Raw genomic sequence first — 86958 nt, 5'->3', positions numbered from 1 at the left:
GGCGACACCCGGTCGGCATCGGTCACCGCGTCGTCGGCACAGCCCGACAGGTCCAGCCGGTCCAGGCGCACCACGTCCACCCCGGCCGGTAGGACGGACTCGTCGGTCGTGGTCAGCACACAGGCGGGCCGCGCGGTGTCGAGGACATAGCGCACGCGGTCGACGGGATGGTCCGGATCCAGCGGCACGTAGGCCGCCCCGGCCGCGACGATCGCGTGAATGGCGACGACCAACTCCAGCGAACGCGGAATGCGCACGGCCACAGTTGTTTCCGGGCCGATACCGCGGGCGATGAGGTAGCGCGCCAGCCGGTGCACGCGGCGGTCGAATTCCCGATAGGACAGACTGGTGCCCTCGAAGGTCACCGCCTGCGCTGCCGGGCGCTGCGGCCGGGCGGCGAGAAGTTCGGGCAGGGTGCGCGGTTCGATCGGGTAACCGGTGGCATTGTGCCCGCCGATCAGCAGGTCGCGTTCGGCCGGCGACATCAGCTCCACATCGGCGACCCGGGTGGTGCCGTCGGCCGTCATCGCCGCCACGATGCGTTCGAATCCGTCGAGCAGCGCCGCGACGGTCTCCGGGTCGAAGAGGTCGGCGGCGTAGTGCACGTGCAGGTCGATACCCGCGGCCGTGCCGTCCGGGGCGTAGGTTTCGTTCGCGGTCCAGTGCTGGTCGACCTGGATCGGCGCCGCCACCGGCTCGACCGCGGCGATCTCCAGCCCCTCGAGCCGCAGCTGCGCGCGGGTCTGGTTCTGCAGTGTCAACGACACCTGGTACAGCGGCGAATGTGCCCGGGAGCGAGTCGGATTGAGGGTTTCGACGAGCTGTTCGAACGGCACCGCGGCATGATCGAAGGCGGCGAGGTCGACGGCTCGCACGTGGTCCAGATGTTCGACCAGGCTGTCCTCACCGTGCACCGGGGTGCGCAGTACCAGCGTGTTGACGAACATGCCGACCAGATCGTCGAGCGCCTGATCACCGCGGCCGGCGACCGGTGCGCCGATCACGATGTCGTCGCTGCCGCCGAAGCGGGCCAGCAGTACCGACAGGGCGGCGTGCAGCACCATGAACGGTGTCACCCGATGTGCCGCCGCCAGGTCGTGGATGCGCTGATGCAGTGCGGAATTCAGCCGTGCGGTGCGGGCGCCGCCGCGCTGGGAGGCGATCGCCGGGCGCGGGCGGTCGGTCGGCAGCGCGGACAGTTCCGGCGCGCCGGACAGTTGCGCGCGCCAGAATTCCAGCTGCCGAGCGGATTCCGATTCGGGATCGGTGACCGCGCCGAGGGTGCGCTGCTGCCACAGGGCGTAATCGGCGTACTGGATCGGCAGCGGCGACCACTGCGGCGCGGCGCCCGTGGTGCGGGCCTGATAGGCGACGGCGAGGTCTCGGGTCAGCGGGGCGAAGGACCAGCCGTCGGCCGCGATGTGATGGACGACGAACAGCAGGACATGGGTCTGTTCGGCGCGATCGGCGTCGGGCGCGCGGCGCACCCGCAACAGCCGGATGCGCACGGGAACCTCGTCCGCGACGTCGAAACGACTGTGCGCCAGGCTTTCCGCCATGGCGGCGACCTCGGCGGCATCGACGTCGGTGACCGCGAGATCCGGTACGGCGGCGGGTACGACGCATTGAATCGCCCTCCCGTCCCGCTCGGGGTAGCGGGTACGCAGGGTTTCGTGCCGCTCGATCACATCGGCGATCGCGGCGCGCAACGCGGCGATGTGCAGATTGCCGGTGAGCCGCAGCGCGAACGCGATGTTGTAGCTGCCGCCGCCGGTGTCCAGGCGGTTGAGCATCCACATGCGCTGCTGGGCGATCGACAGCGGGACGATGTCCGGGCGCGGATCGACGGCGATCGGCCCGTGGTCACCGGAACCCTTGTCCGACAGGGTGATCCGGGTGGCGAGCGCCCGCACGGTCGGTGCGTCGAAGACCGCGCGGACCGGGACCGGGTCCGCGGTGGCCTTGGTCAGGCGGGCGGCGAGCTGGGTGGCGATGAGCGAGTTGCCGCCGAGGGCGAAGAAGTCGTCGTCCACACCCACCTGTTCGACGCCGAGCAGGGCGGCGAAGGTGCCGGCGACCAGCACCTCGGCCGCACCGACCGGCGCGCGGTACCGGGTGGGCGCCAGCACCGGCGCGGGCAGCGCCCTGCGGTCCAGCTTGCCGACCGGGGTCAGCGGAATCTTGTCGAGGACGACCAGCGCGGCGGGCACCATGTGCGAGGGCAACCGGCGGGCCGCGAAATCGGTGAGGTCGACGGGATCGGCCGCGCGTCCCGGCTTCGGCAGGACGTAGGACACCAGCATGGTGCCGCGGGTGTCGTGCTCGCGCCCCAGGGTGGTCGCGTAGTCGACGTCCGGGTGGGCGCCGAGCACCGCGTCGATCTCGCCGAGTTCGACGCGGAAGCCGCGGATCTTCACCTGGAAATCCGAACGCCCGACGTACTCCAGTTCCCATTCCGGCTGAGTCTGGCGCACCGTCGGTGCGACGGCGCGCCAGCGCACGACATCGCCGGTGCGATACATCCGGCTGCCCGGCCTACCCCACGGGTTCGGCACGAAGCGTTCAGCGGTCGCTCCCGATCGGTTGCGGTAGCCCCGGGCCAGGCCGCCGCCCGCGAGATACAGCTCACCGGCCACACCGGGCGCCACGGGCCGCAGTCGCCGGTCCAGCACCAGTGCCGACATGCCGTGCACCGGAGTGCCGATGGTGACCGGTTGTCCGGCGCTCAGCCGCGCGTAGGAGGAGATGATGGTGGTTTCGGTCGGACCGTAGCCGTTGAAGTAGCGGCGGCCGGGCTCCCAGGCCGCCAGCAGTTCGTCGGTGGTCACATCTCCGCCGACCGAAAGGACCTGCAGCTGTGGCTGTTCGGCCGCGTCCAGGGTGCCCAGCACGGCGGGGGTGATGATCGCGTGGGTCACCGCTTCCGTGCGCAGTAGCGCCCCCAGTTCGGGGCCGCCGATGATGCGCGCCGGCACGACCACGAGCGTCGCGCCGGTGGCGAAGGCACAGATCCATTCCAGGACCGACGGGTCGAAGCTCGGCGAGCAGATGTGCAGCATGTGGTGTTCGGGCCGCAACCCGTACCGTTCGATCGCGTACTGGGCCAGCCCGCCCAGGCCGGCGTGCGTCACGGTGACGCCCTTGGGCCTGCCCGTCGAGCCCGACGTGTAGATCACGTACGCCGGATGCGACATCCGCAGCGTGGCGATCCGGTCGGCGTCGCCGATCGGATCGGCGGGCAGGGCGGCGAGTTCGGCCTCGGTGGCGGGCGCGTCGAGGACCAGCCAGCGCACGTCCTCGGGGAGGGCGTCGGCGTAGGCGGCGACCGTGATGCCGACCCGTGCCGCCGAGTCGGTGACCATGTACCGCACCCGTTCCGCGGGATAGGTGGGGTCGACCGGGACGTGGGCGCCGCCGGCCTTGGCCACCGCGACGGCCGCGGCGACCATCTCGAACGACCGTGGGAGTGCCACGGCCACCAGCTGTTCCGGGCCGACGCCGGCCGCGATCAGCCGGCGGGCCAGCCGGGAGGAGTAGTCGTCCAGGTCGCCGTAGGTGATCGACCGTCCCTCGTAGCGCACCGCGATCCGGTCGCGGCCCAGGCTCAGCCCGGCGGTGAGCAGTTCCGGCAGCAGCGCGGTCGCCATCGCCTCGTCGGGCCGCACCCGGGTCAGCCGGACGTATTCGTCGGCGCTGAGCAGCGACATGTCACCGACCGCGGCCTCGGGATCGGCGACCAGTTGCCGCAGCAGTCCGAGGAAACGGCTCGCGAAACCCTCGATCGTGGTGTGGTCGAAAAGGTCGCGGGCATAGGCGAACTCCGCGGCCATGCCGTCGGGCGTCTCCCGGATGTTCAGGGCCAGATCGAATTTCGCGGTATCGGCGGCCTGCTCGACCGTTCCGGCCCGCAACCCCGGCAGCTCCAGCTCGCCGGTGGGCAGGTTCTCGAAGGCAAGCGCCACCTGGAACAGCGGATGCCGCGCGGTCGACCGTTCCGGATCGAGCAGTTCCACCAGACGCTCGAACGGCAGGTCCGCATGCGCGAAGGCACGCAGGTCGGCATCGCGGGTGCGGTCGAGGAGTTCGGTGAAGCTCGCGCCGCCGGGCACCGCGGTCCGCAACACCACGGTGTTGACGAACATGCCGATCAGATCGTCGAGTTCGCGCTCGCCGCGCCCGGCGATCGGCGAGCCGATCGCCACATCGTCGGTGCCGGCCATGCGGGCCAGGAAGATCGCCAGTGCGGTGTGCACGGCCATGAAGGTGGTGGCCTGTCGCCGCTGGGCGAGTTCGCGCAGCCCGTCGCGGATATCGCCGCCGACAGCGAATCGCACGCGGCCCCCTTCATAGGAGGGGCGCATCGGGCGCGGCCGGTCGGTGGGCAGGTTCAGCTCGTCGGCCAGTCCGGCGAGGGTTGCGCGCCAGTAGGCCGCCTGGGCGCTGAGGACACTGTCCGGATCGGATTCCGAGCCCAGCACCGTGTGCTGCCAGATGCTGAAGTCGGCGTACTGCACGGGCAGCGGTTCCCACTGGGGTGCGGTTCCGGCCGCGCGGTGGGCGTAGGCGGTCATGAGGTCGCGGGTCAGCGGGGCGATCGACCAGCCGTCGGCCGCGATGTGGTGCGCCACGGAGACGAGGATGTGCTCGGGCTCGGCATCCTCGGAGCCGGCGTCGTCGCTGTCTTCGAAGTCTCTGCGCAGCAATGCGATTCGCAATGGCGGTGCCGCGGTCACGTCGAAGCCTCGCGCCGTGAGCTCGGCGATCCGGCCCGCGATCTCCGCCGCCGCAACGCCGACCGGCGTCAGGTCCACGCGCACATCGGCGGCGGGCAGCACCTCCTGGGCGGGACCGTCCTCGTATTCGGGATAGCGGGTGCGCAGGGTCTCGTGGCGTTCCACCACATCCGCGACGGCGGCGGCCAGCGCCGCGAGGTCCAGTTCCCCGCTCAGCCGGACCGCGACCGGAATGTTGTGGACACCCGAGTCGGGATCGAACCGGTTGAGGAACCACATCCGCTGCTGTGCCGGTGAAAGCGGAATCCGCGGCGGCCGTTGTTGTTTCACCAGCGCCGGACGCGGCCGCTCGGCCACGTCGCCGCCGGCGGCGGCCGCGAACGCGGCCACGGTCGAGGCCTCGAACAGGGTGCGCACCGGCACCCGGGCATCCACGATCCGGCCGACGCGGGCACTGACCTGCGTGGCGTCGAGGGAGCTGCCGCCGAGGGCGAAGAAGTCGTCGTCTCGGCCGACCCGTTCCAGCCCGAGAACGTCGGCGAACACCTCGGCCACCCGCTCCTCCAGCGGAGTGCGCGGAGCATCGAATTCCGCGGCCGCCAGCACGGGCAGCGGTAATGCCGCGCGATCCAATTTGCCGCTGCTGTTGAGCGGGAATTCCGCCAGTTCGACGACGGCGGTGGGGATCATGTACGCGGGCAGCACCGCGCCGAGCCCCTCCCGCACGGCCCGCACATCGAGTTCGGCGCCCGGCGTGCGGATCACGTATCCGGCGAGGTAGTCGCCGCTCTCGCCGGTGACCAACCGCACCGCGGCCTGGCCCACGCCCGGCGCGGCCAGCAGCGCGGTCTCGATCTCCGGCAGTTCGATGCGCTGGCCGCGGAACTTCACCTGGAAGTCGATGCGACCCAGATAGTCGAGCTCGCCCTCGGGGGTCCAGCGCACGAGATCGCCGGTGCGATACATCCGTTCGCCGCCGAAACCGAAGGGATTGGCGACGAATCGGTCCGCGGTCAGATCGGCGCGCCCGCAATAGCCGCGCGCGAGCTGCGTTCCGGCCAGGTACAACTCGCCCGGCACGCCGATCGGCACCGGATGCAGGCGGGAGTCCAGCACGAAGACCTGCGAATTCCATTCCGGCTCGCCGATCGGCACACTGCGCACATCGTCGGCGGTGACCTCGTGGCAGGTGATCGACACCGCCGCCTCGGTCGGGCCGTACATATTGTGCAGAGCGCCGTCGCACTTCTCGGCGAACAGGGCCGCGGTCTCCGCGGGCAGCGCCTCACCGACCACGAAGGCCGCGCGCAGGGTGGTCAGTTCGTCCGCCTCGGCGTGGTTGAGGAAGACGGTGAGCATCGAGGGGACGAAGTCGGTCAGCGTGACTCGCTGCGCGGCAATGGTTTCGGCGAGATAGCGGGCGTCGCGGTGGCCGTCGGGGGTGGCCACGATCAGGGTGGCGCCCGCGCGCAGCGGAAGGAAATAGCCCCACAGCGAGACGTCGAAGGTGGTCGCGGTCTTCTGCAGGTAGATGTCGCCGGCGCGCACCCCGTATTCGGCGTGCATCCATTCGAGCTGATTGGCGATGGCGCGATGGCTGACCGCCACACCCTTGGGCCGCCCGGTCGAGCCGGAGGTGAACAGCACATAGGCCGGATGGTCCGGATGCAGCGTGCCGTTGCGCTCCCGGTCGCCGATCGCGGCCCCGGAGTAGTCGGTGAGGTCCAGCTCGTCGAGGTGGTGCACGGCGACCGTATCGGCGGTCGCCGGCGGTAGTGCTAAGCCGGCGGCTCGCGTGGTCAGCACGGTGTGCGGCCGCGCGGTCGCGATGATGTGGCCGATGCGCTCGGCCGGATGGGACGGGTCCACCGGAACGTAGGCGCCGCCCGCGTGCAGCACCGCGTACATGCCGAGCACCAGTTCGATCGACCGCGGCATGGCCAGGACCACCAGCGTCTCCGGTCCGACGCCGGATTCGATCAGCTTGCGCGCGAGCCGGTTCACCCGCTCGGACATCTCGCCGTAGGTGAGCTCGGTGCCCTCGAAGACGAGCGCGCGGTTGTTCGGCGTGCGGCGCGACTGCCGATCGAAACCCTCGTGCAGGAAGTGGTCGAACACCTTGTGGCCGCTGGCGTTCCAGCTCGAGGTCACATAGTCGAGTTCGCCGGCGTCGAGCAGTTCCAGATCGCCGACCGGCAGCCGCGGGTCGGCGGTGGCGCCGCCGAGCAGGCGCAGGAATTTGGCGGCGAATTCCTCGACCGTGGCCGCGTCGAAAAGGTCGGTGGCGTAGGTGAATTCGGCGCGGTATCCGCCGTCGGCGGCGGGCGGGGTGGAAATGGTGAGCTGCAGGTCGAATTTCGCGAAGCCGGGATCGAAATCCACGAGCTCGGTCTCGAGACCCGGCAGTGCCGGCGCGCCGACCCCGATGTTCTGCATGAACAGGCCGACCTGGAACAGCGGATGGCGCGCCTGTGAACGCGCCGGGTTCAGCACCTCCACCAGGCGTTCGAACGGAATCTCGGCATGGGCGAAGGCATCGAGGTCGACGGCGCGGGTGCGGCGGACCAGATCCGCGAAATCGGCGTCGCTCGCCACCCGGGTCCGCAGGACCAGGGTGTTGACGAACATGCCGACCAGATCGTCGAGTGCGCGCTCGCCGCGGCCCGCGACGGGCGTGCCGATCGCGATATCGCTCGTCCCGGACAACCGGGCGAGCAGCAGCGACAGCGCCGCGTGCAGCACCATGAACGGCGTGGCCCGCAGCTGCTCGGCCAGCTCGTCGATCGCCGCGCGCAGGCCGGCGTCGATGGTGAATTCGACGGTTGCGCCCCGGTACGAGGCCGCGGCCGGGCGCGGCCGATCGGCGGGCAGATCCAATTGCGCCGGGAGCTCGGCCAATTCGCGCTGCCAGAAGGTCAGCTGCCGGGCCGCTTCGGAGTCCGGATCGGTGTCGTCGCCGAGCACTCGCTGCTGCCACAGCGTGTAGTCGACATAGTGCAGCGGCAGCGGCGTCCAGGCCGGGGCGGTGCCGCGGCTGCGGGCGGTGTAGGCCTGGATCAGGTCACGCAGCAGCGGTCCCATCGACACCCCGTCGGCGGCGATGTGATGGACCACCAGCACCAGGGTGTGATCGTCGGCGCCGGTACGCAGCAACCGGACCCGTACCGGAATCTCGGCGGCGACGTCGAAACCGGTGGCGGCGACCTCGCGCACCGCGGCGACCAGATCGGCCTCGGCGACCTCGACCGGCGTCAGTTCCGGCTCGGCGACGGGCCGCACGACCTGCACGGCCCCCGCGGCGGTCTGCGGATACACGGTGCGCAGCACCTCGTGGCGCGCGGTCACGTCGGCGACGGCCGCACGCAGGGCGGCGGTGTCGAGCCGGCCCCGCAGGCGCAGCGCGACGGGAATGTTGTCCACCGCCGCCGCGGAGTTGCCGGTGGCGTCGCTGTTGGCCAGTCGGTTCAGGAACCACATGCGGCGCTGCGCCGCCGACAGCGGGACCGCCTCCGGGCGCGGACCGGCGACCAGCGGCGGTCGCACGCGGGCGGTGGTGGCCAGGGCGGCGAGGCCGGCCGGAGTGGGGCGGTCGAAGAAGTCCCGCACGTCGACCGCGATGTCCAGGGCGACCGAGATGCGTGCGATCGCGCGGGTGGCCAGCAGCGAATTGCCACCGCGGGCGAAGAAGTCGTCGTCGGCGCCCACGGCCTCGATCCCGAGCAGGTCGGCGAAGATCTCCGCCACCGCTCGCTCGCCCGGCGTCTCGGGTGCACGGAATTCCGTTGCGGCACCGCTGAATTCAGGTTCGGGTAGGGCCTTGCGATCCAACTTGCCGTTGGCGTTGACCGGCATGCGGTCCATGCCGACGAGCAGGGTCGGCACCATGTATTCCGGCAACCGCCGCGCGGCGTCGCCGAGAATCGCGCCGGAATCGAGCTCGCACCCACCGGCCGGCACGACGTAGCCGATCAGGTGGTCGCCCGTGCCGTGCCGGTACAGCACCACCGCGGCCTGTGCGACCGCTTCGTGCGCCAGCAGCGCCGCCTCGACCTCACCCAGCTCGATCCGCAGACCACGCAGCTTCACCTGGAAGTCGCTGCGGCCCAGATATTCCAGTTCGCGCGGGCCGCCGTCGATCCCGCTGTTCCAGCGCACCAGGTCGCCGGTGCGGTACATGCGGTCGCCCGGGGCGCCGTGCGGACTGGCGACGAACCTCTCGGCGGTCAGCGCCGCGCGGCCGAGGTAGCCGCGGGCCAGCTGCACACCGGACAGATACAGCTCCCCCACCACACCGTCCGGAACGAGTTGCAGGTTGTCGTCCAGGACGTGCAGATCGGTATCGTCGGCCGCCGCGCCGATCGGGACCGCGACCGTATCGGCCGCGGTCACCTCGTGCGCGGTCACGTCGACCGCGGCCTCGGTCGGGCCGTACAGATTGTGCAGGCTCGCGCCGCTCACATCGCGGAAGGCGGCGCCGGTCGCGGCGGGTAGCGCCTCACCGGAGGCGAACACCGCACGCAGGGAGTCGATATCGCTCATCGCCCGCGCATCCGCGACCGCGGCCGCGAACACCGCCAGCATGGACGGCACGAAATGCGCGATGGTGACGTGCTTGGCGGCGATAGTCCGGATCAGATAGGCCGGATCGCGGTGGCCGTCCGGTGCGGCCAGTACCAGCCGGGCGCCGATCTGCAAGGGCCAGAAGAACTCCCATACCGACACGTCGAAGGTGAACGGCGTCTTCTGCAGCACCACATCCGCGGCGTGCATGCGGTAGCAGCGCTGACGCCAGCGCAGATTCGCCACGATGGCGCGGTGCGAGACCGCGACCCCCTTGGGCCGACCGGTCGAGCCGGAGGTGAAGATGACGTAGGCGGTGTTGTCCGGGCGCGCCGGCACCACCTCCTCGGACTCCGGCACGGGCGACCGATCGCCCGTCTCCCAATCGAGTTCGTCCACTCGCAGCACGGGCACACCGTCGAACGACGGACTCCCGGCGTGGGTGAGAACGACGACGGGCGCGGCGATCTCCAGCACATACGCGATGCGATCGGCGGGATGCTCCGGGTCGATCGGCACGTAGGCGCCGCCGGCCTTGTGGATGGCGTACATGCCGATCACCAGTTCCAGCGACCGGTGCATCGACAGGCCCACCCGCGCGTCCGGGCCGACTCCCAGCCGGACGAGCTGCCACGCCAGCGCGTTCGCGCGGGCATCGAGTTCGGCGTAGGTCAGGGTCCGGCCGTCGAATTCCACCGCGACCAGACCGGGCGTGCGCGCCACCTGCTCGGCGAACAGCGTGGCGAGCGTATCGGCGGGAGCCAGGCCGGGTTCGAGCACGTCCGCGGCCGCGGTGAGCGCGTCGTCGAGCAGATCGGAGACGGCGGCGGCGAGCGCGCCCTCCCCCGATTCCAGCAGCGCCGGCAGCCGGCCCGAGACGACCACCTGCACGAGCGCATCGGGGGTCAGCGCGTCACCCATCGCCGCGGCCAGCGTGGTCAGCTCCGCGCCCAGCTCGGCATAGGTGAGCGCGGTGTCCTCGTGGCGGACCGCGACGCGCTGCGGTTCCAGGTCGGCGACGACCTCGATCAGATACGGCAGATCCGCGATGCCGTAGGCGCCGCGCAGCGCGGGGTGCTCGGTGGACCGGACGGGTGTAACCGACTCTGCATGCGTCATCAGTGGGTTCCTTCCGTGGTGAGCACGCCCTGTGCGCGCAGATGCAGGGCCTCGAGCATCGTGGTGAGTCCGCCGGCGCCGGCGGCGAGAACGCCGGGCAGCAGTCCGGCCAGCGCGACATTGATCAGCGCGTCGGGACTGGCGCTCGCGCCCATGGCCCGGCCGACGGTGACCATCTTGTGGTGCAGTTCCGCGAATCCGATTCCGCGACCGCCGAATTCGACGGCCAGCGAATCGGGTGCGGTTCCGGCCGCGGCGGCGATGAGATCGACCAGATCGCCGGGCAGCCGGGTGGACGCCGCGCGGCCGGTGCGGCGATCGCGTTCCTCGGCGGTGCGAATGTCGATCGCGCGCACGGTGATCGACGGATCCGCCGCCACCGCCCGCACGATCAGCTGTAGTCGCTCGGCGAACAATCGCACCGTGCGCTCGTCGAAGATGTCGGTGGGATAGCAGAATTGCATCCGCAACCGTTGCAGTTCACCGTCCGGGCCGAATTCCTCCAGCGCGGTCAGCTGCAGATCGAATTTCGCCTCCGGCAAGGCCGGTTCGAGGGTCTCGACCCGCAGACCGGGCAGCGTGACCGTCGTGGCCGGCAGGTTCTGGAAGGTGAACAGCACCTGGAAGATCGGCGTATACGCACTGGTGCGGGTGCGGCCCAGCGCCTCCACCACCCGTTCGAACGGCACCTCGGTGCGGCCGAGCGCCGCCAGGTCGCCGTCGCGCACATTCCGCAGCAGTTCGGCGAAACTCGTGCGGGCGTCGATCTCGGTGCGCAACGCCACGGTGTTGACGAACATGCCGACCAGATCGTCGAGTTCGCGCTCACCACGGCCGGCCACCGGTGCGCCGACGACGATGTCGGACTGTCCGGACAGCTTCGCCAGCAGCACCGCGAACGCGGCGTGCATCGTGGAGAACAGTGTGGTTCCGTGTGCTCGCGCGACGCCGGACAGCTGCGCCACCAGCGGCTGGTCGAAGGCGAAATCGACCGTCGCGCCGCGCATCTCACGCCGGGCGGGACGCGGGCGATCGGTCGGCAGTGCCAGCTGTTCGGGCGCGCCGGCCAGCCGGTCGCGCCAGTAACGGAGCTGCTCGGACAGCACGCTGTCGGTGTCGGTGTCGGCGCCGAGCACGGTCCGCATCCATTCGCTGTAGTCGGCGTACTGGACCGGTAGCGGACTCCACTGGGGCGAGGCTCCGGCCAGGCGGCTGGTGTAGGCCGCGATCAGGTCGCGGGTCAGCGGCGCCATCGAGTAGCCGTCGGCACTGATGTGGTGGACCACCACGACCAGGATGTGTTCGTCGTCGGCCACCCGCAGCAGACGCACCCGCACCGGCGGGGCGGCCGTGACGTCGAAGCCGACGGCGACGATCTCGGCGATACGCTCGTCGATCTCGGTGCGCCGCACCGGAATCGGATCGATGTCGACCGGCGTGACGGGAAGCACCTCCTGTACCGGTTCCGGTTCGGCCGAGGTGGTGCGGACTTCCGGATACCGGGTGCGCAGGATGTCGTGGCGGCGCACCAGATCCGCGAGCGCGGCCCGCAGGGCATCGAGGTCCAGCGCACCGGTCAGGCGCAACGCGACCGGCACGTGATAGGCCGCCGAATCCGGGGCGAGCCGGTTCAGCACCCACATCCGCTGCTGGGCGAGCGACAGCGGTACCGCTGCGCGGGTGGTCCGCGGGCGCAGTGGCGGACGGACGTCACGCTCGGCCGCATCGATCCAGGCGGCCAGCGCCGCGACGGTCGGGGCGGTGAAGACCGCGGCCACCGGCACCCGCACGCCCGAGGCCGCACCCAGCCGCGCGGCCAGGCGGGCGGCCGCGAGCGAATTGCCGCCGAGTTCGAAGAAGTCGGTGCCGGCGCCGATCGGCGACTCGCCGTCGGCGGGCCGTCCGACGATATCGGCGAATTCCGCTGCCACCAGGCGTTCGGTATCGGTGCCCGGCGCCCGGAATTCTGCCTCGGACAGCACCGGGGCGGGCAGCCGATCACGGTCGACCTTGCCGTTGGCCGTGAGCGGCAGTGCGTCCAGCACCACCACCGCCGCCGGCACCATGTACTTCGGCAGGTCGCTGCCGAGCGCCTCGCGCAGCGTGTTCGCGTCGACCCCCGCGCCGGGTACCGCGGCGTAGGCGATCAGGCGCGGTCCGGCGCCGCCGTCGGTGCGGGCCACCGCGACCGCGGCCTCGACGCCGGGCCGGCGCAGCAGAGCGGCCTCCACGTCGCCGAGTTCGATCCGGAAACCGCCGATCTTGACCTGGAAGTCGGCCCGCTCCAGATATTCGAGCAGCCCGTCGGTCCGGCGGCGCACGATATCGCCCGTGCGGTACATGCGGCCACCGTGGAACGGATCGGCGACGAAACGCCCCGCGGTGAGCGCCGGTTGTTCCTGATAGCCGCGGGCCAGCTGGTCACCGGCCAGATACAACTCACCGGGCACACCCGGCGGGACCGGCCGCAGCCGGCGATCGAGCACATGGGCCCGGCTGTTCCACACCGGTGCGCCGATCGGCACCACCGGCGCCGGATCGGTGCCCACCCGGTGCGAGGTGATGGACACCGCGGTTTCGGTGGGGCCGTACAGATTGAACAGCGTCGCGTCGCTGCGGCTTGCGAACTGCCGCGCCGTCGACTGCGGCAGCGCCTCACCGATCGCGAGGACGGCGCGCAGCGTCTGCGGCAGGGCGGTCTCGTCGGCCAGCAGCATGCCCAGCAGCGAGGGCACGGTGAACAGCACGCTGACCCGGTGTCGCCGCATGAGCTCACGCAGGTGGTCGGGATCGCGTTCGCTGCCCGGCTCGCTGATCACCAGGGCACCGCCGCTGACCAGCACGGACCAGAACTCCCACACCGAGAGGTCGAAGGTCGCGGGCGTCTTGAGCAGCGTGCGATCGGTGCCGTCGATGCCGAATTCGGCTCGCAGCCAGAGCAATTGATTGACGATGGCGCCGTGCGAGACCGCCACGCCCTTGGGGCGTCCGGTGGAGCCGGAGGTGAACACGACATACGCGGTGTTCGACGGCCGCAGCGGCGCGACCCGATCGGCAGCGGTGATCGGCGTTCCGGGATGGTCCGACAGATCCGTACCGGGATCCACCACCGCGATGTCGTCGCGCACCCCGGGCACCGCACCGCTGCCCAGCACGCACACCGGCCGCGCGGTCTCGACGATATGCGCGATCCGGTCGGCCGGATGGTCGGGATCGATCGGCACATAGGCGCCGCCGGCCTTGGCCACCGCGAACATGGCGATCACGAGTTCGGCCGAACGGCGCAGCGCCAGCACCACATTCGTCTCCGGACGCACACCGAGGCCGATGAGGTGGCGGGCCAGCCGGTTGACCCGGGTGTCGAATTCGCGATAGCTCAGTTCGCGGCCGCTCTCGTCGATCAGCGCCACTGCCGCGGGATCCGCGGCGACCCGGGCGTCGACCAGATCCACCAGCGTCGCCTCGGGAACCTCTCGCTCGGTCCGGTTGCAGTCCTCGATCAGGAACCGGTACTGCTGCTCGCCGAGCAGATCCAGATCGCGGATCCGGGTCGCGGGTGCGGCGGCCACCGTGTGCAGGACCCGGCTCACCTGGGCGGCGATCCGCTCGGCGGTCTCGGCGGTGAACAGATCGGTCGCGTAGCCGAGTGCCAGCTCGATGCCCGCCGGTGCGCCGGTCTCGGTGTGGTGGTCGACGGCGAACAGGTGCAGATCGAATTGCGCGATGTCGATGTCGGATTCGACCTCGGTGACGGTCAGGCCCGGTAGTCGCAGGGTGGCGCGATCGTGGTTCTGGAACGACAGGCCCACCTGCACCAGCGGATGCCGGGCCGTCGAGCGACGCGGATTCAACACCTCGACGAGGCGTTCGAACGGCACATCGGTATGCGAGAGAGCGGCGATATCGGCCGCCCGCACGGCGTCGAGCAGTGTGTCGAAGGAGGCGTCCACGTCGACCGCGGTCCGCAACACCACGGTATTGACGAACATGCCGATGACCTCGTCCAGCGCGGCGTCGTTGCGCCCCGCGACGGGCGTGCCGACCGCGATGTCGCCGGTGTCGCACAGCCGGGCCAGCACCGCCGCGAAGGCCGCGTGCACGACCATGAACACCGTGGCGCCGGCGCCGCGGCCCAATCCGGCCAGCCGCCGGTGCAATTCGGCGTCGACGGCGAATGCGACGCGACGGCCGTGCAGGCTCTGGCGGGCCGGACGGGGCCGGTCGGTCGGCAGATCGAGCTGATCCGGCAGGCCGGCCAATGTGTCGCGCCAGAACGCGATCTGCCGGGCGGCCACCGATTCGGCATCGTCCTCGGCGCCCAGCAGGCGCTTCTGCCACAGGGCGTAGTCGGCGTACTGCACCGGCAGCGGCGACCAGCCGGGCCGGTCGGAGCGGACCCGGGCCTCGTAGGCGCGCATCAGATCGGCGACGAACGGCACAATCGAGGAGCCGTCGGCGCAGATGTGATGCAGCACCGCCGCCAGCACATGCTCGTCCGGGGCGAGTTCGAATACCCGCACCCGTACGGGCACGTCGGCGGTGACGTCGAATCCGGTGCCGAACAACTCGCGGATGCGTTGTGCCAGTGCGTTTTCGGTGACCGGTTCGGCCGTCGCGTCGATGTGGACCCGTTCGGCCGGCAGGATCACCTGGGCCGGTTCGCCGCCGATCTCGGGGTAGACGGTACGCAGCGATTCGTGCCGTGCCACCACATCGCGCAGCGCCGCATCGAGAGCCTGCCGGTCCAGGTCGCCGGACAGGCGCAGTGCCAGCGGAATGTTGTAGGCGGCCGACGTGCGGTCGAACCGGTTGAGAAACCACATCCGTTGCTGGGCCGGCGAGAGCGGCAGCCGGGCCGGACGCTCACCGGCGACCAGGGCGGGCCGGGCGCCGCCGTACAGCGCCGCCACCGCGAGGTCGGCGACCCGAGGATTCTCGAACAGCGTGCGCACCGGGACGCTCACACCGAGCGCCGCGCCGATCCGGGCGACGGCCTTGGCCGCCGAGAGCGAGCTGCCGCCGAGAGCGAAGAAGTCGTCGTCGGCGCCCACCGCGCGCTCGGTGTCGATATCGCCGAGCACCTCGGTGAACACATCCGCCACGATCTGCTCGGCGGCGCTCGTCGGCCGGCGGTAACCCACCGTCTCGAACACCGGCGCCGGCAGGGCGCGCACATCCAGTTTCCCGTTGACCGTCAACGGAATTCGATCCACCGCGACCACGGCCGCGGGAACCATGTGCTCGGGCAGCCGGTCGGCCACCGTGCGGCGCACCGCCGGCACGTCGAGGCCGGCGCCGACCACATATCCGACGATCCGGGCTTCGGCTCCCTCGTCCGCGCGCACCACGACCGCGGCCTGCGCCACCGAATCCACGGCCAGCAGTGCGGCCTCGATCTCGCCGAGTTCCACCCGGAAGCCGCGCAGGTTCACCTGATGGTCGGCGCGACCCAGATATTCGAGGTCACCGGTCGCGGTCCACCGTGCCAGGTCGCCGGAGCGGTAGGCGAGCGAGCCCGCCGTTCCGTAGGGGTCGGCCACGAATCGCCCGGCGGTCAGGCCGGGCCGTCGCAGATATCCGCGGGCGAGTTGTCCGCCGGAGACGTAGATCTCGCCCGGCACGCCCACCGGGACCGGCCGCAGCCGGGAATCGAGCAGTCGCACGGTCAAACCCGGCAGGGCGCCACCGATCACGCCGGCCGTGCCGGTGCGCGCGTCGATCGGCCGGAACGACACGTGCACCGTGGTTTCGGTGATGCCGTACATATTGATCAGCCGCGGTGTGTGCGGATACCGCGCGAGCCAGTCCCGCAGCCGCGCCGGCTCCAGCGCTTCGCCGCCGAAGATCACGTAGCGCAGGCGATGGTCGGCCGGAGCTTCGGCCAGAGCCGCGCTCATCAGCTGGTAGAACGCCGAGGGCGTCTGGTTGAGGACCGTCACGCCCTCGTCGATCAGCAGGTCCCGGAACTGCTGCGGCGACCGGGAGGTGAAGTAGTCGACGACGACGATCCGGCCGCCGTGCAACAACGCACCCCACAGCTCCCACACCGAGAAGTCGAAGGCGTAGGAGTGGAACAGCGTCCACACGTCGGAGCGATCGAAGTCGAATCGCTCACGGGTATTGTCCAGCAACCGAATCACATTGGCGTGCGGCACCTGCACACCCTTGGGACGGCCGGTGGAACCGGAGGTGTAGATGACGTAGGCGGTGTTGTCCGGGCGCAGCGGCGAGCGGCGGTCGGCATCGGTGATCGGCGCGGTGTCCAGCTCCTGCCAGGACACGGTGTCCAGGTCGATCACCGGGCCGTCGAACCAGCCCCGGGCCGCGCCGTCCGCATCGGTGATCGCGCACACCGGCCGGGCGTCGGCGAGGATGTACGCGATCCGGTCGGCGGGGTAATCCGGATCGATCGGCAGATAGCCGGCGCCGGATTCGACGACCGCGAGCAGTGCGACGATCAGGTCCGCCGAGCGCGGAAGCGCTACGGCCACCAGCGTTTCCGGACCGGCGCCGGCCGCGATCAGGCGCCGCGCGAGGCCGTGGGCCCGGTCCGCGAGTTCGCCGTAGGTGAGGGTGGCGTCGCCGGCGCGTACCGCCACCGCCGTGCGGTCGGCGTGCGCGGCCGCCGCGAAACGCGTGGCGATGGTGGTCGTTTCGGCACGGTCGGCGCCGCTGACGGACCATTCGTACAGCGCGCGATGCTGTTCCTCGGCGCTGAGCAACTGGATGTCGCCGACCACGACGGTGTGATCGTGGCTGACCGCGGCCAGTACCTGCTCGAAGCGCCGCGCGAGCTCCGCGATCGTCGGCGCGTCGAAAAGGTCTGTGGCATAGGTGATCTCGACCGACATTCCGCCCGCGCGGCCGTCGTCGTCGATGGACTCGACCAGCGTGAACTGCAGGTCGAACGCGACCGCCGCCGCGTCGACCGGCTCGGGCGTGACGTGCAGTCCCGGCAGATCGACCTCGGGCAGGGTGAAGTTCTGGAAGGTCAGCGCCACCTGGAACAGCGGATGGCGGCTCGCGGTGCGGGCCGGCGCCAGCATCTCCACCACCTGCTCGAACGGCACGTCGACCTGGGACAGGGCCGAAATATCTTGCGCGCGAACGGTGTCGAGCACCGTGTGGAAGTGCTCGCGACTGTCGATCTCGCTGCGCAACACGATGGTGTTGACGAACATGCCGACCATCGGATCCAGCGCGGCCTCGCCGCGCCCGGCCACCGGGGTGCCGATCGCGATATCGGAGGTGCCCGACATGCGCGACAGCAGTACCGCCAGCGCGGCATGCACCGTGCTGAACAGGGTGGTCTCGTGTTTGCGGGCGAGTTCGCCCAGTTCGCTGTGCAGATCGGAGTCGATCTGGAAGCGGTGGCTGCCACCGCGATACGACGGCGTCGCCGGACGCGGACGGTCGGTGGGCAGTTCCAGCTGTTCCGGCAGCCCGGCCAGGCGGGTGCGCCAGAATTCGCGCTGGCGGAAGAGCTCGGATTCCGGATCGGCCGGATCGCCGAGGACCTCCGCCTGCCACAGCGTGTGGTCGCGATATCGCACCGGCAGGTCCTGCCAGTCGGGTGCGTGCCCGGCGCGGCGTGCGGCGTACGCGGTCGTCACATCGGCGGCCAACGGGCCCAGGGAAAGGCCGTCGGCGCAGATGTGGTGCAGGACCAGCAGCAGCACGTGATGATCGCCCGACAGCGCGAAAAGCTCTGCGCGCAGGCCGGTCTCGGCAGTGAGGTCGAATTCGGTGGCGCAGATCCCGGCGATGCGCTCGGCCAGCACGTGCTCGCTCACCGCGGCCACGCGCAACGCCGGGATGTGCGCCGCGGCGGGCTCGACGACCTGCACCGGTCCGTCCGCGGTATCGGGGTAGCGGGTGCGCAGCGTCTCGTGCCGCTCGACGACATCGGCCAGGGCCGCGCGCAGGGCGTCGACATCCAGCTCTCCGCGCAACCGCAGTGCCAGCGGGATGACGTCGACCGCGGCCGCCGCCCGTTCGTCGGCGCGGTAGCGGTTGAGGAACCAGATCCGCCGCTGCGCGGCCGAGAGCGGCACCTGCTCCGGGAGGGTGCGCGCGGTCAGCGGGGCGCGCGCGCCGGTACCGGCCAGCAGCTCGGCGTGTGCCGCCAGCTCGGCCACCGTGGTGGCCTCGAACAGCAGGCGCACCGGCAGCTGGGTGTCCAGGGCGGCGCCGATGCGGGCCAGCACCTGGGTGGCGAGCAGCGAATTGCCGCCGAGGTCGAAGAAGTCGTCGTCACGGCCCACGCGCTCGGCGCCGAGAACCTCCGCGAAGACCTCGGCGACCACGGCTTCGGCCGCCGTCGCCGGGGCGTGGTATTCGCGCGCCTGCCAGACCGGATCGGGCAGGGCGCCGCGGTCCAGTTTGCCGGAGCCGTTGAGCGGGAACGCGTCGAGGACGACGTACGCCGCCGGGAGCATATAGACCGGTAGTCGCCGCGCCAGTGCGGCCTTCACCGCGTCGATATCGATGCCGGCGCCCTCGGCGGGCAGCAGGTACGCGACCAGGCGGTCGCCGATCTGCGGGTCGGGGCGGACGATCACCACGGCCCGATCGATCTCGGGCAGGGCGGTGAGCGCCGCTTCGATCTCACCCAATTCGATGCGCAGGCCGCGCACCTTGACCTGAAAGTCCGTGCGGCCCAAGTACTCCAGTTCACCGCGAGGATTCCACGCGACGAGGTCGCCGGTGCGGTAGAGCCGCTCCCCGGCGACGAACGGATCGGCCACGAAACGTTCCGCGGTGATGTCGGGGCGCCCGACGTACCCCTCGGCCAGCTGCGTGCCGGCCAGGTACAGCTCACCGACGACGCCGACCGGCACCGGACGCAGCCGCGCGTCCAGTACGTACAGCCGGGTGTTGAACACCGGGCGGCCGATCGGCACGGTCGCGGTGTCGGTGTCGACGACCTCGTGGTGAGTGACGTCGACCGCGGCCTCGGTCGGCCCGTAGAGGTTGTGCAGTCGCGCACCGGTCGCCGCCCGCATGCGCTGCGCGACCTCGACCGGCAGCGTCTCACCGGAGGCGAACACCGTCCGCAGCGAACCCGGCCGCGCGTGCGCGAGGAACACCGCGAGCATCGAGGGCACGAAATGCGCCACCGAAACATGTTCGGCGCGAATCACTTCGGCGAGGTAGGCGGGGTCGCGATGGCCGTCGGGCCGGGCCACCACCAGCCGGGCGCCGACCTGCAACGGCCAGAAGAACTCCCACACCGACACGTCGAAGGTCGCCGGAGTCTTCTGTAGTACGACGTCGCAGGCGGTCAGTTCGTATTCGGACTGCATCCACACCAGCCGGTTCACGATCGCCCGGTGACTCACCGCCACACCCTTGGGCCGGCCCGTCGACCCGGAGGTGAACAGGACATAGGCGGGATGGCCCGGCAACAGCGGTCGCAGGCGGTCGGCGTCGGTGAGCGGTGCCGACGAGTAGTCACCGGTGTCGAACAGGTCGATGTCGAGGACGGCGCAATGACTGACCAGGCCGCTGGTATCGAGATCGAGCCCGTCGGTGGAACGGGTCAGGACGCACACCGGCCGGGCGGTGCGCAGCACGTCACCGGTGCGGTGGGCCGGATGGTCGGGATCGAGCGGTACGTAGGCCGCGCCCGCGGCCACCACCGCGTACATGGCGACCACCAGGTCGTCGCTGCGGCGGATACCCAGGGCCACGGTGCGCCCGGGGCCGACGCCGATCGACACCAGCAGCCGCGCCAACTGATTCACCCGCGCCGCGATCTCGGCATAGGTCCATGCGGCGCCCTCGAAACGCACGGCGACGGCATCCGGGCTGCGGCGCGCCTGCTCGGCGAACAGATCGGCCAGCGTGGTCGCCGGCACCTGGTGCGCGGTGTCGTTCCACGTCACCAGGGTCTGTTCGCGTTCGGCGGCCGACATCGGTTCGATATCGCCGACCGGCCGTTCCGGCTGCGCGACCAGGGCTTCGAGTACCAGGCGGAACCGGCGCGCGAATCCCGCGATCGTGGGCTCGTCGAACAGGTCCGTCGCATATTCGAAGGCCGCGGCCAGGCTGCCGTCGGCCTGTTCCTCGGCCGTCAGGTGCAGGTCGAATTTGGCTGTGCCGGAATCGAGTTCGAGCGTCGTCGCGCGCAGACCGGGCAGCCGCGGTGCACCGGCGGCGGCCTGGCGCAGATCCAGCATCACCTGGAACAGCGGATGCCGGGCCGCCGAGCGCATCGGGTTCAGCACCTCGACCAGACGTTCGAACGGGACGTCGCGGTGGGCGAAGGCGCGCAGGTCGGCGTCGCGCACGGTGCCGAGCAGCGCGGTGAACGAGGACTCGGGCGCGACGTCGGCGCGCAGCACCAGCGTATTGACGAACATGCCGACCAAATCGTCGAGCGCGGCCTCACCCCGGCCGGCGATAGGCGTGCCGATCGCGATATCGCGCTGCCCGGACAGTTTCGCCAGGACCACCGCGAACGCGGTGTGCAGCGCCATGAAGAAGGTGGCGCCGGCCCGCTCGGCGTGGGTACGCAGCGCGGAGACGGTCTCGGCGGGCAGCGCGAAGCGGTACCGGGCCCCGCGGCCCGTCGCCGTCGCCGGCCGCGGCCGATCGCCCGGCAGGGCCAGCACATCGGGCAGGTCCGCCAGTTCGCCTGCCCAGAACCGGATCTGCTCGGCGATGGGAGAATTCGGATCGTCTTCGGAGCCCAGCACGGCCCGCTGCCAGAGCGCGTAGTCGGCGTACTGCACCGGCAGCGGCTGCCACTGCGGTGCGCGACCGGCCGTGCGCGCGGCGTAGGCCTGCATCAGGTCCCGCGTCAGCGGCGCGATCGACCAGCCGTCCGCCGCGATGTGGTGAATCGAGACGACGAGTACGTGCACGTCGGCGGCGCAGCGCAGCAGCGCCGTCCGGATCGGCGCCTGGTCGCGCACCACGAAGGCGACGGCCGCCTCGGCCCGCAGACGCTGCGGCAGTTCGTCCTCGTGCACCGGCTGCGGCGTCAGGTCGATCACCACATCCGCCGCATCGAGCACATCCTGGAAGGGCACCCCGTCGACGGCGGGATAGCGGGTCCGCAGGGCCTCGTGCCGTGCCAGCACATCGCGCACCGCCGCGGCGAGGGCGGTGATATCCAACGCCCCGTGCAGCCGGATGGCGGTGGTCAGATTGTCGACCGCGGATTCGGTGTCGAACTGGTTGCGGAACCACATCCGCTGCTGCGCGTAGGACAAAGGCAGCGAGTGCGGCCGCGGCCCGGCGGTCAGCGCGCGGTGGCGGCGCGGGGCCGAATCCCGCAGTCGCCGAGCGAGGTTCGCGACTCCTGGACTCTCGAACAGCAGACGTACCGGGACCTCGCGGTCCAGCGTCTCCGCCAGCCGCGCCGAAACCTGGGTCGCCACCAGCGAATTGCCGCCGAGGGCGAAGAAGTCGTCGTCGAGTCCGACCTGTTCGACACCCAGTACACCGGCGAAGACCGCCGCGACCGCCTTCTCCTCGGCGCTCTCCGGCGCGCGGAACCGCTCGGCGGCCAGGACGGGATCGGGCAGGGCCGCGCGATCGAGTTTGCCGGAGGCCGTGAGCGGCATGGCCGCCAGCGCGACGTACGCGCTCGGCACCATGTACGAGGGCAGCCGATCGCGCAGCCGGCTCTCGGCGAGGGTCTGCGGATCGCCGTCGCACACCACATACGCCACCAGCAGATCGCCGGCCCGATGCCGGTACACCCGCACCGCGGCGGCGTCGATGCCCGGCGTGGCCAGCAGGGCCGCCTCGATCTCGCCCAGTTCGATGCGCTGGCCCCGCACCTTCACCTGGAAGTCGCTGCGCCCCAGATATTCCAGATCCCCGGTGCGGAGGCGGCGTACGAGGTCACCGGTGCGGTACATGCGCGCGCCGGCGGGGCCGAACGGATCGGCCACGAATCGCTGGGCGGTCGCGCCGGTCCGCCCCTGGTAGCCGCGGGCGATCTGCGCACCGGACAGGTACAGCTCGCCGATCACCAGATCGGGCACCGGCCGCAGCTGCGTATCGAGCACCAGAACATGGCTGTCGCGCACCGGTTTTCCGATCGGCGCCGGGCCGCTGTGGCCGGGCGTGATCGGTGCGTGGGTGGCGTGGACGGTGAATTCCGTGGGCCCGTACAGATTGTGTACCGCGGCATCGCTCACCGCGGCGAACGCGCGCACCGCCGCACCGTTGAGCGCCTCGCCGGCGACGAGAACACAACGCAGCGTGCGGATATCGGCCGGCGCCACGGTGTTCGCGAAGGTCGCCAACATCGACGGTACGAACGAGGTCATGGTCACGGCGTGCCGGGCGATGGTCGCGGCCAGATAGGCGGTGTCGCGGTGCCCGTCCGGGGTGGCCACCACGAGCCGCGCTCCACTGGTCAGCGGCGCGAACAGCTCCCATACCGAGACGTCGAAGGTGGCCGGGGTCTTGAACAGCACCACGTCCCGCTCGCCGATCCCGTACTCGGCGGTGATCCATGCGATCTGGTTGCCGAGTGAACCGCGCTGGACGGCAACACCTTTCGGTGTTCCCGTCGATCCGGAGGTGAAGATGACGTACGCGGCGGCGGCCGAGCGCACCGGGGCGAGCCGGTCGGCGTCGGTGAGCGGGCGTTCGGACAGGCCGTCCGATTCGAGCGCATCGATCGCGATCTGCCGGACGTCGAGGTCGGGCGCGTCACCGGCGGTCAGCATGCACACCGGCGCGGCGGTCTCGGCCATCTGCCGCAAGCGTGCCGTCGGCTGATCCGGGTCGACCGGCACGTAGGCACCACCGGCGGCCAGTACGGCGTAGGCGCCGATCACCAGCTCGGCGGACCGGCGCATCCCCAGGACGACCAGCGATTCCGGGCCGACGCCCGCGCCGACGAGATGGCGCGCCAGGCGGTTGATCCGGGCCGACAGCTCGGCATAGGTGTAGTGCCGCTCGCCGTCGACCACGGCGACCGCGTCGGGCCGCAGGAGCACCTGCCGCTCGAATGCGGTGAGCACGTCGGGGGCGGATTCCTCGGCGCCGCGACGGCCGGATTCGATCGCGCGGCGCAACTCGGCCGCATCGAGCAGTGGTAGCTGCCCCACCGCACGGGTGGGCTCGGCGACCGCATGGGCGAGCAGTTGCCGCCACCACCGCGCATAGCCCGCGATGGTGTCCGGCTCGAAAAGATCTGTGGCGTAGGTGAATTCCGCCGTGATCCCCGCCGGTGCCGGACCTTCCCCGGGACCGGCACCGGCGAAGCTTTCGGTGACCGTCAGTTGAAGGTCGAACTTGGTCACCGCCGTGTCCAGGGTACTCGTCCGCACGGACAATCCGGGTAACTCGACGGTGATGTCCTGAGTGTCGGCCACACCCAGCATCACCTGGAACAACGGATGCCGGGCCTGCGATCGGACGGGGTTGAGCGCCTCCACCAACTGTTCGAAGGGCAGATCGGCGTGGGCGAAGGCACCCAGGTCCACCGCCCGGACCCGTTGCAGCAGAGCGGTGAACGGTTCGTCGGCCGCCACTCGGGTGCGCAGCACCAGCGTGTTGACGAACATGCCGATCAGATCGTCTAGTTCGCGGTGGCCGCGACCGGCGACCGGGGTGCCGATCACGATGTCCTCACCACCCGAGATGCGTGCGAGCAGCGCGGCCAGCGCGCCGTGCAGCACCATGAAGGTCGAAACACCCTGGGCGCGAGCCAGTTCGGCGATTGCCATGTGCAGGTGCGCGGGAAGGTCGAAGCGGTAGGTGGCGCCCCGGCCGCCGGCCACCGCGGGCCGCGGCCGATCGGCGGGCAGGTCCAGCTGGTCGGGAATTCCCGCGAGCGTGTGCGACCAGTAGCCGAGCTGCTGTGCGGCCAGGGAATCGGGATCGTCGCAATCACCCAGCCGATCCCGTTGCCACAGTGCGTAATCGGCGTACTGCACCGCCGGCGGCGCCTCGACGGCGTCGACTCCCGACCGGCGCAGGGTGTAGGCCGCGGCCACATCCCGCGCCAGCACCGGCAGCGACAGTCCGTCCGCGGCGATGTGGTGCAGCACGATCGCCAACGCGACATCGTCGGCGGACAGCTCGAAAATCACCGCACGCAACGGGATTTCGGCGGTCAGATCGAAGCCCCGCGCGGCCAGCCGGGCCAGCTCGGCGTCGAGCCCCTCCGCGGCGACGGTTTCCACCGCGAAGGTTTCCGGGCCCACCTGCTCGGCGGGAAGAATATGCTGGCGCGCCACGAGGTCGTCGTCCGCGGGAAAGATCGTGCGCAGCACCTCGTGCCGGGCCACCACATCGGCGAGGGCGCGGCGCAGGGCATCGGTATCGACCGCACCGGTCATCCGGACCACGAACGGCATGTTGTAGCCGGCGCTGTCCTGCTCGAACCGGTTGAGGAACCAGATGCGCTGCTGGGCGGGCGAGAGAGGCAGCATCCGCGGACGCGCCCCCGCGACCGGACCCGCGCTCTCGTACATGTCCTCGGTTTCGAAGGCACGGTCGATCAGCTCGGCCAGCGCCTCGACCGTGGTGGCCTCGAACAATTCCCGCACACCCAGGGCGCAGCCGAGATCGGCGTTGAGCCGCGCCGCCACCTGCGTCGCGACCAGCGAATTGCCACCCAGGGCGAAGAAGTCGTCGTCGAGTCCGATGCGCTCCCGGCCGAGAACCTCACCGAACACCTCGGCGACGGCCCGTTCCGAGACCGACTGCGGCCGGCGGTACCGTCCGGCGCTCCGCTCGGGCGCGGGCAGCGCGGCCCGATCGAGTTTGCCGGACGCGTTGACCGGCAGCGATGCGAGCATCACGTAGGCCGCCGGCGCCATATAACCGGGCAACTCCCGCGCGGCCGCGCCGCGCACCCGCGCCACGTCGACCGCGCCGGCGGTGGTTTCGACCAGATAGGCGACCAGTTGCGCACCGGTCCCGGCATCGTCGCGCACCACGACCACCGCGCGCGCGACCCCGGGCACCGCGCCCAGCACCGCTTCGATCTCGCCGAGTTCGATCCGCAGTCCGCGCAGCTTGACCTGGAAATCGGTGCGGCCGAGATAGTCGAGCTCGCCGTCTGCGGTCCAGCGGACCAGGTCCCCGGTGCGATACATCCGCGCCCCGGGACCGGCCTCCGATTCACTGTCCGCGAACGGATCGGCGACGAACCGTTCGGCGGTCAGCTCCGGCCTCCCGACGTAGCCCCGGGCGAGCTGAACCCCCGACAGATACAGCTCACCCGGAACGCCGACGGGCACCGGCCGTAACCGTGCGTCGAGCACGTACAGCCGGGTGTTGAAGACCGGTGCGCCGATCGGCACACCGGTGGTATCGAGCGGGCCCACCTGATGCGCGGTGACATCGACCGCCGCCTCGGTGGGACCGTACAGGTTGTGCAGCCGCGCGCGCGGCGCGACGGCGAGCAGTCGCTGCGCCAGCGGCCCGGGCAACGCCTCACCCGATGCGAACACCGCCCGCAGCGAACCCAGCGCGGAGCCGTCGACCACGCCGCCGAGGAACGCGGCGAGCATCGAGGGCACGAAATGCGCGATGGTGACACCGAATTCGGCGATCACCGCACGCAGATAGGCCGGATCGCGATGCCCGTCGGGCGAGGCCAGCACCAGGCTCGCGCCCGCCTGCAACGGCCAGAAGAACTCCCACACCGACACGTCGAAGGTGGCGGGGGTCTTCTGCAGGACGACGTCGGCGGCGGTGAGCCGGTAGGCGCTCTGCATCCAGACCAGCCGGTTGACGATCGCGGCATGCGTGACCGCGACGCCCTTCGGCCGTCCGGTGGAGCCCGAGGTGAAGATGACGTACGCGGGATGCTGCGGCCGCAGCGGCGAGATGCGCTCGGCATCGGTGACCAGCCGATCGGACAGTGCCGACAGGTCCAGTGCGTCGATGTCGATCCATCGGGTGTCACCGTCACCGTGATCGGCGACGGTGGTCAGCACGCAGACCGGCTTCGCGGTCTCGAGCACGTACCCGATGCGTTCGGCGGGATGATCAGGGTCCAGCGGCACATACGCCGCACCGGCCGCCAGCACCGCGTACATCGCGACCACGAGCTCCGGCGAACGCCGAATATGCAGTGCCACCGTGGTTTCCGGCCCGGCACCGCGCGCGATCAGGTGGCGCGCGAGCCGGTTGACCTCGGCCGCGAATCCGGCGTAGCCGAGGGTCCGCGCGCCGCGCAGTGCGACGGCCTCCGGGGTCCGCGCGACCTGACGCTCGAACATCGACACCAGGGTCGCGTCCGCCCCCGCCAGCTCGGCGATATCCACCTCGGTGGCATTCCAGATCCGGAGGCTGACCTCGCGTTCCAGATCGGTGGTGACCGCCACCGACGACAGCGGCCGCCCGGGATCGAGGTCGACCAGCCGCTCGAGGAAGCGGACGAAGCGCGCGTGGTGGCGGGCGATGTCGTCGGCGCCGTACAGATTCGGGTTGGCCTCGAAGTCCACGTGCACCCGGTCGCTGTCGCCGTAGTAGACGTTGAGGCTCATATCCTCGACCGGCCCGGTCGAGAGCACGTGATAGCGGCCGGCGGTATCGCCCAGGGTCAGATCGCTGCGGAACAGCATGATGTTGGCCAGCGGCCCGAACAGCGCGCGCCGGGTGGCCAGTCCTTCCATTCCGGCGTCGCGGCGGATGTCCTCGTGCCGGTAGCGCTGATGCCGCAGGGCACCGGCGACCTCGACCCGGGTCTGCTGCAGCAGCTGCGCCCAGGTGGCGTCCCCGACCCTCAACCGCAGCGGGACGATATTGGAGAGCATGCCGGCCGAGCGCCGCATCACGGCAGTCGTGCGGGCGGTGACCGGCAGGCTCAGCACCGCCTCGTCGCGTCCGGTCAGCCGGGCCAGATAGGCCGCGAAGGCCGCGAGCAATACCACTGCCGCGCTCGAATCATGCGCTGTCGCAAGGTCGTTCATCCGGGTGACGACCTTGTCCGGCAGGCGGCGGCCGTGCACCAGATTCCCGGCCGCACGAGGTGCGGTGCGGCCGTTGAGGGTGGTCGCGCCGTCCAGATCGCGGACCCGCTCACCCCAGTACTGCCGGTCCGAGCCGAATCGGGTGCTGTCGCGGTAGCCGCGTTCGCCCTCCACCAGCGATTCGAGGCTGCCCGCCTTGGCCGGTTCGGGTTCGATGCCGCGCAGTTCGGCGGTGTAGCGCTCGGCGACGCGCATGGTGTTGGTCAGGGCGCCGAATCCGTCGAGAACGATGTGGTGGGCGCGCAGATACCAGAACCACCGCCGTTCGCCGACCCGCAGCACGGCCCCGGCGAACAGCCGGTCCGTCAGCAGATCCACCGGTCGGGTGTAGTCCGCGCGCATCCAGTCGTGGGCGGCGGCGACCGGATCGGGAGCATCCCGCAGATCGACCGGCACGATGTCGACGGGAAGCCGCGGGTCCACGCACTGATACGGCTCGCCGTCGGTTTCGCCGAGCCGCACCACCGTGGACCCGAACTCTCGCGCCGCGTCGACCGAGACCTTTTGCAGGACTTCGACATCGAGGTCGCCGTGCACGTCGACGTACTGGGCGATATTGATCGGAGTCCCCGGATCGAGCAGCTGGGCGTACCAGACTCCGAGCTGCGCCGGTGTCAACGGGAACGGCGACGGATCCGACGTGGTCTCGGCACCGTGACTGTCCCCCGGACCGAATCCGCTCAACTCCGAACCCTGCACCAGAGCCTCCTCGATTGACGAAATACCCAGCGTCCGAACGCTTTTCGGGCAGCACGAAATAAGCCCCGGGCACCGCGCGACGACGCGGACCTGGCTTTGCCACGGTTGGTTCGGCGAATACACCTCACGCGATCGCGAAGGTGTGAAAGAGCGAAATGGTTTGTGTCTCAGTAATTTCGGTGAACCGGTGCGGTCACCAACTCATCCTCGAACTCGACTTCCTCCAACATCGCGGCCCCGAGCTCCCGCGGCCTCATCTCCTGCATCGGCCGGTGGCGACTTACGCCACCGATGCAGCGAACACTAGGCCGAAGACTAATAAAAAGGAACGAGATCCTTCAAAAAAACTCGGACTAGCGTCCAATTCGGTCGATATCCGGGCAGAGATGTGCCCGAAACCACACTGTGACCTGTTTGTGTGAGTCAGGACACTTTCAGACGCGGAGCCTACGAGCCGAAACGTTGCATCTGCGTTGCATCGGCGCCCATCCGCCGATCGAGCACCCGGATCTTGGCCTCGATCTGGGCGTACAGAGCAGAATCGCGATCCGCGGTGGCTCGATAGGCCACCCATGCGGCGGCATCGTCACGGCCCTCGGCGCCCGAGGTCCACCGGCTCAGCACGGCAGCGTCACCGGAACGTAACACTGCGGTCCGCAGCCGCACCCGCAATTCATCGCGGATGTCTATAACTCCCGGAGCGGTCGAACGAGGCAGCACCGGCCCGGTGTAATGGCGGACCGCACTGTGCACATCCCCCGAATCCAGCGCCGCGCGCAGCGCCTCCACATCGGTGGACACCGGCACCCGCAGCCGATACGGCCGCGAGCCGAAGACGTCCGGGCCGACCACCGAGCGCAGCCGCGACATGGCGGCCCGGATGGTGGCGTTGTCGAGGTCGGTGTCGTCGAGCAGCAGCGCCAGATGATCGGCGGACAGACCTTCGGCATGTTCGGCCAGCAACAGCAGGATCTCGGCATGCCGCTGCGACAACGCGATACGCTCCCCGTCGACCGACAGCTGCGGCTGGCCCAGTCCCAGCACCTCCAGCGCCAGCCGGCCGGCGGTCCGCGGCGGCGACGAATGATCCACGGGCGCACGACGATCCGCGCCGCGCTGTTCGGTGCGCACGGCCGCGAGCACCAGATCCATCTCCGCCGCGGTCGCGGCGGCCTTCACCAATGCCAGTATCTCCGGCCGCGCGACGCGCACGCCGCCGGCGATCATCAGCACGCCGACCAACCGGCCGTCCGGATCGTGGACGGGCGCGGCCGCACCCGTGAGCTGATGCATCCGGTGCAGGAAATGTTCCGGGCCGTGGATCCAGGTGGCGCGGCCGGTGCGAACCACCAGTCCGACCGCATTCGTTCCGATGCGGCGTTCGGACAGATCGTCGCCCTCGCGCAGGCCGACCTCGGCGGCGGCCTCGACCCGATCGGGATTGCCGTGCACCGAGAGCACCCGGCCGAACTGGTCGGCGACGACCACGATCAGCCCGATGCCGGTGGCGTCCTGCAGCAGCAACTTGTCGACCAGTGGCATCACCGTGGCAATCGGATGGTTGTCGCGGTAGCGCTGCAGATCGGCGCCGCGCAGACCGCGGCCGTCGAGTACGTCCATGGGATCCACCCCGCCGCGCACACTGCGCAGCCAGGACTCCAGAACCAGCGGACGCAGCAATCCGGGCAGCTGATTGAGCTGATCGCCCCCGACACTGAGGTAACCGTGGGCCTGAGCGGCATAGGCTTCCAGCGCACCGAGCTGTGTCCCGGGTTCGACCCTGCCCTCGGGACGGTTATCGCCTGTGAGATTGCTGACCATTTGCCTTTCTTTCCCGTCCCACACTGTACCGGCGGGTCAGGAAGGGCATGGGCGAAGCATACGCTTTGTCCGACAGGTCACATCGGCACCGGATCGCGGCGAAATGTGAGGTAGACGGCATATCGGGGCCACATGTGACCCCGGCCATCAATGCCGTGGAACGGCCGGGCGCAGCGCGGCCACATTGCGCGCACGCAGCGCACCCGACCAGAGGCCGGTTCCGTAGGCGAGGTCGTCGAGCCGCTTGCACATCAGATATCGCACCGGATCCAGGCCGCCGGCGTCGCGATGGGTGAACCAGTCGGCCAGTCCGTCGGCGACCGCCAGCGCCACCGCCAGCCGGCGGATGCGCCGGGAGGCGATCATCGCCAGCACCGTCACCGGCCAGTAGTGCCGGCACAGGGCCGAAACGATCCGCCACACCCCGGCGGAGAAACCCCGGGCCAGATGGATGGCCGCCACCCGCGTCGGATTGTCGAGTTCGGCGAACACCCGCCGCAGGCGGATCAGCGCGGCGAGCAGCGTGGCGAGCCCGCCCAGGATTCCGGCGCGCGAGGCGGTGGCCAGCAGCGCGGTCGCGGCGATGGTCCAGAACGGCACCGACAGCGGAGCGACCATCCCGGCGTGGCGGCGGGCCAGCGGCGCCGCACCGGCACCGTGAGAGACCTTGCGGCCGAACCACTTACCGAACGAGGCCGGTTGATCACAGGCGACGTGCGCGGCCGGCTCGTACCGCAACCGCCAGCCGGCGCGCTCGAGCCGCCAGCACAGATCGACATCGGCGGCCGCGCGCATCTGCTCGTCGAATCCCCCCTCGGCCAGCAGTGCGTGGCGCCGCACCAGCAGCGCCGCGCCCGGCGCGTACGACACCGAGCCGCGCGAGCTGACCGCGGTTTCCCGGCGACCGAAATCCAGCGACGACCGCGCGCTCTCGTAGCGGCCCAGCACACCGGCATCGGGCTCGCGCACCACGATGCGCGGAGCGACCAGGGCGACCTCGGGATCGCTGAAATGTCCGAGCATCACCTCCAGCCAGCCCGCGCGCGGGACCACATCGGAATCCAGGAATGCGACGAATTCCGTTGTCGCCGCCCGCAGTCCGGCATTGCGCGCGGCGACCACGCCCTGCCGCGAATCGTGGCGCAGCACGGTGACGCGGCACCGTCCCCTCGTGCGCGGAATGCGGACCGGCCGGTCGGAACCGTCGTCCACGACCACCACACTGTGCCCGCGCAGGGTCGACAGCAGCCGCTGCAGCCCGGCGGCGTCGTTGCAATGCGGCACCACGACCGTGACCTCTTCGGGCGAGGGCAGCAGGCGCGGACGCGGGTTGGCCACCCCGGAGTCGAGCAGCCGTCTGGCAACCACGGCGGACTGGGGATCCGTCACTTCGAGATACCCGTCACCGATCAGGGCGGCCGCTTCCGGAGCAAGTTTCAGCAACCTCGTCGGCGAGCCGCCGACCAAGAGCCGTCCACCGGAATAGGTGCGCACCCGAGGATCGATTCGCACCCCGAACCCGTTGGGCAGTCGATCATGGCGCATTCCAAGAATGCTATGCGCTAACCGCCCGCCGGGCATCCCGTGTCGAAAAAAACGGATCGAATTCGATACGAAACCGGCGGCAACGCACCGGCTCCGGCATTGCGTGGTTGTCAATGACCATCGACGCTATCTGGCTATCACACGGCAACATTCACTTCATGATCAACGAGATACCGCGCGGGGCGCGGTAGTTCATCTCCGGCTACTACCGCGTGACGTGCGGCGTGGCGGTGTGCGCCGATCTGCTCCACGTACCGGGCCGCGACCACGAACGCGCACTCTAGACTGCGGAAGGCAAGCACGTTGAACAGCAGATGACGGGTGGCCGTCGGGCGGGCTGCGCAGGTCTAGAGGTGGCATGGGAGTCGGACGGATGCAGACGAGCGGGGGCGGCAACACACTCTCGGAAGCCGAGATAGTCGAGGCCGCATTGCGTGTGGTGCGCGCCGACGGCGTGGAGAAGCTGTCGATGCGCCGGCTCTCCCGCGAACTCGGCGTTTCGCCGATGGCGCCCTACTACTACGTCGCCGACAAGCGCGAACTGCTGGATCTGGTGGCCAGCGCGGCCCTCACCGGAGTGCGGACCCCGCCGCCGGAATTCGGCACCTGGCAGCAGCGCCTGCGCGAACTCATCGATCAGATCGACGAGAAGCTGCGCAAACATCCGGGCCTGGGCGACGTGCTGATCGAACAGACACTGGGCAAACAGCTCGATCTGATCGCCGCTGTGATGGAAATCCTGTCCGATGCGGGGTTCGAGGATCGCAATGTGCTCGCCGCCTATGCCACCATTCACACGTATCTGTTCGGCCGCGCCCGGGTCAATCCGCGGGACCGATCCGCGCTGGTCGACATGCCGCTTCCCGAAGCCGTCGAGCGGGCCGTCAAGCACATGGGCGACCTGCGCGGCAAATACTCCTACGACTTCGGCATGGATGTGCTGATCGCGGGGCTCGAGGCCCAGCTTGTCCGGCAGCGGGACGGCCACGTATCATAAATTAGAACACGTTCTAGTTTGCCCGCTCCAGCGCCCGGCCCCGAGAGGACACCATGACCACCGCCGATCCCGTCGTACCGCACAGCTCGCGTTCGGCCGTGCTGCGGGTCGCCGCTGTCGTCAACGAGACGGCCGACGCCTGTTCGCTGGTCTTCGACGTGCCCGAAGATCTGCGCGAGCGCTTCGCCTATCAGCCCGGCCAGTTCCTGACGCTGCGCATTCCGAGCGAGCGCACCGGTTCGGTCGCGCGCTGCTATTCGCTGGCCAGCTCGCCGCACACCGATGTGCAGCCGAAGGTCACCGTGAAGCGCACGATCGACGGATACGCGTCGAACTGGGTGTGCGACAACGTCAAAGCCGGTGACGAGATCGAGGTGCTGCCGCCCTCCGGCGTCTTCACACCGAAGGATCTGGACGAGGATCTGCTGCTGTTCGCGGCCGGCAGTGGTGTCACCCCGGTGATGTCGATCCTGAAATCGGCCCTGGCCCGCGGCAACGGCCGGATCGTGCTGGTCTACGCCAACCGCGATCCGGAATCGGTCATCTTCGCCGACGAACTGCGCGAGCTCACCGACAAGAATCCGCAGCGGCTCGTGGTGGTGCACTGGCTGGAGACGCTGCAGGGTCTGCCCACCGCCGACGGACTGGCCGCGCTGTGCACCCCGTACACCGGTTTCCGCGCCTTCATGTGCGGGCCGAAGGCGTTCATGGACCGGGTGCACGACGCACTGGCGCAGCTGGAGGTGCCGCGCAACCGCACCCACGCCGAGGTCTTCAATTCGCTGTCCGGCGATCCGTTCGCCGCCGGCGCCCCGGTCGAGGTCAGCGAGGAGGACGCCGCCGACGCGGCCACCGTGGAGGTCGAACTCGACGGCGAAACCCATTCCATGCGGTGGCCGCGCCGCCAGACTCTGGTCGACATCATGCTCGCCAAGGGTCTGGACGTGCCGTACTCCTGCCAGGAGGGCGAATGCGGATCCTGCGCCTGCACGGTGCTGGAAGGCAAAGTGGAGATGGACAATTCGGAGATCCTCGATCCGGAGGACATCGAAGCCGGGTACATCCTCGGCTGCCAGGCGCATCCGGTCACCGATCATCTGAAGATCCAGTTCTGAGGTCCGTCGCCGCCGTGGCCGGCCCGGAGTCCGGGCACGGCGGGCGGGCCTACGGCGCCTGTCGCTGGGCCCGATAGGCCGCGCGCGCCTCGGGTTCCAGATGTTCGGTGGCGTAACTCAGCGCCGTGCGACCCATATCGTGGGCACGTCGGTCCAGGAAATCGGTGAGCAGCGCGCGGTCCACCCGTTTACCGACTTCCCGCAGCATCCATCCCACCGCCTTCTGAATCAGATCGCGCCGATCGTCGAGCAGCCGTTCACACAGGGCGAACGTGGTCGAGGCGTCGCCGGCCTTGATGAAGGCGAAGGTCGTCAGCAGCGCGACCCGGCGTTCCCACAGCGAATCCGACTGTGCCAGTTCGTCGAGCAGATCGCGCGGCCGTCCCAGTAACCATGGGCCCAGGATGTTCTCGGCCGATACGTCGACCAGATCCCAATTGTTCACACGCCCGCCGCGCACCGCCGCCAGATACATGTCGACGATTTCCTGTTGTGCGGCCCCGTCGTACGTGCGCGGTTTCCCCGCCTTCGCCATCGCATTGTTCGCGATCACCAGGGCCGCGAGCCGATGCTCGTGCACCGGGCTCCGCAAAAGTTCGGCTATCTCCGAAATCGGCAGGGCGGAAAATGTTTTCGCGACCTTGCGGGTCCGCGGCACGGGGACGCCGAGGAAGACGTCGCCCTCGCCGTAGTCCCCGGGCCCGGTTTTGAAGAACCGCCGCAACTCGACGGCGCGCGCGGGATCACCCAATTCGTCCATGGCACGCGCGACATCGGCGGCGGTCGGAGCGGATGTCATGCCCGGGCTCCGCCGCAACGGCCGGTCGCCGCGAGCTGCTCATCGGGACAATGCGCAACGGTCATGTACGGCAGTATCACTCACCGCGCACCCGATTCCCGACGACAACGCGTCCGGCCGGGACGCTCGACATCACTTGGCGAAGGTGCGCTCCGCCCGTGCCGGGGCATGTGTGGACACCGCTCCCGCGGGGATGACGATGCGCCAGCTCGGTTGTTTGCGCACCGGGAACGGCGGGAGTTCCGCGGCGCTCGGCGCGGGTTCGTGCCGCTCGGCGGTGATATCCGCGAATTCGACGACAGGCGCCGGCGGTGTCGCTTCGTTCGGCGCCGCGTGGGCAGCACTCGGCGCGAGTTTCCTGGCGCCCGGGGCCAGGTGAGATGCGGCCGGCGTGTCCGGCACCAGCTGCGGTGCTGCCGGGATCGGCCGGGGCGTGAGCGGTACCACGCGAGCGGCGGCCGACACCGGGTGTGGTGCGGTCGGAACCGGTTCCGGTGCGGTCGGCGCCGGGTGGGACGGGGTCGGCGCCGGCTGCTGCCCGATCGACGGGGGCTGGGGTGCGGCCGGTATCGGGTGGGGCGCAATGGGCGGGGCGGGCGGTGTGTGGATCCGTTGCTGGGGCCGGGCGGTCGGCGCCGAGATGCGTGCGGCTTCGACGAGTGTGGTCATCGGCCGGGAGGCGGTGCGGCCGATCGGCGTTTCGCGCAGATGGCTGGTCAGCAGACATGCCGCCGCGCCGAATGCGGTGATTCCGGCGAGCATCGCGGCGATGTCGAGGTGGGCGCCCGCCAGCTGGTGGGCGGCGTGGGCACCACCGAACAGACCGCGGAGGATGCCGGAGAAACTGCTGTCGTCCGCGACCGCCGCCCGCAGCTCGGATTCCTTGTTGTCGAGATACAGCACGTCCGCGAGAACGAACAGCGCCACGCCGCTCCCCGCGACCGTGGCGGCGGTGGAGAAGATCGCCGCGCGAGTCCGCAGATACGCCGCCGCGGCGAAGATCGTCGCGAGGATCGCGACACAGGTCAGCACCGCCCACGTGCCGCTGATATCGGTGTCGTGCAGACCTACGCCTCCCCAGTCCTGCTGGGATTCGGTGCCAGCCAGCCGGCCGAAGGCATCCGACCGGATCGCGCCACCCGGCCCGGACGCGGACAACCAGGGCTGGAACAACAGCACGAGAGTCGTGGCACTCAACCCGGCACCGCACAGATATCCCCACACCGGACGGCGAGCACTCGGCGGCGTCGGTAGTGGGCGGTACGACGATTCGGTGTCGCCGGTTCCGGGATGAACATCGCTCCAAGGCGTTCGGGTAGCCATAACTCCGGGTCTGTCTGTTACCGATGCGCCGGCGCCGTGGCGGCCGGCCCGGTAGGGGGTGGGTGCGGAAATGCCTCGACGACCGCGCTGTACGTCTGCGAAACGACGGTAGAACCGCGCCCGGTCACGGACCACCAGACCTCCCACGAGTGGCTGGGGCGCAGGTCACAGCACCGCCTCCGATTCCGCGCCACAGCAGCGCGGAGCTGTCGAAAGAACATGTCCCGGAACAGGATTCGTTCAGCGCCACAGGCTTCGGCACGGCGCGGCCGGCGGGAGACACAGCCGGAATCGTGACCGGTTCAACACGGTCCGCCCGGTGCCCTCGCGAGACTAGACCGTGGGGCAGGCGGTATCGACCGCCCCGAGCACCCGGCCCGATTCGAAGGCCGCCGCACTCGCGGGCAGTTCACCGGCACGGCCGCTGTTGTAGACGGTCACCGTGCCGGTCCCGGCGGTCGGCCGGCCCAGCGCGTCGATGCGCCGAAGCGTCTGGCCCGCAACGGCTTCCGCGCTGTCGAACAGCCGGACGCCGGGCGGCAGTGCGGCCACGATGGAATCGAGGACCAGGGGGTAGTGGGTGCAGCCCAGTACGACCGCCTCGGTTCCGGCGGGGGTCTGCTCGGCGGCGCGGGCGATGGCATGCTCGACGGCCGGGAGATCCCCGCGGTCGATGGCGTCCGCGAGGCCGTGGCACGCCACACCCGTCACATCGGCCTCACCGCCGAAGCGGGCGATGAGATCGGCCTGATAGCGGCTCGCGGTGGTGGCCGCGGTCGCCCACACGGCGACCGACGCGCAGGCCGCGGCGGCGGGTTTGATCGCGGGGACGGTGCCGATCACCGGCACCTCGGGCCCGACCTCGGCCCGCACCTGCTCGAGTGCGGTGACGCTGGCGGTATTGCACGGCAGCACAATGGCCTCCGCGCCGAGCCGCAACGAGCGGCGCGCCGCATCCAGCACCCGATCGATCACCCACTGCTCGGGTTTCGGACCCCACGGCGCACCATCTGGATCCAGTTGCAGCAGCAGATCGAGGTCGGGACGCAACTTGCGCAGCCACGCCCCGGTCGGCAACAACCCCAGTCCCGAATCGATGAGCGCAACGATCACGCAGCCACTGTATTAGCGTCGCCACGCACCCTTGCGCCCGACCGGGGTATCGGCCGAGTGGTTCCCGCGCCCCTTCGGTCCGCCCGGGCGTATGCGTTCAGCTCAGGGGTGCGGCGGACCGGGCGTTGGCGGCGAGTTCGGCGCGCATCTTCATGACCTGCGCGGTGCGTCCGCCACCGACCACGGCGGTCAGGACCCCGCCGTCGAAGTAGTGCGCCAGGAATTTGCGGCCGTCGTCTTCGATCACCCGGATCTCGTCGGCGCCCGCCGGCGTGCCGAGCACCTGGATCTTCAGGTCGTACTGGTCACTCCACACGTACGGCACCCGCGCGGCCGCGGGGACGTCACCGCCGAGCAGGGCGGTCGTCAGGAGTCTGGCCTGTTCACCGGCGTTGGTCCAGTGCTCCACGCGCTTGTGCCGGCCGTTGTCGTGACGCCAGGCCGCCACATCGCCGACCGCCCACACGCCCTCGACCGAGGTGCGCCCCACCTCGTCGGCGAGGACACCCCCACCCGCCTGCGGTTCCGCCAGCGGGATGCCGGATCCGGCCAGCCACTCCGTGATCGGCGCGGAGCCGACACCGATGACGACCAGATCGGCGGCGACCGTACTGCCGTCGGCGAGCGTGGCCCCGGTGACCGCGCCGTCTTCGACCTGCAGCGAGCTCAATCCGACACCGCAGCGCAGATCCACGCCCTCGTCGCGGTGCATCCGCCCCACCAGGCGCCCGACCGTCTCACCCAGCGCGGCGGCCAGCGGAGTGGGCTGCGGTTCCACCAGCACGACGTCGACACCACGCGAACGGAAGCTCGCCGCCAGCTCGCAGCCGATGAAGCCGGCGCCGACCACCAGCGCCCGCCGCGCGCTGGCCAGACCGTCGCGCAGTGCCGCCGCATCCTCGTGCCGGCGCAGGACGTGGACGCCCGCGGCCTCGGGCAAACCCGGAATTCGCTTGGGACGCAGTCCTGTCGCGATGATCAGCTGTCCGTACTCGAGCACGGAACCGTCGTCGAAGGTCACGGTGCGCGCCGCGGTGTCGACTCCGGTCGCGGCCAGTCCCAGTCGCAGCTCGATGTTCTTCTCGGCGAAGAATTCGGCCGGGCGCAGCGTCGTATCCTCGATCTCGCCGCGCACGAACTGCTTGGACAGCGGCGGCCGATCGTAGGGCAGGCGCTGTTCGTCACCGACGAGGATCAGTCCGCCCTCGTATCCGGCGCGGCGCAATTCCTCCGCGGTCCGCAGGCCCGCCAGACCGGCGCCGACGATCACGATCGGGGCTGTCATCGCCGCCCTCCTGGCTCGGTTCCCATTGCCGGCACGTATTGCTGCACCAATCCACCATAAACTAGAACACGTTCTAGATTGTCGTGACGGGCGCCATATCCGACACACGTGCAGGAATTTTCGCGAAGTATTGATCGGGCGGTCAATCAGAGTTATACCGAGAGTAGAACACAATTCCGCCCCTGAGGAGGCCCCCCATGCTCACCGAAAACCGCACCCTGAGTTTCGTGGCCGTGGCACTGGGCGCCTACACCGCCCTGTCCCCCATCTGGACCGACCACAGCAATCGCGCCATGTGGACCCTGATCGTGCTCGGCGTGCTGATCGCCCTGGCCGGCCTGGTCCAGTTCACCCGTCCGGGAATCGCCGGAACCGATTACGCCATGGGCCTGTTCGGAGTCCTGCTGTTCATCTCGCCGTGGGTGATGAACTACAGCGGATTCAGCGCGGCGTCGTGGACGGCGTGGATCGTGGGCGTGCTGACCGTCGTGGTGGCCCTCGCCGCCCTTCCGCAGGTATCGGCGCGGATGCATACTGCTCACTGATGCAGAGGCCCACACCCCATCGAGCGGGGCGTCGCCGCAGCCGGAAGGTCGACGGCGACGCCCGCGCTCTCATTCTGGATGCCGCCGAAAGCCTGTTCGCGGCACACGGATTCGACGCGACCGCGACGGCTGCCATCGCCGCCGCGGCCGGCGTTCCGAAGGGGCTGGTCTTCTACTACTTCCCCACCAAGGACTCGATCCTCTCGGCGCTGATGGCCGAGCGGGTCCCCGCCCATCCGATCGACGACATCGCCACGGTGGTCAGGCCCGGCGATCCGGCGACCAGCCTGGTGAACCTCGACGCGGCGCTGAATCTGCGCGACCACCGCTCCTCGGTCCTGCGCGTGATCATGTGGCGCGAGGCCGATACGCATCCGGATGTGCGAAAACAGATGCGCCGCATGCGCGATCAACTCCTCGACGTCACCGCCCGGGTACTGCAGGCGAGCGCGCCCGGGCAGGTCCAGCCCGGGACCCTGCGCGCCTGCGCGGCCGCATGGGTGTCGGCCATGCTCACCATCGCGAGCACCGACCGGTTGCACGCACTCGACGGATTGACTCTCGCCGGCGCCGAGGAGATCACGAATCTCTCCCGGGTCGTCGCGGCCGGTATGAGCAGCCTCGGCTGAGTCGGCGTCGCCCGTTCAGCGATCCGGCAGCAGGCCGTCGACCAGCGCGCGCAATCCCTGTTCGTAGGTATCGGCGGCGGTGAGCGCGCTCCACCGGTCGGCCACGGCCGCCAGGCGCGGAAGCTCCTCGGCATCGATATCGGCGAAGACTCGCTCCCGGAACACGGGCCGGTCGTCGTCGCGGCGCCGGCGAGCCGCGGCGCGGATCAGAATTTCGCCGGCCGTGTAGTACCAGACGCTCCGGTAGGCGTGCACCGCGCGATCGGCATCCAGCCCGGCATCCATCGCCGCGTCCAGAATCGCCTCGGGATACCAGAGCGCGGCCGGTGAGAGCAGGTCGTCGGCGGTCAGCACCTCGGTGATCCACGGCACCGGGGCGAGGACGTCGTGCATCGCGCGGGCCGCGACGATCAGGCGTTCCCGCGGGTCCCGCGGCAGTTGCGGACGCGCCGCACCCGTGGCCACCTCGTCGAGCAGGAGCAGCAGCAGCGCGTCCTTGTCCGGTACGTGGTGATAGAGCGCCATCGGCGTCGCGCCGAGTTCGGTGGCCAGGCGCCGCATGGTCAGCGCCTGCACGCCGTGGGTCTCGATCAGCTCGCGCGCGGCGGCCACGATCTGCGCGCGCGACAGCCGCGGCGGACGTCCGGTTCGAGTGCTCACCCGGCCATCTTGACACGAGGTCTCGACAACGAGCAGTGCGGTCGGTTACTTTTTATACATGTATAGAAAGTACTCGCCGGGGCTCGCGCTGGCGGCGATCACGATGGCGCAGTTGATGATTGCGCTGGATATGGCGGTGGTGAACGTGGCGCTGCCCGCCGTTCGCCGCGAGTTGGGCTTCGCACCGATCGATCTGTCGTGGGTGGTGCACGTCTACGCCCTGACCTTCGGCGGATTCCTCCTCCTGGGCGGGCGGGCCGGCGATCTGTTCGGCCGCCGGCGACTGTTCGCGCTCGGGCTGTGCGGATTCGCCCTCGCCTCGCTGGCCGGTGGGCTGGCCCAGCAACCGTGGCAACTGATCGCCGCGCGCGCTGTCCAGGGCGTGGCGGCCGCGGCCGTCGCACCCGCCACCCTCGCGATGCTGACCGTCCTGTTCCCGCACGGCCCGGCGCGGGTGCGCGCCTTCGGACTGTGGAGTGCGGCGAACGGCGCCGGTGGCGCGCTGGGCGTACTGCTGGGCGGCCTCCTCACCGAATACGCCGGATGGCGGTGGGTGATGCTCGTCAATCTGCCGATCGCCGCGATCGCGCTGGGCCTGGGACTCTTCGGCATCCCCACCGACCGCCGCGACGGGATGCGCCCGCCGCTCGACATCGCCGGGGCGCTCACCGCGACCGGCGGCGCCGGATTGCTCGTTCTCGCCGTCGTCCGTACCGACCGCTACGGGTGGTTCTCACCCGCGACCGTGGGGACGGTCGCGGCCGCACTGCTGCTCCTGGCGGCCTTCGTATGGTTCGAACGGCGGGCCGCGGTGCCGCTGATCCGGCTGTCGCTGCTGCGCAACCGGTGGGTCGCCGGGGCGGATCTGTTCGTCGCTCTGGCCGCGGCGGGACAGTTCTCGGCCTTCTACTTCGTCTCGCTCTATATGCAGCAGTCGCTCGGAATGTCCGCGGCGGCAACGGGTCTGGCCTTCGTTCCGTTCTCGGCCGGGGTGGTCGCCGGGACCGTGGTCGCGACTCGGCTCGGCCACCGGCGTTCGCCGCGCACCCTGCTGATCTCCGGATCGCTGCTCGCCGCCGCGGGCCTCGGATGGTTCGCGCTACTGGACGCCGGTGGCGACTTCGCCACCTCGGTATTGGGCCCCTCGCTCGTCACCAGTATCGGTTTCGGCCTGTGCCTGGCGCCGCTCGCTGCCGCGGCGACCACCGGCGTCGCCCCCGCGGAGGCCGGCATGGCATCCGGGCTGATGAACAGTGCCCGCCAGATCGGCGGCGCGATCGGATTGGCCGCGCTGGCCTCGGTCGCCGCCCAGCGCACCGGGTCGGCGCCGACGCCCCAGGCCGTCACCGCCGGATATGCGACCGGGCTGGCGATCGGCGCGGTCCTGCTCCTCGGGGCCGGGGTCGTCGCCGCGGTGGTCATGCCGCGGACCACCGGCCGGTCCACTTCCACACCCCTGCCCGCCCCGGCTCCGGTCGTGGCCGAATGAAAGGAAACACCATGTCACTCGCACCTGTCGACCTGTTCGCACGCGGTATCCGAATGCTGCCCGACGGCAGGATTTTCGATGAACAACGCCGCATGTCCGGAGATGTGGAGGGATGGACCCTGGCGGCCTTCCGGGTGGCCACCGACGCCGACGTCCACGGTGATCACTGGGAAATGCATCCGAGCGGAGAGGAACTGGTGGCGGTGCTCTCGGGCGGGATACGGATATATCTGCGCGAGACCGGCGACCCGGCGGCATCGGTATCCCTGCGCGCCGGACAGGCGTTCATCGTGCCGCGCGGGCACTGGCATCGAATCGAAGTGGACGAGCCGAGCGAACTGATGTCGCTCACCCTTCGTCGCGGCACCGAACTCGAGAAACGAACGGATTGAGCTGCGGCGCAACGGTGGCGGGAGCCCTCGCACACCCCGCGAACTCGCACCCGGAAAGGCGAGCGATAAGAATGGGGTGTATGACGGATCCCGCCAATGCCCGTTTCGGAGAGCCCCATACTGCACGAGAGGGGCACCGACTGACCCGCTCCGAGGAGGAGCCGGGTCAGCAGGCGGGCAGCAGCGGACCCGCGCACGGTGGCGCCGAGAAGTTCGGACTGCGCTGGGACAGTGCCGAATTCGGTGAGTCCGGAAAGAGCGAGAGCGTTTTCGGCCCGCCACCGGGCGCCTCGCCCACCGATGTTCCGTCCTATTCACCCGACTACCTCAGCGGCAGCGCGGTTCCGGCGCCTCCTGCCGTACCGCCGCTACCGGTCCGCGACTCGTCGGCCCGCACCGCCATTCCGCCGCTGCCCACCCGAGAATCCGCGCAGCGCAGCATGTTCGCCTCGCCGTTCGATGCCGACTACGAGCGGGGCACGGGGCAGCCGCCGGGCCATCCCACCTCGGCCGGCGACGAATCCGCTCCCACTTCCAGTTTCGCGGTGAGCGCAGCGGAGATGCCTCCGGTGGATCCGAGATCGGGTGTCCTGGGATCGTCTGCGGCTCCCGGCGAGATCGAGACGACGGAAAAGGCCAACTGGGCAGACGAACTCGATGCCGGATCTTCGGATCCGGAGGACACGGTCCGCCGCATCGCGGAGAGCCTGGGCATCGACCCCGGGCTGCAGAGTCGCTCTCGCAGCGCCGAGCCCCAGCCCGCCGAAACCTCTCCTGCCGAAGCGTCTCCTGCCGAGGCTGCGTCTGCTGGGACGTCTCCCGCCGAGCCGGCGGAGCCGCGTCGGGCCGAAGCGGCCGATTCGGTTGCCTCGGCCAGCACATCCGTCCCGGCGCCGCCGAAACTGCCGACGCGACTCCCCACTCCCGCCCACGGCATCGCCCGGGCCGAATCTGCGGATGCCGGAACGGAATCCGCTGCGGCATCGGCGAGCACGGATGCCCGCCCGGAAGCCACCCGCCGCCCCATCCCCCGGGCGGCCCGGCGGGCACGCGACAACGAGCAGCCCGCCGCGAGTACCCCCGAGTCCCGGCTGTCCGGTGAAATCTCCGCATCCACGGCAGCCGAGCCCGCGGGCGAGGGCCAGCACGGCACCGCACGCTCCGCGAGCGCGGAGTCGCCGGCCACCACAGCCGCGGCGGCCGACGAAGCCGAGACCCGTCGCACCACGGCGAGCGATGACACATCGGCGACCGGACGCACGACACCACCCGGCGAGGACGCCGATCCTGCGCCCACATCGTCCGCCGCGACACCGCCGGCCGGGCAGCCGGGCGACGACGCCCGCCGGTCCACCACCGCTACGGGATCGGTGACCCACGGCGACCACACCCCGCTCAGCACGCGCGCCGCATCCGTCGCCGACAGCGCACGCATCGCCGCCGAACATACTGTCGCCGAAGCGGATCCGACGGACCGCACCACCGAGAAGGGCGAGAAGTCGCCTCCCGCACGGCTTCCGCATCGGCATTCGAACGAGCCGCCCCGGTCCGACCACGCCGAAACCACCGGCCCGGCCCATTCCGGCCCGGCAGACGGTACGGACCGAGCCGACTCCGCGGACCCGCAATCCTGGCAGAACACCGACACGCTGCCGGCGATTCGCAGCCGCGCGGAGAGCGCCGACGCCACGTCGCGCCCGTTCCCCACCCGCAACGGGGCGACGGTGGGACTGCGCTCCGCCCCGGCGAGCGCCCTCCTCGAACAGTCCGATACCGACATCCTCCGACGACGTGCGGCGAAAGCTCCTGCGGCGGAGTACGTTCCGACCAGCCGGCACCGATCGCCCACGGAGGGAACCAGAGCCGACGACCACCCGGCGACCGAGTCGGCGGAAGCAATTGCCACATCGCACGATTCGGCCACCGACGCCGCTCACGCCGAACCGGCAGCGGGTACCGGTGGCCGCCGAAACCGACGCGCCACCAACGATGATCACTCCGGGGACGCCCCGACCGACATCGCCTCGCGCACCGGCGTACCCCCGACCTCCCGGCGCGCGGCGCGCCGCCGAGCCGAAACCACCGGCGAACCCCCGGCCATCGACGTCGGCCTGGTGATGCAGCTACTGCTGGCCAGCCACACGCTGGAAAATGTGGCTCGCAACGCCGAAGCCGGCGACGTCGACCTCAACGGCCTCATCACCGCCGCCCACCGAACCCGCACCGCCGCAGTCGAACTCGTCACCACCTGGTTCGGCGGCGCCGACCAGATGCGCGAATTCGCCGAAGCCCTCCTGGCCGCCACCGAGAACTGAGAACGCGAAAAGGGCCGTTCCCCGAGGGGAACGGCCCTTTTCATGCTGTCACGTGTCGTGACGGCGTTGTCTCACAGGGTCACTTGATGACCTTGGTGACGCGGCCGGCGCCGACGGTGCGGCCACCCTCGCGGATCGCGAAGCGCAGGCCCTCTTCCATGGCGACCGGCTGGATCAGCTTGACGCTCATCTCGGTGTTGTCGCCCGGCATGACCATCTCGGTGCCCTCGGGGAGGGTCACGACACCGGTCACGTCGGTGGTGCGGAAGTAGAACTGCGGGCGGTAGTTGTTGAAGAACGGGGTGTGACGGCCACCCTCGTCCTTCGACAGGATGTACGCCTGGCCCTCGAACTCGGTGTGCGGGGTGGTGGTGCCCGGCTTGACGACGACCTGACCACGCTCGACGTCGTCACGCTTCAGACCACGAACCAGCAGACCGACGTTGTCGCCCGCCTGGCCCTGGTCCAGCAGCTTGCGGAACATCTCGATGCCGGTGATGGTGGTCTTCTGGGTCTTCTCGCGGATACCCACGATCTCGACCTCTTCGTTGACGTTGATCACGCCACGCTCGACACGACCGGTGACCACGGTGCCACGACCGGTGATGGTGAAAACATCCTCGATCGGCATCAGGAACGGCTTGTCGGTCTCACGAACCGGGTCCGGGATGGACTCGTCGACAGCGTTCATCAGCTCGACGACCGACTCGACCCACTTCTCGTCACCCTCGAGGGCCTTCAGGCCGGAGACGCGGACGACGGGGGCGTCCTCGTCGAACTCCTGGGCGGCCAGCAGCTCGCGGACCTCCATCTCGACGAGCTCGAGGATTTCCTCGTCGTCGACCATGTCCGACTTGTTCAGCGCGACCAGGATGTAGGGCACGCCGACCTGACGGGCGAGCAGCACGTGCTCACGGGTCTGCGGCATCGGGCCGTCGGTGGCGGCGACCACGAGGATCGCGCCGTCCATCTGGGCGGCACCGGTGATCATGTTCTTGATGTAGTCGGCGTGGCCGGGGGCGTCGACGTGCGCGTAGTGACGCTTCTCGGTCTGGTACTCGACGTGGGAGATGTTGATCGTGATACCACGAGCCTTCTCCTCCGGAGCCTTGTCGATCTGGTCGAACGCAAAGCTCTGGTTCAGGTCCGGGTACTTGTCAGCCAGCACCTTGGTGATCGCCGCGGTCAGCGTGGTCTTGCCGTGGTCGACGTGACCGATGGTGCCGATGTTGACGTGGGGCTTCGTCCGCTCGAACTTCGCCTTCGCCACTGTTGTCCTCCTGGACTAGTTAGTGCGTGCTTTTGTGCAGCAGTGCGGTTTGTACTTACAGGGGGTCGTGCGCGACCGAACGGGGCGGATTCTCGCAAACCCGCCCCGACTGCGATTACTCGCCGGTCGCCTTGGCGATGATCTCCTTCGCCACGTTGGCCGGAACCTCCGCGTACGAATCGAACACCATGGAGTAGTTCGCCCGGCCCTGGGTCTTCGACCGCAGGTCACCGATGTAACCGAACATCTCCGAGAGCGGAACCAGCGCCTTGACGACACGGGCACCACTGCGTTCCTCCATGGCCTGGATCTGGCCACGGCGGGAGTTCAGGTCGCCGATCACATCGCCCATGTAGTCCTCGGGCGTGATGACCTCGACAGCCATGAGCGGCTCGAGGATCACCGGACCGGCCTTACGGGCCGCTTCCTTCAGCGCCATCGAACCCGCGATCTTGAACGCCATTTCCGAGGAGTCGACCTCGTGGTAGGCGCCGTCGAGCAGGGTGGCCTTCAGGTTGACCAGCGGGTAACCAGCGAGGACACCGTACTGCATGGAGTCCTGGATGCCGGCGTCCACCGACGGGATGTACTCGCGCGGAACGCGACCACCGGTGACCTTGTTCTCGAACTCGTAGGTCGCGCCGTCCTCGCCGGTGAAGGGCTCCAGGCCGATGATGACGCGGGCGAACTGACCCGAACCACCGGTCTGCTTCTTGTGCGTGTACTCGAGCTTCTCGACCGGCTTGGTGATCGTCTCGCGGTACGCGACCTGCGGCTTACCGACGTTCGCCTCGACCTTGAACTCGCGCTTCATCCGGTCGACGAGGATGTCGAGGTGCAGCTCGCCCATACCGCCGATGACGGTCTGGCCGGTTTCGGCATCCAGCTTGACGGAGAAGGTCGGGTCCTCTTCGGCCAGCTTCTGGATCGCGGTGCCCAGCTTCTCCTGGTCGGACTTGGTCTTGGGCTCGATCGAGACCTCGATGACCGGGTCCGGGAAGGTCATGGACTCCAGCACGATCTGGTTCTGCGGATCGCACAGGGTGTCACCCGTGGTGGTGTCCTTCAGGCCGATGACCGCGTAGATGTGGCCGGCCGACGCCGAGGGAACCGGGTTCTCCTTGTTGGAGTGCATCTGGAACAGCTTGCCCAGACGCTCCTTCTTGCTCTTGGTCGAGTTGATGACCTGAGCGCCGGAGTCGACCTTGCCCGAGTACACGCGGACGTAGGTCAGCTTGCCGAAGAACGGGTGCACGGCGATCTTGAACGCCAGTGCGGCGAAGGGCTCGTCGGCACTCGGCTTACGAGTGATGACCTCGTCTTCCTTGCCGGGGACGTGGCCTTCCACGTTCTCGACGTCCAGCGGCGAGGGCAGGTAGTCCACGACGGCGTCGAGCATGGGCTGCACGCCCTTGTTCTTGAACGCCGAACCACACAGCACCGGGTACAGCTCCGAGGCGACGGTCAGCTTCCGGATGGCGCCCTTGATCTCGTCGATCGAGAGCTCCTCGCCACCGAAGAACTTCTCCAGCAGCGCCTCGTCCGACTCGGCGACGGTCTCGAGCAGCTCCTGGCGGTACTGCTCGGCCTTCTCCTTCAGGTCGGCCGGGATCTCGGTGACCTCGTACTTCTCACCGAGCTTGGTCTCGCCGGTCCACACCTTGGCGTTCATCTCGACCAGGTCGACGATGCCCTCGAAGGTGTCCTCCGCGCCGATCGGCAGCTGGATGACCAGCGGCTTCGCACCGAGACGGTCCTTGATGGTCTGGACGGTGAAGTAGAAGTCGGCGCCCAGCTTGTCCATCTTGTTGACGAAGCAGATACGCGGCACGTCGTACTTGTCGGCCTGACGCCACACCTGCTCGGACTGCGGCTCGACGCCCTCTTTACCGTCGAACACCGCGACGGCGCCGTCGAGCACACGCAGCGAACGCTCCACCTCGACGGTGAAGTCCACGTGGCCGGGGGTGTCGATGATGTTGATCTGGTTCTGGTTCCAGAAACACGTCACCGCCGCCGAGGTGATGGTGATGCCGCGTTCCTGCTCCTGCTCCATCCAGTCGGTGGTCGACGCACCGTCGTGGGTCTCACCGATCTTGTAGTTCACACCGGTGTAGAACAGGATTCGTTCGGTTGTGGTCGTCTTGCCGGCATCGATGTGCGCCATGATGCCGATGTTGCGGACCTTGTTGAGGTCGGTGAGCACGTCCTGTGCCACGGAAATCTTCCCCGCTCTGCTCTGTTAGCGATCAGCTAGTTGGGATTTTCGGGAACGGCCCGGGCGGTTCCGCTGCGATGCGGGCCCCTGGCCATCACTATGTCAACGTCGGGTGCGGCTGATAAGTGCCCTGCTGAGAGCACGTGCCGCACCCGACTGTGACTCGCCTCCCGGCGCCGTTCCTTCACCGGCGGACCGGGTGACCAATCACCAGCGGTAGTGCGCGAACGCCCGGTTGGACTCGGCCATCTTGTGGGTGTCCTCGCGACGCTTCACCGAAGCGCCCAGACCGTTGCTCGCATCCAGCAGCTCGTTGGCCAGACGCTCGATCATGGTCTTCTCACGACGCGCGCGCGAGTAGTTGACCAGCCAGCGCAGCGCCAGGGTGTTGGCGCGACCCGGACGAACCTCGACCGGGACCTGGTAGGTGGCGCCACCGACACGACGCGGCTTCACCTCGAGGGCGGGCTTCACGTTGTCGAGCGCACGCTTGAGGGTCACGACCGGATCGGTGCCGGTCTTCTCGCGCGCCTGCTCGAGCGCGCCGTAGACGATGCGCTCGGCGGTCGACTTCTTGCCGTCCAGCAGGATCTTGTTGACCAGCTGAGTGACCAGCGGCGATCCGTAGACCGGATCGTTGATCAGCGGACGCTTGGGTGCGGGGCCCTTGCGTGGCATATCAGCTCTTCTCCTTCTTGGCGCCGTAGCGGCTGCGGGCCTGCTTGCGGTTCTTCACACCCTGGGTGTCGAGCGAGCCGCGGATGATCTTGTAGCGCACACCGGGGAGGTCCTTCACACGACCGCCGCGAACGAGCACCATCGAGTGCTCCTGCAGGTTGTGGCCCTCGCCCGGGATGTAAGCCGTGACCTCGACCGCGCTGGTCAGGCGAACACGCGCGACCTTACGCAGCGCGGAGTTCGGCTTCTTCGGGGTCGTGGTGTACACGCGGGTGCACACGCCACGACGCTGCGGGCTCCCCTTCAGGGCCGCAGTCTTGGTCTTGGCGACCTTGTCGCGACGACCCTTGCGGACCAGCTGGTTGATGGTTGGCATATACCGGCTTTCCTTATTCAGTAACCAGGTGTCTGGAACTCTTCGATGTCTGTTTGTCGGCGGCGCTCCCCGATTCCCCGGAGTTCACGCCGCGGTCATAGAGCTGTCACCACTTGCCCGGATCGCGTTCGCACGCGTCCCGAGGTCGGGCGTGTCGCGCGCAGTACATGCCTACTTTTCCGGGCACGCTGAAACGGTCGGCCGCTCTCGCTGGCTTACGTTCTACGCACAAACCTGCCCGCACGCTTCCGGGCACAGCGGTCCACGATACCCGTCGGCGCGGCGGGGGGCAAAAGTGGGGTCCGGCAAGCACGCTTCACCACTCACGATGCACAACAACTATCTCTCGAGCGCTCCCCGGCCCCACACGCGGGCACTCGGCGCGAAGCGGAGGTCGAAATTACCGCGAATTACCGCGCCAGATTCAGGGTCAACTCGGCCAGCTTCTTCGCTCCGGCACACGGATCCGGATGGCCGCCCGGCCGGTAGTTCACCCACCAGCCGATGATCCCGGTGTCCGCGGCCGGCGCCATCACGCCGCACGAATCCGGATCGCCCGGCCGCTGCACCTGCAGCGAGCGCCGGCCCTGCACGTTCACATCCGTGGTGGTGTAGCCGAGCCGGTCGTTGTTGGCCTTCTCGTTCGGCAGCGAACCCATCTCGTACCAGTTCAGCGTGGCCATACCGTCGCCGCCGGGCGTACCCGACAGATCCCACATGCACACCGCGCCGTTGAACGACCCCTGTGCGTCCTGGGCGCCGGTCGCCTTGGCGATGTCGTCCTGCTTCACGACTTCGCATTCGCGCAGCAACTTGTCGAAGTTCATGTTGACCCCGCCGCCGCTACCCGCCGGCAACGCGGTCCCGGAGACCGTACGGCCGCAGCCGCCGACCGCCACCCCGACCGTCAGCGCGAGGACCGCGATCCCGCCCGCCCGCACACCGCGCCGGACGCGGCCCCGATCACGCATGCCGTTGCTCATATCAGCCGCCCTCACTTCAGACGCTGCACGGTCAGTTCGGCCAGTTTGCGGTTCTTGTCGCACGGCGTCGCCGACACCTGCCCGAACGCGCCGGCCGAGGTCGACCATTCGAAGAAGTCATCGCCCAGTTGCACGGCGAAATCACAGATGGTGCCGTCCTGGCTCGCGTCCTGGAAACCTTGATGGCCGCCGACCTCGATCGACTCCGGATTGCGGCCCTGCGCGGTGACCCACGCCTTCTCCCGCCCGATCGGGCTGCCTCGATACGACGCGAACGTCACACTCGGACCGCCGATGCCGCCGGCCTGCCAATTGCACCCGACCGAGTTCTTGAACACCTGCGAGATCTGACCGAGCCCGCCCAGATTCCGGACCTCGTCATCGGTGACATGCCCGCACTCCCCCGCGAACGGACCCAGCGCCGCCACCTTCGCGGGCGGGCGGACCGACGGAGAGTCGCTGCCCGAATCATCCCCCGACCCGCAGCCCGCCAGCAGCGCCGCGAGAGCCGTCCCGGTGACAATCGCCGCCGTCAATCGCATGATGGGCACTCTATGTTATCGGCGGCGCAGGTGCTGTCCGCTGCGCCGACCCGGCTACTCGGCGGTCGGGTCGGCCAGGCCGTGGCGGTAGCCGTAGCGGACGGCGTCGGCGCGGTTGCGGGCGCCGATCTTGGCGAAGGCGTTGTTGATGTGGGTCTTCACCGTCGCCGGCGAGACGAACAGGTGGGCGGCTATCTCGGCGTTGCTCAGTCCGCGGGTGATGAGGGCGACGACCTCCGCCTCGCGAGCGGTGAGGCCGTCCGGATTCGGCGCAGTGGGATGCGGGGCAGGGGGATTCGGGGCAGGGGGTGCGGACACCGCCTCGGCACGGGGAGGATCGCCGATCAGCGCGTCCACCAGCCGCTGGGACACCGTGGCGTCGAAGGTGGACTGCCCCGCCGCGGCGGCGCGCAGCGCGGCGACGATCTCCACTCGGCCGGCGTCCTTGGTGAGGTAGCCGCGCGCGCCCGCTCGCAAGGCGCTCACGATCGAGGCGTCGTCGGCGTAGGTGGTCAGCACCAGCACCGCGGTCCCGGGATGGTCGGCCGCGATCCGGCGGGTCGCCTCGACGCCGTCCATGACGGGCATCCGCAGATCCATGAGCACCACATCCGGATCGGTCTCCGCCACCGCCCGCAGTGCCTGTTCCCCGTTTGCCGCGGCGCCGACCACGCTCACCTCGTCGACAAGTCCCAGCAGTGCGACCAGACCCTCACGCATCACCTGCTGGTCGTCGACCACCAGCACCCGCAGCGGTTCCCGGCGCTCACTCAATCGGAACCTCCGCCGTCACAACCCATTCGCCGTCGGCCACACCGGACGACAGTGTGCCCCCGGCCAATGCGATCCGCTCACGCATCCCGGTCAGACCGTGCCCGCCGGGCAGCGGATCGCGAGTCTGCGTTTCCGCGACCGTGTTCCGCACCGACAGTCGCACGTCGCCGGCCGTGAAGACGAGCGCGACGCGCACCGGCCGTCCCGGTGCGTGCTTGGCGGCGTTCGTCAACGCCTCGCGCAGCGTGCGGGCCAGCGAGACCGCGGCACCCGAATCCACCGGCCGGGCGGGACCGTCGCAGCGCAACTCCACCGTCATCCCGTGATCGCGGCGATAGCTCTCGACCAGTTCACGCACGGCATCGGGCAGCGGTGGCACGTCGCCGCGCAGCGCGGCCACCGCGCCGCGCGCCTCGATCAACCCGTCGCGGGCGAGCCGGTGCGAGCGCCGCACATGCGCCAATGCGCCCGGTATATCGCCTCTTTCGTCGAGCAGCAGTTCCGCGACCTCCAACTGCATACTCAGCGCACCGAGCGAATGCGCCAGGACGTCGTGCAGCTCCCGCGCGATCCGAGCGCGTTCGTCGAGCGCGGCCGCCCGGGCGTGTTCGTCCTGCGCGCGACGGGTTTGCTCGAGCAGCAGCTGGGTCTGGCGGACGCGTAGTCGATGCAGGCGCCGATACAACCCGAGCAGCAACAGAATGACGAGCACGCCGACATAGGTGAGCGTATCGCCGAGGTCCTTGCCGGCCATCGCGCAACCGGCGATCAGGACCGCGACCTGGGCCGCGAACCCCAGCACGATGGTTCGCGTGCCGGACCGGAACTGCTGGGCGAGCACACTGGCCGCCGCGCACAGCATGATGAATGCGGAGACGTCCGGGGCCGCTCCGACGACCGCCGCGCTCAGCAGCGCGCACCAGGTCAACGCCAGGGTGGCCACCCGTGGATTCCGGGATTCGACCACGGCGAACACGAGCCACCCGGCATAGGCGGCCACCAGCACCGCCCACAGCCACGCCGGCACCGGACCGCGATGGCCGAACACCAGATTGGCGGCCAGCAACGTCGCGCCGATGACACGCATCAGCGGGCTGGCGTCGGGATCGTTGCCGATCAGCCGTCGCCCGAACTCCCGCAACCCCTCTCGCATGACCCTCCTGGTGACATTCCGCGCCGGGTACCACGACGGTAGGCGCGTCCGGATCGCCGCCGGAAGGACCTCCGGGCCGAGATGCGGCCGCGGTCGCTCCACCCGCGGGTGGAGATCCCACGATCCATCTCCCGGCCGAGGCGAGCCGCGGCCCGAAATCCCTAGCGTGGCAATGACATAACGTCCAGTACTCGCAGGGGAGATTCCGATGACCGACACCGCCACACTCACTCCCGACAGCACCGGGAGCCGCCTACGCCGGGCGCGGCGGATTCTGGCACTCGCAGCCGATATCGGGCTGTCGCCCGCGACCTACTATCTGCTGATCGCGGCCGGGTGCACCAGCTATCGCGCGCTGGTGTGTTCGACGGTCGTCGCCGGCATATGGGCGCTCGGGATCGCCGCGGCGCGGCGCAAGGCCGACGGCGTCGCCGTATTCGTCTTCCTGCTCAACGCGCTGGGTCTCGTACTGGCCGTACTGGGCGGCGACGAGCGAATGATGCTGGCGAAGGATCCGATCACCTCGGCGGTGATCAGCGTGCTGCTGGCGGGCAGTTGCCTGCTGGGCCGGCCGGCGATGTTCGCGGTCTCGCAGCGCATGCACGCACTCGGACCGGATTCGTCCGGGCGATGGGAAACGTTGTGGCACAACGACTCAGAGGTCCGGCGCACGTTCACGACCGCCACGGTGGTGTGGAGCGCCGGGCTCGCGGTCGACGCGGTGGTGCGGCTCCTGCTGATCTACTCCCTGCCGGTATCGGCATCCGTCGCGCTGATGAACCCGGTGCAATGGACCATCATCGCCGCGCTGGCGTTCCACACGGTGCGGTCGCGACGACGCCTCGACGTCAAGGCGCGGCTGCGCGCACTGTCCGAGGACGAGTGAGAACGCCCTGTCACAGATTCCCGCGCGCGTGCTGTTCCCGCTCGATCGCCTGGAACAGGGCCTGGAAATTCCCCTTTCCGAAGCCCAGTGAGCCGTGCCGCTCGATCAATTCGAAGAATACGGTCGGGCGGTCGGTGAGCGGTTTGCAGAAGATTTGCAGCAGATAGCCGTCCTCGTCACGGTCGACGAGAATGCCGCGCGACTGCAGGTGCCGCACCGGCACCCGGACGTGGCCGATGCGGGCGCGCAGTTCGGGATCCTCGTAATAGGTGTCCGGGGTGTCGAGGAATTCGATGCCTTCGCGGCGCAGGGCGTCGACGGTGCTCAGGATGTCGCCGGTGGCCAGGGCGATGTGCTGGACGCCGGGGCCGCCGTAGAACTCCAGATATTCGTCGATCTGTGAGCGTTTACGCCCGGCCGCCGGTTCGTTCAACGGGAATTTCACGCGATGGTTGCCGTTGGCCACGACCTTGCTCATCAGCGCCGAATATTCGGTCGCGATATCGTCGCCGACGAATTCCGCCATATCGGTGAAGCCCATGACGCGGTGATAGAACTCCACCCACTCGTCCATCCGCCCGAGCTCCACATTGCCCACGACATGGTCCACGGCCTGGAACAGCCGATGCGGCGCGCGCGGCTGATAACCCGACCGGCGTGCGACATATCCCGGCAGATACGGACCGTGATAGCGCGACCGATCGACCAGGGTGTGGCGGGTTTCGCCGTAGGTGGCCAGGGCAGCCGTACGGACCGTGCCGAAGTCGTCCGACGCGTCGTGCGGCTCGACCAGGATCCGCGCGCCGTGGCGCCGGGCGTGGGCGATGCAGCGGTCCACGTCGGGCACCTCGAGCGCGATGTCGACGATGCCGTCGCCGTGCCGGTCGTGGTGGGCGACCAGCGGACTGGCCGGATCCACCGCCCCGCACACCACGAATCGCGCACTGCCGCTGCGCAATACGTAGGACTTGTGATCGCGATTGCCGGTCTCCGGTCCGGAATAGGCCTCCAGCGCCATCCCGAACGCCTGCAGATAGTGCGTGAACTGGGTCGCGTTGCCGACCACCCACACCAGCGCGTCCCACCCGAGGACGGGGAAGGGATCGGCACCGGGATCGTGGTCGACGAGCCCGACCAGCCGGCGCAGCTCCGCATCGCCCGGCACCGCGGGCCGGGAGGTGCGGGAGAGGTCCTCGATTGTCATACCTCCAGATAATCTCCGCGCCGAGGTTCTGGGCAATGTCGAGGATTTCGAGTAGACACCCTGGCTCAATTGGTCACCACAGGCCGCCGAGTGCTGGACAATTTGAATAGCTGCGCCCCGGCCGCGCCCCTGCGGGGCCGCCGGGCCGAATACAGGAGACGACGATGACGCGCACCCACGCCAAACTGGACGAACTGGATCTGGCGATCCTCACCGCCATGCACGAGTACCAGAAGGCGGGCGTCCTCGAACTGTCGCGACGGACCCGGGTGGCTCGGGCGACCGTACAGTCGCGCATCGCGCGTATGGAGGAGGCCGGGGTCATCGCCTCCTACGATCCGCAGGTCGACGTCACCGCCGCCGGATTCGACGTGCAGGCCTTCGTGAGCCTGGAGATCGCCCAGGGCGCCCTGGACGCGGTGACCACCGATCTGGAGACCATCCCCGGCGTGCTCGAGGCCTATGCGACCACCGGTTCCAGCGATGTCCTGTGCCGCATCGGCGCCGATTCGCATGCGGGCCTGCAGGCGGTGCTGCTGAGTATCGACCGCAGCGCCGCGGTGGTGCGGTCGCACAGTGTGATCGTGCTGTCCACGGTGGTCGCCCCCCGCACACTGCCACTGCTGCGCACGCTCACCCCGGCGGGGACGAGTAAGGCTCCGGCATACCGGAATTCGACGCCCTGAGCGCGCACCGGCGACGCGTGGCTACTTCCCGGTTCTGAGATTCGCTCCGGGCGCGAGGATGTCGACCTCCGGGCGCAGGCTCGGCTCCAGAAAACCCAGCAGGCCGCGTGCTTCCGCTTCGACCTCGGCCGCTTCCCGCGCCGACCACTCCCGGCCCGGGGCGATGCGCAACCGCGCCGCCGACTTGTCGGTGAAGATTTTGTAGATGCCGGCCAGGAACCCGTCGATGAGCACCGGGCACGCCTGCGCGGCCATATGGCGCAGGGGCAGCGGGGCGTTCCCGGGAATGATCCGGCTGCGATCCCGATGCGACAGCAGGACGTTGTCGTACCAGCCAAGCAGGCGGACGGGTGCGGGCAGATCGGGATCGGCGAGTTCGGCGTCGGCGGCGTCGTAGAGGACGCGGCCGCGCTCGTCGGTGTAGGTGCGCACGCGGTCGCCCAGCCCGTCCAGTATTTCCTTGATACCGAGCAGTCGCGACCAGGTCTGCACATCCATCGTGGTCGCGGGACCGAAGGCGCGCAGATAGCGAATGACCAACTCCTGCACCGGATATGCCTCGTCGAGGGGCGCCTCCAGCCACGGTTCGATACGCGACCACACCGGGCGGCTGTTGTTCCCCCACAACCCCCGCGGCGGGGTCTGCAGCACCGGGAGCTGATAGAGCCAGGTCTGCGTCACGGCCGTGGGCTCGCGGTCGGGATATTCCTCGACGGCACGAGCCCGCAGCTCTGCCGACGACATCGGCTGTGCCCCCAGCACCTTCTCGCCCCGGGCGCGGACCTCCTCGGGATCGAGCCCGACCATCGCGCCGTAGAAGAAGCCCTTGCGGAACGGGATCTTCTCCAGTTCCGGCTGGATATGCGGCGCGATGCGCAGCGCATCCGCCGCCGTCACCAGGTGAATAGTGGCGCGCATCAACGTGATTCGCACCAGCGAACGATTCTCGAGTCCGGCCGAGACCGCCGCCGGATCGAAATCGCTGATCCTGCTCCACAATCCGACATACGGCGGCGTCACGTCCTGGGCCTGCAGCCCGACCAGGTGTTCACACAGCTGCGGGACCGCCACCGACGACCGCCGCAGCAGGTGCTGCCGGGCCAGCAGGGTGCGATTCAGAATCCGATCGGACAGTTTCATGATGCGCTCACCCTACGACCCGGCACCGACATCGAACGCCTGCCGGACGAGGGCCGCTCAGCGCACGGTGACGACGACTTTGCCCTTCGCCGAACGGTTGTCGAGCGCGGCGACGGCAGCCGCGGTCTCGGTCAGCGGGTACAGCACGGGCTGCGGCGCCGCGATCTTGCCCGATTCCAGCAGCGGCGCGACCTCGTCCCACTGCTCTTGCAGATAGCCCGGATGGGTCATCACCCATTCACCCCAGGCCGCGCCGATCACCTCGACGTTCTTGAGCAGCAAGCGATTCACCTTCACGGTGGGGATTTCGCCCGCGGTGAAGCCGACCACGAGCAACCGCCCGGCCGGAGCCAGCGAGCGAATGCTGTCGGTGAACCGGTCGCCGCCGACCGGATCGAGCACGATGTCGACGCCCCGGCCGCCGGTCAGTTCCTTCACCGCGGCCAGCCAGCCGTCGGTGAGTACCACGTCGGAGGCGCCGTTGGCCCGCGCGACCTCGGCCTTCTCCTCGGTACTCACCACGGCGATCACCCGCCCCGCGCCCAGCGCCTTCGCCATGCGCAGGGTGGAGGTGCCGATGCCGCCGGCGGCGCCGTGCACGAGCACGATCTCACCCTCCGCCAGCCGGCCTCGGTTGCGCAGGCAGAAGTGCACGGTCAGATCGTTGAACAGGATGCCCGCGCCCGCTTCGAGGGAAATGTTGTCCGGCAGCCGGAACACCATTTCCTTTGCGGTCACCGCGGTTTCGGCGACCGCGTTACCGAGCATGGTCAGCGCCACCACCCGGTCGCCCGCCCGGACCCGCGCATCCTCGGGCGCCGAGCGCACGACCCCGGCCACCTCGCCGCCGACCACGAACGGCAGTTCGGGTTTCATCTGATAGAGCCCCCGGGTCATCAGCACATCCGGGAACGCCACCCCCGCGGCATGGACGTCGATCACCACTCCACCGGGGAATTCCGCCGGTTCGGGGATGTCCACGACCTCGATGGATTCGGGCCCCTCGAGCTTGCTCACCTGGGCTGCGCGCATGAAACGACCTCTCTGTCCGCGGCTGCTTTCCCACAAGTTAACCGGTCTTCGCACACCCCTGTCCACAGGTCCCCGATTTGCTACGCTGGGGCCCGCTGAACTGAGCGAAGAGGGGGATTTCTCATGGCCGGTCCCAACGATCCACCCGCGAACGCGATGAAGATCGATCCCGCGGCCCTGCAAAGTTTCGCGAAAACCCTGCGCGACGAGTCCGACGCCATCGGCAAACTCGACTCCGGGCTGGCCGGCGCCGCCGGTGCGCTTCCGGGCACCGGCTGGGACGCGGCCTGCAACGGCGCGAAGGATTCGGTCGAGAACGCGTTGAAGCGAATCGGTTCGCGCGTAACGCATATCGCCGACACCGTCGAACAGGCCGGCAAGGTCATCATCGATACCGACCAGCAGCTGCGCGACGATCTGAACAAGATCGGTATCCGCGCATGAGCGGCGCGGCATTGACCATCCCCGACGTCGAGAAATGGGACCCGGACAAGCTGGGCACCGCCGCGACCGCCGTCGGCAAACTCTCCGGGGATCTCGATCAGGCCGTCGTCGCCGCCGTGAACAGCACGCAGAAACTCGGTCAGGACCAGAAATGGGGCGGCGGCGCCGCACAGGCCGCCGACGGCCGGATGCAGGTGGAGAAAAGCCGGGCTTCGACGGTGAGCCAGGCGGTTCTGGGTTTGCAGACGGCACTGAACCAACAGGTCGAGAATCTGAAGAACGCCAAGCTCGCGGTGCTGCAGATGCGCGATCAGGCGACCTTCGTACCCGCCCCCAGCGTGATGCCGGCGTTCGAAGTGAATCCCGACGGCACGGTGAATCCGCAGAAGCGGCTCGACTGGCTCGACCAGCACCGCGACAAACTCAACGACATCGAGTACACGGCGAAGACCACCGAGATCAAGACCGATGCCGCCACGCACGAGTGGGCAATCGTCAACGCCCTGAAAAACGCGCAGACGGTCGCGGACTCGGCGATCACGGCCCTCAACGGCGCCAAGGCCCCGGTCGATGCGGCGTTCGCCGGACTCGGCGACCCGGTCACCGGCGCGGGCGCCGCACCTCCGGCACCACCCGCTCCCACCACACCCGCCGCCGCGGCGCCATCCGCCGCCCCGACCGCCACACCGGTCGCGAGCCATTCGGGCAGCCCGGCGTCCTCCAGCCTGATGGGCAACTCCCACCACGGCGGCGCCACCAGCTCCTACAGTGGCGGCAGCTACGGCGGCGGCAGCTACAACGGCCCGGCCAGCGGTCCGCCGCCCACCGCCCATCCGTCCGGCGATGTGCAGCAGTGGATCGCCCAGGCCAAACAGGTCCTGATCGAGATGGGCTATCCCCCGGAATCGATCGACGAGAACGCCATCGCGCTCATCATCGAGCACGAATCCGGCGGTGATCCGAACGCGATCAACAACTGGGACAGCAACGCGGCGGCCGGTCATCCGTCGAAGGGTCTGATGCAGTGCATCGACAGCACCTTCAACGCCCACGCGGCCCCGGGCCACACCGATATCTGGAACCCGGTCGACAACATCGTGGCCGCCACGCGCTACTCGATCGACCGCTACGGTTCGCTCGACAACGTGCCGGGCGTTTCCGCGGTCTCCGGTGGTGGCGGCTACGTCGGCTACTGATCGGCGGCCGCAGACACCGCACGCCGCGACACAACTGGACATTTGCTACGTGTGAGTAGAGCCATCTCGGCGTAACAGTGTGACCTGCGCCCCGTAAAGTCATGTCACAAGAAGCACCGCATGAAGTACGCGGCACACCGTGCAGCGCGAGGAGCACCAGTGTCACTCGATCAGCCACTCGCCCCGCTTCCCCAGGAGGGCATGGGCTTCGCCTCGGCGTGGCCCATCCGGGCTGGCGATGTAGATCCCTACAGTCGGCTGCGGCTCGACGCCGTGGCTCGATATTTGCAAGACATCGCTTGGGAAGAGTTGCAGACCACGTTCTTCCACCGCACCGACCCGGCGTGGATCGTGCGCCGCACCGTGATCGACGTGGTGCGTCCGATCGTCTGGCCGGACCGGGTGCAGTTGCGGCGCTGGTGTTCGGCGATGTCGACCCGGTGGACGAATATGCGGGTGCGGATCACCAGCGACAGCGGCGGCCTGATCGAGACCGAAGGCTTCTGGATCAATATCAACGAGTCGACGAATATGCCGACCCGGATCAGCGACCAGGGATTGGCGCATCTGGCCCGCACCACCGACGAACATCGGCTGCGCTGGCGGCCGTGGCTGACCGATGCGGTGCCGCCGGAATCGGACACCGATCTGACGTTCCCGGTGCGCGCGACCGATATCGACCAGTTCAACCACGTCAACAACGCCATGTACTGGCAGGCGGTCGAGCACTTCCTGGTGGACTATCCGAAATTGGTGGCCGGTCCGCATCGCGCGGTGATCGAGTATGTCGCGCCCGTGCTGGCCCGCCAGCACATCAGCGTGCGCAGCCGCTACGAGCCCGGCGACCGCAACGGTCAGCCGGTGCTGCGGCTGTGGTTCATGGTCGGCGGCACCATCACCACGACCGTGCGGATCGGCGCGCTACCGACCTGAGTGCGGATAGCGGAGAGTTCGCGAAGGCCCCCGCCGACTTCCGGACCCTCATACGGGAGGGTCCGGAAGAGGCGGCGTTCAGCCGCGGGCGGCTTTGAGTAGATCCTCGATGGTGGTGAATTTGACCCGCGGCCGGCCGCCGGTTTTGCCGGCGCTCTTCTCGGCCGCGTCGATTGCCTTCCAGCCGTCGCGGCCGACGGCGTCGGGCTGACGCTGGGCGAGCAGGGCTTCGAGCGAGGCCCGATCTCCTTGCGGGGCAGCGAGTTTGCCGGAGGTGAAGTCCTCGAGCAGCTGTTCCACGGTTTCGGTGGCATCGACGCGGTTGGAACCGATCACGCCGCGCGGACCACGCTTGATCCAGCCCGACACATACACACCGGTCACGTGGGCGCCGTCGGCGACGACGCGGCCGTGCTCGTTGGGCACGATCCCGGCACGCTCGTCGAACGGCAGATCCGCGATCGGCACACCGCGGTAGCCGATCGAGCGCAACACCATCGACGCCGGCAGCGTCTCGCGCCGATCCGAGGCCCGCGCCACCACGCGCCCGTCCTCGGAGACCAGTTCGTTGTGCACGAACTCGAGTTCGGCGACGTGACCGTCACCGCGGATCTCGGTCGGCGAGGCCAGGTAGCGGAACACGATGCGCTTGTTGTCCGGGTTCGGGGCCTTGGCCGCGTATTCCTGGGCCAGTTCGTACTTCAACCGCAGCGACGGCTCGATATCCGGGTCGTCCAGCAGCGCTTGGCTGGCCGGATCCAATTCCAGCTCGGCGGGGTCGATGATCACATCGACCCCCTTCAGATGCCCCAGCGCCAAAAATTCCGCCGAGGTGTAGGCGGCTTGCAGCGGGCCACGCCGGCCCAGCACCACCACCTCGCGCACATTGCTGTCACGCAGCGCGTCCAGGGCGTGGTCGGCGATATCGGTCTTGGCCAGCTCGTCGGGCGACAGGGTCAGCACGCGGGCGACGTCGAGGGCGACGTTGCCGTTACCCACGATCACCACCCGCTCACCCGAGAGGTCGAAGCTGCGCTCGGCGTAATCGGGGTGGCCGTTGTACCAGGCCACGAACTCCGTCGCCGAGTGGCTGCCGGGCAGATCCTCACCAGGGACGTCGAGACGGCGGTCGGTCGAGGCGCCGACGGCGTAGATCACCGCGTGGTGGTGTGCCTGCAGTTCCTCGTGCGAGATGTGTTTACCCACCTCGACGTTCAGCCGGTACTGCAGGGTGTCACGACGGAAGGCGCTCTCGAACATGGCCGACACCGACTTGGTGCCCGGATGGTCCGGAGCCACACCGGCGCGCACCAGACCCCACGGGGTGGGCAGCCGGTCGAACATCTCCACCTCGACATCGGCGCGGCGCAGCAACTCGTCGGCGGCGTAGCAGGCCGCCGGACCGGCGCCCACAATCGCCACCCGCAGCGTGCCCAGCTCCTTGGGCGGGCGCGCCGGAGTCACCAGCGGATCGAAATTCGACTCCAGCGGGTGCCGCTGGAAGTAGGCGGCGTTGATATCGCGGAAACGAGCCAGCGACGCGGTCAGATCGTCCTCGGAGAAGATGGCCTCCACCGGGCAGGCATCCACACACGCACCACAATCGATACAGGTGTCGGGGTCGATGTACAGCTGCTCGGTCGTCGCGAACTCGGGTTGCTCCGGAGTGGGACGAATGCAATCGACCGGGCACTCGGGAACGCAGCTGGCGTCGTTGCAACAACGCTGCGTGATCACGTAGGCCATATCTCGCAGATCCTCGAAACATCATGGGACGTCCCCACCCGGGTTTGGACAGGGCGTGCATCGCACCGGTTGCCGGTCGGCCCCCGCTGTGACACTACCTTCAGTGTGCCTCGAGAGTGAGTTACATCTCTCATCAGGTAGCGATTTAGATAACACCGTTTACTTTCTACGGCGCTACGGTATTGCTCATGGCGCGGACGCTGATCCTGATGCGACACGGTAAATCCGCATATCCGCCGGGTGTCGGCGACCACGACCGGCCGCTGGCGCCGCGGGGACGGCGGGAGGCGGCGCTGGCCGGAACCTGGCTGCGCGAGACCCAGCCGGCGATCGACGCGGTGTCCTGTTCCGACGCGGTCCGGACCCGCGAAACGTTGGCCGCGACCGGAGTCGACGCGCCGGTCGTCTACGAGCATTCGATCTACGAGGCCACGCCGCACACCCTGATCGAATTGATCCAGCTGACCGACGACGCGATAGAGACGCTGCTGCTGATCGGCCACTCCCCGGGGATGCCGTGGACGGCGTGGGAGCTGGCGGCCAATCGCGCGTCGCCGCCGGCCGAAGAGCTCAGCCGCAAATTCCCGACCTCCGCACTGGCGGTGCTGGAATTCGACCGACCGTGGTCGCGCGCGGACCCCGGCACCGGTGAATTGGTCCGGTTCCACGTGCCGCGCTGACGTTCGCGAGAAGGCTTGTCAGCGTAGGAATTTGCCGCGCACGACGACGACCGCGCCGAGCAGCACGAGCACCAGCAACGCGACGAACCAGTTCGTCAGCGCCCACACGACGCCCAGGACGACGATCACCGGGACCGCCGCGACGAGAGCGATGAACGGGCTTTCCTTGACCGTCTCCAGCGCCGACCGCGCCCGGACCCGATCGATTTCCTTGGCCATGTACTCAGGGTAGGTGGTCGGCGGCAGATGCGCCCGAATTGTCCGGCAACCCAGCTTGTCGGTGGTCGATGAGATGCTCCTCACATGGATTGGAAAATCGAACTCGTCGCCATCCCGGTCAGCGACGTCGACCGGGCGAAAGCCTTCTACACGAGCATCGGATTCAACGCCGACCACGACGCGAGCCCGACCGAGGACATCCGGTTCGTGCAGCTGACTCCGCCGGGTTCGGGCTGTTCGATCTGCATCGGCCGGGGCATCACCGACGCCGCGCCGGGCAGCGTGGTCGGTATGCAGATGGTGGTGGCCAGCGCCGAGGAGGCCTATCGACAGCTGGTGGCCGCGGGCGTGGAGGCCACGCCGGTCAAGGACGAGGGCTGGGGCCTGTTCACCTATTTCGCCGATCCGGACGGCAACAAGTGGGCCGTGCAGGAACTGCCGCAGCGGGGCTGAGCCGCGGCCGGGCCGAGCCCGGGCGATACGCTCGGGCTTGCATGGAGTGCACTCCAGGTCGGTACTGTCGAAGCGCAGGCCCGCGGGTCGGGAAGCGGGTCAGGAAGGCGAGCGGCGATGACGGCAACCACGGCGAATCCCCTCGAGCACACCGAGGACTACGAGCGCCCCAAGTATTCGATCGGCGATGCCGCGGAGAAGTCCGGCCTCACCCGCGACACACTGCGCTGGTACGAGCGAATCGGGCTGATGGACTACATCGGCCGCGATTCCAGCGGTAAGCGCCGGTTCAGCGATCGCGATCTGAGCTGGCTGCATCTGATCGGCTGTCTGCGCACCACCGGAATGTCGGTCGCCGATATGGTCCACTACGCCGAATTGGTGCGGGCCGGTGACGAGACCACACCCGAGCGGCTGGAGATGTTCCGGAAAACCCGCGAGGGCGTGCTCGCCCAGATCGAGGACCTGCACAACACACTCGCCGTGCTCGACCGCAAGATCGGTCTCTACGAGGGCAGAGTGGCTGACATGCAACAAATCTGAACCCGCGTGACGTCGCATACATCCCGCGCATGGTGACGCAGCGCACGGTTAGGATGCCTGCGCTATGCAAACCCCCGCCGCCGATGCCCGCATCTGGATCGACAAACAGAGTCCCGAGCCCTTCCGTGCGCTCAACAGCGTCGCACTGGCCGTCCGCAACGCGGCCGCGGCCGCCGGTCTCGACCGTTCCCTGGTCGAGCTGGTCAATGTGCGCGTCTCGCAGATCAACGGCTGCGCGTACTGCCTGGACCTGCACTCCCAGGCCGCACTGAAGGCCGGCGTGACCCGACAGCAGCTCGACGTGTTGCCGGCCTGGCGGCGTACCGAGTTGTTCACCCCGTCCGAATGCGCCGCACTCGCACTCGCCGAGACGACCACCACGTTGCCCGATGAGGACACCCTGCAACGTGTGTACGCCCATGCGCGGAAACAGCTGTCGGACGAACAGGTTTCGGTGATCGTCTGGGTCGCGACGACCATCGGCGCGTTCAATCGCGTGTCGATCATGAGCAGGCATCCGGTGCGGGAACGGAAGGAGTAACCCGATGATCGATCAGGCCGCGACCGCAGCAGTCGTCCGCAACGACGCGCAGCACCGCTACGAGGTGTGGTACGGCGACAAACTCGCCGGATTCGCCGAATATCGCGACAACGGCGAGGACACCACCTTCATCCACACCGAGGTGGATTCGGAGTTCAGCGGAAAGGGCCTGGCCGGCACGCTGGCACAGCATGCGATCACGGACGCGATCGACCGCGGCCGCGCGATCGTGCCCCGCTGTTCGTTCATCAAGAGCTGGCTCGACAAGCACCCGGACTACGATGCTCACGTAGTGGGCAAAGGCATTCAGCGGTAACCGCGCCCGGCATCAGCGGTGACCCCGGACCGGAGGTGGCCGATGAGCGATCTCGAGGCGAATCCCGCCGAGGCGCTGTGCGAATCGTCGCCGGCGCCCGGTCCGCGGGCGGATTTCCATCCGGCGCGGGAGGTGCCACTGGGCGGCGTGCGCGGCGTCACGGTGATGCGGGTACTGCCTCAGCGTGATCTGCCGACGGTCGGCGCCTGGTGTTTCCTCGACCACTTCGGTTCGACCGAGACCTCGCATCGGCTGCCGCCGGATATCGATCCCCATCCGCATATCGGATTGCAGACGGTGACCTGGCCCTTCGACGGCCGGATCCGTCATCGCGACAGCGTCGGATCCGATGTGGAGATCGAGCCCGGTCAGCTGAATCTGATGACCTCCGGGCGCGGCATCGCGCATTCGGAGTACACGGTGCCCGGTGCGCCCGCCGGGCAGGGACTGCAGTTCTGGATCGCCCTGCCGGATGCGCACCGCGATATCGCACCGCATTTCGAGCAGCATCGCGAGCTGCCGGTGCTGGCCCGGCCGGGACTGCGCGCGACCGTGCTCATCGGCTCGCTCGGGGAGGTGCGCTCGCCGGCGATCACCTACTCCCCGATCGTCGGCGCGGACATCACCGTCGGCCCGGGTGCGGACGCGCGTCTGCCGCTGGCACCGGAATTCGAACACGCGATGCTGGTGATGTCGGGCGAGGTGCGCATCGACGACGTCGTCGCCGAACCCGGTCCGCTGCTGTATCTGGGCAGCGACCGCGCCGAACTGCGATTGCGCAGCGAATCCGGCGCGCGGGTGGTGCTGATCGGCGGCGAGCCCTTCGGCGAGGATCTGGTGATGTGGTGGAATTTCGTCGGCCGCAGTCACGACGAGATCGACGCCGCCCGCACCGCGTGGGAGAAGCACGAGACCGAGCGCTTCGGCGATGTCGCGGGACATACTCCGCAGCAACGCATTCCGGCGCCGCCGCTGCCCAATCTGCGGCTGCGCCCGCGCACCCGCCGCACGTTCCCGCCCCGCTGATCAGCTCCGGTCGAAAACCGTACTGCCCGAATCGGTGTCGTCGGTCATGGACTGGGTTCCGATGACGCGCAACAGTTCCAGCCGCTCCTTGGCGTCGGTTCCGGGACGCGGATAGTAGACCAGCAGATGCTGGGCCGCATTCGGCGTGACCAGCGTTTCGCAGACCAGGTCGAGCAGCCCGACCTGCGGGTGCCGGATCCGCTTGGCGTCGCTGATCCGGACCGCGACCTCGTGCGCCGACCACAGCCGTTCGAATTCGGGACTGACCGCCCGCAGCTTCGTCACCAGTTCGGTGACGTCGGCGTCGCCCGCCCGCCGGGCCGCGGTCGCGCGCAGATCGGCGACATGCCGGCGGGTCAGCCGGTCCCAGTCGGCGTCGGGAAAGGTCTCCCGGCCGGTCGTATCGGTGAACCAGCGCCACAGCAGGTAGCGGTCCATGCCGGTGAAGCGGGTGTGGTCACCCATCATGTTGATGTGCATGCGGTTCTGGGCGAGGATTTCGCCGAGATCCGACACCACGCAGGCGGGCGTGTCCTCCAGCTTGTCCAGGAGATAGAGCAGCCCGGGTCCGACGTGCCGGTCGCCGCCGCCGCGATGCGGCGCCGCATGCCCGCACAGGTGGTAGAGATGGTCGCGCTCGTCGTCGCTGAGCCGCAGCGCGCGGGCGAGCGCGCCGAGAACCTGTACGGAGGGCCGCGGGCCCCGCGACTGTTCGAGGCGGGTGTAGTAATCGGTGGACATCCCGGCGAGCAGGGCGACCTCGTCGCGACGCAGGCCGGGAGTCCGGCGGCGGGTGCCCGGCAGCAGGCCCACATCGGCGGGCTGGAGTTGCTCGCGCCGCCGCCGCAGGAAATCGGCCAATTCCTCGCGATTCATCACTCCACTGTGCCCCGCGCGAACGGCCACAGCCAGGGATCGCCGATCCCCCGATAAACGATCTCTGCCGAGGCGGCGGTTCGAGGCGCAGGATTCGGTCATGACTATCGAGCAGACACAATTGGGTGAGACGGGTCCGAAGGTCGGACGCATCGGTCTGGGCGCGATGGGGATGTCGGGCGCCTACGGAGCATCCGACGAGACCGAATCGATCGCCACCATCCACGCCGCCCTCGACTCCGGCGCCACCCTCGTCGACACCGGCGACTTCTACGGCGCCGGCCACAACGAGATGCTGATCCACCGTGCCCTCGCCCAGCGCCCGCGCGAGGACTACCAGCTGAGCGTGAAATTCGGTGCGCTGCGCGGTCCGGACGGCAGCTTCGGCGGCGTCGACACGCGACCGGAGGCGATGCGCAATTTCCTGCACTATTCACTGCAGCGGCTGGGAGTCGACTACGTCGATATCTACCGTCCCGCCCGGCTGGATCCGGCGGTGCCGATCGAGGACACCGTGGGCGCGATCGCGGAGATGGTGCAGGCCGGCTATGTGCGCCACATCGGGCTGTCCGAGGTCGGCGCGCAGACTCTGCGGCGTGCGGCGGCGGTGGCACCGATCGTCGATCTGCAGATCGAGTACGCGCTCATCACCCGGGGCATCGAACGCGAAATCCTGCCGACGGCACGAGAACTCGGCATCGGGATCACCGCCTACGGGGTGCTCTCACGCGGATTGCTGAGCGATTCCCTGCGCGCCGACCAGACCTTCGCCCCCGACGATTTCCGCGCACACAGCCCGCGATTCCAGGGTGAGAATCTCACCGCCAATCTCCGGCTGGTCGCGGCGCTGGCGGAGATCGGCGACCGGCACGGCGTGAGCGTGGCACAACTCGCGATCGCCTGGGTGCTGACCCGGGGCGCCGATATCGTTCCGCTGATCGGCGCGCGCCGCGTGGATCGCTGGGCCGAAGCCGTTGCCGCACTGGAGGTTCGGCTCTCCGAGTCGGAGCTCGCCGCGATCGAGGCGGCGGCGCCCGCCGAGGCGGTCGCCGGTGACCGCTACGCCGCCCCGCAGATGGCCATGTTGGACAGCGAACGCTGAAACCCGTTCGCCGCCCGCTTATTTGCGCCGCGGCCGGATCACCGCGGTGAACGTGGCCGCGGCGACCGACTTACCGGTGCTGTCGGTGATGTCGACCGGCATCGCCAGTTCCACCGGCTGCTGCGCGGCGATATCGGCGCGGGCCTGTTCCAATTCCGCCGCGGTCAATTCCGAGGTGGCGCGGAACGGGCCCGCCTCACCTTCGGCCCGCGCCAGATATTCGATCCGGCCGTCGCGCGCGACGATGAACGTCTCGCCCATCAGGTCGACGATGCCGGAGATGGAGGCGCCCATCGCGGCCGTTTCGGCCAGGCCGAACAGAATGGCGGCATGCACGTCGCCGTTGTGATTGAGGTGTTCCGGCTTCGGCGCCATGCTCACCACGTTGCGGCCGGGCAGATATTCCACCCCTTCCACCCCCGCGAACTGGATGAACCCCAGCTTCTGAAATCCGGCCATCACCAGCTCGCCCATGGCAGCGTGGTCCATTGCGTCTCCCGTCGCGCACAGAATTGAAACGTGTTCCACTTTTTTACTCTGTACGAGGAATCCTGTCCACAGCACACCGCCCCACCGGCCCGGCGGGGTGTCCGAAAAATCCGAAAAGAAGGTGGTTCAGATTTGCCGGATTTTGGTTAAGCTTCATTCCACTGCGCTGAGCACGGCAGGACACTCAACCGGGTCCGCGGACCCATGATGCACGAGGAAGCAGTTCATGAACGCCTTTATCGCCCTGATCGACTCCAACTCCGCCGGCACAGTGAACTCGAGCAGCGTCTTCACCAACATCATGAACCTGTTCGTGACGGGGTCGGCCGGGTCCGCCACCCAAGGCGGCGGCATCTTCAACTGAGCCGCGCTCCGTAACCGCCGGCCCGCCCCCGACCCCATGCCCGGAGGCGGGCCGTTCGCATTCCGGCCGACGGCCGGGACGTTCAGCCGCGCAGCTGTCCGGGGGTGGTGTCGAAGCGGCGGCGGAATGCCTTGGTGAAACTACTCGCCGAACCGAATCCCAGATCCGCGCCGATATCGGCGACGCTGCGCTGCCGATAGGCAGGATTGCGCAGGCGGTCGCGGGCGATCTGCAGGCGCTGCTCCCGAATCACCTCGCTCGGCGTGGTACCGGCCTGACTGAAGGCCAGTTGCAGCTGGCGCAGCGACCAGCCGAGTGCCGCCGCGACGCGCGCGCCGGTGAGCTCCGGATCGCCCGCATGCGTACGGATGTAGCGCCGGGCGCTCGCCTCCACCTGCGCCAGCTGGGCGGGCGCGCTCGGCGTTTCCCCGAGAATCTGCATGCACAGCAGATCCACCAATTGTTCTGCGACGGTGTCGAATTGGTGGTCGGTGAGCGCGGCGCGCTCGGTGTACAGGGTGCCGGCGACCGCTCCCGCGACTCCGCCGATTCCGGTGCTGAGATTCAGCGGCCGCGGTGGCGGCTCCCGGCGGTTGAGACGGTGCCGGATGTCCTCGCGCGCAATGGTGACGATGAGCCCGTGCGAGCCCTCGCACATCGACATCTCGAAGGGTTCGTCGGTGGAGACCAGGCACGCACTGCCGGGCGGCAACGCACCGGTGTCGTCACCGTGGCGGAAAGTCAGGGTGCCGGTGATCGGCACGAGCAACCGATAGTCGGGGTCCGGGTCGGCGCGGATGAGCCGCGGACTCCGGAAATAGGTGACGGCATCGGATTCCCAGCCGACCAGTTGATACGACTCGGTACGCCGCAGTGAGGTCCGGCCGCGGAAATCCGCGGAGGTCGGAAACCGGTAGCCCAGGGCGCACTGGTACGAACTGATCAGATGCGCCCAGTAATCGACCCGCTCGTGCGGCTCGATCGCACTCGTCGTCTCCGATTCGGCAGTGGTCATCGCGGATATCATCGCCGGTTTTCCGATTCTGCGCACCTGAACAATGTCCGTGCGTTCCAGGACATGTGGGCGTGCCCCGGCGCTCGCTACCGTGCCGGAGAGCTGATAACCGGAAACGGGCTGTACAACGGCGGAATACGGGTCCGGATCGGCGCGGAATGGATGAGGATCAGGAGGTTTCCATGCGCAGGATCGTGGTCGGGGACGACGGTTCCGGACAGGGCAGAGTACTTTCCGACGAGAACGTCGAGCCGCTGACGCTGGCGCTGCTGCCGGGGGCGCAACTTCATCGGATGTGGGAGGTCGACGAACTGCCGGCACTTCCGGTCGATCGCATGCCGTCCGACGTCGACACCAGCTACTTTCCCGGACCCGGCGGAGTGCGCTTCGGGTTCATCTCCGTCCCGCCGGGCCTGAGCTACGAGCCGGACGCCGAGTTGTCCGAGGCGGAGATGGCGGTGGTGGCCGCCGAGGCGGAGCAGAAGCTGCCGGGCATGATGGCGGCCTTCGACCCGGCTCGTCCCGGCGTGCATGCCACCGAGAGCGTCGACTTCGTGGTGGTGCTCAGCGGCGCGGGCCGGCTGCGGATCGGCGACGACGTGGATGTGGCACTGCGACCGGGCGATTGCGTCGTGCAGCACGGCGCGCCGCACGCCTGGTTCAACGACGGCACCGAACCGTTCGTGTTCTGCTACACCCTCTGCGGCGTCGAGCGGAACGCGCCGGCCGCACCGTGAGGCGGGCACGGCGATGAGAATTACCGGAAGCCGTTGGCGCAGTTTCGAATACACGCCCGTCGACGCCGGTCCGTGCGCGGTGGAACTGCCCACCGCCGCCGTGGGCGTACCGCGGCGATTCTTCGAGTGCCTGCTGGTGCGGATCGTCGTCGAACCCGGCGACTGCCCGATCAGCGGTGACGCCGTGCGCACGGTCCGGCGGCTGTGCGCCGACAGCGACGCATCCTTCGTCGTACTCGCCGGCAGCCCCTTCTGCGTGGCGAGCGGCAGCCGTTTCACCCTCGGCTCCGATCAGGCCGACGTGCTGACCCATCTCGCCGACACCCTGGACGTCCTCGCGGAATTCACCGATCGCCTGGAGGAACACGGAGAACGCGCCCATGCGATTCCGTTCGGCTGGAACGTCGCGTGCCGGATGGAGATGCCGGCGCGGCCGTGGACGTCGACGGTGACGCTGCGCGCACCGGCGCCGCCGTCGCGGTTCGACGGCTTCGCGTCCCCACCCCGCGCCCGGCCGCACTGCCCGCACGCACTGGTCTCGGCGCATTCGCGAACCTTGCGCCGCTGAGGCCGGGCACCGCCTTCGGCCGTCACGGCCCTTGACCTTCAGGTCGGCTGAAGCTTCATGATGGGGCGGTGACGGAATCCGGAATGGTGACGATCGGGGCGTTCGCGCGGACCAGCGGGCTCACGGCGAGCGCGCTGCGGTTCTACGCCGATTCCGGGTTGCTGCCGCCCGCGATCGTGGATCCGGTGTCGGGATATCGGTATTACGCCGACGACCAGCTGGCACGGGCGGTGGCGATTCGGGGTCTGCGCGAGATCGGAATGCCGCTGGACACGATCGCGGCGGTGCTGGCGGCCGAGGGCGAGAGCGCGGGACAGCTCATCGACGAGCACGTCGCCGGGCTGGAACAGCATGTGCGGCGGGCTCGGGGACGGGCGGCCGAGATCAAGGCGGCCCTGGGCACCGGGCGCGGGTGGGCGGTCGCGACCGTCAGCGGTCCGGTCTTCGCGACGGCGATCGAGCAGATACTCGCCGCGACCGTGCACGAACCGGAGCATCCCGTTCTGAGCGGCGTCCACGTCGAGGTCTCGGCCGAGGCGCTGACGCTCACGGCCACCGACCGCTACCGGCTCGCCACCCGCACCCTCGTCCCCGAGCGGCCGAGTTCGACCGAGTGGGCGGCCACCGTCGACGGTGACGATCTGCGGCTGGCCGTGCCGCGGATCCGCCGCCACCACCAGGTCCGGCTGGATGCCGGACCGCATTCCGTCCGGTTCCGGGCGGGCGAGTCGCCGGCCGGGACGTGCCGCATCCTGCCGGGGCCGTTTCCGGACCATCGCATGCTGCTGGGATCCATCGAGACCGCCCGCACGCGCATCGTGACACCGAGGGACACCCTCGTCCGGGCGATGGAATCGCTGCGCGCGCGGCATATCCGGCTGTGCGTCCGCGCCGGGGCGGTGGCGCTCGCGAGTTCCGGTGCGAGCGAAGCGGTTTCGGCCACGGTCACCGGCCCCGACATCGAGCTCACCTTCGATATCACCACCCTCTATCCGGCGATCGGCGCGGCCATCGGGCCCGACGTGATGATCGACATCGCCGGTCCGAAGCAGCCCGTCGTCATCCGATCCGCGGACGATGGCGACCTCACCACCGTGGCGATGCCCGTCGCCCCTGGCCACATCGAGGAATCATGACCGACACCGTTGCCCACGACCCCACCATGGCGGCCATCGGCGCGGCCGTGGAACGCGGCCGCGACGGCGAAACCGACTCCGCCCGAGTGCGACTCGTCGCGCTGTGGGACGAGATCGGACCGGCGGGCGATCCGCTGCACCGCTGCACCCTCGCCCACTACCTGGCCGACCTCCACACCGATCCGGCCCAGGCGCTGGTGTGGGATGTGCGGGCGCTGGACGCGGCCGACGCCCTCACCGAGGCGCGCGTGCAGAGCCATCACGCGAGTCTGCACATCGCCGGCTTCTATCCCTCACTGCATCTGAACCTCGCCGACAACTACCGGCTGCTCGGATCGTTCTGTGCCGCCGCCGAGCACATCGCGGCGGCACGACGGCATACCGGCGCGCTCGCGGACGATGGTTACGGACGGCTCATCCGAAGGGCGATCGAAGAGGTCGCCGCGGCGATCGAGCACCGATCGACCCGGCGGCGGGACTCGGCACCCGGCACGTCCGGGGCGTGATCGGACACTCGCGCGTGGAGACGAGTCATCGCGACGCAATGAGCGGAACGAGGTGTTCGTCGGCGGTCCGCGCACCGTGGTGGCCGAGCATCGCCGATTCCAGCGGTTCGCGGGCCGGGCAGACCAGCACGGCGCGATGCTCCGCCACCGCGATGACGTCTCCGATCCGCGCGGTGACGACCGGGTCGGGTGACGTCGGGCCGAACCAGTGCTCCTCCACGGCCTGTTCGCGAGTGACAACCGTTGCGACCGTGGACAATTCCTCCGTCCAGGCGGCGAGCACATCGGACCGCGCCGACGCATTCTCGAGATAGATGTGGCGCACCCGAGCCTCGCCGGCGACCGTCCGCACGCCGCGATGCAGATGTGGGCGGGCGTCGAGGTCGACGACGGTATCGGCGTGGATCATCCCGTGATCGCCGGTGATCAGGAGGGTGCATTCGGCCGGGAGGTCGGTCAGCAGATCCGCCACCGCGCTGTCGACATCGGCCAGTACCCGCAGCCATTCCGGTGATTCCGGACCGTGCAGGTGGCCGGCGACATCCAGGTCGGCGAAGTAGGCGTACGCGAAGCGCCGGCCGGTGCCGGAATGGCGTGCGACGGCGCGGATTCCGGCCCGCACCTGATCGAGGTCGGCGGCCGGATGCACCGTGCCCGCGGCGCGGAAGGCCGCACGGGTCAGTCCCGAATCGCGCTGATACTCGGGGATCACGTAGTGCACGTCGACACCGTGGGCGGCGAGGTCCTGGATCCGGCTCGCTCTGCGCTGCACGTCTTCCGGTGGTAACTCGGCGAGGGCGTCGGGGCCGGTCGCGGAGTCGAGCCGCCAGCGCAGCGCGTTGAACACTCGCGACGTCCCGGCGTGCGGTACGGCGAAGCTGTAGCCGATGATTCCGTGGGTCGCGCAGGGCGCACCGAGGGCCAGGCTGGTGATGCCGACCGCGGTGGTGGCCGGGAAACCGGCGTCGAGCGTGGTGGTGACGTGCGCGGCCAGGGTCGGTGCGATATCTCGGTGCCGGGCGAGCAGTTCGGCGCCCAGCCCGTCGATCAGCAGCACCACGACATCACGGGCGGGGGCCAGGCCCAGCGAGTTGTCCACATCCATCCCCAGCGATGCGGCTACGGACGGCAGGACATCGGCGAGTGTGTACGGCATCGCCGCCCATGCTGCCGGATCGCAGCGTCGGGCACGACCGGATTACGTGCGAACTCCGCATGCGGCCGGGCGGGCCGGTGCTCAGGTGCGGATCTCCCGGATCAGCACACGACCGTCTCGGTCGGTCGTGATGGCGGTGTAGGCGTGGTAGAGGAACCCGCGGTCGGGTCGGCGTTCGAAGACCTGCACCTGAAAGCGGTCCGGGACATCGCCACCGGTCACGTGCACGCAATGCTGGGTGCCGACCGGCACCTGGGCGATCCGGGCCTGCAGGGTTTCGGCAGCGGGCACCGCCGTCGCTTCGGGGACGACGTATTGCCGTGCCGCCGAACCGCTTCGGGTGGCGTACTGCGCGTATTCGTAGCCCAGCACGGCATCCGGACCGGATCCGGCGCCGCCGGGCGTATCGTCGTTGACGTCGGTCGCGGTCCTGGCCGCGTAGCACCACGGAACACTGTCCGGCGCTTCTGCTTTCGCATCCGTCGCGGGTGGCGCATCCGGCGGGGCGATACCCATCGGCAGCTGCCGCCACCAGCGATCGTAGACCTCCAGCGCCGCATGCTTGGTCCAGCGCAGGCCGACGACGAATCGGGACCGCCGCGCATCCTGCGGGAACAGCGTGTAGAGGTCCTGCGGCCCGGTCGCATCCGGCGTGGGTAATACGACATCCAGCGGATCGGTGAAGCCCGGATGCCTCGCCAGCAGATCGCCACTGTGCTTACTCGCGTCGGCGGCGAATTCCACTGCGGCGTCGGCCTTTTCGAGAACAACGAGTTCCACTCGCAGACCGCGGTCCGGATTCTCACAGGCAATCGCCGCCCGATCGCCCGTCGTCGGATCCACCGCGCACCGCGTTCCCAGCCATCCGGTCCCACCGGGGCGCGCGGATACCACCTGCGCGAAATTGTCCGCGATGGGCTGGTACTTCGGTCCCCAGCCGCCGTCGGCCGTGGAATGCCCGCCCGGCAATCTGTCGACCGCCACTCCGGCGCCGGCCAGCACGATGACGACACCCGCCGCAGCCGCACCCCGCCGGATCCACACTTTCCGCCGCGCGGCCCGGGCGGGCATTGCCGGTGACTGCCCGGAACCGCCGCCGTCGGAATGCGGAGGCAGCGGCCTCTGCCCCGGACCCGGCGCATCGAATGCCGACTGTGCCCGGGACTGCGTCGGCGCGGTCGCCGATGTCGGGTATCCCTGCGCGAACCGCGCCGCCGAGCGTTCCTGCGGCTGCGAGGCGGACTCCCACGACGGGGTCGAGCGGTCCGGGAATATCGGCGGCGTGACAATCGGACGGACCGGAACCGAACCCGATTGCGGCACAGGGACAGCGGGATCCGCGCCGGCCGCGTGTTCCGGAGCGGAAGCACGGTAGCGGTGACCTACCGCGCCGAACCCCTTGCCGGACAGTGCTTCCCGCACGTCTGCCACGAATTCCGCACAGCTGCCGTACCGCTCGTGCGGCTGCTTCGCCATCGCGCGCACCAGCACGGGATCGAGGGCGGGCGGCAGATCCGCTCGCAGCGCGGTCGGCCGGGGAATCGGTTTGGTGACGTGCCCGGCGACGACCTGGCCCGGATTGGTTCCGGCATAGGGCGGCCGGCCGCACAACAGCGTGAACAGGGTGCAGGCCAGGGAGTACTGGTCGCAGCGGTGGTCGAGCGGTTCGCCGGAGAGCTGCTCGGGAGAGGCGTAGGCGAGCGTGGCGGTGAGGGTGCCGGTCACCGTGAGTTCGGTGTCGGCGTCCTGTAATCGGGCGATGCCGAAATCGGTGAGGACGGTCCGCTCGGCGCGACCGGCCTCGGGTGCTTCGAGGAGCAGGTTCGCCGGTTTGATGTCGCGGTGCAACACCGCCTTGCTGTGCGCGTAGTCCAGTGCCGCAGCGGTTTCGGTGACGATGCGCAGCACCCGTTCGGTGGTGAGGGCGCGCCGGTCCAGCCGGGCCGCATCGGTGCCATGCACGTATTGCATGGATATCCACAGGTGCCCGTCGTCGGTGCCGCGGTCGTAGACCCGCACGATGCCCGGATGTTCCAGGCGGGCAACGATATCGGCTTCCTGGTCGAACCGGCGGCGCCGCTCGTGATCGGCGGAGACCTCCCGGTCGAGCAGTTTCAATGCCACCCGGCGGGGCAGTCGGGGATGGCGGGCGAGATAGACCGTTCCCATTCCGCCACGGCCGAGCACGCCCTCGATGAGGTAATCGGCGAACGTCTCGCCGATCGCGAGTGCGGCCACGGTCCCCCTTCTGGTCGAGCCCACCGAGGCGTCAGCAGCTTACCGGACGAATCCGGCGTCCTCACCGGGCGGATTCGGCGGCCCTCGCCGGGCGCGGCCTCCTCCGATACCGTGGATATCCAGCGCCGCAGATGTCGACGAAGGTGGTGAGATCGCAGTGTTCGACCCGTTGGCCGATATCGACCGGGCCCTCGCCGACCGGGCCGGATGGACGTGGTTCGACGACCACCTGCTGTACACGTGCGGGGTGCTCGATCTGCTGCGCCGCGAGGAGCTGGCGCACATGCCCGTCAAGTCGACCCGGATCCGGATCGATCCGGGCGAGGTGTGTATCGCCGAGGGCCCGGCGACCTGGTCGTTCTGGCGCTCGCCCGGCAACGGCGGCTGGACCCGCAACAACATCTACGTCGCGGGCAGCGCCTCCTTCGTCGCGGCCGCGCAACTGGGAAATGCGCTGGTGAACCAGGCCCGGCGCCAGCGTGCGGAGGCCGCGTCCCAGCCGCGCTGGATCGCCGAACGTCCCGGTTCGGTGATGATCTCCGACCGCCGCATCCACCTCACCAACCCCGACTACTCCTTCCGGATCCGCTGGGCCTCGCTCGAGACGATCGACCTGACCGCCGCCGACCATGTGGTCGCGCGCTACGTCGACCGCAACAACACCTTCCACCAGTGGCAGGTCCGAACACCCTGGGCCGTACTGATATTCGTCGTCGCCGCCCATCTGCACTTCCCGAATCATCCGCTGCTGCTGTCCGGAAATTGGCTGCCCGCCGGATTCGAGGACAAATGCCATCTCGCGGGGAAGACATGCCCACCGGTCCGAGAGCGCTGACCTCGCCTCCCGCATCCTCTCGTCCCGCTCGTGGTGAGGGTTGCTGGGCAATGTCGGTGCGACGTGGCACCATCGCGTTGTGAGCAGCACATCTGCCCCCGACCCGCGCCTGCGCGATCTCGCGCGGTTGCGCAAGGTCCGCGACCGCATCGACCGGGAATACGCGAAACCCCTGGACGTGGAGGCCCTCGCCCGCGATGCGCACATGTCCGCGGGGCATCTGAGCCGGCAGTTCCGCCTCGCCTACGGGGAGTCACCGTACGGATACCTCATGACCCGGCGCATCGAACGCGCGATGGCGCTGCTGCGGCGCGGCGATCTCAGCGTCACGGAGGTGTGCTTCGAGGTCGGCTGCCAATCACTGGGCACCTTCAGCACCCGCTTCACCGAACTGGTCGGAGTACCGCCGAGCGTCTACCGGCGGGAGGCCGCCGACGCCACCCTGGGCATGCCGTCGTGTGTCGCGAAACAGGTGACCAGACCGATCAGGAATCGAGAAGCGCAGGTTACGGAGTAGGAATTAGCGTGAGCGACATGAACATCACCATTCACGACACCTTCCTCCCGCAGGACGATCCGGAGGCGGCGCTGACCTTCTACCGCGACACCCTCGGCTTCGAGGTGCGCAACGACGTCGGCTTCAAGGGCATGCACTGGATCACGGTGGGCCCCGCCGGACAGCCCGACATCTCGATCGTGCTCTACCCGCCGAACGCCACCCCGGGCGTGACCGAGGAAGAGCAGCGCACCATCTCCGAGATGATGGCCAAGGGCACTTTCGCCAGCCTCAATCTGGCCGCCGAGAACGTCGACGAGGTGTTCGAGCGGCTGCAGGCGAAGGGGGCCGAGGTCGTGCAGGAACCGACCGATCAACCCTACGGACTGCGCGACTGCGCGTTCCGCGACCCCTCGGGCAATCTGCTGCGGATCCAACAGGCCTCCTGAGCCGACCCCCCACAACCGAGCCGGTCGGCGGACCGGGCCGCCCACCCGAATTTGGAGAAATCATGAGCAAGGCCTCGACGCCGGGCCGCCACGTTGCCGACACCCACGACCTGATCCGCGTGCACGGCGCGCGGGTCAACAACCTGAAGGACATCAGCGTCGAAATCCCCAAGCGGCGCCTGACCGTCTTCACCGGCGTCTCGGGATCGGGGAAGAGTTCGCTGGTCTTCGGCACCATCGCCGCGGAATCGCAGCGGATGATCAACGAGACCTACAGCGCCTTCGTCCAAGGCTTCATGCCGACGCTGTCGCGGCCGGAGGTCGATTTCCTGGACGGCCTCACCACCGCGATCTCGGTCGACCAGGAGCGGATGGGCGCCAACCCCCGCTCCACGGTCGGCACCGCCACCGATGCCAACGCGATGTTGCGCATCCTGTTCAGCCGCCTCGCCCAGCCACAGATCGGCTCGCCGAACGCGTATTCGTTCAACGTGCCCTCGGTGACCGCCAGCGGTGCGATCACCGTCGAGCGTGGCGGTAAGACCAAGGCCGAGAAGGCGACCTTCCACCGTCTCGGCGGTATGTGCCCGCGCTGCGAGGGCATGGGCTCGGTCACCGACTTCGACCTGACCGCGCTCTACGACGAGAGCCTGTCGCTCAACGAGGGTGCGCTCACCATCCCCGGCTACAGCATGGACGGCTGGTTCGGCCGCATCTACCGCGGTTGCGGACTGTTCGACCCGGACAAGCCGATCCGCAAATACAACAAGCGCGAGCTGCACGATCTGCTCTACAAGGAGCCGACCAAGATCAAGGTCGAGGGCATCAACCTCACCTACGAGGGCCTGGTCCCCAAGATCCAGAAGTCGATGCTGTCCAAGGATGTCGACTCGCTGCAGCCGCATATCCGTGCGTTCGTCGAGCGTGCGGTGACCTTCACTGTCTGCCCGGAATGTGAGGGCACCCGGCTCAGCGTCGAGGCCCGCTCCTCGAAGATCGGTGACAAGAGCATCGCCGACGTCTGCCGGATGCAGATCAGTGATCTCGCCGCATGGGTGCGCGAGCTCGACGAGCCCTCGGTCGCGCCGCTGCTGAAGGGCCTGCAGCACCTGCTCGACTCGTTCACCGAGATCGGCCTCGGCTACCTGTCGCTGGATCGGCCGGCAGGCACGCTCTCCGGCGGTGAAGCGCAGCGCACCAAGATGATTCGCCACCTCGGATCGTCCCTGACCGATGTCACCTACGTCTTCGACGAGCCCACCATCGGCCTGCACCCCCACGACATCGAGCGGATGAACAACCTGCTGCTGCAGTTGCGCGACAAGGGCAACACGGTGCTGGTGGTGGAGCACAAACCGGAAGCGATCGCGATCGCCGACCATATCGTCGATCTGGGTCCGGGGGCCGGAAGTCAGGGCGGCACAGTCTGTTTCGAGGGTGATCTCGAGGGCCTGCGCGCCAGCGACACGATCACCGGCCGCCACCTCGACGACCGGGCCAAACTGAAGGACGCACCGCGGAAGTCGTCCGGCGCGTTGGAGATTCGCGGCGCCTCCACCCACAACCTGCAGAACGTGGACGTCGACATCCCGCTCGGGGTGCTGTGTGTGGTCACGGGCGTGGCCGGATCCGGTAAGAGTTCACTCATCCACGGCTCGGTCGCCGACCGCGAGGATGTCGTGGTGGTCGACCAGGGCGCGATTCGCGGTTCGCGGCGCAGCAATCCGGCCACCTACACCGGACTGCTCGAGCCGATCCGCAAGGCTTTCGCCAAGGCCAACGGCGTCAAGCCGGCACTGTTCAGCGCGAACTCCGAAGGCGCGTGCCCCACCTGCAACGGCGCCGGCGTGATCTACACCGATCTGGCGATGATGGCCGGCGTCGCGACCACCTGCGAGGAATGCGACGGGAAACGCTTCCAGGCGGCCGTCCTGGACTACCACCTCGGCGGGCGCAACATCAGCGAGGTGCTCGAGATGTCGGTCGCCGAGGCCGAGGAGTTCTTCGGCGCGGGTGAGGCGAAAATCCCGGCGGCGCACAAGATTCTGCAGCGCCTCCGTGATGTCGGACTCGGATATCTGAAACTGGGCCAGCCCCTCACCACGCTCTCGGGCGGTGAACGCCAGCGCATCAAACTCGCCACCCACATGGGCGAGAAGGGCGGGGTCTACGTTCTCGACGAGCCGACGACGGGCCTGCACCTCGCCGACGTGGAGAATCTGCTCGGCCTGCTCGACCGCCTCGTGGACTCGGGCAAATCGGTGATCGTCATCGAACACCACCAGGCCGTGATGGCACATGCCGACTGGATCATCGACCTCGGTCCCGGCGCCGGCCACGACGGCGGGCGCGTCGTCTTCGAGGGAACCCCGGCCGATCTGGTCGCCGATTCCTCGACCCTCACCGGCGAACACCTCGCCGCCTACGTCGGCGGATAGTCCGGGACAACGCCGATCGCTCCCCCCGAGCGCCTGCCGGTTCCGGTCGACCGGAACCGGCAGGCCGGACGCGTCGGCGCGGGCGGCTCAATGCTGCGCCGACGCGGTCTGTGGTCGCTACGCCGCGTTCAGCGCGGCATGCAGCGACGGCCGGCCGCGATGATCGCCCGCCGACCTCGGGTCGTGGTCACGAGCGGTCCCCGCCGGCCGGATCGGCCATGCCACGTTCGTAGGCGGCGCGGGCCGTGGAACCGCGGGTCGCGGCGACCTGATCCGGAACCATGCGGCGGAAGGTCAGGTCGCGCAGGCGTTGGGGAAGCAGTTCGGCGAGCCGGACGAGCGGACCGATATACCGCGGCACGGTGACCTCGAACCGAGGATGTTCGATCGTCCGCAGCACCGCTCGCGCCACATCGGCGGGCTCCAGCAGTTTCGCGGCGCCGGTGTCGGTGCCCGCGGCCAGGTCGGTCGCGACCACCCCCGGCATGATCACCGAGATCCGCACGCCGCTGCCGCGCAGTTCCTCGCGCACGCCCGTCAGGTAGCCGAGCACCCCGTGTTTGGTCGCGGCGTAGGTCGACTCGCCGGGCGGGGACAACCGCGCGGCGGCCGAGGCGATGGTGACGATATGGCCCTGCCCGCGCGCCCGCATGTCCGGTGCGACCAGCCGCACACCGCGAATCACGCCGTGCAGATTGACCTCCAGCATGCGTGCGGTCGCGGCCTCGGGCTCGTCGTCGAACGGGCCCACCCACATCACGCCGGCATTGTTGACCAGCACATCGATCGGACCCCACAGCGTTTCCACGGCAGCGAGGAAGGTGCGGAAGGACTCCGTATCGGTCACGTCGAGGGCGAATCCGCGCACGGTACCGGACGATTCGGCCGCGGTACCGGACGATTCGGCCTCAGTGGCGGACAATTCGGCCGCGGTGGCGATGGCCGCCGGTTCGTCGCGGTCGCCGACGGCGACCCGGGCACCGGCCTCGGCGAGCACACGTGCGATATCCCGGCCTATGCCGCGCGCCCCGCCGGTCACCGCGACGACACGACCGGCGATAGGTGAGGTCATGGATGGTTCTCCATTCTGACATGCCTGCGTGTCAGCAACGATGCTCTAGTGTGCCATAGGCCGGGACGTGAGGACAGGGGCATGCCAGGACGGAAGTATCAGGGACTGATGCCGGACGAGCGCCGGGAACAGCGGCGCGCGGCGATCCTGGACGCCGCACTGGAGGTTTTCGGCACCAGCGGTTATGCGGGCAGTTCGGTCAAACAGATCTGCCGCGCCGCACGGCTCACCGAGCGATATTTCTACGAATCCTTCACCGACCGCGAAAGCTGCCTGGCCGCTCTGTATTCGGAAGTCGTGACCCGGGTGCGCGCCGCGACCGTGGCCGCGATGACCTCCGCGGGCGACGACATCGACGCCCAGACCCGCGCCGGATTGCAGACGTTCATCGGCTATCTGACCGAGGATCGGCGACTTGCCAGGGTGGCGCTGATCGAGGCCGTCGGCGTATCCCCCGCCATGGAGGAACGCCGCCACGAGGTACTGCGCGAATTCGCCGAGATCGTCACCGCCGCCTGGGCCGCCACCCGCGCCGAACCGCTGTCGCTCCAACAACATTCGGCCGCGGTCGCCCTCGTCGGCGGCGTCAACCATCTCCTGGTCGACTGGCTGATGGGCGGCAGCCCGCAATCCCCCGCCGCGCTCACCGACGTCTGCACCACCCTGTTCATCGCCGCCCGCCGCACCTTCGAAAAATCGGGCCACTGACGGACGTTCACTCCCAGGAGCTCCCGCTATTGCCGCCGCTCGCGCTTGCCGTACGCCCTACCAGGTGATTTCGGGAAGCTCGACGTCGATCGGAAAAGGCCGCTCGATGCGCAACTGCTTGCGGAAGACACCGCTCGGGGCATAGCAACCGCCCTCCGGCAGCAACTCGAACGTGTAGACGACCATCGCGTCATCCTCGTTCTCGACGCGCCAGAAGCACGTGATGCCTGCCTCGGCATACTGTGCAGGACGGAGTTTGCGATCCTTGGTCTTCGTGCTGGGCGAAACGATTTCGACGGCGAGATGCACATCCACCGACTGGTAGACCGACGTATGCGGACCGAACGCACCCCGCGACACGACCAGCACGTCCGGCTCCGGCACGGAATGGCCCAGGTCGATGCCCTTCTCGGAGATGACGACCATATTCTCCGGCAGGATCGGTCGTAACGCGGCCTTCAGCGTATCCCGGACCTCGTCGTGCCAGGGATCAGCAGGGGCCATCATTACGACTTCACCGTCCAGCAGCTCGAAGTTGCCATCTACTACTTCCATCAAGCGAGGTAGATCTTCGGCGGTGAACCCACCGGGCGGCGGCGTCGGCAACAGCACCATCCGACCGCGGATCGGTTCGTCGTGGTGATGGTGGGCGACGGTCATACCTGAAGGCTACCCGCTCGATCGATCGTGATCAGGTCCGATTCCTCGCTCAGTCGACCCGGTCGCCCGAAGGGCGATCGCACCCAGTGAACCTGAATACGATTCGGCCCCCGTTCCGAGCGGAACGGGGGCCGAATGTGGTTGTCTCCTACCGGATTACCGGTAGTCGCTGAAACCGTAGTCGTCCAGCGGGACCGCGGCACCGGTCGTGGTGCCGAAGCCCTCCGGGCTGTAGTAGGTGTCGTCGTAGGACGGCACCGCGTACGCCGCGGCACGGGCCTCTTCGGTCGGCTGCACCTGGATGTTGCGGTAGCGGTTGATACCGGTACCGGCCGGGATCAACTTACCGATGATCACGTTCTCCTTCAGGCCGATCAGCTTGTCGGAGCGGCAGTTGATCGCCGCGTCCGTCAAGACACGAGTCGTCTCCTGGAAGGAGGCCGCCGACAGCCACGAATCGGTGGCCAGCGACGCCTTGGTGATACCCATCAGCACCGGGCGACCCGACGCGGGCTCGCCACCCTCGGCGACGACGCGGCGGTTGGATCCCTCGAACTCCGAACGCTCCACCAGCGAACCGGGCAGGAACTCCGTCGCACCCGAGTCGATGATGGTGACGCGGCGCAGCATCTGGCGAACGATCACCTCGATGTGCTTGTCGTGGATGGACACACCCTGCGACCGGTACACCTCCTGGACCTCGTGCACCAGGTGAATCTGCACCTGACGCGGACCCATCACGCGCAGCACCTCGTGCGGATCGGCCGAGCCCTCCAGCAACTGCTGGCCGACCTCGACGTGGTCGCCGTCGGCGAGCAGACGCTCGGAACCGTCGTCGTGCTTGAACACCCGCAGCCGCTGACGCTTCGACAGCTTGTCGTAGACCACCTCGTCCGAACCGTCGTCCGGAATGATGGTGATCTTGTAGAAGCGGTCGTCGTCCTCGAGCCGGATCCGGCCCGAGACCTCCGCGATCGGCGCCTTGCCCTTGGGCACCCGAGCCTCGAACAGCTCCTGCACGCGGGGCAGACCGCCGGTGATGTCGTCACCCGCGACACCACCCTGGTGGAAGGTACGCATGGTCAGCTGGGTACCGGGCTCACCGATGGACTGGGCGGCGACGATACCGACGGCCTCACCGATGTCGACCAGCTTGCCGGTCGCCATCGAGCGGCCGTAGCAGGTCGCACACACGCCGGTGCCGGTGGTGCAGGTGAGCACCGAGCGGACCTTGACGTCGGTGATGCCCGCCTCGAGCAGCGCCTCGATGGCCGGGTCGCCGAGGTCGTGCCCCTTCTCCACGATGACGTTGCCGTCGGCGTCGACCGCGTCGGCGGCCAGCGTCCGGGCATAGGTGCTGGTCTCCACGTGCGGATCGCGGATGAGCAGACCGTCGGGCTGCTTCTCGGCGATCGCGACGAGGATGCCGCGCTCGGTGCCACAGTCGGTCTCGCGCACGATGACGTCCTGCGACACGTCCACCAGACGACGGGTCAGGTAACCCGAGTCGGCGGTACGAAGCGCGGTGTCGGCCAGACCCTTTCGCGCGCCGTGGGTGTTGATGAAGTACTCCAGAACGGTCAGGCCCTCACGGAACGAGGACTTGATCGGTCGCGGAATGAACTCACCCTTCGGGTTGGTCACCAGACCCTTCATGCCCGCGAGGGTACGAGTCTGGGTGAAGTTACCCGTGGCGCCCGAATCGACGATCGTGATGATCGGGTTGTCGGCCGGGTAGTGCGCACGCAGCGCCTTACCGACCTCTTCGGTCGCTTCCTGCCAGATCTTGACCAGGGCGTTGTTGCGCTCCTGGTGGTCGAGAGCACCACGCTGGTACTTCTTCTCGATCTGGTCGGACTGCGCCTCGTAGCGCTCCATGATCTCGGCCTTCTCCGGCGGAACGAGAACGTCCGACATGGAGACGGTGACACCCGAACGCGTGGCCCAGTAGAAGCCGGCGTCCTTGAGCTTGTCGACGGTCTGCGCGACCACGATCATCGGGTAGCGCTCGGCGAGATCGTTGATGATCGTCGCCTGCCGCTTCTTCGGCATCTGCTCGTTGATGAACGCGTAGTCCGCGGGCAGCAACTCGTTGAAGATGACCCGGCCCAGGGTGGTTTCACACAGCCACGCGTCGCCGCGCTGCCAGCCCTCGGGGAACAGCTCCGCCTCGACATCCTTCGGCGGGCGCTGCTCGGTCAGGCGCACCTTGATCAGCGAGCGAACCGTCAGCTCGCCGCGGTCGACGGCCATCTGGGCCTCGGCCGGGGACGCGTAGACGCCCTGCTCGGGAGCATCCGCGGTGGCAGGCCGGTACTCACCCTTGGCGCCCTCTTCCAGGCGGGTCAGGTAGTACAGACCGGTCACCATGTCCAGACGCGGCATGGCCAGCGGGCGGCCGGACGCCGGGGACAGGATGTTGTTCGACGACAGCATCAGGATGCGGGCCTCGGCCTGCGCCTCCGCGGACAGCGGCAGGTGCACGGCCATCTGGTCACCGTCGAAGTCGGCGTTGAAGGCCTCACAGACCAGCGGGTGCAGCTGGATGGCCTTACCTTCGACCAGCAGCGGCTCGAAGGCCTGGATACCGAGGCGGTGCAGCGTGGGCGCACGGTTCAGCATGACCGGGTGCTCGGCGATGACCTCTTCGAGGACATCCCACACCTGGGCGCGCTGCCGCTCGACCATCCGCTTGGCGGACTTGATGTTCTGCGCGTGGTTCAGGTCGACCAGACGCTTCATCACGAACGGCTTGAACAGCTCCAGCGCCATCAGCTTGGGCAGACCACACTGATGCAGCTTCAGCTGCGGGCCGACGACGATGACCGAACGGCCCGAGTAGTCGACGCGCTTACCGAGCAGGTTCTGACGGAAACGACCCTGCTTACCCTTGAGCAGATCGCTCAGGGACTTCAGCGGGCGGTTACCGGGGCCGGTCACCGGGCGACCGCGACGGCCGTTGTCGAACAGCGCGTCCACGGACTCCTGCAGCATCCGCTTCTCGTTGTTGACGATGATCTCGGGGGCGCCGAGGTCGATCAGTCGCTTGAGGCGGTTGTTGCGGTTGATCACGCGGCGGTACAGGTCGTTCAGGTCGGAGGTGGCGAAGCGGCCACCGTCGAGCTGAACCATCGGGCGCAGCTCCGGCGGGATCACCGGAACGGCGTCGAGCACCATGCCCATCGGCGAGTTGCCGTTGGTCTGGAAGGCCGCGACGACCTTCAGCCGCTTGAGCGCGCGCAGCTTCTTCTGACCCTTACCGGTGCGAATGGTTTCGCGCAGGTTCTCGGCCTCGGCCTCGATGTCGAAGGTCTCCATCAGCTTCTGGATCGCTTCGGCACCCATCGCACCGGTGAAGTACTCGCCGTAGCGGTCCTGCAGCTCGCGGTAGAGGACCTCGTCCACGATCAGCTGCTTGGGGGCCAGCTTGGTGAAGGTGGTCCAGATCTCGTCGAGCCGGTCCAGCTCCCGCTGGGCACGGTCGCGCAGCTGACGCATCTCGCGCTCGCCGCCGTCCTTGACCTTGCGGCGGACGTCGGACTTGGCACCCTCGGCCTCGAGCTCGGCCAGGTCGGCCTCGAGCTTCTGGGCGCGAGCCTCCAGGTCGGCGTCGCGCTGGTCGGCGATCGTCTTCTTCTCGACCTCCATCTCCGCCTCGAGCGTGGACAGCTCGTTGTGGCGCAGATCCTCGTCGACGGTGGTGATGACGTAGGCGGCGAAGTAGATGATCTTCTCGAGATCCTTCGGCGCCAGGTCCAGCAGGTAGCCGAGACGGCTCGGCACACCCTTGAAGTACCAGATGTGGGTAACCGGCGCGGCCAGTTCGATGTGGCCCATCCGCTCACGACGCACCTTGGCGCGGGTCACCTCGACGCCACAGCGCTCACAGATGATGCCCTTGAAGCGGACACGCTTGTACTTGCCGCAGTAGCACTCCCAGTCCCGGGTGGGACCGAAGATCTTCTCGCAGAACAAGCCGTCCTTCTCCGGCTTGAGCGTGCGGTAGTTGATGGTCTCCGGCTTCTTGACCTCACCGTAGGACCAGTTGCGAATGTCTTCGGCGGTCGCCAGGCCGATCCGGAGTTCATCGAAGAAGTTGACGTCTAGCACGTAACTTCCTTTCCCCTGTTCGGGTTCAGTATCGAGCAAAGTTCGCTAGTTCGTCCGCCGTGGCGGACCACTTCCGCGGAGCGGGAAACTATGCCCCGGCGCCCAATGCGGGCGCCGGGACCGATCGGCTACTGCGCGAGGTCGTCGACCGTCGCAGCCTCGTTACGGGACAGGTTGATGCCGAGGTTCGCCGCGGCACGCTCGAGATCCTCGTCGTCGCCGTCGCGCATCTCGATCGCGGCGCCGTCGGAGGACAGCACCTCGACGTTGAGGCACAGCGACTGCAGTTCCTTGAGCAGAACCTTGAACGATTCCGGGATGCCCGGTTCGGGGATGTTCTCGCCCTTGACGATCGCCTCGTAGACCTTCACGCGACCGACCACGTCGTCGGACTTGATGGTCAGCAGCTCCTGCAGCGTGTAGGCCGCGCCGTAGGCCTGCATGGCCCAGCACTCCATCTCACCGAAACGCTGACCACCGAACTGCGCCTTACCACCGAGCGGCTGCTGCGTGATCATCGAGTACGGACCCGTCGACCGCGCGTGGATCTTGTCGTCCACCAAGTGATGCAGCTTCAGGATGTACATGTAACCCACCGCCACCGGATACGGGAACGGCTCACCGGAACGGCCGTCGAACAACACCGACTTACCGTTCGCGTCGACCATGGTCTCGCCGTCGCGGTTCGGCAGGGTGGAACCCAGCAGACCGGTCAGCTCGTCCTCCTGCGCACCGTCGAACACCGGGGTGGCGATATTGGTGTCGGCTTCCTGGCCCAGCATCTCCTCGGGCAGGCTCTTGGCCCAGTCCGGAAGGTTGCCGGATTCGGCGCCGTCGACCTGCCAGCCGGCCTTGGCGATCCACCCG

Annotated in this window: 60 protein-coding genes; 29 read left to right on the top strand and 31 right to left on the bottom strand. The window is 68.8% G+C overall.

Features of this window, described 5'->3' with window-relative positions:
- From NK1_RS26230 to mftF, 4 genes are all read right to left on the bottom strand, one after another.
- A partial coding sequence (locus tag NK1_RS26230) for a non-ribosomal peptide synthetase (RefSeq protein ID WP_157104449.1) occupies positions 1 to 10412 on the bottom strand: 10412 nt, incomplete at its 3' end.
- Entirely contained in the window at positions 10412 to 28069 is a 17658-nt protein-coding gene (locus tag NK1_RS26225) for a non-ribosomal peptide synthetase (protein WP_063012893.1), read from the bottom strand. The genes NK1_RS26230 and NK1_RS26225, both read right to left, overlap by 1 nt.
- Positions 28070 to 28516: 447 nt before the next feature.
- The gene (locus NK1_RS26220) at positions 28517 to 29890 is read right to left on the bottom strand and encodes a GAF domain-containing protein (protein WP_063012891.1); all 1374 of its coding nucleotides are present in this window, start codon (positions 29888 to 29890) and stop codon (positions 28517 to 28519) included.
- Between the two features lie 147 nt (positions 29891 to 30037).
- Positions 30038 to 31435, bottom strand: a complete 1398-nt coding sequence (gene mftF, locus NK1_RS26215) for a mycofactocin biosynthesis glycosyltransferase MftF (RefSeq protein ID WP_063012889.1) — start codon at positions 31433 to 31435, stop codon at positions 30038 to 30040.
- 373 nt (positions 31436 to 31808) lie between these two features.
- On the opposite strand from mftF, the gene mftR2 reads away from it, so the two are divergent.
- Complete coding sequence (mftR2, locus tag NK1_RS26210) at positions 31809 to 32432, top strand: mycofactocin system transcriptional regulator MftR2 (protein WP_051043258.1); 624 nt, start codon at positions 31809 to 31811, stop codon at positions 32430 to 32432.
- Between the two features lie 53 nt (positions 32433 to 32485).
- Positions 32486 to 33547 carry a ferredoxin--NADP reductase gene (locus tag NK1_RS26205; RefSeq protein WP_063012887.1) on the top strand — a complete coding sequence of 354 codons (1062 nt, stop codon included), beginning with the start codon at positions 32486 to 32488 and terminating at the stop codon, positions 33545 to 33547.
- A gap of 49 nt (positions 33548 to 33596) precedes the next feature.
- Here NK1_RS26205 and NK1_RS26200 read toward each other — a convergent pair whose 3' ends face one another.
- The 4 genes from NK1_RS26200 to NK1_RS26185 form a co-directional block, all read right to left on the bottom strand.
- The gene (locus NK1_RS26200; protein ID WP_063012885.1) at positions 33597 to 34346 is read right to left on the bottom strand and encodes a DNA alkylation repair protein; all 750 of its coding nucleotides are present in this window, start codon (positions 34344 to 34346) and stop codon (positions 33597 to 33599) included.
- Positions 34347 to 34478: 132 nt separating this feature from the next.
- On the bottom strand, positions 34479 to 35543 hold the full coding sequence (locus NK1_RS26195; protein ID WP_157104448.1) for a hypothetical protein: 1065 nt from the start codon (positions 35541 to 35543) through the stop codon (positions 34479 to 34481).
- 459 nt (positions 35544 to 36002) lie between these two features.
- A complete protein-coding gene (locus NK1_RS26190; protein ID WP_063012881.1) occupies positions 36003 to 36782 on the bottom strand; it encodes a glutamate racemase in 780 nt (259 codons plus the stop codon).
- Between the two features lie 97 nt (positions 36783 to 36879).
- Positions 36880 to 38067, bottom strand: coding sequence for an NAD(P)/FAD-dependent oxidoreductase (locus NK1_RS26185; RefSeq protein ID WP_063012879.1), 1188 nt, complete (start codon positions 38065 to 38067; stop codon positions 36880 to 36882).
- 197 nt (positions 38068 to 38264) lie between these two features.
- Here NK1_RS26185 and NK1_RS26180 point away from each other — a divergent pair, with 197 nt between their 5' ends.
- Positions 38265 to 38612, top strand: a complete 348-nt coding sequence (locus NK1_RS26180) for an SPW repeat protein (protein WP_063012877.1) — start codon at positions 38265 to 38267, stop codon at positions 38610 to 38612.
- Positions 38612 to 39241, top strand: a complete 630-nt coding sequence (locus NK1_RS26175) for a TetR/AcrR family transcriptional regulator (protein WP_063012875.1) — start codon at positions 38612 to 38614, stop codon at positions 39239 to 39241. Before NK1_RS26180 ends, NK1_RS26175 begins: the two co-directional genes overlap by 1 nt.
- 15 nt (positions 39242 to 39256) lie before the next feature.
- Here the strand turns inward: NK1_RS26175 and NK1_RS26170 are convergent, their stop codons facing one another.
- On the bottom strand, positions 39257 to 39901 hold the full coding sequence (locus NK1_RS26170; protein WP_063012872.1) for a TetR/AcrR family transcriptional regulator: 645 nt from the start codon (positions 39899 to 39901) through the stop codon (positions 39257 to 39259).
- A gap of 58 nt (positions 39902 to 39959) precedes the next feature.
- Here NK1_RS26170 and NK1_RS26165 point away from each other — a divergent pair, with 58 nt between their 5' ends.
- The 3 genes from NK1_RS26165 to NK1_RS26155 all read left to right on the top strand — a co-directional run bounded on the left by NK1_RS26165 (position 39960) and on the right by NK1_RS26155 (position 44097).
- Positions 39960 to 41390 (top strand): MFS transporter, encoded by a 1431-nt coding sequence (locus NK1_RS26165; protein WP_063012870.1) that lies wholly within the window; start codon positions 39960 to 39962, stop codon positions 41388 to 41390.
- Between the two features lie 11 nt (positions 41391 to 41401).
- The gene (locus NK1_RS26160; protein WP_063012868.1) at positions 41402 to 41782 is read left to right on the top strand and encodes a cupin domain-containing protein; all 381 of its coding nucleotides are present in this window, start codon (positions 41402 to 41404) and stop codon (positions 41780 to 41782) included.
- An 80-nt stretch (positions 41783 to 41862) separates the two neighbouring features.
- On the top strand, positions 41863 to 44097 hold the full coding sequence (locus tag NK1_RS26155; protein ID WP_063012866.1) for a hypothetical protein: 2235 nt from the start codon (positions 41863 to 41865) through the stop codon (positions 44095 to 44097).
- A 79-nt stretch (positions 44098 to 44176) separates the two neighbouring features.
- Here NK1_RS26155 and tuf read toward each other — a convergent pair whose 3' ends face one another.
- The 8 genes from tuf to NK1_RS26115 form a co-directional block, all read right to left on the bottom strand.
- Positions 44177 to 45367, bottom strand: a complete 1191-nt coding sequence (gene tuf / locus NK1_RS26150) for an elongation factor Tu (RefSeq protein WP_036505815.1) — start codon at positions 45365 to 45367, stop codon at positions 44177 to 44179.
- 115 nt (positions 45368 to 45482) lie between these two features.
- Positions 45483 to 47585 carry an elongation factor G gene (fusA, locus tag NK1_RS26145; RefSeq protein ID WP_039781052.1) on the bottom strand — a complete coding sequence of 701 codons (2103 nt, stop codon included), beginning with the start codon at positions 47583 to 47585 and terminating at the stop codon, positions 45483 to 45485.
- Positions 47586 to 47792: 207 nt separating this feature from the next.
- A complete protein-coding gene (gene rpsG / locus NK1_RS26140; RefSeq protein ID WP_030517120.1) occupies positions 47793 to 48263 on the bottom strand; it encodes a 30S ribosomal protein S7 in 471 nt (156 codons plus the stop codon).
- 1 nt (position 48264) lies between these two features.
- The gene (gene rpsL / locus NK1_RS26135) at positions 48265 to 48639 is read right to left on the bottom strand and encodes a 30S ribosomal protein S12 (RefSeq protein ID WP_014353064.1); all 375 of its coding nucleotides are present in this window, start codon (positions 48637 to 48639) and stop codon (positions 48265 to 48267) included.
- Between the two features lie 410 nt (positions 48640 to 49049).
- On the bottom strand, positions 49050 to 49622 hold the full coding sequence (locus NK1_RS26130; RefSeq protein WP_245660824.1) for a DUF3558 domain-containing protein: 573 nt from the start codon (positions 49620 to 49622) through the stop codon (positions 49050 to 49052).
- Positions 49623 to 49633: 11 nt separating this feature from the next.
- Positions 49634 to 50164, bottom strand: a complete 531-nt coding sequence (locus tag NK1_RS26125; protein ID WP_036505817.1) for a DUF3558 domain-containing protein — start codon at positions 50162 to 50164, stop codon at positions 49634 to 49636.
- Positions 50165 to 50218: 54 nt separating this feature from the next.
- Positions 50219 to 50938 (bottom strand): response regulator transcription factor, encoded by a 720-nt coding sequence (locus tag NK1_RS26120; protein ID WP_084461567.1) that lies wholly within the window; start codon positions 50936 to 50938, stop codon positions 50219 to 50221.
- Positions 50931 to 52091, bottom strand: coding sequence for a sensor histidine kinase (locus NK1_RS26115; RefSeq protein ID WP_063012864.1), 1161 nt, complete (start codon positions 52089 to 52091; stop codon positions 50931 to 50933). The genes NK1_RS26120 and NK1_RS26115 overlap by 8 nt, the downstream gene beginning before the upstream one ends.
- Positions 52092 to 52299: 208 nt before the next feature.
- Here NK1_RS26115 and NK1_RS26110 point away from each other — a divergent pair, with 208 nt between their 5' ends.
- Positions 52300 to 52977: a VC0807 family protein gene (locus tag NK1_RS26110; RefSeq protein ID WP_063012862.1), complete on the top strand. Its 678-nt coding sequence runs from the start codon at positions 52300 to 52302 to the stop codon at positions 52975 to 52977.
- 10 nt (positions 52978 to 52987) lie between these two features.
- Here NK1_RS26110 and hppD read toward each other — a convergent pair whose 3' ends face one another.
- Positions 52988 to 54181 carry a 4-hydroxyphenylpyruvate dioxygenase gene (gene hppD / locus NK1_RS26105; RefSeq protein ID WP_063012860.1) on the bottom strand — a complete coding sequence of 398 codons (1194 nt, stop codon included), beginning with the start codon at positions 54179 to 54181 and terminating at the stop codon, positions 52988 to 52990.
- Positions 54182 to 54345: 164 nt separating this feature from the next.
- Between hppD and NK1_RS26100 the strand changes: the two genes are divergently transcribed.
- Positions 54346 to 54867 carry an Lrp/AsnC family transcriptional regulator gene (locus NK1_RS26100; protein WP_063012858.1) on the top strand — a complete coding sequence of 174 codons (522 nt, stop codon included), beginning with the start codon at positions 54346 to 54348 and terminating at the stop codon, positions 54865 to 54867.
- A gap of 21 nt (positions 54868 to 54888) precedes the next feature.
- Here the strand turns inward: NK1_RS26100 and NK1_RS26095 are convergent, their stop codons facing one another.
- Together NK1_RS26095 and NK1_RS26090 are read right to left on the bottom strand one after the other, a co-directional pair.
- A complete protein-coding gene (locus NK1_RS26095) occupies positions 54889 to 56007 on the bottom strand; it encodes a winged helix DNA-binding domain-containing protein (RefSeq protein ID WP_063012856.1) in 1119 nt (372 codons plus the stop codon).
- A 57-nt stretch (positions 56008 to 56064) separates the two neighbouring features.
- Positions 56065 to 57039 carry an NADPH:quinone oxidoreductase family protein gene (locus NK1_RS26090; RefSeq protein WP_063012854.1) on the bottom strand — a complete coding sequence of 325 codons (975 nt, stop codon included), beginning with the start codon at positions 57037 to 57039 and terminating at the stop codon, positions 56065 to 56067.
- Positions 57040 to 57162: 123 nt separating this feature from the next.
- Here NK1_RS26090 and NK1_RS26085 point away from each other — a divergent pair, with 123 nt between their 5' ends.
- The 3 genes from NK1_RS26085 to NK1_RS26075 all read left to right on the top strand — a co-directional run bounded on the left by NK1_RS26085 (position 57163) and on the right by NK1_RS26075 (position 59612).
- The gene (locus NK1_RS26085) at positions 57163 to 57483 is read left to right on the top strand and encodes a WXG100 family type VII secretion target (protein ID WP_051025181.1); all 321 of its coding nucleotides are present in this window, start codon (positions 57163 to 57165) and stop codon (positions 57481 to 57483) included.
- Complete coding sequence (locus tag NK1_RS36085) at positions 57480 to 58679, top strand: lytic transglycosylase domain-containing protein (protein ID WP_063012852.1); 1200 nt, start codon at positions 57480 to 57482, stop codon at positions 58677 to 58679. The genes NK1_RS26085 and NK1_RS36085 overlap by 4 nt, the downstream gene beginning before the upstream one ends.
- A gap of 159 nt (positions 58680 to 58838) precedes the next feature.
- Positions 58839 to 59612, top strand: a complete 774-nt coding sequence (locus NK1_RS26075; protein WP_218023176.1) for an acyl-[acyl-carrier-protein] thioesterase — start codon at positions 58839 to 58841, stop codon at positions 59610 to 59612.
- 78 nt (positions 59613 to 59690) lie between these two features.
- Here NK1_RS26075 and NK1_RS26070 read toward each other — a convergent pair whose 3' ends face one another.
- Positions 59691 to 61358, bottom strand: coding sequence for an FAD-dependent oxidoreductase (locus NK1_RS26070; RefSeq protein WP_063012848.1), 1668 nt, complete (start codon positions 61356 to 61358; stop codon positions 59691 to 59693).
- A gap of 188 nt (positions 61359 to 61546) precedes the next feature.
- On the opposite strand from NK1_RS26070, the gene NK1_RS26065 reads away from it, so the two are divergent.
- Positions 61547 to 62038, top strand: a complete 492-nt coding sequence (locus NK1_RS26065; RefSeq protein ID WP_063012846.1) for a SixA phosphatase family protein — start codon at positions 61547 to 61549, stop codon at positions 62036 to 62038.
- Positions 62039 to 62056: 18 nt separating this feature from the next.
- Here the strand turns inward: NK1_RS26065 and NK1_RS26060 are convergent, their stop codons facing one another.
- Positions 62057 to 62257 carry a hypothetical protein gene (locus tag NK1_RS26060; protein WP_030517105.1) on the bottom strand — a complete coding sequence of 67 codons (201 nt, stop codon included), beginning with the start codon at positions 62255 to 62257 and terminating at the stop codon, positions 62057 to 62059.
- An 84-nt stretch (positions 62258 to 62341) separates the two neighbouring features.
- On the opposite strand from NK1_RS26060, the gene NK1_RS26055 reads away from it, so the two are divergent.
- From NK1_RS26055 to NK1_RS26035, 5 genes are all read left to right on the top strand, one after another.
- The gene (locus tag NK1_RS26055; RefSeq protein WP_063012844.1) at positions 62342 to 62710 is read left to right on the top strand and encodes a VOC family protein; all 369 of its coding nucleotides are present in this window, start codon (positions 62342 to 62344) and stop codon (positions 62708 to 62710) included.
- A gap of 117 nt (positions 62711 to 62827) precedes the next feature.
- A complete protein-coding gene (locus NK1_RS26050) occupies positions 62828 to 63253 on the top strand; it encodes a MerR family transcriptional regulator (protein ID WP_063012842.1) in 426 nt (141 codons plus the stop codon).
- Between the two features lie 64 nt (positions 63254 to 63317).
- Positions 63318 to 63794, top strand: coding sequence for a carboxymuconolactone decarboxylase family protein (locus tag NK1_RS26045; RefSeq protein ID WP_063012840.1), 477 nt, complete (start codon positions 63318 to 63320; stop codon positions 63792 to 63794).
- Positions 63795 to 63798: 4 nt separating this feature from the next.
- Positions 63799 to 64110, top strand: coding sequence for a GNAT family N-acetyltransferase (locus NK1_RS26040; protein WP_062995998.1), 312 nt, complete (start codon positions 63799 to 63801; stop codon positions 64108 to 64110).
- 42 nt (positions 64111 to 64152) lie between these two features.
- Complete coding sequence (locus NK1_RS26035) at positions 64153 to 65136, top strand: pirin family protein (protein ID WP_063012838.1); 984 nt, start codon at positions 64153 to 64155, stop codon at positions 65134 to 65136.
- Here NK1_RS26035 and NK1_RS26030 read toward each other — a convergent pair whose 3' ends face one another.
- Positions 65137 to 66012: a helix-turn-helix transcriptional regulator gene (locus NK1_RS26030; protein ID WP_063012836.1), complete on the bottom strand. Its 876-nt coding sequence runs from the start codon at positions 66010 to 66012 to the stop codon at positions 65137 to 65139.
- Between the two features lie 100 nt (positions 66013 to 66112).
- Between NK1_RS26030 and NK1_RS26025 the strand changes: the two genes are divergently transcribed.
- On the top strand, positions 66113 to 67114 hold the full coding sequence (locus NK1_RS26025; RefSeq protein WP_063012834.1) for an aldo/keto reductase: 1002 nt from the start codon (positions 66113 to 66115) through the stop codon (positions 67112 to 67114).
- Positions 67115 to 67132: 18 nt separating this feature from the next.
- Here NK1_RS26025 and NK1_RS26020 read toward each other — a convergent pair whose 3' ends face one another.
- Entirely contained in the window at positions 67133 to 67603 is a 471-nt protein-coding gene (locus NK1_RS26020) for a PaaI family thioesterase (protein ID WP_063012832.1), read from the bottom strand.
- 226 nt (positions 67604 to 67829) lie between these two features.
- Between NK1_RS26020 and NK1_RS34740 the strand changes: the two genes are divergently transcribed.
- A complete protein-coding gene (locus NK1_RS34740) occupies positions 67830 to 67967 on the top strand; it encodes a hypothetical protein (protein ID WP_157104447.1) in 138 nt (45 codons plus the stop codon).
- Positions 67968 to 68049: 82 nt separating this feature from the next.
- Here the strand turns inward: NK1_RS34740 and NK1_RS26010 are convergent, their stop codons facing one another.
- Positions 68050 to 68982, bottom strand: coding sequence for an AraC family transcriptional regulator (locus NK1_RS26010; protein ID WP_167354308.1), 933 nt, complete (start codon positions 68980 to 68982; stop codon positions 68050 to 68052).
- 182 nt (positions 68983 to 69164) lie between these two features.
- On the opposite strand from NK1_RS26010, the gene NK1_RS26005 reads away from it, so the two are divergent.
- From NK1_RS26005 to NK1_RS25990, 4 genes are all read left to right on the top strand, one after another.
- On the top strand, positions 69165 to 69719 hold the full coding sequence (locus NK1_RS26005; protein WP_167354307.1) for a cupin domain-containing protein: 555 nt from the start codon (positions 69165 to 69167) through the stop codon (positions 69717 to 69719).
- Between the two features lie 13 nt (positions 69720 to 69732).
- Positions 69733 to 70287 (top strand): hypothetical protein, encoded by a 555-nt coding sequence (locus NK1_RS26000; RefSeq protein WP_157104445.1) that lies wholly within the window; start codon positions 69733 to 69735, stop codon positions 70285 to 70287.
- Positions 70288 to 70355: 68 nt separating this feature from the next.
- Complete coding sequence (locus NK1_RS25995) at positions 70356 to 71423, top strand: DNA polymerase III subunit beta family protein (RefSeq protein ID WP_063012822.1); 1068 nt, start codon at positions 70356 to 70358, stop codon at positions 71421 to 71423.
- Positions 71420 to 71929, top strand: a complete 510-nt coding sequence (locus tag NK1_RS25990) for a hypothetical protein (protein WP_063012820.1) — start codon at positions 71420 to 71422, stop codon at positions 71927 to 71929. The genes NK1_RS25995 and NK1_RS25990 overlap by 4 nt, the downstream gene beginning before the upstream one ends.
- Before the next feature lie 25 nt (positions 71930 to 71954).
- Here NK1_RS25990 and NK1_RS25985 read toward each other — a convergent pair whose 3' ends face one another.
- Together NK1_RS25985 and NK1_RS35435 are read right to left on the bottom strand one after the other, a co-directional pair.
- Entirely contained in the window at positions 71955 to 73085 is a 1131-nt protein-coding gene (locus NK1_RS25985; RefSeq protein ID WP_063012818.1) for an alkaline phosphatase family protein, read from the bottom strand.
- Positions 73086 to 73166: 81 nt separating this feature from the next.
- Entirely contained in the window at positions 73167 to 75323 is a 2157-nt protein-coding gene (locus NK1_RS35435) for a serine/threonine protein kinase (protein WP_063012816.1), read from the bottom strand.
- 157 nt (positions 75324 to 75480) lie between these two features.
- On the opposite strand from NK1_RS35435, the gene NK1_RS25975 reads away from it, so the two are divergent.
- From NK1_RS25975 to NK1_RS25960, 4 genes are all read left to right on the top strand, one after another.
- Entirely contained in the window at positions 75481 to 76158 is a 678-nt protein-coding gene (locus NK1_RS25975) for a hypothetical protein (RefSeq protein ID WP_063012814.1), read from the top strand.
- A 79-nt stretch (positions 76159 to 76237) separates the two neighbouring features.
- On the top strand, positions 76238 to 76675 hold the full coding sequence (locus NK1_RS25970) for a helix-turn-helix transcriptional regulator (RefSeq protein ID WP_063012812.1): 438 nt from the start codon (positions 76238 to 76240) through the stop codon (positions 76673 to 76675).
- Positions 76676 to 76692: 17 nt separating this feature from the next.
- The gene (locus NK1_RS25965) at positions 76693 to 77103 is read left to right on the top strand and encodes a VOC family protein (protein ID WP_063012895.1); all 411 of its coding nucleotides are present in this window, start codon (positions 76693 to 76695) and stop codon (positions 77101 to 77103) included.
- A 62-nt stretch (positions 77104 to 77165) separates the two neighbouring features.
- Positions 77166 to 79541: an ATP-binding cassette domain-containing protein gene (locus NK1_RS25960; RefSeq protein ID WP_157104444.1), complete on the top strand. Its 2376-nt coding sequence runs from the start codon at positions 77166 to 77168 to the stop codon at positions 79539 to 79541.
- 187 nt (positions 79542 to 79728) lie between these two features.
- On the opposite strand, the gene NK1_RS25955 is transcribed toward NK1_RS25960, so the two are convergent.
- Entirely contained in the window at positions 79729 to 80613 is an 885-nt protein-coding gene (locus NK1_RS25955) for an SDR family oxidoreductase (protein WP_063012808.1), read from the bottom strand.
- Positions 80614 to 80694: 81 nt separating this feature from the next.
- Here NK1_RS25955 and NK1_RS25950 point away from each other — a divergent pair, with 81 nt between their 5' ends.
- Positions 80695 to 81321, top strand: coding sequence for a TetR/AcrR family transcriptional regulator (locus tag NK1_RS25950; RefSeq protein ID WP_063012806.1), 627 nt, complete (start codon positions 80695 to 80697; stop codon positions 81319 to 81321).
- Positions 81322 to 81378: 57 nt separating this feature from the next.
- Here NK1_RS25950 and NK1_RS25945 read toward each other — a convergent pair whose 3' ends face one another.
- The 3 genes from NK1_RS25945 to NK1_RS25935 all read right to left on the bottom strand — a co-directional run.
- Complete coding sequence (locus NK1_RS25945) at positions 81379 to 81981, bottom strand: Uma2 family endonuclease (protein ID WP_063012804.1); 603 nt, start codon at positions 81979 to 81981, stop codon at positions 81379 to 81381.
- Between the two features lie 156 nt (positions 81982 to 82137).
- Positions 82138 to 86091 (bottom strand): DNA-directed RNA polymerase subunit beta', encoded by a 3954-nt coding sequence (locus NK1_RS25940; protein ID WP_063012802.1) that lies wholly within the window; start codon positions 86089 to 86091, stop codon positions 82138 to 82140.
- Between the two features lie 128 nt (positions 86092 to 86219).
- Positions 86220 to 86958 (bottom strand): DNA-directed RNA polymerase subunit beta (locus NK1_RS25935; RefSeq protein WP_501193606.1); only part of this gene is annotated, 739 nt, incomplete at its 5' end.

The sequence above is a fragment of the Nocardia kruczakiae NBRC 101016 genome (assembly GCF_001612965.1).
GTDB lineage: Bacteria > Actinomycetota > Actinomycetes > Mycobacteriales > Mycobacteriaceae > Nocardia > Nocardia kruczakiae.
This window is presented reverse-complemented; position numbering and strand designations above follow the sequence as displayed.

Bases quoted from the DNA above. Each gene is read 5' to 3' on its own strand.
- NK1_RS26220 (WP_063012891.1), bottom strand. From the start codon at position 29,890: ATGGTCAGCAATCTCACAGGCGATAACCGTCCCGAGGGCAGGGTCGAA.
- mftF (WP_063012889.1), bottom strand. From the start codon at position 31,435: ATGCGCCATGATCGACTGCCCAACGGGTTCGGGGTGCGAATCGATCCT.
- mftR2 (WP_051043258.1), top strand. From the start codon at position 31,809: ATGCAGACGAGCGGGGGCGGCAACACACTCTCGGAAGCCGAGATAGTC.
- NK1_RS26205 (WP_063012887.1), top strand. From the start codon at position 32,486: ATGACCACCGCCGATCCCGTCGTACCGCACAGCTCGCGTTCGGCCGTG.
- NK1_RS26200 (WP_063012885.1), bottom strand. From the start codon at position 34,346: ATGACATCCGCTCCGACCGCCGCCGATGTCGCGCGTGCCATGGACGAA.
- NK1_RS26185 (WP_063012879.1), bottom strand. From the start codon at position 38,067: ATGACAGCCCCGATCGTGATCGTCGGCGCCGGTCTGGCGGGCCTGCGG.
- NK1_RS26180 (WP_063012877.1), top strand. From the start codon at position 38,265: ATGCTCACCGAAAACCGCACCCTGAGTTTCGTGGCCGTGGCACTGGGC.
- NK1_RS26175 (WP_063012875.1), top strand. From the start codon at position 38,612: ATGCAGAGGCCCACACCCCATCGAGCGGGGCGTCGCCGCAGCCGGAAG.
- NK1_RS26165 (WP_063012870.1), top strand. From the start codon at position 39,960: ATGTATAGAAAGTACTCGCCGGGGCTCGCGCTGGCGGCGATCACGATG.
- NK1_RS26160 (WP_063012868.1), top strand. From the start codon at position 41,402: ATGTCACTCGCACCTGTCGACCTGTTCGCACGCGGTATCCGAATGCTG.
- NK1_RS26155 (WP_063012866.1), top strand. From the start codon at position 41,863: ATGACGGATCCCGCCAATGCCCGTTTCGGAGAGCCCCATACTGCACGA.
- rpsG (WP_030517120.1), bottom strand. From the start codon at position 48,263: ATGCCACGCAAGGGCCCCGCACCCAAGCGTCCGCTGATCAACGATCCG.
- rpsL (WP_014353064.1), bottom strand. From the start codon at position 48,639: ATGCCAACCATCAACCAGCTGGTCCGCAAGGGTCGTCGCGACAAGGTC.
- NK1_RS26130 (WP_245660824.1), bottom strand. From the start codon at position 49,622: ATGAGCAACGGCATGCGTGATCGGGGCCGCGTCCGGCGCGGTGTGCGG.
- NK1_RS26125 (WP_036505817.1), bottom strand. From the start codon at position 50,164: ATGCGATTGACGGCGGCGATTGTCACCGGGACGGCTCTCGCGGCGCTG.
- NK1_RS26115 (WP_063012864.1), bottom strand. From the start codon at position 52,091: ATGCGAGAGGGGTTGCGGGAGTTCGGGCGACGGCTGATCGGCAACGAT.
- NK1_RS26110 (WP_063012862.1), top strand. From the start codon at position 52,300: ATGACCGACACCGCCACACTCACTCCCGACAGCACCGGGAGCCGCCTA.
- hppD (WP_063012860.1), bottom strand. From the start codon at position 54,181: ATGACAATCGAGGACCTCTCCCGCACCTCCCGGCCCGCGGTGCCGGGC.
- NK1_RS26100 (WP_063012858.1), top strand. From the start codon at position 54,346: ATGACGCGCACCCACGCCAAACTGGACGAACTGGATCTGGCGATCCTC.
- NK1_RS26095 (WP_063012856.1), bottom strand. From the start codon at position 56,007: ATGAAACTGTCCGATCGGATTCTGAATCGCACCCTGCTGGCCCGGCAG.
- NK1_RS26090 (WP_063012854.1), bottom strand. From the start codon at position 57,039: ATGCGCGCAGCCCAGGTGAGCAAGCTCGAGGGGCCCGAATCCATCGAG.
- NK1_RS26085 (WP_051025181.1), top strand. From the start codon at position 57,163: ATGGCCGGTCCCAACGATCCACCCGCGAACGCGATGAAGATCGATCCC.
- NK1_RS36085 (WP_063012852.1), top strand. From the start codon at position 57,480: ATGAGCGGCGCGGCATTGACCATCCCCGACGTCGAGAAATGGGACCCG.
- NK1_RS26070 (WP_063012848.1), bottom strand. From the start codon at position 61,358: ATGGCCTACGTGATCACGCAGCGTTGTTGCAACGACGCCAGCTGCGTT.
- NK1_RS26065 (WP_063012846.1), top strand. From the start codon at position 61,547: ATGGCGCGGACGCTGATCCTGATGCGACACGGTAAATCCGCATATCCG.
- NK1_RS26060 (WP_030517105.1), bottom strand. From the start codon at position 62,257: ATGGCCAAGGAAATCGATCGGGTCCGGGCGCGGTCGGCGCTGGAGACG.
- NK1_RS26055 (WP_063012844.1), top strand. From the start codon at position 62,342: ATGGATTGGAAAATCGAACTCGTCGCCATCCCGGTCAGCGACGTCGAC.
- NK1_RS26050 (WP_063012842.1), top strand. From the start codon at position 62,828: ATGACGGCAACCACGGCGAATCCCCTCGAGCACACCGAGGACTACGAG.
- NK1_RS26045 (WP_063012840.1), top strand. From the start codon at position 63,318: ATGCAAACCCCCGCCGCCGATGCCCGCATCTGGATCGACAAACAGAGT.
- NK1_RS26040 (WP_062995998.1), top strand. From the start codon at position 63,799: ATGATCGATCAGGCCGCGACCGCAGCAGTCGTCCGCAACGACGCGCAG.
- NK1_RS26035 (WP_063012838.1), top strand. From the start codon at position 64,153: ATGAGCGATCTCGAGGCGAATCCCGCCGAGGCGCTGTGCGAATCGTCG.
- NK1_RS26030 (WP_063012836.1), bottom strand. From the start codon at position 66,012: ATGAATCGCGAGGAATTGGCCGATTTCCTGCGGCGGCGGCGCGAGCAA.
- NK1_RS26025 (WP_063012834.1), top strand. From the start codon at position 66,113: ATGACTATCGAGCAGACACAATTGGGTGAGACGGGTCCGAAGGTCGGA.
- NK1_RS26020 (WP_063012832.1), bottom strand. From the start codon at position 67,603: ATGGACCACGCTGCCATGGGCGAGCTGGTGATGGCCGGATTTCAGAAG.
- NK1_RS34740 (WP_157104447.1), top strand. From the start codon at position 67,830: ATGAACGCCTTTATCGCCCTGATCGACTCCAACTCCGCCGGCACAGTG.
- NK1_RS26010 (WP_167354308.1), bottom strand. From the start codon at position 68,982: ATGACCACTGCCGAATCGGAGACGACGAGTGCGATCGAGCCGCACGAG.
- NK1_RS26005 (WP_167354307.1), top strand. From the start codon at position 69,165: ATGCGCAGGATCGTGGTCGGGGACGACGGTTCCGGACAGGGCAGAGTA.
- NK1_RS26000 (WP_157104445.1), top strand. From the start codon at position 69,733: ATGAGAATTACCGGAAGCCGTTGGCGCAGTTTCGAATACACGCCCGTC.
- NK1_RS25990 (WP_063012820.1), top strand. From the start codon at position 71,420: ATGACCGACACCGTTGCCCACGACCCCACCATGGCGGCCATCGGCGCG.
- NK1_RS25985 (WP_063012818.1), bottom strand. From the start codon at position 73,085: ATGCCGTACACACTCGCCGATGTCCTGCCGTCCGTAGCCGCATCGCTG.
- NK1_RS25965 (WP_063012895.1), top strand. From the start codon at position 76,693: ATGAACATCACCATTCACGACACCTTCCTCCCGCAGGACGATCCGGAG.
- NK1_RS25960 (WP_157104444.1), top strand. From the start codon at position 77,166: ATGAGCAAGGCCTCGACGCCGGGCCGCCACGTTGCCGACACCCACGAC.
- NK1_RS25955 (WP_063012808.1), bottom strand. From the start codon at position 80,613: ATGACCTCACCTATCGCCGGTCGTGTCGTCGCGGTGACCGGCGGGGCG.
- NK1_RS25950 (WP_063012806.1), top strand. From the start codon at position 80,695: ATGCCAGGACGGAAGTATCAGGGACTGATGCCGGACGAGCGCCGGGAA.
- NK1_RS25945 (WP_063012804.1), bottom strand. From the start codon at position 81,981: ATGACCGTCGCCCACCATCACCACGACGAACCGATCCGCGGTCGGATG.